We start from the raw sequence: 112,968 nt of genomic DNA, 5'->3' as shown, positions 1-112,968 counted from the left end.
GCGCTTCGCGCAGGCCGCCTAGCCCCCCAATTGAAGAACCATCGAGACATGAGTGAGCCGATCCGCTTCTACCATCGTCACGCAATCCGCGAAGTCAGCGGCGCGGACGTTACCCGCACCGTGCTGCAGTACCTGCGCGAGGACGCGCATTGCACCGGTACCAAGGAAGGCTGCGCGGAAGGCGACTGCGGCGCGTGCACGGTCGTCGTCGGCGAGCTGACCGACGCCGGCGCGGTCGAGTTCAAGGCCGTCAACGCATGCATCCAGTTCCTGCCGACGCTCGACGGCAAGGCGCTGCTGACGGTCGAGGACCTGCGCCAGCCGGACGGCGCGCTGCATCCGGTGCAGCAGGCGATGGTCGACTGCCATGGTTCGCAATGCGGGTTCTGCACGCCCGGCTTCGTGATGTCGATGTGGGCGTTGTACGAGAAGCACGGCCACGAAGGCTGCGGCAGCGCGTGCGCGAAGGCGAAGGACGTGCCGACGCGCACCGAGATCGCCGACGCGCTGACGGGCAACCTGTGCCGCTGCACCGGTTATCGCCCGATCGTCGATGCGGCCGTGCAGATGTTCGATGCGCCGGCGCCGTCGGCACCGGTCGACGCGGCCGCGCTCGCCCGCACGCTCGCGTCGCTCAGGCGCGACGACACGTTCGACTACGCGACGATCGACGGCGCGCGCTTCGCGGCGCCGCGCACGCTCGACGCGCTGGCCGCGCTGAAGGTCGAACGGCCCGACGCGCGGATTCTCGCGGGCAGCACCGACATCGGCCTGTGGGTCACGAAGCAGATGCGGCGGCTCGACGACCTGATCTACGTCGGCCAGATCGCCGAACTGCAGCGCGTCGTGGAGCGCGGCGACTGGATCGAGATCGGCGCGGGCGTGACGGTCGAGAACGCGTATGCGGCACTGGCCGGCACCTATCCGGAGCTGACCGAGATGTGGAAGCGCTTCGCATCGCTGCCGATCCGCAATGCGGGCACGCTCGGCGGCAACGTCGCGAACGGCTCGCCGATCGGCGATACGATGCCCGGCCTGATCGCGCTCGGCGCGCGCGTCGTGCTGCGCGGCGGCGACACGGTGCGCGAGCTGCCGCTCGAGGCGCTCTACACGGGCTACCAGCAGAAGGACATGGCGCCGCACGAATTCGTCGTCGGCGTGAAGGTGCCGACCCGCACCGGCGCGCGCGAGAAACTGCAGTTCCGCACGTACAAGCTGTCGAAACGGTTCGACTCCGACATCTCGGCTGTCTGCGCGGCGTTCGCGTTCATCGCGGACGGCGACACGATCCGCGAGCCGCGCATCGCGTTCGGCGGGATGGCCGCGACGCCGAAGCGCGCGGCGCACACCGAAGCCGTGCTCGACGGCGCGCTGTGGCACGAAGCCACCGCGCAGGCCGCGATGCTGGCGCTCGAGCGCGACTACCAGCCGCTGTCCGACATGCGCGCGACGAGCACGTATCGCCTCGATACCGCGAAGAACCTGATGTATCGCTTCTGGCTGGAGACGCGCCCGCACGACCCGCTGCCGCCGCAAGCCCTGAATGTGCGTGAAGTGGCCGCCGAAGCCGGCGCCGACGCGGCGCGCGTCTGAAGACGGAGAACACCGAAGATGAACCAGCAAGCAGAACCGTTTCTGAGCACCCTCGACCCGCAGGCCGACGCCGCGCAGGTGCATGTATCGCGCGCGCACGAATCCGCGCACCTGCACGTCAGCGGGCGTGCCACCTACACCGACGACATTCCGGTCGTCGCGGGCACGCTGCACGCGGCGCTCGGATTGTCGGCGAAGCCGCACGCGAAGATCGTGTCGATGAACTTCGACGCGGTGCGCGCGACGCCGGGCGTGGTCGCCGTGTTCACGGCCGACGACATCCCGGGCGTCAACGATTGCGGCCCGATCATCCACGACGATCCGGTGCTCGCCAAGGGCATCGTGCAGTTCGTCGGCCAGCCGATGTTCATCGTCGTCGCGACGTCGCATGAAACCGCGCGGCTCGCCGCGCGCCGCGCGAAGGTCGACTACGAGGAACTGCCCGCGATCCTGACCGCGCAGGAAGCGCGCCAGGCCGAAACCTACGTGATCCCGCCGCTGAAGCTCGCGCGCGGCGACGCGGCCGCGCGGCTCGCCGCCGCGCCGCACCGCGAGTCGGGCGAGATGCTGCTCGGCGGCCAGGAGCAGTTCTACCTGGAAGGGCAGATCGCGTACGCGGTGCCGAAGGACGACGACGGGATGCACGTGTACTGCTCGACGCAGCACCCGAGCGAGATGCAGCACCTCGTCGCGCACGTGCTCGGCGTCGCGTCGCACAACGTGCTGGTCGAATGCCGCCGGATGGGCGGCGGGTTCGGCGGCAAGGAATCGCAGTCGGGCCTGTTCGCGTGCTGCGCGGCGCTCGCCGCGTGGAAGCTGCTGTGCCCGGTGAAGCTGCGCCCGGACCGCGACGACGACATGATGATCACCGGCAAGCGGCACGACTTCCATTACCGCTTCGACGTCGGCTACGACGACGACGGCCGCCTCGACGGCGTGGCGCTCGAGATGACGTCGCGCTGCGGCTTCTCGGCCGACCTGTCGGGCCCGGTGATGACGCGCGCGGTGTGCCACTTCGACAACGCGTACTGGCTGGGCGACGTCGACATCGCCGGCTACTGCGGCAAGACCAACACGCAGTCGAACACCGCGTTCCGCGGCTTCGGCGGCCCGCAGGGCGCGTTCGCGATCGAATACATCCTCGACGACGTCGCGCGCGCGCTCGACCGCGATCCGCTCGACGTCCGCTACGCGAACCTGTACGGCAAGACCGAGCGCAACGTGACGCCGTACGGGCAGACGGTCGAGGACAACGTGCTGCAGGAGCTGCTCGGCGAACTCGAGACGACGAGCGACTACCGTGCGCGGCGCGCGGGCGTGCGCGAATTCAATGCGCGCAATACGGTGCTGAAGAAGGGCATCGCGCTCACGCCGGTGAAGTTCGGGATCGCGTTCAACGTCACGCACTTCAACCAGGCCGGCGCGCTGGTGCATATCTACACCGACGGCTCGGTGCTCGTGAACCACGGCGGTACGGAGATGGGGCAGGGGCTCAACACGAAGGTCGCGCAGGTCGTCGCGCACGAGCTCGGCATCCGCTTCGGCCGGATTCGCGTGACGGCGACCGACACGAGCAAGGTCGCGAACACGTCCGCGACGGCCGCGTCGACGGGCTCGGACCTGAACGGCAAGGCCGCGCAGGATGCGGCGCGCCAGTTGCGCGAGCGGCTCGCGGTGTTCGCGGCGAAGCAGTTCGGCGACGGCGAGGTCGACGCGGCCGACGTGAAGTTCGGCAACGACGTCGTGTGGGTCGGCGGCCAGGGCGTGCCGTTCGGCGAAGTGATCGCGAAGGCCTACCTTGCACGTGTGCAGTTGTGGTCCGACGGTTTCTACGCGACGCCGAAGCTGTACTGGGATCAGTCGAAGCTGCAGGGCCGGCCGTTCTACTACTACTCGTACGGCGCAGCCGTGTCGGAAGTCGTGATCGATACGCTGACGGGCGAGATGCGCACGCTGCGCGTCGATGCGCTGCACGACGTGGGTGCGTCGCTGAACCCGGCGCTCGACATCGGCCAGGTCGAAGGCGCGTTCATCCAGGGGATGGGCTGGCTGACGACCGAGGAGCTGTGGTGGAGCCAGGGCGGCAAGCTGATGACGCATGCGCCGTCTACGTACAAGATCCCGACCGTCAACGACACGCCGCCCGAATTCAACGTGCGGCTGTTCGAGAACCGCAACGTCGAGGACAGCATCCACAGGTCGAAGGCCGTCGGCGAGCCGCCGCTGCTGCTGCCGTTCTCGGTGTTCTTCGCGGTGCGCGACGCGATCGCGGCGGTCGGCGACTACAAGGTGAACCCGCCGCTCGACGCGCCGGCGACCGGCGAGTCGATCCTGCGCGCGGTGAATGCGGTGCGTGCGGCCCGCGCGGGTCAGGCAGGCTGACATGAAACGACCCACACGCTCACGTTGTTCGCTGCCTCCCGAGGGGGCGGTCAGCCTCCTTGGGGCGGCCCGGCGGAGGCTGAGATGAAACGCCCCCCACGCTCACGTTGTTCGCTGCCCCCCGAGGGGGTGGTCAGCCTCCTTGGGGTGGCCCGGCGGAGGCTGACATGAACGGGCCCGCACGCTCGCTTCGCACCGCGTCGCCCCCGACGTTCGTGCAGGGCACCGGCCGGCGCAACCGCGCGACCGGCGCGCCGGCGCCGATGCACATCGTGCTGTTCGGCGCCGGGCATGTCGGTCACGCGCTCGTCACGCTGCTCGGCGCGCTGCCGTGCATCGTGCAGTGGGTCGACACGCGCGACGAGCTGTTCCCGGACGAATGTCCGCCGAACGTGCAGCCGGAGCCGACCGACACGCCGGAGGCCGTCGTCGATGCGGCGCCGCCCGGCGCGTACTTCCTCGTGATGACGCACAACCACGCGCTCGACTTTGCGCTCGCCGCGCAGATCATGCGGCGGCGCGACTACGCGTACTTCGGGATGATCGGCTCGCGCACCAAGCGCGTGAAGTTCGAGCGCCGGCTCGCGGCGCGCGGCGTCGATCCGGCGCGGCTCGTGGAGATGGTGTGCCCGATCGGCGTCGCGGGCATCGTCGACAAGACGCCGGGCGCGATCGCCGTGGCCGTGTGCGCGGAGCTGCTGCAGGCGCGCTCGGGCATGCCGGTGGCCGACGCGAAGGCGGCCGCGGCAGGGCGCGCGCGCGACGACGTGTCCTGCGCGCGGTAACGTCGCACGGCCGCGCGTTTTTGCATACACTGCACGGCAACGCGCGGCATCGGGCCGCGCCTTTCCGTGCAGGCGCCATGTCCGATCACCCGATCTATCTCGACGCGCTCGATGCGAGCCTCGTCGCCATCGAGCGCTGGCTGTCCGGCGTCGACACCGCGCCCGCGGCGCTCGACGCGCTGCTCGCGCCGTTTTCCACCGGTTTCACGATGATCCTGACCGACGGCCGCGTAATCGACCGCGACGGCACACGCGCGCTGTTCGCGAAGCTCGCCGGCGCGAAGCCGGGGCTGCGCATCACGTTGTCGGAGATCCGCGTGCTCGCGGCCGACGCATCGCATGCGGTGATCACCTATCTCGAAGCGCAGCACGCGGCATCGGGCGAGCTGCCCGCGCGGCGCGCGACTGCCGTGTTCGAACGCGACGCGGCAGGCGTCGTGCGCTGGACCCATCTGCAGGAAACCTTCTGCACGGCCTGAGCCGTAAGAGCGACCGCGCCGCGTGTCAGCGCTTGCGGGTGCGGGCGACCGTCAGCTCGTCGGACACGCTCTGCATCAGCGCGCACAGCCACGCGATGTCGGTCGGGCGGTCGGGCTGCGGATGCGTGAGCAGGTAGCTCTTGATGCGCGGGAACGGCACCGGCGGCGTGACGACGACGAGCGGCAGCAACTGCGCGTAGTGCGTCGCGAAGCGGCGCGTCGTCGTGAAGATCAGGTCCGACTGCAGCAGCACCTGCGGCACGATCCCGAAGTAAGGCAGCGTCGTCACGATGCGCCGCGCGAGGCGCGCGCGTGCGAGGCCGATCTCGATCGCGTTGCGCTTGTCGCCGGTGTACGGCGTGGGCGCGACATGCGCGGCCGACGCATACGCTTCGCGCGTGAGCGGCACGTGCGCGAGCGGGTGCGCTTCGCGCATCAGGCACACGATCGTGTCGGAGAACAGGTCATGGCGCGCGAACTGCGGGTCGGGCTTCGGCCAGTTGCCGATCACGAGATCGAGCGCGCCCGATTCGAGCGCGCCCGCGTGGTCGAGCGCGGGATTCAGCGAATCGATTTCCAGGTGCGCATGCGGCGCCGCGTCGCGAAAGCGCTCGATCAGCGTCGGCATGAAGAAATCGTTCAGATAGTCGGGCGCGGCGACGCGGAACGTGCGGCGCGCGGACGACGGGTCGAAATCGCCGTGCGGCGTCGCGATGAAGTCGACCTCGCGCAGCGCGCGCTGCGCGGCTTCGAGCAGCGACGCGCCGTATTCGGTCGGCACCATCCCGGATTTGCCGCGCACGAGGATCGGGTCGTTCAGCGTCTCGCGCAGCTTGCGCAGCGCGGTGCTGATCGCGGGCTGGGTCTGGTTCAGCCTCAGCGCGGCCTGCGTGACGCTGCGCTCGAGCAGCAGCGTGCGCAATACGCGCACGAGCCAGATGTCGAGCGAGGCGGTACGGTCGTCGTCTTCCATCGGTGCGGGTGATTCGGGGGAAGCGTAACCTTACCGCAGCTGCACGTTGCCGTGCGTGATACCGGCCATCACGCCCGGCCCTTCGGCAGCGTGCTGATTCGCTTGACCTCGCTCGATTCGAGCCAGTTCGGCGTGCGCGCGCAGTACAGCACCATCGGCAGCGCGTCTTCACCCCAGAACAATTGCTTGTTCATCCAGAACGTCGGCACGCCGAACACGCCGAGCGCGATCGCGTCGGCATTGTTGCGGGCCAGTTGCGCACTGGTCTCCTCGAATTCGATCAGCTCGTCGCCGTGGCCGACGCCGACGCGTTCGCACAGCGCCGCGAAACCTTCGGGCGTCGACGGATCGTTGCCTTCGCGCCAGATGAAGCGGTACATCTCCAGCACCGTTACGATATCGGCGCGCAGCGCGATCGCGAGGCGCAACACCTTGTCGGAATCGAACGGGTGCGCGGGCGGCATCTTGAAGCGGATCCCGAGCTGTTCCGCGCGAAACAGCGCGTGACGGTACGTGAACACGCGTTTGGCCGGCACGTCGGCGCTCGGGCGTTGACCCCAGTGGCGCTGCAGGTCCATGAGCGACACGGCGACCGGTTCGAACGGCACGTCCGGCCATTTGTCGTGCTGTTCGAGCAGCAGATAGGAGAACGGCGACACGAAGTCGAAGAACCAGGCGGGCTGGGCGGTGTCGAGGCCGGTTGTCATGACGATCTCCAGAGGGTGGGGCATACGGCGGCCTCCATGGTACGCGGGCGGGCGCGCATGCAGCAATGATCGCGGATCGTCCGCCTACGCGGAACCGGGAGTCGCCCGGGGGGCCTCGCCGGCCGGAGGCGACCCGGCGTCGGCTGGTGCCTGCGGCTTTCCGCCGGCGCCGGACGACCCCGCCAGCGTGTCCTGGTCGTGCGCGGTGAGCCGTTCGCGCACGAAGCCGATGTGCTCGCGCAGCACGTAGAACTGCCCCGCGTAGGCGAGCGGCATCTTCATCCGGTTCACCGCTTCCTCGATGTCGTCGAGCTCGTCGAGCAACCGGACGCGTTCCTCGGCCGTGTGCTCGCCGAGCGCGCGGCGCTCGAGCGCGATCAGCGCGCCATACCAGCGATAGATGCGCGAGCGCACGCGCCAGCCGTACAGCGACGGCACGAGCCGCAGCCCGGGGATCAGCACGACGATCAGCGGCACGATCACGACGAGCAGCCGGTCGACGAGGCTCGCGACCCAGAACGGCAATCTCCGGTACAGGAAGGTCTTGCCCGACTTGTAGTAGCGCGCGGCATCGTCGGACAGCGGGAAGCCGCGCGTGACGGACGACGGGAATTCGCCCGCGTGCTGCAGGATCGTCGCGTGGCCGTGCACCTCGCGCGCGGCCTCGATCAGCAGGTCGGACAGCGCGGGGTGCAGCGAGTCGCGCGCGACCAGCTCGATCGTCGGCGCGACGGTATGGATGTCGGCGGGCGGCAGGTTCCGGCCGAGATCGTAGACGCCCATCGGCAGCGTGATCGCGGTCAGGTACGGAAAGCGCCGCGCGTACGCTTCGGCCTGCGTGAACGAATACACGTGCACGCCGGGCGCGCGGAACAGTTTCGCCATCACGGGGATCTGCGTCGAGTCGCCGGACAGGAACGCGGCGTCGATCTTGCCGTCGAGCAGCGCGGTCGCGGCGTCCTCGCCGGCGGTGGGCAGCAGCTCGGTCGGGCCGCCCGGCACGATGCCGTTCATCTTCAGCAGCGCGAGGCTCAGCTCGCGCGCGCCGCTGCCTTCCGCGCCGAGCGCGAGCCGCTTGCCCTTGAAGTCGGACAGGCGCGCGACGATCGGGCCGCGGTACATGATCGCGAGCGGCACGTAGCCGATGCTGCCGAGCGATACGAGTTGTTCGTCGCGCTCCTTCGGGCCGATGCCGCTCTGCACGAAGCCGACGTCGACCGGCGCGTTCGGGTTCGACAGCCGTTCGAGATTCTGCGCGGATCCTTCGGACGATTGGACGTCGAGCGTGACGCCGTTCTTCGCGAGGATGGCCTTGTATTTCTGCGCGGCGTTCCAGTACGTGCTGCCGGGCGGCCCGGCCGAGATCACGAGCGTGGACGGCGGCGCCGGCTGGATCAGCCTGACCGCGAGCCAGACGGCCGCGCCCGCGAGCAGCACGGTCGGGCCGATCGACAGCGCGAGGTCGCGCCACGACACCGCGACGAAGCGGGCGAGGATGCGGCGAGGCGGGCGAGGGAGGGCAGGCTTCATGGGGTAGGCGGATGACGCTGGCGTGACGCATCGATGACGGCCGTCATGGACGATGCGGATTCTCGCGGCGATGGTACCCGGTTTCGCCGCGCATGCGCGAGTCGGGCGCCGCTTCGTCAAAAGCTTTGCGCTTCCGCGGGCGCTGGATTACATTGTGCGACGCAGCCGCGCCCGATTCGCGCGCGACCCGGCACGCAATTAGACCGGGCGCGTCCGGCCGGCGGCTGTCCGGCCCGGCCGGCCCGCTATCGCGCGCGCCGGCTGTCGGCCCGTCTCGCCTCTCTCGCATCGCCGTGGAAATCACCGGCTGTCCCGCCCGTTCGCGCGCGGGCCGGCTGTCTTTGGGGGTATCCGGCCGTACTGTGCACGGCCGTTCCGGAGTTACAAGGAGATAGCATGAAGTCGATCGTGTTGAGAGCGTTGGGCGTCGCCGCCGTGGCGGCCTGTTTGTCGGGCAGCGTGTATGCGCAGTCGAGCGATGCGGCGGCAACCGAAGCGCCGGCGGCCGCGACGAGCGCGCCGAAGGCCGCCGCGAAAACCGCGAAGAAGGCGAACCGCAAGCTCGGCTACGCGGTGCGCAAGGCGATTTCGAAGGAAAGCGGCGTGGATGTGGCGAACCTCGTCGTGCGTTCGAAGGGCGGCGCGATCTCGCTGGAGGGCACGATGCCGGCCCAGGATCAGATCGACAAGGCCGAAGCTGCAGCCAAGGGCGTGAAGGGCGTGACGTCGGTCACGAACAAGCTGACGGTCCAGCAGCAGTGATGCCGGGCGGCGGCGCGTGAGCGCCGCAGGTGCCTGCTTTCGGGCGGGCCCCGGCATGCCGGGGCCCGTTTGCGCTTCAAAGTCTGCAAGCCGCGTGCGACGCGGCGGTGGACCGATAACGATATCGAGAGGGCGGCGATGGCGAGGCTCGGGTGGGGCAGGCGGATGGTTTTCGGCGCGGCGCTGGCCGCTGTCGCGATGCTCGGCGCCTGCAACGGCGACGAATCGGCCGAGCGCAACCGGCTGCCCGGCTTCGTGTCCGGCAGCGTGCGCACGACGGCCTACGACGGCGCCAGTGACGATTTGTTGACGGCCGGCCTCGGCAAGACGGGGCTCGCGGCGGCGACCGCGCCCGGCTTTGCGAATCCGTCCCGGCCGACGAGCGCCGAGCTGCGCCGTCTCGCGATCTGGTCGAACTACCGCGCGCTCGTCGACATGAGCGCGAACGGCGGCTACGGCCGCTTCTGGGGGCCGAACGTCGACCTCGACGGCAACGACACGCTCGGCGAAGGCAAGATCCCCGGCACCGAATATCTCGCGTATTCCGACGACGGCAGCGGCAGCAAGAACGTGACGCTGCTCGTGCAGGTGCCCGCCAGCTTCGATCCCACGCAACCGTGCATCGTCACCGCGACGTCGTCGGGCTCGCGCGGCGTGTACGGCGCGATCTCCGCGGCCGGCGAATGGGCGCTCAAGCGCGGCTGCGCGGTCGCGTACAACGACAAGGGCGGCGGCAACGGCGCGCACGAGCTCGGCACCGATACGGTCACGCTGATCGACGGCACGCTCGCCAACGCGGTGCTCGCCGGCACGGCGAGCCTGTTCACCGCGAACGTGACGAGCGGCGATCTCGCCGCGTTCAACAGCCGCTTCCCGAACCGCTATGCGTTCAAGCACGCGCATTCGCAGCAGAATCCCGAACAGGACTGGGGGCGCGCGACGCTGCAGGCGGTCGAGTTCGCGTACTGGGCGCTCAACGAGCAGTTCGGACCGCTGATCGACGGCTCGCATCACGGCGTGCGCTATCGCGCGGGCGACATCACGACGATCGCCGCGTCGGTCAGCAACGGCGGCGGCGCGTCGCTCGCGGCGGCCGAGCAGGACAACCGCGGCTGGATTACCGCGGTCGTGGTCGGCGAACCGCAGATCAACGTGCGGATGTCGCCGAACGCGATCGTGCGCACGGGCGGCCAGCCCGTGCCGTCGTTCGGCCGGCCGCTGGCCGACTACGCGACGCTCGCGAACCTGCTGCAGCCGTGCGCGGCCGCGTCGGCGTCGCTCGCCGGTGCGCCGTACCTGAGCGCGCTGCCGGCCGCGACCACGCAGTCGATCCGCACGCAGCGCTGCGCGACGCTCGCCGCGGCCGGGCTCGTGTCGGGCGCCGACCCGCAGAGCCAGGCCGCCGACGCGCTCGCGCAGCTCCACGCGGCCGGCTATCTGGCCGATTCCGACCTGCTGCAGGCGCCGATGTGGGATTCGCAGGCGATTCCGGCGATCGCGGTCACCTATGCGAACGCGTACACGCGCTCGCGCGTCATCGACAACCTGTGCAATTTCAGCTTCGCGACGACGAATGCGGCGACGGGTGCGGTCGCTTCGCCGGCCGCGTCGCCGATGACGGCCGTGTTCGGCGTCGGCAACGGCGTGCCGCCGACGGCCGGCATCAACCTCGTGTTCAACACGGGCGCGGGCATCGACCACCGGCTCGCGACGCCCGATGCGAGCTTCGCGGGCGCGCTGTGCCTGCGCCAGCTGTGGACGAACGGGATGCTCGGGATGCCCGCGAACGTCGACGCGGTGCGCGTGAACGCGAACCTGCAGGGCAAGCCGGCGATCATCGTGCACGGCCGCAGCGACGCGCTCGTGCCGGTGAACCACGCGTCGCGCGCGTACGTCGCGCAAAACGGCATCAGCGAACGCGGGCGCAGCCAGCTCGTGTTCTACGAAGTGACGAACGGCCAGCACTTCGACGCGTTCCTGCCCGTCGCGGGCTTCGACACGCGCTTCGTGCCGATCCACTACTACAACCTGCAGGCGCTGAACCTGATGTGGCGGCACCTGAAGAACGGTGCGCCGCTGCCGCCGTCGCAGGTGATCCGCACGGTGCCGCGCGGCGGCACGCCGGGCGCCGCGCCCGCGCTGACGAGCGCGAACCTGCCGCCGATCTCGGCCGCGCCGGGCGCGAACGCGATCACGACTGGCGCCGGCGCGATCGACGTGCCGCTCTGACGGCGCCCGCCGCGCCGCCATCACGAAGCCGGACAGCCGTCCGGCTTTTTCTTTTGATCGCGTGGAATCGGTCCCGTGCCGCCTTTTATCCGAATGGCGAGTGCCGTAACAAATTATTACTTTACGGCGGTAAATCGGGAACCTAATATGCGCCGGTATTTTCACTTAATTTAATAAATTACAGATACGAGATATTCCTTTCCATTTAATTAATCGATCCTTTCGATTTTGTTAAATCGGCTCGAGTTGTGATTGGTCGCTGTTCTGCGATTAATCGGCATCGCGCCGGCGGGGATTGTTCGTCTGCTCTAAGTGAAGCGGCCTTGTCGGGGCTGGCTTTGCGGGGCGTGCTTTTGCCGTCGATTTTGTGCTCATGCGAATGCGTAGAATGAATTCGTATTGCTGCGGATTATCGAATTGTCGTGTGTAATGGAATTGATTTCTTTGTGCTGTCGCAAAAAAATATGGGTGGGGTAAATCGTGCCGATCGGTATTCGCCGATCCGGTAAAAAACTCGGAGTGCGTCGCATAACGAATGCATTCCCGGTGCGGAGCGCCGGCGCAAACGATCCTTTGCGGCCGGCGGTATTTATCGTTCTGTTCGAGAGGCAATAATGACGACACGGAAGTCCTTGAAAGACGGTTTCGCGCTATTTGGAACGACACTGAGCGTGCCGCTCGCCGCAGCCGCGGCCGCGGCGCTGCTCGTCACGGGGTGCGGCGGCGACGACGGGCCGAGCCCGTCCGCTTCGGCTGCAACCGCGGCCGCGACGACGTCCGGTGGCAGCACGTCGGCCAGCACCGACGCAACGGCCGCCGCCGCGGCCGACCAGCCGTACGTCGACAACGACGTGTACGGCACCGGGCCGAACGACGCGGTCACGGATTCGACGGAAGGCGCCGCGGTCGTGCACCGCCAGGTCACGATCGGCGGCAAGACCGTCAAGTACACGGCCACCACGGGCCACCTGACGACGATCGATCCGATCACGTCGGCGCCGAACGCGAAGATGTTCTACGTCGCGTACACGCAGGACAATCCCGATCCGTCGAAGCCGCGCCCGGTCACGTTCTTCTACAACGGCGGCCCCGGCTCGTCGTCGGTCTACCTGCTGCTCGGCTCGTACGGGCCGAAGCGCCTGCAGTCGTCGTTCCCGAACTTCACGCCGCCCGCGCCGTACAAGCTGCTCGACAACCCCGACAGCCTGCTCGACCGCACCGACCTCGTGTTCATCAACCCGGTCGGCACCGGTTATTCGGCGGCGATCGCCCCGGCGAAGAACAAGGACTTCTGGGGCACCGACCAGGACGCGCGCTCGATCGACCGCTTCATCCAGCGCTACCTGACCAAGTACTCGCGCTGGAATTCGCCGAAGTTCCTGTACGGCGAGTCGTACGGCACCGCCCGCAGCGCGGTCGTGTCGTGGGTGCTGCACGAGGACGGCATCGACCTGAACGGGATCACGCTGCAGTCGTCGATCCTCGACTACGCGAACGCGCTGTCCGCGCCGGGTACGTTCCCGACGCTCGCGGCCGATGCGTTCTACTGGAAGAAGACGACGGTCAACCCGACGCCGACCGATCTCGACGCGTACATGGTCCAGGCCCGCAACTACGCGGACAACACGCTCGCGCCGCTCGCGCAGAAGCCGAACCCGCAGGACGGCGGCTTCGTGAACGTGCGGCTGAACCTGAACCTGCAGACCGCACAGCAGATGGGTTCGTACATCGGCACGGATCCGACGTCGCTGATCCAGACCTTCGGCAACCCGGCCGCGCTCGGCAACGTGCCGTCGTCGAACGACAACCCGCCGTACACGTTCTTCCTGACGCTCGTGCCGGGCACGCAGATCGGCCAGTACGACGGCCGCGCGAACTTCACGGGCAAGGGCATCGCGCCGTACATCCTGCCGAACTCGGGCAGCAACGATCCGTCGATCACGAACGTCGGCGGCGCGTACACGGTGCTGTGGAACAGCTACATCAACACCGACCTCAAGTACACGTCGACGTCGTCGTTCGTGGACCTGAACGACCAGGTCTTCAACAACTGGGACTTCAGCCACACGGACCCGACCGGCGCGAACCGGGGCGGCGGCAATACGCTGTACACGGCCGGCGACCTCGCGTCGACGATGAGCGTGAACCCGGACCTGAAGGTGCTGTCGGCGAACGGCTATTTCGATGCGGTCACGCCGTTCCACCAGACGGAGCTGACGCTCGCGCAGATGCCGCTCGACCCGACGCTCAAGGCGCAGAACCTGACGATCAAGAACTACCCGTCGGGCCACATGATCTACCTGAACGACGCGTCGCGGACCGCGCTGAAGGGCGATCTCGCCAACTTCTACGACGGCATCCTCGCGAACCGCACCGCGCTGCAGCGCGTGCTGAAGCTGCAGGCGCGCACGCAGCAGCTCAAGCAGCAGCAACTGAAGCAGCAGGGGCAGTAAGCGTCGCGGGCGGCTTTGTGCCGCCCCGGATGGACGACAGCCCGATCGGCGCAGGCCGGTCGGGCTGTGTTTTTTGCGGCGGGCGATGGGCCGGCGCGTCGTGCGCCGGCGGGGCAGGACGTGATGAAGGAGGAAAGCGCGGCCGGCCCGCTTACGCGAGCACGAGCCGCACGCCGACCGCGACGAGCGTCGCGGCGAGCAGGTTGCGCAGCAGCCGCTCGGGCGCGCGCGCCGACAGCAGGCTGCCGAGCACGATGCCGGGCAGCGAGCCGAGCAGCAGCGACAGCAGCATCGACCAGTCGACCGAGCCGAGCAGCCAGTGGCCCATGCCCGCGACGAGCGTGAGCGGCACCGCGTGCGCGATGTCGGAGCCGACGATGCGGGTCGTCGCGAGCATCGGATACAGCAGCAGGAGCACGGTCACGCCGATCGCGCCGGCACCGACCGACGTCATCGACACGAGCACGCCGAGCATGGCGCCTGTGAGCACGGTCGACCACAGCGTGCGCGCGGGGCTCGGCGCGAGCGGGTTGCGCGCGGCGAACGCGGTGAGCTGCGGCCGGAAGATCAGCGCGAGCGACGTGAGCAGCAGCGCGATGCCGAGCACGAGCTGGATCATCCGCGCGGTGCCCGGCGTGTTCATCCCGTGCGTGTGCAGCCACCACAGCGTGAGCGCCGCGGCCGGGACGCTGCCCGCCGCGAGCCGGCCCGTGATGCGCCAGTCGATCGAACCCTTCAGGCCGTGGACCAGCGTGCCGGTGGCCTTGGTCGCGGCTGCGTACAGCAGGTCGGTGCCGACCGCCGTCGCGGGGTGGACGCCGAACAGCAGCACGAGGATCGGCGTCATCAGCGAACCGCCGCCGACGCCCGTCAGGCCGACGAGGATGCCGACGAACAGACCGGACAGGGAGTACAGCAGATCGATATGGGGAAGCGACATCGGAAGCAGGCGGTTATGCGGCGTTCGGCGGCGGCGCGCGGCTGCGGCGCGCGCGTCAAAGTCCGCCATTGTCGCAAAAGTGGCGGGTCGATGTACGACTGTGTTAAAAATCGGCCGCAAAGGCCCGTGCGGCGGGCCGCCGGACGAGTGTGAAACGCGTGTTCGAGCGAGGGCGGGGCCGATAACGGTGACGGCCCGAAAGGTATGACGAACCGGGAATGCGTGCCGCGGCTCGGCACCCGCAAAAAAGGGCGCGACACGGCGCGCCCTGGTTCGATGCCGGCGACCGGCTTGGTCGGCCGGCGGTCAGTGCATCGCGGGGCCGACGCTTTCGACGCCGTTCTGCGGCCGGATGCGCAGCGCGAGGCCGATCAGCGCGGCCGCGGCGGCGAACGCCGCGCCGAACGCGAATGCCGCGTGATAGCCGCCGTTCAGCGCGTCGAGCGGCGCGGCCTGCGCGGCCGCGAGCGCGTCGGTGCGGGCCGCCGCGAGGCTCGCGAGCACCGCGAGGCCGAGCGCGCCGCCCATCATGAACGCGGTGTTGACGATCCCCGACGCGAGCCCGGAATCGGCCGAATCGACGTCGCTCATCGCGGCGAGCAGCATCGGGTTGAACGCGACGCCCGCGCCGATGCCGAGCAGCGTCATGCCGGGCAGCACGTGCCAGACGAAACCGCCGTCGACCGGTGCACGCGAGAACAGCGCAAGGCCGCAGGCCGCGATCAGCAGGCCGGCCGCGATCGGGCCGCGGATCCCGAAGCGCATCACGATGCGCGCCGACAGCCCGAGCGAGAACGCGGCCATGATCAGGTTCGCCGGCAGGAACGCGAGGCCGACCTGCAGCGGCGCGTAGCCGAGCACGCGCTGCATGTACAGCGCGGACAGGAAGAACCACGCGAACATCGCGGCCGCCCACAGCACGCCGATCACGTTCGCGAGCGCGACGTTGCGCGCGGCGAACAGCGTGAGCGGCATCAGCGGATGCGCGGCGCGCGCCTCGATCGCGATGAACAGTGCGAGCAGCGCGACGGCCGCGCCGATCAGTGCGACGGTCTGTGTCGACAGCCAGCCGGCCTCGTTGCCGCCGACGATCCCGTAGACGGCCAGCATCAGCGATGCGGTCACCGTGACCGCGCCCGCGACGTCGAGCCGCGCGGCGCCGGCCGGCGCGCGCATGCGCGGCAGCAGCGCGACGCACATCGCATAGACCGCGATGCCGATCGGCAGGTTGACGAGGAAGATCCAGTGCCACGACAGCGAGCTCGTCAGCAGCCCGCCGAGCAGCACGCCGATGCTGCCGCCGCCCGCGCACACGAAGCCGTAGACGCCCATCGCCCGCGCGCGTTCGCCGGGCTCGGTGAACAGGTTCATGATCAGCGACAGCGAGACGGCCGACACGACCGCGCCACCGAGCCCCTGCACCGCGCGCGCGGCGATCAGCATCGTCTGCGATTGCGCGAGGCCGCATGCGAGCGACGCGAGCGTGAACACGACGAGGCCCGCGAGGAACATGCGGCGCTGGCCGTACAGATCGCCGAGCCGGCCGCCGAGCAGCAGGCAGCCGCCGAACGTCAGCAGGTACGCGTTGACGACCCATACGAGGGCCGTTTCGGTGAAATGGAGGTCGGTGCTGATCGACGGCAGTGCCACGTTCACGATCGTGCTGTCGAGCACGATCATCAGCACGCCGAGGCAGAGCACGATCAGCGCGTACCAGCGCTTCTCGCCGTGAATCCCGTGTGTCATGGGCCTGCAGCCTTCTGATAGTTATTTGAAAGGATGCATTGTAGACGTCCTCGGCGCGGGCTTCCTGCCGGTTTGTGGCAGCAGCGACGCGTAGTGGCGTGTCCGGACGGGACGCGCGGGATCGGCGTTGCGCGTGTTACGAGCGCGCCGGCAGTTCGCAGCCGTCGGGGCCGCATGCCGCCGCGTCGCTGCCGGCGAGTTCGACGATACCGTCGCGCCACGCCTGGTCGAGTGCCTGCGCGAACGCGTCGGCCGGCTGCGCGCCCGACACCGCGTAGCGGCCGCCGAACACGAACAGCGGCACGCCGCGCCCGCCGAGCTGCGCGGCGCGCGCGATGTCGGCTTCGACTTCGGCGCGGTACGCGTCGCTGCGCAGCACGTCGTCGACGGTCGAACGCTCGAGCCCCGCTTCGACCGCGAATTCGGTCAGTTGCGCATGATCGAACAGCGAGCCGTGCTCGCAGAAATACGCGCGGTACAGCCGCTCGGTCAGCGCATGCGCGCGGCCGGTCGATTCTGCGAGCTTCACGAGCCGGTGGCCGTCGAGCGTGTCGCCGACGAGCGTGCCGGGCAGGTCGTAGCGCAGCCCGACGCTCGCGGCCGCGTCGGTCACCTGGCGCAACATCTGGTCGACCTGCGCGGGCGACATCCGGTACTTGCCCGCGAGCATCGCCTCGACCGGCTCGACGGGCTGGCCGGGCATCAGCCGGTACGCGCGCAGCACGACGTCGACGCGGTCGGCGTGCGCGAACGCGGCGAGCGCCTCGTCGAAGCGGCGCTTGCCGATCCAGCACCACGGGCAGATCAGGTCGGACCAGATTTCGACGGTCAGGGTCGGGCGGGCAGTCGGGGCGGGAGCAGTCGTCATGGGCGGTCCGGGCGGTAAAAAAGTGTAACCGAGACTATATCATTTCGTGCTTCGACGCCTGGTCCTGGCCGGGCTCGTGCGGAACGGGCCCGCGTCCGACGTGTCACGAAGCGTGGACGCGGAAGTCACGGGCCGACAGCGATTGCCGATGCCGGATGCGGCGGCGGGGCGCGGCGAACCGGCCCACGGGCGTGATGAACGCATCGGCCGTCGTGCTGTTCCTGGCGTCGCCGCAGCTGCATTGGGGCACGGCACTCGCGCTCGGCGGCGGGCCGCGGCGAACCGGCCCACGGGCATGCCGCTTGCCGCTTACGCGTCGCCCTGCGTTTCCTTCAGGTGCTTGAGGTGCTTGTAGACCGTCGCGCGCCCCATCCCGAGCACGTTCGCGACATAGTTCGCCGCGCTCTTGCCGCGGAACGCGCCTTCCGCGTAAAGCGCCTCGACGAGCTCGCGCCGGTGCTCGCGCGTGAGCCCGTTCAGCCCGACCTGCCGCTCGCGCAGCCAACCGTGCAGGAATGTATTGATGCGCTCCTGCCAGTCGTCGCGGAACAGTTCGTCCGGCTGCGCGACGACGCCCGCGCCCTTGATGAACAGGTCGAGCGTCGCGCGCACCTCGTCGAACACCGCGATGTTGAAGTTGATGCACATCATCCCGGCCGGGCGGCCTTCGTCGTCGAACAGCACGTTGCTGACGCAGCGCATCCGCCGGCCGTCCCAGTTCAGCTTCTCGTACGGGCCGATCACGCGCTCGCGCGCCGAATGATCGATTTCCTCGAGCGCGGAATCGTCGCCGACCTCGCGCTTGGACAGGTTGTTCGCGAGATACAGCACGGTCTGGTCGTGCAGGTCGTGGATCACGACTTCCGCGTACGGGAAGAACAACGCGGCGATACCGTCGGCGATCGGCGCATAGCGGGTGAGCAGCAGGTCTTTGACGGGGGATTTCTTCTTGCGCATCGGTGTCGCCATCTCGGGTGGGCGGGGGCCGGGCGGCACATCGGGCCGGCGTGCCGGCGCGCCGGTGGCCGGCATGCCCGTGCGCCCGCGCGCGGCCGCCGCGGCGGTTGCGCCATTGTATCGGCCCCGCGCTCGCGTGATGCTCATGCGCGTGTCAGGTGCGTGTACAGCGCATGCGCGATCGCGATGTCCTCGAGCCCGAGGCCGATCGAGCGGAAGAACGCGTGACGCGTGCGCGACGGCGCCGCGCAGGTGCCGGCGACGAGCGCCGGCAGGTCGCCGACGATCCGTCCGGCGTCCCAGCCGTGATCGGCCGCCGCGATCTGCATCTCGCCGGCGCTCGCGGGCGTCGTGTGCCGGTAGTCGCAGTACACGTCCATGTCGGGCAGCCACGCGGGCGGGATCTCGTGCGCACGTGCGACGTTCGTGCTGATCGACGTGACGAGCGCGGGGCGCGTGAGCATCCCGTCGCCAAGCACGGGCGTGCCCGACGACGTGCACAGCATCACGACGTCCGCATCGCGCACGCAGGCTTCGACGCTCGCAGCCGCGCGTGCGCGCGGGTCGAGCTCGACGAGCGTCGCCTGCAGCGCCGGGGCGCCGGCGAGCGCGGGCGAGTACACGCGGATCGTCTCCCAGTCGCGTAATGCCGCCGTGTGCCGCAGGTGCGCGAGGCCGACCGCGCCCGCGCCGACGATTGCCAGATTGCGCGCGTCGCGCGGCGCGAGGCAGTCGACCGCGAGCGCGGTCGTGCCGGCCGTGCGTTCGACGGTCAGGCGCCCTGCGTCGCACCACATCAGCGGCTGGCCGGTGCGCATCGACATCAGCGCGGTCCAAGCGGTGACGATTGGTCTCCCGTCGGGCTTGCCTCCCGTCACGACGTAAGGCGACAGCTTCGCGCCGAACACCTGCTCGTCGGCGAGCGCGCCGAGATACGTGATGAAGTCGCCGGCCTGGTCGGGAAACAGCGTGAGGGTCTGCGGCGGCTGCACCGCGCGCGCGGAGGCGAGCGACGCGAACATGCGGCGCAGCGTGCCGAGCACGTCGAGCGACGGCAGGGCCGCGCGCACCGCGGCTTCGTCGACGGTCAGCGGCAGGGGCGGGACGGTTTGCGTCATGGGGACATCTCCGGTCGGGGCCGGACAGGGATGTCTCGAAAGACGGTGTCCGGCGGTGTTCGTGATGGACGAAAAGTCTAATATAGACAAACGAAATCTGGAGAATTTTTCTTTTCGAGACTTTGTGTCGTTGCTGTCTTCATGAAAAACATCGGGAAATCAACGGTGTTTTTGACGATCGACGAGATTTCGACGCAGCGAGACAGCGCGCGATCCTCGTATCCCCTATAGTCTAATATAGACTTTGAGTCTATATTTCGCATGCAGGACACGACATGTCGCCGTGCGGCGGCCGCCTGTGTCGACTGTCGATCCGGCGCCCGGACGAGGGCGCCGCGCGACCGATCTTCATCGCCTCAATCCAGAACAGAAGGACCGTCTCATGAACTGGAAGCTTTCCCTCTGCGCCGCCGCGGCGCTTGCGTGCGCGGCCGTCACGGCCCACGCGGAACAGACCACGTTGCGCTTCGGGATCGAAGCCGCCTATCCGCCGTTCGAGAGCAAGACGCCGGCCGGCCAGCTGCAGGGTTTCGACGTCGACATCGGCAACGCGGTGTGCGCGAAGCTGAACATGAAATGCGTGTGGGTCGAGAATGCGTTCGACGGCCTGATCCCTGCGCTGCAGGCGCGCAAGTTCGATGCGATCAACTCGGCGATGAACATCACCGCGAAGCGCAAGCAGAGCATCGACTTCACGCCGGCGATCTACGTGGTGCCGATCGTGATGGTCGCCAGGCGCGGCTCGCCGCTGCGGCCCGACGTCGCGAGCCTGCGCGGCAAGCATGTCGGCGTGCTGCAGGGCTCGTCGCAGGAGGATTTCCTGAAGGCGCACTGGGCCGATGCGGGCGTGGCCGTCGTGTCGTATCAGGACCAGGACCAGATCTACGCCGATCTCGTCGCCGGGCGTCTCGACGCAGCCGTGCAGGAAGCGCAGACCGCGCAGGACGGTTTCCTCGACAAGCCGGCCGGCCGCGACTACCAGATCGTCGGCGAGCCGCTGAAGGATCCGGCGACGCTCGGCGAAGGCACCGGCTTCGGGTTGCGCAAGGGCGACAAGGCGCTGCAGGCGAAGATCGTCGGCGCGCTCGACGCGCTGAAGAAGGACGGCACGCTGGGCGCGCTGTCGCAGAAGTACTTCAAGCGCGACATCGTCGCGAAGTAAGCACGGCCGCGCGCCGGCCGCGGGGCCGGCGCGCGTCGCATCGAATCTCGACGCTGGGCGGGGAAGCATGGATTTCGACGTCATCGTTCTGGGGGCCGGCATCGTCGGCGTGTCGTCGGCGCTGCATCTGCAGGATCGCGGGTTGCGCGTCGCGCTCGTCGACCGGCGCGCGCCCGGCGAGGAAACGAGCCACGGCAATGCCGGGTTGATCGAGCGCTCGTCGGTCGTGCCGTATGCGTTTCCGCGCCGGCTCGGCACGCTGCTGCGCTATGCGCGCAATCGCTCGGTCGATCTCTATTGGGACTATCGTGCGCTGCCCGCGTATGCGGGCTGGCTCGCGCGCTTCTGGCGCGAATCGTCGCCGCAGCGGCTCGCGGCCGCCGCGCGCGACATGCTGCCGCTCGTCGCGGCGAGCGTCGTCGAGCACGATGCGCTGCTCGCGCGCACCGACGCGCAGCCGCTCGTGCACGACGGCGGGTGGATCGAGGCATTCCGTTCGCCCGCGCTGTTCGACGCGGAAGCGCGCGCGCAGCAGCGCGTGGCCGACGCGCACGGGCTGCGGATGACCGTGCTCGACAAGCGCGCGCTGCGCGAACGCGAGCCCGGCGTCGGCGACGCATTCTGCGGCGCGTTCCATTGGCAGGACCCGAAGACCGTGTCGAGCCCGGGCGGGCTGACCAAGGCCTACGCGCGGCTGTTCGAACGCGACGGCGGCACGTTCGTGCTCGGCGACGCGAAGACGCTCGCGCAGGTGGATGGCGGCTGGCGGGTCGACACCGAGCGTGGGGCGATTTCGGCGCGCTCGGCCGTGGTCGCGCTCGGGCCGTGGTCCGATCACGTGTTCGCGCCGCTCGGCTACCGGATTCCACTGCGCGCGAAGCGCGGCTACCACATGCACTACCTGCCGACGCGCACGCTGCTGAACGTGCCGGTGTGCGATACCGAGGAAGGCTTCGTCGTCGCGCCGATGGAAGGCGGCCGCCTGCGGCTCACGACCGGCGTCGAGATCGCGCTGCGCGGCGCGCCGCCGACCGGCGTGCAGCTCGCGCGCGCCGAGCCGCTGGCGCGCGACGCGTTCGGCATCGGCGAACGGCTCGATCGCGAGCCGTGGCTCGGGATGCGGCCGTGCACGCCCGACATGCGTCCGGTGATCGGGCCCGCGCCGCGCCATCGCCATCTGTGGTTCGCGTTCGGCCATTGCCACCACGGGCTCACGCTCGGCCCCGCGACCGGGCGCCTGCTCGCCGAAATGATGACGGGCGCGCCGACCTATATCGATCCCCGTCCGTACCGGCCTGCGCGCTTCGGTTGAACCGGCGATGCGGCGCAGGTCCGCGCCGCCGCCGCGCGCGATGCATCGCATTCTCCTGCCGCGATGCGGCCGCAACAATTTTTCATTTGGCTATCCGAATTATCAAAATCCGGGTGATCGGAAATGATCTGCGTAATCGCCGGGAAAGAAATCGCGAAATAAAGAAAATCAGAAAATTCGCGATTTATCAATGCATTTTCATTTCGCTGAAATGCACATTGGGTAGTCGGTCATGACGCTGCATGGCAGCGTCGCAGCCGCACGTTCCGGCGTTACGTGAATGTACCGGAACACGTTACTACGGGGCTCGCAAACGTTACGTTACATCCGCGTTCCGTCTGCCTTTTTCGTCAGACGATTCTGGCTCCGCAGCCCGTTTATTTCGCCTGAAATCCATAAAAAAGCGCTATTGCCTGGAAATAGGCTGGTGATTCAATCCGCTTTTTGAATTGGCACGCTTCGTGCAATCCGTCCCCATGCTTTATCAACGTAGTGCCAACCGAGATGGGGTAAATAAGAATGGGACAGAATTTCAAATTGACGGGTGTGGCGCTGTCGGTTGCGACGGTGTTCGGGGTACTGGCTTCGGGTTCCGCGCTGGCGGGGGCCCTCGATTCGCTGCCGATCCCGCAAGTGATCGTCAATCCGCCGACGAACAGCGTGTCGGTCGGGCTGGTCGCGACGGGCACGTCGCCGCTGGGCTCGGTCACCGTGACGGCGGGCGGATCGGGCGCGATCCAGACGTCGCTCGGCAATCCAGGCCAGGTGCTGTCGGGCGCCGTGGGGGCGGCGACGGGCGCACTCGGCGGTGGCGGCGGCACGGTGCAGCCGCTGGCGCCGGTTCAAGGTGTGGTGAATCAGGTGACGGGTGCGCTGAGTGGCGGCAACCCGGCTGGCGCGCTAACCGGCGCATTGAATACGGCGACGGGGACGCTGAGCAATGCGGTTGGTACGGTTACGGGTGCACTGGGTAACGTCGGCGGCGGTGCGAATCCGCTGGCGCCGGTCCAGGGTGTCGTGAATCAAGTGACGGGTGCGGTCGGTGGCGGCAATCCGGCCGGCGCATTGACCGACGCACTCGGTACGGTAACGGGTGCCCTGGGCAACGTCGGCGGCGGCTCGAACCCGCTGGCACCGGTGCAGGGCGTCGTGAATCAAGTGACCGGTGCATTCGGCGGCGGCAACCCAGCAAGCGCACTGACCGGCGCCCTCGGTACGGTAACGGGCGCACTGGGCAACGTCGGTGGCGGCTCGAATCCGTTGGCGCCGGTCCAAGGTGTCGTGAACCAGGTCACGGGCGCGCTCGGCAACGGCAACCCGGCAAGCGCATTGACCGGCGCCCTCGGCACGGTAACGGGCGCCCTAGGCAACATCGGCGGCGGCTCGAACCCGCTGGCACCGATCCAGAACGTCGTCGACCAGGTGACGGGCACGCTCGGCAGCGGCAACCCGGCCGGTTCGCTGAGCAACGCGGTCAACACGATCACGAGCACGCTCGGCAACGTCGGTGGTGCGGGGAGCCCGCTCGCGCCGGTGCAAGGCGTCGTCACGCAGCTCGCCGGCACGCTCGGCAACGACAATCCGGCCGGTGCACTGACGAACGCGCTGAACTCGGTGACGGGTGCCCTCGGCAACCTCGGCGGGTCGAACCCGCTCGCGCCGGTGCAGGGCGTCGTGAACCAGGTCGTCGGCACGCTGTCCGGCGCGGGAGGCGGCAGCCCGATCACGCCGATCACGAACCTCGTCAACGGCCTGCAGAACGCGCTGCCGACCGGCGGCAACGCTGCCGGCGTACTGAACGGTGCACTCGGCTCGGTGACGGGTGCGCTCGGCAACCTCGGCGGGTCGAATCCACTGGCGCCGGTGCAAGGCGTCGTCAACCAGGTCGTCGGCACGCTCGGCGGCAACAATCCGGCTGCGACGCTGAGCAACGCGGTCGGCACGGCCACGGGCGCACTCGGCAATGCAGTCGGCTCCGTCGCGGGCGCGCTCGGCGCGCTGGGCGGCACGAGCCCGCTGGCGCCGGTGCAGGGTGTCGTCAACCAGGTCGTCGGCACGCTGACGGGCGCGGCGGGCAACAGCCCGATCGCACCGATCACGAACCTCGTGAATGGCCTGACTGGCGGCAGCAACCCGGCCGGCGCACTGACCGGTGCGCTCGGCTCGGTGACGGGCGCACTCGCGAACGGTCCCGCGGCGCTCGGCCAGGCGGCCGGCGCGCTGTCGGGTGCGGCCGGTTCGACGGCAGCGGCAGGCGGCAGCCTGCTCGGTTCGGGCTCGAACGCGGCCGGCGGCACGGCGGGCGCGGTCGGCTCGCTGTTGACGACGGGTGCCAACTCGACGGTGACGGTCGTCAATGCGGTCGGCACGTCGGCGGGCACGGCGCTCGGTTCCGCGCCGGGCCTGTCGGTGACGCCGCATTCGGACAACGGCTCGCCGAACAACCCGCTCGCACCGGTGACGACGCTGCTGCAATCGCTGACCGGCGCACTGCCGAGATAACGAGCCGGAAACGCACGGCGGCGCCGTATCGGCCGCCATGCGAAACGGCCGTGCAACATGGGTCGCGCAACGCGGCATGACAGGGATGTCATGCCGCGTTGTCCTTTGGGTTTCCCGCTTTCTTTCGTCGTATGAATGGCCGATACCGGGCCGCCGCCGATCGTCGCAGGGCGGCATGGAATAACCGGCCGCTTTCGTCCGTTTACATACCGAGTCCCGGCACGACCGGCCGGCGGGATAATGGTCTCGACGAAGCCGATCGTCCCGTCCGGCGCCGCCGTGTCGCGATGCCATGTCAAAAGGAGAACGGGAATGAAACGGATGCTTTTCGCCGCCGCGCTGATGGCGGCGATCGTGCGGCCGGCGGCCGCGGAACCGCCACAGGTCGGCGACGGGAAACTGGTCGACGAAGATCACATGACGCTGTACGTGTTCGATCGCGACGCGCCCGGCAAGAGCGCGTGCGACAGCGCGTGCGCGGCCAACTGGCCGCCCGCGATCGCCGACTCGTACGACAAGGCGTCGGGCGCGTGGAGCCTCGTCACGCGCAGCGACGGCAAGAAGCAATGGGCGTACCACGGGCGCCCGCTGTATCGCTGGAAGATGGACCACAAGGCCGGCGACGCGGGCGGCGACGGGATCGGCGGCATGTGGCACGTTGCACGTCCGTAACGGCGCGGCGACGCGCGACGCATCGATGAGCTACGAATCGGACCTGCTGGTGTGGCTGCCCCATCTCACGCGCTATGCGCGTGCGCTGACGGGCGACCGGGCCTGGGCGGACGATCTCGTGCAGGACACGCTCGAGCGTGCGCTGAACCGGCCGCCGCGCGACGGCGGCAACCTGCGCGCGTGGCTGCTGACGCTGCTGCGGCACCGCTTCATCGACCAGTTGCGGGCGCGGCACGAGATCGCGGTCGACGATGCGACGGCGCCGTGGCAGACGATGGCCGCGCCGTCCGGCGAGATCGGCGGGCTGGTGCTGCGCGACGTGCAGCGCGCGCTGTACCGGCTGCCCGTCGAACAGCGCGAGGTGCTGCTGCTGGTCGCGCTCGAGGAGTTGAGCTATCGCGACGCCGCGCAGGTGCTCGGCGTGCCGGTGGGAACGGTGATGTCGCGGCTCGCGCGGGCGCGCGGGCAGATGCGTGCAATGCTGTCGGACGAGCCGTCGGCGCACGGCACGGCCGCGTTACGGGTAATCGGGAAGACATGATGGACGAACCGCACAAGCCTTCGAACGATCGGGACGACGATGCGTCGGCGCAACTGCTGTCCGCGTTGCTGGACGGCGAGCTGTCCGGGCACGAGCAGCGCGAGATGCTCGAGCGCCTGCAGTCCGATCCGAAGGAGGCCGAACGATTCGCGCATTACCGCGCCCAGCGCGACGCGCTGCAGGCGCTGTTTCCGTTGCCGGGCGCCGCGCCCGCGCTGTTCGTGCAGCGCCGCGCGCCGCGCCGGCGCGCTATCGCGTATGCGTTCGCGGGGCTAGCGGCCGGGCTGTTGATCGGCGTCGCGCTGCATGCGGGCTGGGCCGCGTTCGGCAGCGAACCGGCGTTCGCCGCGCGCGCCGATGTCGCGTATGCGGTGTACGCAGCCGATCGCGAGCATCCGGTCGAGGTCGGCGCGGGCGATCCCGCGCACCTTGCCGCATGGCTGTCGGCGCGTGTCGGGCGGCCTGTGCGCGCGCCGTCGCTCGACGAATACGGCTACGCGCTGCTGGGCGGCCGCTTGCTGCCCGGCGACGCGGGGCCGGCCGCGCAGTTCATGTACCAGCGGGCGGACGGCAAGCGCGTGACGCTGTACATGACCGCGTACGACGCGCGGCGCCTCGCGCCGCGGGCGATGTCGGCCGACGGCCGCTACACGTATTTCTGGTCGGATCGCGGCATGGGCTATGCGCTGTCCGGCCGCGGCGACGAACGGCGCCTGCGCGAGCTCGCGATCGAAGCGTGCGGCGCGCTAGGCGGCTCGACCGACGCGTGGAAAGGATGACGTGCGCGGCGCCGGCAGGGAGCAGGCGATGAAGATGAAGAAGACGATGACGAAGGCACTCGTGCTGATGCCCATGCTCGCGGCACTCGCCGCGGGCGCCACGCTCGCGCGTGCCGACGGCGATGCGCCGGTGCGCGTGCCGGTGGACGCAGACGGCGTGCAGCGGGTGACGATCGTCGGCGGCAGCTATTTCTTCCATCCGAACCACGTGATCGTGCGCGCGCACGTGCCGGTCGAGCTGACCGTGTCGGCCGAGCCCGGCGTGGTGCCGCACAGTTTCGAAATCGATGCGCCGCAGGCCGGCATCGCGGTCCACACCGAACTGGCCACGACGCCGAAGAAACTGCGCTTCACACCGGCGCAGCCGGGCCGGTTCGCCTACTATTGCACGCATCGGCTGCTGTTTTTCAGGAGCCATCGCGAGCGCGGGATGGAAGGCGTGCTCGACGTCGAGGCGGCGCCGTGATCGCCGCGTTGCTGGCCGCGAGCCTGATAGGAGCGAGCATGACAGCCGATCCCGTGACCGTTGCGCAGGCACATTTCGACCACGTCCGCTCGTACCGCGCGACGATCCGCTCGTCGGCGCGGAGCGGCGAACACGCCGAAATCCGCTACGCGTACCTGAAACCGGGCTTCGTCCGGATGGATTTCGTGTCGCCTCATCACGGCGCGGTGCTCGCATACGATCCCGGCGACGGCAAGGTGCGGCTGCGCCCGTTCGGCGCACACGCGCCGCCCGCGTTGACGCTGTCGCCGTCCAATCCGCTCGTGCGCGACCGCAGCGGCCACCGGGTCGACCGGTCGGACGTCGGCGAACTGCTGCGCAACGTTCATGCGCTGCAGCAGGGCGGCGCGACGGTGACCGAAGGCGAGGAAGCCGTCGGCGGCCGGACCGCGCTGCGCGTGTCGGTCACGGGCGCGCCCGCGCATGCGGTCGGCGGCGTGCATCGCTACCGGCTGTGGCTGGACGCCGAGGACGGCTTTCCGCTGAAGGTCGTCAGCTTCGCGGACGATGACGACGTGCCGCTCGAAACGGTGACGCTCGACGATATCGAGATCGACGTCGCGTTTCCCGAGCGCTTCTTCGCGCCCTGATCGGTGCGCTGATTCATTGCCCCTGACGCGCATGCCGGAGGCTGCATGGCGGAATACCGGTTCTCGACGACCTGGCGCGTGGACGCCCCGCTCGCGGCGGCCTGGGACGCGATCTACCAGGTCGACCGCTGGCCCGACTGGTGGAAGGGCGCCGTGCGCACCGTCGAGATCGAGCCGGGCGACGCGCGCGGCGTCGGTGCGCTGCACCGGTATACGTGGAAGGGCGCGCTGCCGTACCGGCTGACCTTCGACATGCGCGTACGGCGCGTCGAGCCCGGGCATGCGCTGGAAGGCCGCGCGAGCGGCGCGATCGAAGGCGACGGATGCTGGTCGTTTGCCGGCGACGGTGCGTGCACCGTCGTGCGCTATGACTGGCACATCCGCACGCAGCTGAAGTGGATGAACTGGCTGGAGCCGATCGCGCGCCCGTTGTTCAAATGGAATCACGACGTCGTGATGCGCGAAGGCGCGAAAGGGCTCGCGCGGCTGCTGGGCGCGGCGGTCGAGACGGAGGGCCGGACCTTCCGGCCGCTGTCGGGCGCGGGCTGCGCCGATACGTGACGACGTGTGACGGTGCGTGACGGCGATCCGCGCCGCTCAGCACGCGTACGCCATCACCGCATTTTCGACAACGAGCGCAACGTGTTCGCCGACTGCCGGACACCGGTGTCCCGGCCCGCGTACGCGCACGAACACGTCGGATCGGCATCGATGCATCGGCGGGGAGGGCGCGCAAGGGGCGTCCGGCGTACGCGAAGGCGGCGCTGCAGCATGCCGGATCGGCGCCGGCGCAGTTTTTTTGATGCGATGTCGCCGGCCTCAGGAACTCCGTGCTTACCCGGTGTCCAAACGGGGCTGGATGGGATTCGCGGGCCCCTCGGGCCCGCCGGTCGGGCCGGAAACGTTCGTCATGGTTTTGTTTCTAAAGAGTTTTTTGTTGTTTTCGAGCGTTTTTCCCGCTGCCGCGCCGTTCAAAAAATTCGTCCGGTTTCCCTTCTTGAATTTGTCAAAACCCGTCCATATAATTAGCACTCGCTGCACGAGAGTGCTAACAATTCTCTGCCGGGCGTTCCGCCGGGCAGATTCCCCAAGCGTTCTTCAATCTCAGTCAAGAGAGGAGTGAATATGAACCTTCGTCCTTTGCACGATCGCGTGATCGTCAAGCGTCTGGATCAAGAAACCAAGACCGCCTCGGGCATCGTCATCCCCGAAGCCGCTGCTGAAAAGCCGGATCAAGGCGAGATCCTCGCGGTCGGCCCGGGCAAGCGTGACGACAAGGGCGCCCCGATCGCGCTCGACGTGAAGGTCGGCGATCGCGTCCTGTTCGGCAAGTACGCAGGCCAGACCGTGAAGGTCGACGGCCAGGAACTGCTGGTCATGCGCGAAGAAGACATCATGGCCGTGGTCAACGCTAACTAAGCGTCCTTCGACGGTACATATTCCCAAGAATTCAAGGAGTTAGAAGATGGCAGCTAAAGACGTCGTATTCGGCGATTCCGCCCGTTCGAAGATGGTCGAAGGCGTGAACATTCTCGCCAACGCAGTCAAGGTCACGCTGGGTCCGAAGGGCCGCAACGTGGTGCTCGAGCGCAGCTTCGGCGGCCCGACGGTCACCAAGGACGGTGTGTCGGTCGCGAAGGAAATCGAGCTGAAGGACAAGCTCCAGAACATGGGCGCGCAAATGGTCAAGGAAGTTGCTTCCAAGACCAGCGACAACGCAGGCGACGGCACGACGACGGCAACCGTCCTCGCGCAATCGATCGTCCGCGAAGGCATGAAGTACGTCGCGTCGGGCATGAACCCGATGGACCTGAAGCGCGGCATCGACAAGGCAGTCGCAGCGGCTGTCGAAGAGCTGAAGAAGATCAGCAAGCCGTGCACGACGAACAAGGAAATCGCACAGGTCGGCTCGATCTCGGCGAACAGCGATTCGTCGATCGGCGATCGCATCGCTGAAGCGATGGACAAGGTCGGCAAGGAAGGCGTGATCACCGTCGAAGACGGCAAGTCGCTGGCCGACGAACTCGACGTCGTCGAAGGCATGCAGTTCGACCGCGGCTACCTGTCGCCGTACTTCATCAACAACCCGGACAAGCAAGTCGCCGTCCTCGACAACCCGTTCGTGCTGCTGCACGACAAGAAGGTGTCGAACATCCGTGATCTGCTGCCGGTGCTCGAGCAAGTCGCGAAGGCTGGCCGTCCGCTGCTGATCATCGCTGAAGACGTCGAAGGCGAAGCGCTCGCAACGCTGGTCGTCAACAACATCCGCGGCATCCTGAAGACCGTCGCGGTCAAGGCACCGGGCTTCGGCGATCGTCGCAAGGCGATGCTGGAAGACATCGCGATCCTGACCGGCGGTCAGGTCGTCGCGGAAGAAACCGGCCTGACGCTCGAGAAGGCAACGCTGGCAGAACTGGGCCAGGCGAAGCGCATCGAAGTGGGCAAGGAAAACACGACGATCATCGACGGCGCAGGCGAAGCCGTGAACATCGAAGCACGCGTGAAGCAAGTGCGCGCGCAAATCGAGGAAGCGACGTCGGACTACGACCGTGAAAAGCTGCAAGAGCGCGTGGCCAAGCTGGCCGGCGGCGTGGCAGTGATCAAGGTCGGTGCTGCGACCGAAGTCGAAATGAAGGAAAAGAAGGCACGTGTCGAAGACGCACTGCACGCAACGCGCGCAGCTGTGGAAGAAGGCATCGTGGCAGGCGGCGGCGTCGCGCTGATCCGCGCTCGCACCGCGATCGCGGGCCTGACCGGCCTGAACGCCGACCAGAACGCCGGCATCAAGATCGTGCTGCGCGCAATGGAAGAGCCGCTGCGCCAGATCGTCACGAACGGCGGCGAAGAAGCCAGCGTCGTGGTGGCGGCAGTTGCTGCAGGCAAGGGCAACTACGGCTACAACGCAGCGACGGGCGAGTACGTCGACATGGTCGAAGCCGGCGTCGTCGACCCGACCAAGGTCACGCGCACCGCACTGCAGAACGCAGCTTCGGTTGCAGGCCTGCTGCTGACGACGGACGCAGCCGTTGCAGAACTGCCGAAGGAAGATGCACCGATGCCGGGCGGCATGCCGGGCGGCATGGGCGGCATGGGCATGGACATGTAATCGACTTCGGTCGATGGTGTCCGGAACGCGCAGCGATGCGCGTTCCAGCCAAAAGAAAAGACCCGCAGCGATGCGGGTCTTTTTTTATTTGCGCGCCGGATTCGCGTGCGCGCGCCGGCCGGCGTTCACGCCCGCCGAGCGCGTTTCAATGCCGGTGCGACGTCCTCGGCACCGGTTCGACCTTCGTGGCCGGCGGCGTGTCCGCATCGTCGTTGCTGCGCGCCCAGAAGAACCGGTCGGGCAGGTACGCGCCCATGCCGGGCCGGAACGCGTCGCGCACGGCCTGGTACAGGTACTCCTGCGCCTCGCGGACCGCCTCGGGCGGCTCCTGGCCGTTCGCGAGCAGCGCCGCGATGGCCGCGCCGAGCGTATCGGTGATGCCCATCAGCCGGTGCGGCGAGCGATCCCACATGTCCTCGCGGAGCTGGCCTTCCTCGCCGTACAGCGTGTTGACGAGCCGGTGCGAGCCCGTCTCGGACGACAGGATGTACTCGCAGCCCTGCGACAGCAGGTGCGACACGGCCGCGTCGAGATTCGGCGCCTCGGCGTCGCCGTCCGGCTGCGCGAGCGCGATCAGCGTCGCGTAGTCGGCGACCAGCAGCGTCGTCTGAGGCGCCAGCAGGTCGGCGATCGATTCGCGCAGGTCGTCGGCCGCGAGCACGTGCTCGTCGTCGAGCGTGAAGTCCGGTGCGAGCACGAGCGGCACGCCGTCGTAGTCGGCGACGACCTCGGCGATCGCGCTGACGACTTCCGCGCGCGTCGCCGCGCCGATCTTGAACGCGGCGACCGGCATGTCCTCGAGCAGCATGCGCGCCTGGGCGGCGACGACGTCGGGGTCGAGGCCGGTCACTTCGTCGCAGGCGGCCGAGTCGCGCACGGTGTAGCCCGTCAGGACGGACACGCCGTGGCAGCCCATGCTCGCCAGGGTCATCAGATCGGCTTGGAGGCCGGAGCCGCCGGTGGGATCGGACAGGCCGAAGGTGAGGACGATCGGAGGGGCGTTGCTGGACATGTAAAAATGGGGCAAGAGAAAAACGGGAAAGCGACGGAGATGCGGACGGCGAGGCGAAATGGGCTTTTTCGGCCCTGTGTTGCCCGGCAGGCCGCACTTTTCAGCCATTATGCGGCGGAATCCGGCCCGCACGACGGATTTTTTAGCGCAGCGCAACGTAGTCGCCGGACTCCAGCGCGATTGCTAGGCAGTCCGGCCCCGACACGGTACCATCATGGCTCCCGAATTTACCGACTTTCCCGACGCGGCTTAAGATGGAATACAAGAGCTGGATGTGCCTGATTTGTGGCTGGATTTACGACGAAGAAGCCGGGCTGCCGGAAGAGGGCATTGCCCCCGGCACGCGCTGGGAAGACGTCCCGATCAACTGGACGTGTCCCGAATGCGGCGCCCGCAAGGAAGACTTCGAGATGGTCCAGATCTGACCGGACCTTCAGCCCACGGACACCCCGCTCCGGCCTCGCATCGGCCCGGCGCTCGCGCGCCGGGGTTCGCGCGAGTGGCTTGACGATAACAGGCGCGCGTGTCCATGACGTCCGATCCGGCGAACTTTCCCCTCCCTGACGCACTGCCCAACCCGCGCGGCGGGGCCGTGCGCGCGGCCGACGCGTGGCTAGCGGCGGCCGCCGACGCATTCGAGCGGCACGACGACGCGGCCGCGCCGCTGTCCGCTGCCGCGGCCGTGCTGGCGGAAGCCGGCTGGCTGCCGGCCGCGCGTTTCGCCGGGCAATTGTCGGCCGCCGTGCCGCTCGTCGCCGTCGAGCCGACTTCGGCCGGCTGGCGTGCCGCGCTGCGCGATTTCCGCGCGGCCGTCGGGCGCCACAACCTGCGCGAGCTCGCCTGCTCGCCGGTTCTTTTCGAGCATTTCCGTGCATTGCGCGCACAAAGCGCCGCCGACCTGCGCGCGAACACGCCGCTCGACGCGCTCGCGCTCGTCGGCCGCGCGGTGCCGCCGGCCACGCTGCGCGCGCTGCCCGATGCGTTCGCGACCCGGATACGCGCCCGCTACGAGCAGGCGCTGCTCGGCGTACTGCGCGCGCAGCACGCCGCGCCCGACGCGGCGCTCGACGAACTCGATGCGATGCAGGCCACGCTGGCCGATGATGGCCCGTACGATTTCTGGCGGCTCGCGGCCGCGTGCCTGCGCGCGCTGCGCGCGAGCGGCGCGCCCGAACTGAAGCGCTTTCTCGCGCGGACGAACCTGCTGCTCGGCGAGCAGGCACAGGGCCTGCGCAGCGCGCCGCCCGAACTCGTGCGCGAGACGGTTGCGCTGTTGTGGCGCGATTTCGCGCTGTTCGGCGCCGCGGCCGAGGACGTCGCGCTCGTCGACGTACTGCACGACTACGGGCTGACGGTCGACTGGCACGTCGCCGGCACGCCGGCGTCCGAAGCGCTGTGGGAGGCCGATGCCGCGCGGGCCGAGCACGACGCGGTCGCCGTCGCGCCGACCCGCGCGCTCGGCGTCGTGACCGTCAATGCACATGCGTATGAGGATTTCCTGCAGACCGCCGATGCGTCGATGGCCGACCTCGCGGCCGATCCGGCCGTGGCCGACACGCGTGCCGCGTGGCGCGCGTCCGGCGCCGCCTACCGGGTCGGTACGGCCGCGTGCGCGCTCGGGCTCGGCCACGCGGCATTGCTGGCCGACACGCTCGGCCTCGCGTGGCGCCGTGCCGCGCACGGCGTACCGCTCGCCGGCGGCGGCCTCGACGCGCACGGTTACGCGTCCGACATGTTGCGCGCGGCGCTGCTGAAGATCGCGGCCGGCGTAGCGCCGCCGGACCTGACCGCGGCGTCCGAAGCGCTCGGCACGGCGCTCGGCCGGACCTGACGAACAAGGGGACGGACACGCGGTGGCGACCCTTGCCGCACGGGCCCGCAACACGCTGCCGACAGTGCCCGCGAGCGTGTTAGAGTGCCGTGTGATCCGCGCGCGCCGTTGCCAGCGTGGCGCGGCGTTGCTTGTTGATCGCGGCCCGGTCAGGTCGCGGCGTCTTTGCTAAAATTCAAACCATGTCAAAGCCTTCCGATCGCATCAATCTTACCAACCAGTTCCTGATCGCCATGCCGAACATGGCGGATCCGACGTTTTCGGGAACGGTGGTCTACCTTTGCGATCACAGCGAGCGCGGTGCGCTCGGCCTCGTCATCAACCGTCCCACCGACATCGACCTCGAATCGCTGTTCAACCGCATCGACCTGAAGCTCGACATCGAGCCGCTGCTGCACATTCCCGTGTACTTCGGCGGCCCGGTCCAGACCGAGCGCGGTTTCGTGCTGCACGAGCCGGTCGAGGGCGCGAGCTACAACTCGTCGATGTCCGTCGACGGCGGGCTGGAGATGACGACGTCGAAGGACGTGCTCGAGGCGGTCGCGACGGGCACCGGCCCGAAGCGCTTCCTGCTGACGCTCGGCCACGCAGGCTGGGGCGCAGGGCAGCTCGAGGAAGAAATTTCCCGCAACGGCTGGCTGACGGTCGCCGCCGATCCGCGCATCGTGTTCGACACGCCGGCCGAGGAGCGCTTCGAAGCCGCGCTCGGCCTGCTCGGCGTCAGCTCGTCGATGCTGTCCGGCGAAGCAGGGCACGCATGAGTGGCGCGAGCGCGCGCGATGCGACGCTCCTGGCGTTCGACTACGGCGAAAAGCGAATCGGGGTCGCGATCGGCAATGCGCTGACGCGCTCGGCCCGCGCGCTCGTCGTGATCCAGAACCTGAACCGCGAACACCGCTTCAAGGCGGTCGGCGACCTGCTGGCCGAATGGCGGCCGGACGCGCTCGTCGTCGGCCTGCCGATGCATCCGGACGGCACGCCGCACGACATGACGCAGCAGGCGAAGCGCTTCGGCAACCAGCTGAACGGCCGCTTCGGGCTGCCCGTCACGTGGGTCGACGAGCGCTATTCGTCGGTCGAGGCCGAGGCCGGGCTGCGCGAGCGCAACGTGCGCGGCCGCGCACGCGCCGAGATGCTCGATGCCGAAGCCGCGCGCGTCATCCTTCAACAGTATCTCGATCAATTGTCCGACCATGAGCACCATTGACGCCGAGGCGCTTTACCGCGCTCTGCTCGACCAGATCCGCGCCGCGTACGGCGCGGCTTTCGCCGAACCGGGCGGCCCGCGGCTCGCCGGCATCTACAGCGGCGGCGCGTGGCTCGCCGAACGCCTCGCGCGCGATCTCGGCGCGCCGGCGTTCGGCGTCGTGAACGTCGCGCTGCATCGCGACGACTACGCGAAGAAGGGGCTGCACAGCCAGGCCAGCCCGACGTCGCTGCCGTTCGATGTCAACGGCGCGCGCATCGTGCTCGTCGACGACGTGCTGTACACCGGGCGCACCGTGCGCGCGGCGCTCAACGAGCTGTTCGACTACGGCCGTCCGGCCGCGGTCGAGCTCGCGGTGCTCGCCGACCGCGGCGGCCGCGAGCTGCCGGTCGCCGCGCGCTTCGCGGGCGGTGCGCTCGACGTGCCGGCCGGCGCGACGCTCGTGCTCGCGCGCGACGATGCCGCGCAGTTCACGCTGCGCGTCGAGGCGCACGGCGCCTGAACGACACGCGAAACCGTATCCCGGGCCGCTGGTTTGCACCGCGGCCCGTTTGCATAGTTGGAATCACGCACACCATGACCACCGACACCACTGGCCGCACCGGCAATCCCGCGGCGGCCGCGAGCCCCGACCGGTTCCGCTACGGTTTCCTGAAGGGCAACCCGCAGCTCACGAAAAACGGCGAGCTGAAGCACCTGCTGTCGATCGAGGGCCTGCCGCGCTCGATCGTCAACCACATCCTCGATACGGCCGAGCAGTTCGTCAGCGTGACGGACCGTGAAGTGAAGAAGGTGCCGCTGCTGCGCGGCAAGTCCGTCTTCAACCTGTTCTTCGAGAACTCGACGCGCACGCGCACGACCTTCGAGATCGCCGCGACGCGCCTGTCGGCCGACGTGCTGAACCTGAACATCAATGCATCGTCGACGAGCAAGGGCGAATCGCTGCTCGACACGATCAACAACCTGTCGGCGATGCATGCCGACCTGTTCGTCGTGCGCCACGCGTCGAGCGGCGCGCCGTACCTGATCGCCGAGCACTGCGCGCCGCACGTGCACGTGATCAATGCCGGCGACGGCCGCCATGCGCACCCGACGCAGGGCCTGCTCGACATGTACACGATTCGTCACTACAAGCGCGACTTCACGAAGCTGCGCGTGGCGATCGTCGGCGACATCCTGCATTCGCGCGTCGCGCGCTCCGACATTCACGCGCTCACCACGCTCGGCGTGCCGGAAGTGCGCGCGATCGGCCCGCGCACGCTGCTGCCGGGCGGCCTCGAGCAGATGGGCGTGAAGGTGTTCCACAACCTCGACGAAGGGCTGAAGGGCGTCGACGTGATCATCATGCTGCGCCTGCAGAACGAGCGGATGAGCGGCGCGCTGCTGCCGTCCGCGCAGGAGTACTTCAAGACCTGGGGCCTGACGCCCGAGCGCCTCGCGCTCGCCGCGCCCGACGCGATCGTGATGCACCCGGGCCCGATGAACCGCGGCGTCGAGATCGATTCGCAGGTCGCCGACGGTCCGCAGTCGGTGATCCTCAACCAGGTCACGTTCGGCATCGCCGTGCGGATGGCGGTGATGGGCATCGTCGCCGGCAACAACGACTGAGCCCGCTTTCGCGCATCCTTATTCACGCAATCAACGCATTTACAGACAGCGCATGAAGATTCATATCAAAGGCGGCACGCTGATCGACCCGGTCGCCGGCACCGAACGGCAGGCCGACGTATTCGTCGCGGCCGGCAAGATCGCCGCGATCGCCGAGGCGGGCGCGGCGGCGCCGGCCGATTTCAACGCCGCGAAGACCATCGACGCGTCGGGCCTGATCGTCGCGCCCGGCCTCGTCGACCTGTGCGCGCGGCTGCGCGAGCCCGGCTACGAGCACAAGGCGACGCTCGCATCCGAGATGGCCGCGGCCGTCGCGGGCGGCGTCACGACCCTCGTGTGCCCGCCGGACACCGATCCGGTGCTCGACGAGCCGGGCCTCGTCGAGATGCTCAAGTTCCGCGCGAGCAACCTGCGCCAGGCGAACGTCCATCCGCTCGGCGCGCTGACCGTCGGCCTCAAGGGCGAAGTGATCACCGAGATGGTCGCGCTGACCGAATCCGGCTGCGTCGGCTTCACGCATGCCAACGTGCCGGTGCGCGACACGCAGGTGCTGCTGCGCGCGTTGCAGTACGCGAGCACCTACGGCTACACCACGTGGCTGCGCCCGCTCGATGCGTTCATCGGCCGCGGCGGCGTTGCCGCGAGCGGCGCGCTCGCGTCGCGGCTCGGGCTGTCCGGCGTGCCGGTCGCGGCCGAGACGATCGCGCTGCACACGATCTTCGAACTGATGCGCGTGACCGGCGCGCGCGTGCACCTCGCGCGGCTGTCGTCGGCGGCCGGCCTCGCGCTCGTGCGTGAGGCGAAGGCCGAGGGGCTGCCCGTGACCTGCGATGTCGGCGTGAACCACCTGCACCTGATCGACGTCGACATCGGCTATTTTGATTCGCAGTTCCGGCTCGACCCGCCGCTGCGCGGCGAGCGCGATCGCGAAGCGATCCGCGTGGCGCTTGCCGACGGCACGATCGACGCGATCTGCTCCGACCACACGCCCGTCGACGACGACGAGAAGCTGCTGCCGTTCGGCGAAGCGACGCCTGGCGCGACGGGGCTCGAACTGCTGCTGTCGCTGACGCTGAAGTGGGCGGACGAGACGCGCACGCCGCTCGCGCAGGCGCTGCGCCGCATCACGTCCGCGCCGGCCGACGTGCTGAAGCTGCCGGCGGGCCGCCTGGCCGAAGGCGGCACGGCCGACCTGTGCGTGTTCGACCCGCGTGCGCACTGGCGCGTCGAGCCGCGTGCGCTGAAGAGCCAGGGCCACAACTCGCCGTTCCTCGGCTACGAACTGCCCGCCTGCGTGCGTACGACGCTCGTCGCCGGACAGATCGCGTTCGAGCGCCACTGAACCACGCCGGACCCTCGCCATGATTGCTCTTCGCAAGCTGCGTCTCGTCTTTCACCTGTTGCGCGGCATGGCGATCGTCGCGCTGCGTTTTTCGCACGTCACGCCCGCGCGCCGTGCCGAGATGACGCGCCGCTGGTCGCTCAAGATGCTGCGGATCTGCGGGATGCGCGTCGTCGTCCACAACGACGGCGCGCGGCTCGACGCGAGCGCGCTCGTGGTCGGCAACCACGTGTCGTGGCTCGACATCTATGCGGTCAATGCGTGGCGGCCGACGCCGTTCGTGTCGAAGGCCGAGGTGCGGCAGTGGCCGGTCGTCGGCTGGCTCGCCGAGAAGCTCGACACCGTGTTCCTGCAGCGCGAGAAGCGCACCGAGGCGATGCGGATCATGCACGAGATGGCCGAGCGCCTGCGCAACGGCGGGCTGATGTGCGTGTTTCCGGAAGGGACGACGTCCGACGGGCAGGACCTGCTGCCGTTCCATGCGAACCTGTTCCAGGCCGCGGTATCGGCCGGCTGCGCGGTGCAGCCGATCTGCCTGATGTACGAGGACGCGCAGCGGCGGCAGTCGGTCGCGCCGGCCTACACGGGCGAGCTGTCGCTCGGCAAGTCGCTCGACATGGTGCTGCGCGGCGGCCCGCTCGTCGCGCATTTGTACGTGTGCGAACCGATCGCGCCGGGCGGCGACCGGCGGGCGACGTCCGCGGCGGCGCGTGACGCGATCGCGGCCGCGCTGGCGTCGATGCAGGAGAAGGTCGGCAAGCCGTCGGCCGAGTCGCTCGCGGAGCTGGCGAAGCATGCGTATCCGGCGACCGAGCTCGGCGCCGGCGGCGCGGCAGGCGATGGGGCGGCCGACGAGCCGGTGCCGGGGCGCGAGGGGTGAGGCGCTTCCCGGTCGGACGACTCAGCGCGTAATCATTCGCCGCCCGGCGCGCCGCACGCTTCGCACTGCACCTGCGTGACCGTGCGCTGCGCCGGATCGGCCGTCAGCCGCACGGCCGACAGCTGGTTCCCCCACACGCATCCCGAATCGAGCGCGACGACGTTCTCGCGCAGCATCAGGCCGAGCGCGGCCCAGTGGCCGAACACGACCGTCACGTCCTCCGTGCGGCGCCCCGGCACGTCGAACCACGGCAGGTAGCCGGGCGGCGCGCTGGCGGGGCCGCCGTTCGCCTTGAATTCCATCGCGCCGTCGGGTGTGCAGAAGCGCAGGCGCGTGAACGCGTTGAACGCGACGCGCATGCGGTCGCGTTTCTTCAGGTTCGGGTTCCATTGGTTCGGCTCGTTGCCGTACAGGCCTTGCAGTGTTTCGCGCCAGTCGGGCGCACGCAGCGCGCGCTGGAGTTCGTCGGCGAGTTCGAGTGCCAGCGTGGCGTCCCATTGCGGCAGCACGCCCGCGTGTACGAGCAGCATCCCGTTCTCGGCATGCACGAACGGGCGGTGGCGGACCCAGTCGAGCAGCGCGTCGGCGTCCGGCGCGTCGAGGATTTCGCCGATCGTGTCGCCCGGGCGTTCGGTGCGCAGGCCGGCGGAGACTGCCAGCAGGTGGAGATCGTGATTGCCGAGCACGGCCGTCACGCGCGGGCCGAGGTCGACCAGCGCGCGCAGCGCGGCGAGGGAGGCAGGCCCGCGGTTGACGACGTCGCCGGCGATCCAGAGCGGCGTGTCGGCGGCGGGCGAAAGCTGGTCGAGCAGCGACTGGAAAGCTGAATGACAGCCTTGGATGTCGCCGATGGCGATGGGGGGGCGGATCATGAAGGGGCAAGTCCTGCGGTTTTCCAACAAACAAGAAAAATGATTGGTTTCAGCCAGCATTCTGCAACTGCAATTTCCCGAAATGCCATTGATCTGGCAAGAAATTTTATTCTCGCCAAGGGTGCGGAGCGCTGTATCAAGTTGTTAGCGGCATGGCTTTTGCGGCCGGCGGCTCCCTATAATTGTCGTTTTCCCGAACAAAATTAGCATTTCATGACTTTGGCGACCATGTCGACCGGTTAAAATTCCCGGTTTGGCGCAGCGACCATGGTTGCTTGCTACGAATCTGATGCGGCCGGTGTTCCACGAGCCTGCCGCGCATTACTAGAGGGAGCCTCATGATCCTGGTTACGGGCGGCGCAGGTTTTATCGGTGCCAACTTTGTACTTGACTGGCTGCGCGATTCCGACGAGGCCGTGCTGAACGTCGACAAGCTGACGTATGCAGGGAACCTCCGCACGCTCCAGTCGTTGGACGGGAGCCCGAAGCATGTGTTCGCACGTGTCGATATCTGCGACCGTGATGCTCTCGATGCGCTGTTCGCCGAGCACAAGCCGCGTGCCGTGCTCCATTTCGCAGCTGAAAGCCACGTCGATCGTTCCATTCACGGCCCCGCGGATTTCGTGCAGACCAATGTCGTCGGCACGTTCACGCTGCTCGAGGCGGCCCGTCAATACTGGAGCGGCCTGAACGACGCGGACAAGGCGGCATTCCGCTTCCTGCACGTGTCGACCGACGAGGTGTTCGGTTCGCTGTCCGCCACCGACCCGCAATTCTCCGAGACGACGCCGTACGCACCGAACAGCCCGTATTCCGCGACGAAGGCCGGCTCGGACCATCTGGTGCGCGCTTACCATCATACGTATGGCCTGCCGACGTTGACAACGAACTGTTCGAACAACTACGGCCCGTACCAGTTTCCCGAGAAGCTGATTCCGCTGATGATCGCGAATGCGCTCGCCGGCAAGCCGCTGCCCGTGTACGGCGACGGCCAGAACGTGCGCGACTGGCTGTATGTCGGCGATCACTGCAGCGCAATTCGCGAAGTGCTCGCACGCGGCGTGCCCGGCGAGACGTACAACGTCGGCGGCTGGAACGAGAAGAAGAACCTCGAAGTCGTGCATACGCTGTGCGATCTGCTCGACAAGGCCCGCCCGAAGGCCGCGGGTTCGTACCGCGATCAGATCACCTATGTGACGGATCGCCCCGGCCACGATCGCCGTTATGCGATCGATGCGCGCAAGCTCGAGCGCGAGCTCGGCTGGAAGCCTGCGGAAACGTTCGAGACCGGGCTGGCGAAGACGGTCGACTGGTATCTCGACAATCAGGCCTGGGCCGACGAAGTCGCGTCGGGCGAGTACCGCAAGTGGGTCGAGACCAACTACGCGAAACGTACCTGAGGAGCGATGCGATGGCACGTAAAGGCATAATCCTCGCGGGCGGCTCCGGCACGCGGCTGTATCCGATCACGCATGTCGTGTCGAAGCAGCTGCTGCCGGTGTACGACAAGCCGATGATCTATTATCCGCTGTCGACGCTGATGATCTCGGGCATCCGAGATGTGCTGATCATCTCGACGCCGCAGGACACGCCGCGCTTCGAAGCGATGCTCGGCGACGGCAGCCAGTGGGGGATGAACATCCAGTACGCGGTGCAGCCGTCGCCGGATGGTCTCGCGCAGGCGTTCATCATCGGCAAGGAATTCGTCGGCAACGATCCGTCGGCGCTGATCCTCGGCGACAACATCTTCTATGGCCACGACCTGGCGAAGCAGCTCGAGCGTGCGCACGCGCAGGAGTCGGGCGCGACGGTGTTCGCATATCACGTGAACGATCCCGAGCGTTACGGCGTCGTCGAATTCGACAAGGAGTTTCGCGCGCTGTCGATCGAGGAGAAGCCGGCCGTACCGCGCTCGAACTATGCAGTGACCGGCCTGTACTTCTATGACAACCGGGTGTGCGACATCGCCGCCGATATCAAGCCATCCGCGCGTGGCGAGCTTGAGATCACCGACGTGAATTCGCGCTATCTCGCCGACGGCAAGCTCGACGTCGAGATCATGGGGCGCGGCTATGCATGGCTCGATACCGGTACGCACGATTCGCTGATCGATGCGGCGACGTTCATCGCAACGTTGCAGAAGCGGCAGGGGCTCGTCGTCGCCTGCCCCGAGGAGATCGCCTATCGTAGGCGGTGGATCGACGCGGATCAATTGCGCAAGCTTGCCGTGCCGCTGGCAAAGAACAGCTACGGGCGCTATCTCGAACACATTCTTTCGGATCAGGTCGCATGGCAATCCAAGTAACCGCGACGGCGCTGCCGGAAGTCAAGATCATCGAGCCGAAGGTATTCGGCGACGCGCGTGGGTATTTCTACGAGAGCTTCAACGCGCGCGAGTTTGCGGAGCAGGTCGCTCCGGGCGTCGAGTTCGTGCAGGACAATCACTCGCGATCGGAGAAGGGGGTGCTGCGCGGTCTTCACTATCAAATCCAGCATGCGCAGGGAAAGCTGGTTCGCGTCATCCAAGGTGAGGTGTTTGACGTCGCGGTCGATATTCGCAGGAGTTCACCCACCTTTGGCAAATGGGTGGGGGTGCACCTGTCCGCGGGCAATCACAGGCAGCTTTGGGTGCCGGCAGGCTTCGCACATGGATTTCTGACACTTTCGGCCTCTTGCGAGTTTCTGTACAAGACGACTGATTTTTGGTATCCGGAGTGCGAGCGCTGTCTGCAATGGAATGATCCCGACGTAGGCATCACATGGCCTCTCGACGCTCCACCTGTTCTTGCCGTCAAGGATGCAGCGGGTGTGCGTTTGGTGGATGCGGAGGTGTATGCATGAGGATCTTGCTGGTCGGAAAGCGTGGGCAACTGGGCTGGGAACTGCAAAGATCGCTGATACCGCTGGGCGAGGTGTTCGCAGTTGATCGGCAGGCTCTTGATTTGAGTTCTCCATCGACGATTGGGCCAGCGATCGAGGCGATTCGTCCTGACGTGATCGTCAATGCGGCGGCGTACACGGCGGTCGACGAAGCGGAAACTCATCATGAGTTGGCGGCGGTGGTCAATGCAACCGCAGTGGGTGAGCTGGCCATTGCAGCAAGGAAGCTGAACGCATTGTTGCTGCACTATTCGACGGACTATGTCTTTGACGGTCTGGCGGAGGTGCCCTATCGAGAGAGCATCCGGCCAGACCCGCAAACGACCTATGGGCGAAGCAAGCTTGCAGGTGAGCAGGCAATCGCAGATTCCGGCGCTGACTGGCTTGTGTTCAGGACCTCCTGGGTTTACGGCACGGGTGGGCACAATTTTCTACGAGCGATCACGAAAGCGGCGTGCGAGCAAGAAGTATTGCGTGTCGTTGCCGACCAGTACGGCACGCCTACAGCGGTACGCGTTCTTGCCGACCTGAGTGTGCAGGCGCTGCGAACTGTCATTCAGTTGCGCCGTACCGGTGACCTGTCAAAGCTCGGGTTGTACCATCTCACGTTGCGAGGCGAAACGACATGGCACGGATTCGCACAAGCGATCGTCAGTGGGGTGAGGGCGCGGGGCGTTCACGGCGTGCGCGCAACCCGTGTCGACGAGATAACCTCGTCAGATCTGACGAGAGCTGCACGACGCCCGGCGTATTCGGTTCTCGACTGCAGTCGGTTTGATGCTGCATTCGAACTCGCTCGACCCTCCTGGGATCAGGCGCTTGGGCTCGTGCTGGATGACATGTTTCGCGGCAGTGCAGCGAACTGATCGAGTCTGGCACTGAAAAATCCTCTTTCACCCGTTGCAATTCGTAGCACTCCCTACGGGGCGCGCGTGGCAATAGTGTGTCTAGAATCCGAGGGAGCAATATTCAGGGGCGACGTCATACGTTAAAATTTGTTCACAGCAGTCTCCGATGGCGCCCCATTTTTAAGGGTGGCAGGATTGTCCCGCTTCGATCAGCAAGCGCTGGTCCGGGCATAGCCGCAGGGGCGGCGCAGGACGATCGATAACCTTTCAGTAAAGTCTGTGCAGCGAGGAATTTGTGAGTTTGATCCCTATCATCCTGTGTGGTGGTGCCGGTTCGCGGTTATGGCCGGTGTCGCGAGAAATGCATCCCAAGCCCTTCATTCGCCTTTCCGACGGGCAGAGTCTCCTTCAGAAGGCTTTCCTTCGCGCGACTGGCTTGCCGGGTGTCGAGCAGGTCCTCACGGTGACGAACCGGGATCTGTTCTTCAAGGCGGAAGACGAGTTTCGGGAGGTCAATACAGGCAACGTCGCAACGTCGTTCATCTGTGAACCGTTCGGCCGCAATACGGCGGCTGCGATTGCTGCGGCAGCCTCGCACGTTGCACAGGTATCCGGTCCTGAAACAACGATGCTTGTCTTGGCTGCGGACCACTTGATCTCCGATCAGGACGCGTTCGCAAAGGCCGTCGACGAGGCCGTCAAGTTGGCCGAGCAGGGCAAGATAGTCACGTTTGGTATCCGTCCCGAAACGCCCGAAACCGGGTATGGCTACATCGAAGCCGACGGTAATAAAGTGTTGCGGTTTGTCGAGAAGCCGGCACTTGCAAAGGCGCGAGAATACGTCGAATCTGGACGATTCCTCTGGAACTCGGGGCTCTTCTGCTTTACGGCCGGCGCCATGCTGCGCGAACTGGAAACGCACTGTCCGGACATCCTGCGAGCCACTCAGGCGTGCATGGAGGCGTCCCGAATTTCGGAAGGAAGCGGTTGGACGCAGGTTCAACTGGAACCCAAGCGCTTTGGTGCCGTACCCGATGACTCCATTGACTATGCGGTCATGGAAAAATCGACGAACGTTGCCGTCGTCCCGTGCACCATCGGGTGGAGCGACATCGGATCCTGGGCCGCCATTAGCGAGCTTTGCAAGCCGGACGGCAACGGTAATCGGGTTGAGGGCGAGGCGTTGCTGCACGATGTCGGAAATTGCTACCTGATGAGCAACGATCGAATTATCGGCGCGGTTGGCGTCGATAATCTCATCGTGATCGATACGCCAGACGCGCTGCTTGTCGTCAATCGCGATCGGGCGCAGGACGTTCGGCACATCTATTCGGAATTGAAGGCGCGCGGTCACGAAGCGCATAAATTGCATCGTACCGTTCATCGTCCGTGGGGGACGTATACGGTGCTGGAAGAGGGTGCCCGCTTCAAAATCAAGCGCATCGAGGTCAAGCCTGGTGCAAGTCTTAGCCTGCAGATGCATCACCATCGCAGCGAGCACTGGATTGTCGTAAGCGGAATGGCGAAAGTCGTGAATGGTGATCGGGAGTTGTTCGTTTCGACAAACGAATCAACGTACATTCCGGCTGGCCACAAGCATCGACTCGAAAATCCTGGTGTTGTCGATCTTGTGATGATCGAGGTGCAGAGCGGGGAGTATCTCGGCGAGGACGATATCGTCAGGTTTGAGGATGTCTATGGGCGTGCTTAACAGCACTGAAGCTGCGGCAATCGACCGCGGAGGCAGCGACCTTGGCTCCCACAGCGGACGCGACGACATTTTGGTTGGCGTGAAGTCGGCGCGCGTGTGGGGAACCTTGGGGTGGCATGACATTCGTCAGAGATATCGCCGGTCAGTGATAGGGCCGTTCTGGTTTACGCTTAGCACGGCGATCATGGTCATCGTGCTTGGCGCACTGTACTCGACCCTCCTGCACCAGGAGATCAAGGACTACCTGCCGTATCTGGCGGTAGGGCTGGTTCTCTGGCAGTACTTGTCGACCGTCGCGAACGAGGGGTGTAACGCTTTCATTGGTTCCGCCTTCATGATCAAGCAGATACGGATTCCGCTTACGATTCATGCGTGTCGGATCGTATGGCGCAACTTCGTGATAATGCTTCACAGTTTCCCGGTCGTCGTGGTGTTGCTTATCGTGTTCGGACACTGGCCCACATGGGAATTTCTGTTGGTGCCGCTTGGATTGTTTCTGCTGCTGCTGCACGGAGTATGGATCAGTGTGACGCTCGGAATACTGTGTGCCCGTTTTCGCGATATTCCGCCGATCGTTACCAATTTGATTCAAGTGGTGTTTTTTTTCACTCCGGTGATGTGGTCGCCTGAAATTCTGAAGGACCGCGCTTGGGTGGCTGAATACAATCCACTCTATCACTTGATGGAAATTGTGCGTGCACCGATTACCGGTCGACCGATGCATTGGGAGTCTTGGGTATGGTCGGTGGCAATGCTTGTCGCAGGGCTTGCATTCTCGCAATTCTTGATGCGACGCACCCGTAATCGGGTTCCATACTGGCTTTGATACCGTGAGCTCATCTATTGTTGCAGAGGGAATATTTGTCGAATTCCCTATTTACGAAAATTCCCATCGCTCACTGAAGAAGGCGGTACTGAACCTGACGACCGGTGGTCGTATCGGTCAGGATGCGGGAAAACATACGATTGTTCGTGCGCTCGATGACCTGAGTTTCGAGTTCGCCGACGGTGCGCGTGTCGGCCTTGTCGGGCATAACGGCTCCGGAAAGACTACGCTGTTGCGTACGCTTTCCGGGGTCTACGAGCCGGTCCGAGGCAAACTGAAGGTGCATGGTAAGGTTGCGTCGCTGCTGGACGTGTCCATGGGGCTGGATCCGGATGCCACTGGGTTCGAGAATATCTACCTGCGTGGCATTCTTGACGGCCTGTCGCCAAGCAGAATTCGCAGCAAGATCGACGAAATTGCTGATTTCAGCGATCTCGGAGAGTACTTGAACCTGCCGGTCCGGACCTATTCGAGCGGGATGATGCTGCGCCTAGCGTTCGCGATCTCGACGAGTGTTGAGGCGGACATTCTGATCATGGACGAGTGGCTCAGCGTCGGCGACGCGGAGTTCAGTGCTAAGGCAGCGCGGCGTCTTGAAACCTTGGTGGGGAATGCATCCATTGTCGTGATCGCGTCCCATGATCCGACGTTGGTCGCGCGCGTGTGTACCCGAAGAATCAGCCTTGAGCACGGGAAGATCGTGGCGGACGAGCCGATCACCCCCGCGGTGCAAGCACCGCCCACCACATCGTCGCTTTCCTGAAAGCGCTCCTACGCTGCAGGCGATCGAATATCAAACGGCGGCTCACCCGGTGAGCCGGGAAAGGCATCAAACATGCGTTCAGACCATCCTTTGATTCGCTATGGCGGGTCGTTGTTTAGGCACCAGCCTTTCCGCTTTCTGAAAGGCGCTGCGGGAGCGTACATCGCATACCCGATCGCGGAGAGTCGCGAAAAGCGCAACGTCCGTCCCAAGGTCGCGGAATTGCACCGTCACTATGCGCTACCGGTCGAGCAACGCAGGCGGATTGCGCTGGCCCGCTTGGTGCAAATCCTGCAGTTCGCCGGCGAGCACGTGCCTTACTACCGAGATCTATTCCGCGAAAGGAATTTCGATCCGCTGAAAGCCGGACTGGATCCGCGCTATCTCGAGTCTTTACCGTATCTGACCAAAGACATCATACGGGAGCAGGGGGCACGCCTGCTTTCAAAGCCACTGGAAGCGGTGCGGCATCATGCGTGCAAGACGGGGGGGTCCACCGGACTCTCTTGTACGATTTACTACGATCAGGAGGCTGCCGATTATTCGTCGGCCGTGACGTTCTACGCACGTCAACGGATCGGTAAGCGCGGTTACCATCCGGAGTTGCATTTTGCCTGCCGCTTTCCTGACGAGGTTACTCCGAATTGGCCATCCCGCGAAGACTTCAAATGCTTCGCGATGAATCGAAGCAACATCTTTTTTGACAGCATCGACGACAAGGGCCTCGAAGAGATCTGGCAAACGCTCAAGGCGCGGCGACCGTTTCTCGCGCACGGGCATCCATCGACCATGTATGCGCTCGCATGTTACGTCGAAAGGAAATACGGGAGCGGCAAGGCATTCGAAATTTTCGAGTCGAGCGGCGAATTGCTTGAGCCCCAGGCGCGCTTGATCATTGAGCGTGCGCTGCAGTGTCGCGTGATCAACCGCTACGGCCTCGCCGAACTCGGCGTGATGGCGTACGAGCTCGACGGCCATGACGCAGGATTTCAGATTCTCGAATCTGAAGGGTGGCCCGAAAGTCGCCATCTCGATGCGGAAGCAGACGGTGCCAGCGAGCTGGTATTCACGGGATTCCGCAATCACCTCATGCCGTTGATTCGCTACGCAACGGGTGATCTCGCTCGTGTCGTAGAGCGCAATGGCGTAATGTATCTGAGCGACGTGGTTGGCCGGATTCACGACATCGTACCGATCAACGGCGTGGCTCACGCGACGCATCACATTCAGGACATGCTCGATCATCGGGTGGGCGGCATTCAGGAATTTCAGATCGATCTACGTACCGTACCGCCCACACTACGCATCGTGCTTGAGCCGTGGGCGACCGAAGAGGACACAACACGTAAGCTGCGCGGCTATTGGGGTGACGCATTCGCAATCGAGTTTGTCGGTCATGATGCGCTGGTGCGGGTAGGGAGCCGTGCCAAATTCCGCCATGTGGTGACCGCATGATCGGCGTTATCTATTCAGCTACCTCGGCGGTTGCGGGGCAATTGGTGCTGGCGTCTCTGCGTCGTTCCGTCGGGTCGGGGCAAGCGCGCGCACTTAGTTTTAGCGCGCTGAGCACCTGCTCCGCATCGGTGCTGGTTGCTGTCGATGTGCCAGATGAGTTTGGCAATGCGTTGATTGGCTGGCTTGGGACGCCTGGGCGCAAATTGCTAGTGTTTGGGCGAATGCCGCATGCGCTTGCAACTCGCTTGAATTGTCGGCAGATCGAGCATGTGGAAGGCTTTGCCGATGCAGCACGTAGTGCGCCGGCTGCAAGCCGCTGCACCAGTCAGAGTAGCGCAACAGTGCGTTATACGAGGTTCACCGCTTCTGTCGGCGGGCGGGAGTGGGTACGGCCATTCGAGCGTTTCGATTTCGCTGATGAATGGAACAACCTGGGTTTTGGTGCGATTCGATCGGATGATTCAATTTGGTCGGTCGGTGCTCCGCTGGATGTCCCGGAGTCCGCTCGACTCGCGTCCGTGTATATAGAGCAAGACCGCCAGTTTGCGTATGCAGCCTTGTGGGACGACGAAGCGACGAGCGTGCTGTGGTTCAATCGGCCAGTCGGGCCTTGTGATTCGTTCGAATGGCGCGTCGTCGAGAACTTCCTGTCGGGTTACAGGGCAGATGAATTGCACTGTCAACCTGTGTTGAGCGAAGTCCCGTGGGGCTATGACGCCGTGATTACCTCGCGCCTTGATTGCGACGAGGACGTCGAATCCGCCCGCCCCCTTTGGGACGCATATCGCCGACTTGGGGTGCCGTTTTCGCTGGCGGTGCATACCGCCAACCTCGGGAATACGACGCATCACGTGATCCTGAAGGAGTTGGCCGCCGATCCGAGCGCGGCGATACTTTCCCACACTGCGACGCACGCGCCAAACTGGGGAGGGAGCTACGCGGCCGCGCTTGCGGAAGGTCGTGAATCTGCGCACCTGCTCGAGTCGGTCATTGCTCGACCGGTGCGATACGCGGTATCCCCTTTTCACCAAACGCCGCACTATGCGCTCGAGGGGTTGGCCGATGCGGGTTATGCCGGATGTATCGGCGGAATCATCCGAAACGATCCGGAGTTCCTGTTGGCCCGCGGCGGCATCCTGGCTGGGATGCCGGAGGGATTCGTAGGACATAGCCAGCAATGTATGCTTCACGGCGATTGCATGCTGGCGGAGGGCGATCCGCTCGCCGTGTTCAAGGCCGCATTCGACCTCGCCTATGAGACGAAGACGCTGTTCGGCTATCTTGATCATCCGTTTTCCGAACGATATCAATACGGCTGGCGGACCGAGGGCGAACGGATTTCGGCTCACGAGGAATTCGTTCACTACATGCGCGCTCGTGCCAAACGACCGCTCTTCATCAACGAAGAAGTCGCAATGGATTTCCTGCTTGCAAAGTCGATGTATGACCTGATTGAGGACGGCGACACTTACGTCGTGACACCGATGCGTGGCGTTACATCGCCATTTCCGCTTGCGGTCGAATATCGTGGTGAACTTCTTGAGGTCAACGATAGTGGGCGGTTGCAATGAGAGTCATGGTCATAATGGGCACTCGGCCCGAAGTGATCAAGTTGGCGCCCGTCGTTGCGGCATTGCGTGGTAACGTCGACTTGATAGTGTGCACGAGCGGCCAGCACCGGGAGATGCTCGCTCAGGCGCTTGCCTATTTCGGTATCGAAGCGGACATCGGCGTCGATACAATGAGCCCTGGGCAGTCGTTGAACGTCTTGTCGGCACGCATCCTGACCGAGATGGATGGTGTTCTCGCGCGAGAGAAACCGGACTGGGTGCTTGTACAAGGGGATACGACGACTGCAATGTGCGCCGGCCTCGCTGCATTTCATCGCGGCATCGCGGTCGGTCACGTCGAGGCGGGACTTCGAACTGGCGATCTCTCCAGCCCATTTCCCGAAGAAGCCAATCGCAGCCTGCTGGGACGGATTGCAACTCGCCACTTTGCGCCGACCGAATCCGCCCGCCAGAACCTGCTGCGCGAGGGGATCGACGACGCGTCCATTGTTGTGACCGGTAATACGGTCGTGGATGCGATTGCGCTGGCGAAACATGAATGGCTCGATGCGCCTGCGTCCCTCCGTTTGCCCGAGTCGTGCAATGTGACACGGCCATTCGTTCTGGTGACTTGTCACCGTCGCGAGAACTTCGGCGAAACCCTGTTGGGTATCTGCCAGGTTCTGCGGCGCTTGTGCGAGCGTTACACGCAGTACCAATGGATTTTCCCGGTCCACCTTAATCCTTCGATTCGGGAGCCCGTCATGCGCGAGCTGACGGGGGTGCGGAATCTCGCATTGATTGAGCCCGTCGATTATCCGTCCAGCCTTTATCTGATCAGCCGCAGCGCGCTTGTCATCAGCGATTCCGGGGGTATCCAGGAAGAGGCGCCGAGCTTCGGTGTTCCGGTGGTCGTCATGCGCAATCACACCGAACGAGAGGAAGGCGTCAAAGCAGGATTCGCCACGTTGGCCGGACAGGCTGCCGATCGGATCGAGGCGGCAGCGTCGTCGTGGCTCGATGACGCGGAACGACGCGGGGCGCTGCGCGATCGCCCGAACCCGTATGGAGACGGTCGGGCGTCGCAGCGTATCGTTGCGAACCTGCTTGACCAGCCACAGGAGGTGTTTGGTGGCTGAAGTGAAAGGGCGGCCTGGCTCGCGTGGCGATTGTGTGCTCTTTTCGACAGCTGACTGGGACGAGCCATACTGGACGAACAAGCAACATACTGCGCGGGTGCTTGCGAAGAGCGGCTGGCGCGTACTGTATGTTGAGAGCGTAGGCTTGCGCTCGCCAAAGCTCACAAGCGGCAAGGATTGGGGGCGTATCTGGCGCCGTTTGTGGCAAGGTGTGCGGTCCAATTTCGTTGCACCGCCGCAGCGGGAGTCCAATGTCTGGGTGCTTTCGCCGCTGATGATTCCGGCAAAGCACCATTGGCCGCTGGTGCGTCGCTTCAACCAGACGTTGCTGCGGTGGAGCATCACTCGGTTTGCGCGCCGGCGTTCGTTTCAGCAGCCGATTATTTGGACTTACCACCCATTCATGCTCGATGCCGTGCGAAATCTGGAGAGTGGCGCACTTGTCTATCACTGTGTAGACGATCTCGCTGCTATTCCGGGCGTCGATGTCCCTGCCTTCCGAAGCGCCCAGCAGGACTTGCTCAAGCAGTGCGATTCGGTATTCACAACGGCTGTCGCGTTGCGAGACCAGTGCTTGCCATTTAATCCGAATACGCACTTTTTCTCCAACGTAGTCGACGCCGACCATTTCGGGAGGGCGTTGGAGCCCGGACCATTGCCGCGCGACGTGGCCGATATTTCGGGCGTGCGACTCGTGTACCACGGTGTCTTGTCCGATTTCAAGGTCGATTTCCCGCTTGTTCTGGCCGCCGCGCGTGCGAGGCCGGATTGGCAATGGATCTTCATCGGAGAGGAGCGGGAAGGGCAGCGCAGCGAGCTGATCACACAGCTGAAGCGATTGCCGAACGTGCATTTCCTGGGGTATCGGCGCTATGAAGAGTTGCCTGACTATCTGCGAGGCATGGACGTCGGGTTGCTGCCGACCCTGCTGAACGACTACACGCGTTCGATGTTCCCGATGAAGTTTTTTGAGTATTTGGCAGCAGGGGTGCCGGTTGTTTCGACCCCGCTGGATTTTACCCGCGAGCGGCTGGATGGTCTGGATGTCGGCGACACGCCCGAGCGCTTCGTGGAGGCGATCGAACGGCAGCTGCAACGCGGTAGACTGACGCCGGCAGAGGCGCAGGCCGGCGTGGGCGACAATACTTGGGAAGCCCGAACCGTTAAAATGCTGAATCACGTGTGGCGGCAGGCCGGCCGGGAAAGGCCGCAGCCGCTTGCTTCCGAACATTAAACTGGAGTGTTGAATGAGCGATTCGCGTGTCTTGATCACGACCTATCCTGCCGCATTTCTGCATCGCGGCGGTGGGGAGCTTGAGCTGGTGGATCTGCTGGCGAATCTGCGGCAACTTGGCGTTCGCGCGGATCTTTACGGGCCGGGCTGCCAGCCGCTCAACCGGTACGACGTCGTCCTGCATTACTCGGTTGTGCCAACGGGTATGGAGTTCGTCCGTGAAGTGAAGGCCGCTGGCAAGAAGCTGGTTCTGTTGCCCGCAGTGTGGTGGTCGAAAGCGCCGGCGCAGGGCGAGAAGGACTCGGTCGCGGCGTTCTTCGACCTCGCCGACGTGGTTGTATTCAAGTCGAAATCTGAGTACGCGAACATCGCGCAGCACGTTTCGCTAGACGAAGCGAAAGTGGCGTATTGCCGGTGGGGTGTCGATTCGTGTTTCGAGGAGCTGGTCGACGGGCAGTTGTTCAAGGAAACCTACAAGCTCGACGAGTACCTGTTGTCGGTTGGGATTATTGAGGAGCGCAAGAATCAATTGGCGGCGATACACGCGCTGCGTGACTCGAAGATTCCCCTTGTGTTCGTCGGAGACTATCGTGACCGCGCTTACTACGAGTCGTGTGTAAAGGCGGCTCCGTCGCATTTCAAGTTCCTTCCGTATCTGCAACCCAAGTCAGAAATTTTGCGGTCGGCGCTGCGAGGGTGTAAGGCGTTCGTCGAAGTGTCGCTCGAGCCGGCTGGATTCTCCGCATTCGAAGCTGCGCTGGCACGTGTGCCAATGGTTTTGTCGGCGGGAGCATGGACGCAGGAACATTTCGGCGAATTGGTGCATCAGGTAGATCCCATGTCGCCGGCATCGATTCAGGGCGGTGTGAAAGCTGCTTTGGAGGCACCGGTATCGCCGCAGCTGCAGCGCGACGTCCATAACCAGTACCTGATGCCGCAATGTCTCGAGCCGCTGGTTCGCGTGCTGCGCGTGCGGTCCTGACGCATTCAATACTCGTTACGACACGTTGAGTGGTCATTTAGAAATATATGAGCGAACATACAGTCCCGCGAACCTTCAACTTCCATGCTGATCGCAAGCTGGAAAGCGAAGTCATCGTGAAGAAAGATGCCCTCCGCCATTTGGATACGATGGGGATTTTCGACCATATCCGATTGGAGTCGAAACACCTGTTGGTAACCGACAAAAATGTGGAGAAACTTTACCTGCGTCGCGTGCTGGAATGTATCGAGCGTTCGGGCCGTTCGGTGCGTACGCTGGTCGTTCCCGCAAGCGAGGGATCGAAGAGCTTCAAGTGGTACTCGCAGCTGGTCGAGAAGGCACTCGATTATGGTTTCGACAAATATTCGGTGATCTTCAGTCTCGGCGGTGGGGTGGTGAACAACCTCGCGGGTTTCTTGGCTTCGACGCTTTACCGTGGTATCGGTCTTGTGCATTTCCCGACCAGCCTGCTTTCGCAGGTCGACGCGGCCATCGATTTCAAGCAGGCGATCAATTACGACCACGGCAAGAATCTGATCGGAAGCTATTACCCGGCTTCCAAGATTGTGGTCGACCCGCTGGTGTTGCGTACGCTGGACGTTCGACTTATTCGGGACGGGCTGGCCGAGGCGATCAAGCACGCGATTTGCCAGGATACGAAATTCCTCGACTACATCTGTTCGAACAGCGAGCATCTCGTCGATCCAGACTTTCTGTCCGAGGTCGTGACGAAATCGATCGAACTGAAACTCGAGGTGATGAGCGGCGATCTTGATTCGGATTACGATGAAACGCTGAAGCAGTACGGCCATGCGATTGGTCACGCGGTCGAGCATCTCTCGGAGGGGGAGGTGTACCACGGCGAGGCGATCTCGATTGGTATGTGTGTTTCTGCGGAAGTCGCCCTACTGCTTGGACTGTCGGACGAGGAAACCGTTGCGATGCACTATGACGTGTTTAGCAGAGTTGGTCTGCCGACGACCGTGCCTGAGGCATTTTCGTTGTCCGATTTGTGGGAAAAAATTCGCTACGACAAGCACTTCCTCAGTGGGAAGGCTTATATGGGCCTGGTGCGTACGGCGGGTGTTATGGCGCCGACCAATAATGGAAACTTTGGGCATTACATCGAGCAATCGGTCATATTCGAGGCGATCGAAAGGAACCGTCGCCAGGGACAGCGAGACGCGTTGCGGGTCAGTTGACCGGAGTGTGATGGGTTTGTGCGGCAAGCAGTTTTATCAGAGGCCGCATAGCTGACCGATACTCGTCTTGGCTATTTGTTTGCACCGCCGCTCGTATCGAGCGGCGGTGTCTGTTTATTTTGAGATTGAAGTTCATGCGCCACCGTTTATTTTTCGACGTGACCGAACTGGCCGGGTTTGACAAAGGAACCGGTATTCAACGGGTCACGCGCGCGTTGCTTCAAGCGCTGAGGCAAAAAACGCCTGCGGACTGGAAGGTCATTCCGGTGCGAGGAGACGGGGCAAAGGGCCATTTTGTAACTGCCACTGCGCTAGCCGAGCGTCAGCTCGCAGGGAATCCCGATCCGTCTGTTGAAATTGCGGTCGAGCCGGCGAAGGACGATATTTTTCTCAGCGTTGATCTCGCATACAACATCACGCCTTCGCTGCGCCAGGAACTCGTCCGATTCCGTACGAACGGTGCTGGCGTGTATTTCGTTGTGTACGACCTCATTCCGCTGATGTATCCGGAGTGGTTTGAGGGAACCAACGCGTGGTTCGAAGGTAACGACTATCTCAAGCTATTCAATTACTGGTTTGAGTGCGTCAGCGAAGAAAGCGACGGCATGATTTGCATCTCCGACGCCGTACGTAAGGACGTCATCGCTTGGTTGGAGCGGTTTCCTCCGGTGCGACGACATCAGCTCAAACTCGAATATTTCCATCTCGGTTCGGATATTACAGAAAGTCTTCCTTCGCGCGGATTGCCCCACAACGCACCAGACGTCCTGGCACAGCTCAAATTGTCGACGACCTTTCTCATGGTCGGCACGCTGGAGCCGAGAAAAGGGCATGAACTGGCCCTCGATGCGGTCGAGAAGCTTTGGGCTGACGGACAGGACGTGAAGCTTGTGTTTGTCGGGAGGGCTGGTTGGAAGGTCGAACATTTGACAGAACGCATAAAGCGGCATCCCGACTTGAACAGGCGTTTGTTTTGGCTCGATGGCATTAGCGACGAGTACTTGCGAGAGGTGTACATGGCATCGTCCGCGCTGTTCGCACTTTCGTCGGCAGAGGGCTTTGGTTTGCCGCTCGTTGAAGCGGCGCACTTCAAATTGCCCCTGATCGTTCGTGACATCCCGGTATTTCGGGAAATTTGCTGCAATGCCGCAACGTACTTTTCTGGCGAGTCGAGCGAGGACTTGAAGGGGCTGCTTGTCGAGTGGCTTGTTAAGTGGAATTCGGGGCAATGTCTGTTGCCCAACGGCATGGAGGTGCTTTCGTGGCCGGACTCCGCCCAGCAACTGATGGCGGCTGTCGGCAGAATGCGAGACACTGAATTTTTCTGGAGTGTTGACTAATGCGCAAACGCGTAATCGTAACCGGGGCAAGTCGTGGTATCGGCCGCGCGATCGCCGAGGTGCTTGCACTCAAGCAATACGACCTCGATCTCATCGTAAGCAGCGAAGCGTCGGCAGAAGAACTGCAACGCGCTGATTTCGTGAAAGATTCGAGGGCGAATGTGTTTGCGGTCGATCTGGCGAGCGGCGACGCAATTGGCCAGTTCGTGGCCAACTGGCGGGCGGCGCTCTGGGGTATTGTGAACAACGCTGGAATCTGCAAGACGTTTGGCATTCTCGACGAAGGTGATGACCCGCTGGACGAGGTGCTGAGCACCAATCTGACTGGTCCATATCGTCTAACTAAAGGGCTGTTGCCGTACTTGAGCAGGCCTGGCCGGATCGTCAATGTTGCCTCGCAACTTGGTCAGGAAGGGCGGGCCGGATATTCGGCTTACTGCGCCTCCAAGTTCGGGTTGATTGGCATGACAAAATGCTGGGCAAAGGAACTTGGGGCGGAGGGCGTGACGGTCAATGCCATTTGCCCTGGTTGGGTCGGCACCGAGATGTCGTTCAAGGATGTCGACCGGATTGCGGCAGAAGAGGGGCTCTCGGCAGACGAGTTTTACAAGGACGTATGCGAACCGCTGGAACTGAAGCGGTTTACGACGCCGACCGAAGTGGCCAATCTGGTTGCATTCCTGATTTCGGAAGAGGGTTCCGGCGTGACCGGGCGAGACTGGTTAATGCATACGGTCTGGAACCAGTGTTGAAGCCGATCGTCAGATTTTTTAGAGTTGCAAAAGCCACTCCGTAATCGAGCCATTCATGAAAGCCCTTTTTTATAATTACCCGTGGTCTATGGACGTTCCTGGTGGCGGGGAGCGTCAATTGTTAGCATACGCGCATCACTTGCCGCGTTTTGGTGTCGAGGTTGATCTGTATGACATGTGGAAGTCCAGGCTGAAAGATTATCAGTTGTTTCATGTGTTTTCTGTTATGCCGGGCATCATCGAGATGTGCGATTATGCGAAGTCTAAAGGATTGAAATTAATCGTCAGTCCTAATTTGTGGGTAACGCAGGAAACAAAGAATAATTATCCGTATTCTGATATATGGAATATTTTGGAGCTTGCTGATCGAATTGTCGTCAATTCCAATATGGAGGGGGACACCCTGAGCGATGTCTTTGGTATTGATCGATCAAAATTCCATCGGGTATTTAATGGTGCTGAGGCGGATTTTCTTGTCTCGGTTTCGCCAAGTGTTTTTCGTGATGCTTATGGTGTTGATGGGCCATTCGTTCTTAATGTGGCGAATATCGAGGAACGTAAAAATCAACTTGAATTCCTTCGTTTGCTTCGTGAGGAGCGGCCTGATCTGACGTTCGTAATTGCTGGTTCGATCCGTAATCAATATTACGCGGACGCATGCAAGGAAGCCGGTGGCGATCGCTTGCGGATTGTTGGAAATCTACCCTATGCATCCGAGATGCTGCGCTCCGCGTTGAGCGGTTGTGAGTTCTTTGCAATGCCAAGTTTGCTGGAAACGCCAAGCATTGCGGCCATCGAGGCTGCCGCGCTAGGTTGCCGTGTGCTTCTTACGAAAGTTGGATCTACCCGCGAGTATTTCGGTGATTCCGTGACTTACGTTGACCCGTGGTCGCGCGATTCCATGCGAGCCGGTATCGGCGAGGTTGCTGGCATGTCTTCGGATAAGTCGATTTGGGCAGCGCGGGACCGATTGCTCTGGCCGCTGGTGATGCCGGAAGTCGTGCGCTGCTATGAATCGGTCCTTTGATTGACGATTTGTTACCGTAATAAGTCACGTGAAAATCATACTTGATCTGCAGGGATGTCAATCTGCAAGCCGATTCAGAGGGATTGGGCGGTATTCGCTCGCCCTGGCTAAGGCTATCGTCCGCAATCGTAACCAGCATTCGGTGACGCTCCTGTTGAATGGACTTTACGCGGATGGGTTGGATGATCTCAAAGCTCAGTTCAGCGGAGATATCGACGGCGTCGATGTTATCGTATTTGATGCTGAGGGGCCGGTTGCGGAATTTGATGTCAATAATGCGCCTCGCGCACGGCTTGCTGAGCTTGCAAGGGAGCGTCTAATCAAGTCGATTAGTCCGGATGTAGTGTTGTTGACGAGTCTTTTTGAAGGTTTTGTCGATGATGCAGTTACGTCGATCGGTTTGTTGGGCGATGGGCCGTTTACTGCTGTGACGCTATATGATTTGATTCCGTATCTCAATCCGGATCCAAATTGGCCGAGTCATTATAGAAATTATTATGATCTCAAGATCGAGTCTTTAAAGCGAGCGGATCTTTTGCTCTCGATTTCGGACTACGCTAGGCTCGAGTGCATCCGGGCAATACCGGAATTGGATGGCCGCGTTGTGAATATGTCTTCGGCATGTGACAGCGCTTTCGTACCGGGTGTCACGCCCGAAGCCGAATTGTCTGAACTGCTTGAGAGATTCGGCGTCGTGAGGCCGTTCGTGATGTCGGCTGGCAATCTGGAGCCGCGGAAAAATTTCGCTCAACTGATTCGTGCGTTCGGTGCGATGCCTGCATCGCTAAGAAATCATCGACAAGTGGTACTTGTCGGTGGTGCGGATGCAGAGCAGATCGAACGCACCAGTCGTGTAGCGGAAGAGGCGGGATTGGCACCCGATCAACTGCGAGTGCTGGGTCATGTGACCGATCAAGAGTTGCTGGCGCTTTATCGAGCCTGTGAACTGTTTGTATTTCCGTCGCTGCATGAAGGTTTTGGGTTGCCTCCTCTCGAAGCAATGGCCTGTGGTGCTGTGACCATAGGCTCGAGTGCAACAAGTGTTCCGGAGGTCATCGGTCGAGAAGACGCGTTGTTCGATCCGACATCGCTTCCCCAATTGACCGAATTGATGGTCAAGGCATTGACAGATGACGGGTATAGGGAAACGTTAAAGTCCAGCGCGTTGAAGCAAGCGGCTGGATTTTCGTGGGACAAGACGGCGCAGAGAGCGCTGCTTGCCTTGGAAGAGCGCGCAGGAACGCGGGCGGTACGGACAACCAACGGCTCGCCGCTTCCTTCCTTGGGAGGAGGTCGGCCGCGCCTTGCTCTCGTTTCTCCGCTTCCGCCCGAGCAGACCGGAATTGCTGATTATGTTGGCGAACTTCTACCGACGCTCTCGGAACGTTACGACATTGTCGTGATAACCGATCAGAAAACGGTCTCATCGAGCCGTTGCGAAGGACGAATTTCGGTTGAAAATCTGTTGTGGTTTGACAAGCATGCTTCGGAGTTCGATCGGATCGTATATCAAGTCGGAAACTCACCGTTCCACGTTCATATGCTCGAGATGATGAAGCGTCATCCGGGGGTCGTGGTGCTGCATGATTTCTATATCAGCAGCTTGGTGTTTTGGATGGATGCGTCCGGCTATCGACCTGGAGAGAAAATTCGGTCATTGCAACGATCGCACGGCTATGGCGCGTTGGAGCAACTGGCGCGCGAAGGGGAACAGGTCGCAAAGTTGGCGTGGCCTTGTAGCTACGACGTCGTGCAGAATGCTCTGGGCATCATTGTGCACTCTGCATACTCGCAACAACTCGTCGCGCGTTTTTATGGCGACGAATTCCTGGAGAAAGTGCAGGTGGTGCGTCAGCACCGCGAGTCCGTTCGGCCGCGAGATCGGGACGACTCTCGACGCCGCTTGGGCCTCCGGCCGGACGAATTCGTCGTGGCCGCATTGGGTTTCATGGATTTCACGAAGTTGAATCACATTCTTCTGGATGCATGGAAAGGATCCTGCTTGGCCAGTGATAAGGCATGCAGGCTAATTTTCGTTGGCGGAAAGGAAGAGGCTGATTACGGACGTCTTATCGACGAAACTATCGCTGGTATTGACGGTGGGCGGCGTATCCATATCACGGGTTTCGTTGATCATGACACGTTTGTTGACTACCTGTCCGCTGTGGATGTCGCGGTGCAGTTGCGTACCCATTCGCGTGGCGAGACGTCGCGTACGGTGCTCGATTGTCTTGCATACAAAGTGCCGCTGATCGTCAATGCGAACGGCCCGATGGCTGAATATCCCGACGACACGCTGATCAAGCTCGATGACGAATTCGATACTAACGATCTGACTGAAGCGCTTGAGCGCCTTCATTCCAGTCCGGAACTGCGTGCACACCTTGGCAAGAAGGGGATTGCGTATGTCGAGGCCAGTCACGATCCTCACAAGACCGCAGCTGGTTATGCGGCGTCGATAGAACACGCATGTAATAGTGTAGAGATCCAGAATGTCAGACGGAGCATGATTGGTTTCGGTCGGCAGGTCGCATCGCTTGCGCCTGCCGATCGTGAAATCTGTATGCAAAAGGCTGCAGATCTTGTGTGCGCACCGACGCGTCGCCGTATCTATCTCGATATATCTGCGACAGTACGGAACGATCTCAAGACGGGTATCGAGCGCGTCGCACGCGCTCTGGTTAGGGAAATGCTGCTTGCGCCTCCAAGCGGGTTCGAGGTCGTTCCAGTTTATCTCTGCAACGAAGGTGGGCGCTGGCGTGTTCGTAGGGCGATGAAATATCTTGCGGGTCAGCCGGGATTCGAGATACTGAATCAGCAGGACGAGATCGTCGTTCCGTCCAAGGGCGATGCGTTGATCGGACTGGATCTGTTTTCGGATGGAGTCGTTGATGCGGAGCGCAGTGGTTTGTACGCGTATTGGCGCGCTGCCGGCGCGAAAATTGGATACGTAGTGCACGACATCCTGCCGATAACTCGGCCGGAGTTTTTCCCGCCGTGGGCTCACGACATGCATTGTGCCTGGATGGCAGCCATCTGCGCCCATTCACATATGCTGATCTGTATTTCCGAACACGTGAAACGGGATGTAACGCGATGGATGGAGGAGAATGTTCGGGAACCTGGTCGTCGCCCCGAGCTACTCGTTTCGCATCACGGGGCAGACGTCAACGCATCCTTCCCCACATTCGGATTTCCGGCAGGCGCTGAGCAAGTCCTGAACGAAATTGCTGCGCGGCCCACGTTCCTGATGGTCGGGACGATTGAGCCTAGAAAGGGACATCTGCAAGCCGTGCGAGCATTCGAACGAATGTGGCAGACCGGTGTTGACGTAAATCTGGTCATTGTCGGACGTGAGGGTTGGAAACCCTTGCCAGAAGAGGATCGCCGAAACATCCCAGCCACGATTAAGGCGATCCAGAATTGCAGCGAACTGACGAAGCGGCTGTTCTGGCTCGACGGGATAAGCGACGAATATCTTGAGCGTGTTTATGCTGCGTCGTCCTGCTTGCTGTCACCATCGGAAGGAGAGGGTTACGGGTTGCCGCTCATCGAGGCCGCCCAGCATAGTAAGCCGATCCTCGCACGTGACATCGAAGTGTTCCGGGAAGTAGCGGGCGACACGGCGACCTATTTCTCAGGCGCGGATGATGCGGATTTGGCGCAAGCAGTGTTGACTTGGCTCGATTTGAATCAGAAAGGACAGGTGCCGGATGTTACCCGGCTTAAGTGGGATACGTGGGCGCAAAGCGCGCAGCGCCTCGGTCGCGCGATAGCAGCGCAAGTCAGGAGTTGAGGGAGGGTTGCCAGCGATTCACGGGAATCTGCTTGCCCGGCCGTTGGGACATAGTATTTATCAATATGTCCCGGATTGTAGAATATTGGAAATTGTTGATTGGAAAGACAGATGGAAACGCAAAACAAAACAGCTATCGTTACCGGTATCACGGGCCAAGACGGAGCATATCTCGCGGAGCTTTTGCTCGAGAAAGGCTATGTCGTACATGGAACGTATCGCCGTACGAGCTCGGTGAATTTCTGGCGGATCGAGGAACTTGGTATCGACAAGCACCCGAACCTGCATCTCGTCGAATACGATCTGACCGACTTGTCGGCCAGCATCCGGTTGTTGCAGCAAACCGGCGCGACCGAGGTCTACAACCTTGCTGCGCAGAGCTTTGTCGGCGTTTCGTTCGATCAACCTGTCACCACGGCCGAAATCACGGGTATCGGACCGCTGAACCTGCTCGAGGCCATCCGCATCGTCAATCCGGCGATCCGCTTCTATCAGGCATCGACGTCGGAAATGTTCGGCAAGGTTCAGGCGGTGCCGCAAATCGAGAGCACGCCGTTCTATCCGCGAAGCCCATATGGCGTTGCGAAGCTTTACGCACACTGGATTACCGTCAACTATCGCGAATCCTATGGCATCTTTGGATGTAGCGGAATTTTGTTCAACCACGAGTCCCCGCTGCGTGGGCGCGAGTTCGTGACGCGCAAGATCACGGACTCAGTGGCGAAGATCAAGCTTGGCATGCTCGACGTTTTGGAGCTGGGAAACCTCGATGCGAAGCGCGACTGGGGTTTCGCGAAGGAGTATGTCGAGGGGATGTGGTTGATGCTGCAGGCCGACAAGCCTGATACGTACGTTTTGGCGACGAATCGCACCGAGACGGTCCGTGATTTCGTGACGATGGCGTTCAAGGCAGCCGGTACGCAAGTCGCGTGGAAGGGAGAGGCGGAGAACGAGATCGGCGTCGATGAAGCTACGGGTAAGGCCGTGGTGCGCATCAACCCGAAGTACTATCGCCCGGCTGAAGTGGAACTGCTGATCGGGAACCCGGAGAAGGCAAAAAGCGAACTCGGCTGGCAACCTCAAACTACGCTCGAGCAACTATGCGCGATGATGGTAGAGGCGGATCTGCGCCGCAATGAACAAGGGAAGTCGTTCTGACATGCCGAGCGTCCTGATAACAGGAATCGCGGGGTTCACGGGCAAGTATCTCGCGGACCTGTTGCGTATGCGTGGTTACGGCGTCAGCGGAATCGCACACAACGTGTGCTCCGAGGAGGAGCACATTTACCAGTGCGACCTGCTGGACCGGAGTGGTCTTGCGAACGTGGTGCGCGAAGTGAAACCCGACTACGTGGTTCACCTGGCTGCTATTGCGTTCGTAGCCCACGGCGATGCGGATGCCATGTATCGCACCAACGTGGTTGGCACGCGCAACTTGCTGGAAGCAGTGACGGCGGCTGGCCACATTCCTCGCTCGGTGTTGCTGGCCAGCAGTGCAAACATTTACGGCAATACTGCTATCGACCCGTTGGTCGAGACTGTCGCGCCTTCGCCTGCCAATGATTACGCAGTCAGCAAGGTTGCAATGGAGTACATGGCAAGCCTCTGGGTTTCGCGTTTGCCTGTCACGCTCGTGCGTCCGTTCAACTACACCGGAATTGGTCAGTCGGTGAACTTCCTCTTGCCGAAGATCGTCGACCATTTCAAGCGAGGCGCACGCGAAATCGAACTTGGAAATCTCGATGTCGCCCGCGACTTTTCCGATGTCAGGACAGTTGTGGATGCTTATGCGCGCCTGCTTGAAGTCGAGCCCGCGGGTGATGTTTTCAATGTATGCTCGGGCGACGCGGTCACCTTGCGGGACGCGATTTCGATCCTCGAGCGAGTCGCCGGCTATCAGATCGATGTGAAGGTCAATCCTGCGTTCGTGCGCGCGGGGGAGGTAAAGTACCTCCGCGGCAGCAACGAAAAGCTGCGAAGCCAGATCGGCGAATTGAAGGCGATCTCGCTCGAGGAAACCCTGCAGTGGATGTATGAAGCGTAAAGGCGGGCATCTTGAAGGCGCTTCATATTTATCGTACGTATTTCCCTGATCCACCGGGGGGATTGCAGGAGGCGATCCGGCAGATCAGCCTCGCCACGCGGGACTGTGGTGTCGAGTCGCGGATATTCACGCTGTCGCCCACGCCAGCGCCGCGCGAATTGCAGTTCGCCGAAGGAAACGTGATCCGGTCGAAGTCGTGGATGGCGCCGGCCTCTTGCGACATCGGCGGACCGGATGCGTTCTTGCGGTTTCGTGAGCTTGCGAATTGGGCTGATGTTCTCCACTTTCATTTTCCTTGGCCGTTTGGCGACGTGTTGCGGCTTTCCGGAATGAGGAACAAGCCGGCGGTAATGACGTACCACTCTGATGTTGTCCGGCAACGGTATCTCGGATATGTGTACGGGCCGCTGATGCGCTGGATGCTGAGCTCGATGTCAGCCGTTGTCGCAACGTCTCCTGCCTACGCACATTCAAGCCCGGTCCTGACGTCGCTCGTACGTCCGGATCGGGTACGCGTGATTCCGCTCGGCATCGCGGATTATGCGACTGATGATATTGCGCGGCAGTGCGGACCGGACACGCTGGCGCGACTTTCGTTGCGCAACAGGCCGTATTTCCTGTCGCTGGGCGTGCTGCGTTACTACAAGGGGCTTCACACGCTGATCGAAGCTGCACCTTCTATTCCGGCCGATTTGGTCATAGCCGGATCTGGTCCTGAGTTGAATCGCCTGAAGGCACTGGCCGCCGCGGTTGGGGCGTCGAACGTGATATTCGCAGGGCAAGTTACGAACGAAGAGAAGGTGGCGCTCCTAAAAGGGTGCCGCGGGTTGGTGTTGCCGTCTCAATTGCGTTCGGAGGCGTTCGGCATGGTGTTGGTCGAGGCATCAATGTTCGGGAAGCCGATGGTGTGCTGCGAAATCGGTTCAGGCACCTCGTATGTCAACGAGCATGGTGTGACGGGCTACGTCGTGGAGCCGGAGTCGCCGCGTGCGTTGGCGGTTGCCGTTAATGCGTTGCTTGATGACGAGTATGCATCGGAGTGTATGGGCAAGGCTGCACGCGCGCGTTACGAGCGCTTGTTTTCTGCTCCTGCATTGGGTGGAGCTTACAGGGACCTGTATGAAGAGGTCTTGGGCGGCGGTCGGACGGACAGCGTGTCCGGTTGATTGAGCGTTTTCGCGAAGCGGGGATCACGCGTTCGGCCAATCCATACCTCGTAGGAATTCATCATAACGTGTCGAATCGTAAGCTGGTGACTTTGTTTAGCGAATGCCTGTTTAGTATCTTTCCGTCATCTTGGGAGAACTGGGGCATGCGCGCCTGGAGCGCATTGCTTAATGCATAAGGTTTGTGCAACGTCTAACACGGCGGGTCCTCCTGACACCAACCCTCTTCCGCATTTGATGTAGGAATCCTAATGATCACAAGCAGGCGTTCAACGTGATCCGGATGTTGATTGAGGAACCAGAAATGCTCGCGTGATATGAAGGGCCGGTTCCGGCGATATTCCGTCGGCGGACTTGGTAAACCCGCCTTGACGAGTTGTGTCAGCAATTCATGACGTAACGCGATTTCGGGAGGGAGAGCTTGGCACCGTGCGTGGGCCACTGGCTCGGACAGGTGCCTTCCTTCCCGATGCCGTTACGCGGAGGGGGTGTCGCGCGTGCTTGACGGGTGGCACGATCCACTAGAAATGGTGAGGCGACCGGATGAACAGCCTTGCTACACGAATGTTCGATACGAGCTTGGTAATCGGCTGCCTGATAGAATGCTGCTGCCAAGACGACGATCCGACCCACCGACAATACCTGCCGACAAGGCTGCACAGACGTGTTTGGTCCGGACGGCGGATTCACGATGAAATCTATCGAATGATTCTAGTAACAGGAGCCAGCGGGTTCGTGGGCCAAGTGACGTGTCGCGCGTTGCTGGAGCGTGGGGAGCGCGTCGTCAGGCTGGTCCGGCGCCCGACTGGTCAACCTGACCTCGGCCCTGAATGGGTGCACGATCAGGCGGATTTCGCCGGCATCGAGCAAATGTGGCCCGACTGGGTACGATGCGATTCCGTAATTCACCTCGCCGCGCGGGTTCATGTCATGCGCGACTCGGCGGTGGATCCTGCGGCGGCATACCGTGAAACCAATGTGGAGGGCACGCTTCGCGTGGCTCGAGCAGCGCACGCGATCGGCGCACGTCGGTTTGTTTATGTGAGCAGCATCAAGGCGGTAGGGGAAAGCAGTGCTGGACGCGCGCCACTTGGCGAAGTCGACGAACCGACTCCGCTAGACCCGTACGGCATATCCAAACTGGAGGCCGAAAGGGGACTTGTCGCATTCGGTCGCGAATCGGGGATGGAAACTGTGATCGTCAGGCCACCGCTGGTATATGGTCCAGGCGTGCGTGCCAATTTCCAAAGCCTGATGCGAGCGTTATCCAAGCGAATCCCTTTGCCTATCGGGGCGATTTCGGCGCGCCGCAGCTTGATCTACGTTGAGAATCTTGCGAATGCGCTATTGGTGTGTGCCAGCGATTCCCGCGCCGCCGGGCAGGTTTTTCACGTCGCCGATGGCCGGGATCTTACTGTGACCGAGTTGGCGCGTAGCTTGGCCACGTACCTGGATGCTCCCGCTCGACTGCTTCCAGTGCCTGCGACCTGGCTGCGTATCGCGGGGCGGCTGACAGGGCGCCTCCCTGAGGTCGAGCGACTTGTCGGGCCGCTGCAACTTGACACTCGTCGGATTCGAGAGGTGCTCGACTGGTGCCCTCCGCACGACGTAGAAGACGGGTTGAGACAAACGGCGATTTGGTATCGCTCCACGCAGTAAATGCAATGTTGACCAGTACGATTACATCTAGTCCTTTCCTCGTCGCGGCAAGTTGGGCGCTATGTGCCGCGCTGGCTTGCGCGGCGATTCTCTGGGGATTGCTAAAAACCGGTCTCGCATGGCACCTTGCGACGGATGTTCCGAACGATCGTTCTTTGCATACGTTGCCCACGCCAAGGGCGGGGGCTTGGGGAGTGGTTCCGGTTGCCGGGGTTGGCATATGGATGGCGGACTCCGAATTTCACTGGATCGTGGCACTCGTGGCCTTTCTGGCCATTGTGTCCCTAGTAGACGACCGACGCGGGTTGCCAGCACGAGTGCGCTTCAGCGCCCATGTCGCTGCCGTTGCCGTGCTCCTGAGTCTCTATCCGAGTGTTCAACCATGGTGGGTATTCCTCGTGATCGCCTTCGTGCTGGTGTGGTTGATCAACTTGTATAACTTCATGGATGGCGCGGACGGGCTGGCAGGCGGTATGACGCTGTTCGGCTTTTCGGCTTATGCCGCGGGAGCTGCCATCAGCGCTCATCCATCACCGTCGTTGGCTATCGCAGCCGTGACTGTAGCGGGGGCCAGCCTCGGGTTTCTGATATTCAATTTTCATCCGGCACGAATTTTTCTTGGTGATGCCGGGTCCATATCGCTCGGTTTTCTGGCTGGGGCAATGGGGTATTGGGGGTGGATTCGCGGAGTATGGCCTTTGTGGTTCCCGCCCTTAATTTTTTCTCCGTTCATCGCAGATGCATCCGCGACGCTGTTCAAGCGGCTTCTTCGAGGGGAGAAGTTCTGGCAAGCTCATCGTGAACATTACTATCAAAGAATGGTTCGTTCCGGGTTGGGACACGCGTTGACCGCGGTTTCATGGTACTTCGTGATGGCCATCGGCGTTGGCGTAGCGTTGTGGGGGCTCGATCGTTCACCGTTGATTCAATGGATTGTCGTTGCCGTGTGGGCCTGCATACTCATATGCGTAGGTGGTGCAATTGATGTGCGATGGCAACGATTCCTGAAACTTACAACCGAAAAGGATGAGGCATGACACCCATGTTCAAGCCGAAGGGTTCGTGGCTGTCGTTGAGCGCATTCTTCTATGATCTGATGGCGGTCGCATGTGCGTGGCTGGTCGCGTACGTGATTAGATTCAACGGTTCCGTACCGACGGAGTTCTGGATGGGCGGTCTCCTTGCGCTCACCTGGGTGCTCACCATCTACGGCCTGATGTTCCATGTTTTCGGACTTTATCGAGGACTTTGGGTATTCGCGAGCCTACCTGATCTGCTTCGGATATCTAAGGCCGTGAGTTGCGGCGGTGTGATCGTAATGGTTGGCGCCGTCATGTTGCAGCCGACGCCGATCATTCCTCGTTCCGTACTGTTGCTGTCCCCATTGTTGTTGTTCGTGACGATGGGCGGTGCGCGTGCGCTGTATCGAGCAGTCAAGGAGTTCTATCTATATGGCGGCCTGGTCGGTCAAGGCAGACCCGTCCTAGTCTTGGGCGCTGGCACTGCGGGGGCTAGCTTGGCGCGTGAGTTGTCGCGTTCCGGGAAATGGCGGCTGGTAGGCTTGCTCGACGATGACCCTGCCAAGCGGGCAAGGGAGGTCTACGGATACAAAGTGCTTGGCAGTATCGATGAACTGTCTCATTTCGCTGCGGCGCTGAAGATTGAGTATGCAATCATCGCGATTCCGTCAGCTCCGGTCGAGGCACAGCGTCGCGCAGCAACCCTTTGTGTTCGCGCTGGCGTGCGGGCAATGGTGCTGCCGTCGTTGACCGAATTGCCGCCCGGCCAAGGTTTCCTGTCGCACATTCGCCAGATCGACCTCGAAGACCTCCTCGGCCGCGACGCCGTGACGATCGACACGCCGCACGTCGAGGCGCTGCTGCGCGGCCGCGTCGTGATGGTGACGGGCGCGGGCGGCTCGATCGGCTCCGAGCTGTGCCGGCAGATCCTGCGCTTCGCGCCGGCGCAGCTTGTGGCGTTCGACCTGTCCGAGTACGCGATGTACCGGCTGACCGAGGAGCTGCGCGAACGCTTCCCCGACCTGCCGGTCCTGCCAATTATCGGCGACGCGAAGGATTCGCTGCTGCTCGACCAGGTGATGTCGCGCCATGCACCGCATATCGTGTTCCATGCAGCCGCCTATAAGCACGTGCCGCTGATGGAGGAGCACAACGCCTGGCAGGCGCTGCGCAACAACGTGCTCGGCACGTATCGCGTGGCTCGCGCGGCGATCCGCCACGACGTGCGTCACTTCGTGCTGATCTCGACCGACAAGGCCGTCAATCCGACCAACGTGATGGGCGCGAGCAAGCGTCTGGCCGAAATGGCCTGCCAGGCGTTGCAGCAGACGAGCGGGCGCACGCAGTTCGAGACCGTGCGCTTCGGCAACGTGCTCGGTAGCGCGGGCAGCGTAATCCCGAAGTTCCAGCAGCAGATCGCGAAGGGCGGCCCGGTGACGGTTACGCACCCGGAGATCACGCGTTTCTTCATGACGATCCCGGAAGCGTCGCAGCTCGTGCTGCAGGCGTCGAGCATGGGGCATGGCGGCGAGATCTTCATTCTCGACATGGGCGAACCGGTGAAGATCGTCGATCTCGCGCGCGACCTGATCCGCCTGTATGGTTTCTCGGAAGAACAGATCCGTATCGAGTTCACCGGGTTGCGGCCCGGCGAGAAGCTCTACGAGGAGCTGCTGGCGGACGACGAGGCGACGACGCGCACGCCTCATCCGAAACTGCGGATCGCGCGGGCGCGCGAAGTGCCGGACAACCTGCTCGATGAATTGCTGCCGTGGCTGATGCAGCACCGCGTGCTGTCCGACGACGAGGTGCGGCGCGATTTGCGGCGCTGGGTGCCGGAATATCAGACAGCGGTTGCGCCGGTGCTACAGAGCGTGCCGAGACGGGCCGTTGCCAGCGAGTAATCGGGCCGTCGGTTGGTGGCGCCGAGATAACAGACGATCGCGAAATTCATGCCGTTCAGTAGCGTACTGAACGGCATTTTTATTGGTGGAATCGCCAGGAACAAAGTCGGGTTTGAGCTCGGGGAATGCCAAGTGTAATGCCTTCAGTTTTATAACGATGTGGCGTCTATCGGGTTGAATCCGCAGGTATGACCGGACGCGCGCGCCGCGCTGAACGGGCGCATGGCTCGATACGTCAGCGTCATTTGACTGTCGGCCGATTTCTGCATATGGTTTCCTCAAGATAGCCGTGCGATTGCCGTAAAGAACGATGTGAAAAACTGAATAAAAAATCTACGTTCGATACCAATCCGATGAAAGCGGAACATATTGCCAGGGGAATGAGCGCGGCACTCATGGTGCTCGTGCTTGCAGGCTGCGGCGGCGGCGACGACGCAAGTCCGGCGGTGGCCACGGCGCAGGCCGGCAAACTGTCGGCGCTGCGAGCCACAGGCAACGCGGTGAGCGCGGCGCCGATGAGCGCAACGGCGCCGGTCCATGTTGCACTGGTGCTCAAACTGAATGACGAAGCCGGGTTGAGCCGCTTTCTGCAGCAAGCGCGAACGCCCGGCAGCGCCAGCTTCGGGGCCGTGCTGACGTCCGCGCAGATTGCCGCGCAGTACGCGCCCACCGCAGGCCAGGTCGCCACAGTGAAGGCCTATTTGGGAAGTAAGGGCTTCACGAACATCAAGGTGGCCGACAACAACATGATCGTTGAAGCCGATGCCCCGGCCGGCGTGATATCCGGCGTGTTCCAGACGTCGCTCGTCCCGGTCGCGATGGCGGACGGCACCAGCACGCATATCAATACCGCCCCGGAGACGATGCCCGATGCGATCAGCGGGGTCGTTCAAGGGGTTCTCGGGCTCGATACCGCGACCCGCCTGCATCCGAATTTCGTGCGCGCTCCCAATGCCGGCGCTGCGCCGACCGCAAATGCGTCGCCGACTACTTCCGCAGTCACGGTGGGTCACAACCCGACGGACTTTCCCGGCATCTATTCCGTCGGCAGCACCCCGACGGCGGCCAACGTCACGGTCGGCATCATTGCCGAAGGAGACGTGACGCAGCCTGTCATCGACTTGGCGACGTTCGAGAGCAACAACCATCTGCCCGCCGTACCCGTTTCGGTAATCCATGCCGGACTGCCGAGCGCGGACACGAGCGCGAATGTCGAATGGTCGCTCGATAGCCAGGCCATCGTCGGGATGTCCGGCGGCCTCAAGCAGCTCAATTTCTACGTTGCGTCATCGCTTGCCTGGAGCGATATGGCGCTTGCAATCAATCGCGCCGTGATCGACAACACCGCCCGGGTCATCAACATGTCGATCGGCGGTTGCGAGAACTGGGCGCCGACGGCGGCCATCGACACGCTGTTCCAGCTCGCCGTCGCGCAGGGGCAGACTTTCGCGGTCAGTTCCGGGGATTCAGGCAGCGTGGCGTACGGTTGCACCGGCACGTCGGTGCAATACCCGGCGACGTCCCCGTATGTCGTGGCCGTTGGGGGCACCACGCTCTATACGAACGGGAACGGCAGCTACGCGGGCGAGACGGCCTGGGACTCCAGCGGGGGCGGCATCAGTGGCATCGAGCCGATTCCATCGTGGCAGTCGAACGTTCCGGCGCTCAAGGGGCGGGCGTTCCGGGGCCTGCCGGATCTTGCGTTCGATGCCGATCCGAACAGCGGCGAAGCAGTCATCGTGGGAGGACAACTCGAGATAGTGGGCGGGACGAGCCTGTCCGCGCCGCTGTTTGCCGCGACTTGGGCGCGCATGCTGTCCGGTGCCTGCGCGACGAATCTCGGTTTCGCGGCGCCCACGCTGTATGGCGCTAAAGCCACGACCCCATCGAGCTTTCGCGATATCACCAACGGTTCGAATGGCGCATACAGTGCGGGTTCGGGATGGGATTTCGTGACCGGCTGGGGCACGCCGAACGTCAGCGTGCTGTATTCCGCGATATGCGTTCCGGCGGCCCCGATCTACGGCGGTGTGATCAACGAAGGTACGACGCTCAAGCCGGGGCAAATCGTGTATTCGGCTTCCAAAAGCCATGAGTTGGTCATGCAATACGACGGCAACCTCGTGCTTTACAACACGACCAATGGTGCCGCAGTGTGGAATTCCCGTACGCACGGAAACGCCGGAGCGTATGCCGTGTTTCAGACCGATGGCAACTTCGTGGTCTACGGCGCGAGCGGCAATGCGCTGTGGTACTCGGCGACCGGCGGGACGTCCTACGGCCAGTCTCTTGTCGTGCAGGACGATGGCAACATGGTGATCTACCGATCGTACGTCCCGGTATTTTTCACATCGACCACTACTAGCGGATATACGAACTCCACGAGCGGCCCGGCCATCTGGAATGGCGGCGTCACCCTCAGCAGCGGCCAAAGCTTTACTTCAGGCAATGGCGCGAACGTGCTGGTCATGCAGGGAGACGGGAATTTGGTGCTTCTTCGCCAGGGCGTTCCGCAGTGGAGTTCGGGTACCTACAATCATCCGGGCGCCTTTGCAGTGATGCAAACGGACGGCAATTTGGTCGTCTACAGTTCGACATGGGTGCCGCTCTGGTATTCCCGCACGGGTGGATATCCCGGTGCAGCCACTTACGTTCAGGACGACGGTAACGTCGTGACCTATACGCAACTGCCGCGTTGGAGCACGAATACAGGGGGGGCCTAGTATTCCGCTCGTCGATTCGCGGCCGCGCCGCCACGGCCCCGTCACCAACGGCGGGCCGTGCGACTCTCGGTGATACGTCGGCCGACCCGCGCCCCTCAATACCCCCGCTTCCCCTTCCTCACCACCATCCACCGCGGCGCCCTGAACCGCACGATGCTGAGATACAGCCACACATACGTCAGCGCGAACAGCACGACAAAAACGAACAGATGCACGGTATGCCGCCAGAACAGCGTCGCCGGAATCACCGCGACGAGGCACAGCAGCCAAAGATAAGGCGACGTCAGCGAATTCCGCCGCGTCAGATCATGCGCGTGCTTCGTCCCGACCGCCCACCGCATCAACCGCTTGTACACGAGCATGTGCAGATGCACGCCATCCGGAATCCCAGGCGACATCCCGCGGATGAACTTCTTCCGGTAGATCGAGAAGCACGTCTCGAAGATCGGATACATGAACAGCAGCACAGGATACCAAGCGGACACTTCGCGATTGCGCATCACGAGCATGATCGCGAGTTCCGCGAGCATGAACCCGATGAAATACGCGCCGCCGTCACCGAGGAAGATAAGCCCGGCCGGGAAATTCCACAGGAAAAACCCGAGCACGGCGCCCATCATGATGATCGACGCGGACATCACGACCGGGTCGTTGACATGGAACGCGACATACGCGAGCGACGCGAACATCATGAAGCTGACCATCGACGCGAGTCCGTTGAAGCCGTCGATGATGTTGATCGCGTTGGCGAGCGCCGCGACCGCGAGCACCGTGACGAACGCCGAGATAGCCACGTAGCCGAGCAGGAAATCGAGCGGCGGCACGCTGATGCGCTTGACCGCGATACCCATCACCCCGAACGCGAGCGCGGCCGCGCCCATCGTGCACAGCAGCCGCGCACGCGGCGACACGCGCTTGGTCAGGTCCTCGACGAGCCCTGACAGGAACGCCGGCATTCCGCATGCGGCGATCCCGAGAATGCTGCCGGCGATCGTCGGATAGCGCCGCGACAGGATCAGCGCGGCAATGACGACCCCGGCGAGGATCCCGATGCCCCCAACGCGCGGCACGGGCCGCACGTGGAATTTCTGCACGCCGGCCAGGTCGCTGTCGACCGAGAATTTCTCGTGAAGGTGCGCGTAGCGCACGATGAACAGCGTGACGAGCAGGGAGACGATGAAACCGGACGCGAAGCTGAGCATGGGATCGCTCGAAAAATGGACAGCGGATTATACAAAACCGCGCGGGTTGCCCTCCTGCCATCGCCAGTGGTCGGCACACATTTCCTCGATGCCGAGCGTCGCGCGCCAGCCGATGATGTCGGCCGCGGCCTGCGGGTTCGCGTAGCACTCGGCGATGTCGCCCGGGCGGCGCGCGACGAGCTCGTACGGCACCGGGCGGCCCGATGCCTTCTCGAACGCGCGCACGACTTCGAGCACGCTGTAGCCCTGGCCCGTGCCGAGGTTCACGACGAAGCTCGCGTCGCGCTTCGCCAGTGCGTCGAGCGCGGCGATGTGCCCCTTCGCGAGATCGACGACGTGGATGTAGTCGCGCACGCCCGTGCCGTCCGGCGTCGGGTAGTCGGAGCCGAACACGCGCAGTTTTTCCAGCTTGCCGACTGCGACCTGCGCGACATACGGCATCAAGTTGTTCGGGATGCCGGCCGGATCCTCGCCGATCAACCCGCTCGCATGCGCGCCGACCGGGTTGAAGTAGCGCAGCGTCGCGATGCGCCACGACGGGTCGGACACCTCGAGATCGCGCAGGATCTGCTCGGCGATCAGCTTCGACTGGCCGTACGGGTTGGTCGCGGACAGCGGGAACGATTCGTCGATCGGCGAGCGCTCGGGCACGCCGTATACGGTCGCGGACGAACTGAACACGAACTGCTTGACGTTGCGCTCGCGCATGACCTTGAGCACGGCGAGCAGGCCGCCGATGTTGTTCTGGTAGTACTCGAGCGGTTTCGCGACCGATTCGCCGACGGCCTTGAGCGCCGCGAAGTGGATCGTGCCGGTGATCGGGTGCGCGTCGAACACCTTCGCGAGCGCGGCTTCGTCGCACACGTCGACCTGGTGGAACGCGGGCGTCCTGCCCGTGATCTGCTCGATGCGCCGCACGGATTCGGCCTTGCTGTTGACGAGGTTGTCGACGATCACGACATCGTAGCCGTTGTCGAGCAGCTCGACGGCCGTGTGCGAGCCGATGTAGCCCGCACCGCCGGTGACGAGGATGGTGCCTTTAGCGGTCATGCTGATGCGCTCCTTCAGAGGGTGATGCCTGTCAACGAATGAATGGTCTGCCGGTAACGTTCGACGACCTGCTGCTCGTCGAATTCCGCCGCGACCTTCTGCCGGCCGCGCGCGCCCATCGCGTCGCGTCCGGCCGTTCCGAGTTCGATCATGCGGAGCAGTTGCTCCGCGAGGCTCGCGCTGTCGCGCACGCGGCACAGGAAGCCCGTTTCGCCGTCGGCGACGACGTCGCGGCAGCCCGGCACGTCGGTCGCGACGATCGGGCGGCCCATCGCCGAGGCTTCCATCAGCGTGCGCGGCACGCCTTCGCGGTACGACGGCAGCACGACGCAGTCGGCGGCCGCGATATGCGGGCGCACGTCGTGCGCTTCGCCCAGATACTCGACGATGCCTTCGCCGACCCACGCGTCGACATCCGCGCGGTCGATCGCGCTCGGATTGTCGACGCCGAGCGGCCCGAGCAGCTGGAAGCGCGCGTTCGGGTAGCGGGCCCGCACGATGCGCGCGGCCTCCACATATTCGCGCACGCCCTTGTCCCACAGCAGCCGGCCGATCAGGATGAAGACGGGCGCGTCGCCGCCGGGCAGCGGCACGGGCGCGAACTGTTCGAGGTCGACGCCTTCGCCGTGCAGCAGCCGCGCGCGGTCGGGATGCGCGAGCAGCTGCTCGTCGGTGAACGTTGCGAGATCGTCGCGGTTCAGGAACCAGACTTCACGCGGGAAGCGGAACGCGAAGCGGTACAGGCGTTTCGCGACGCTGGCCGCGCGGCTTTTCTGGATGAATACATAACCGAGCCCCGTCGTCACCGCGATCGACGGCACGCGCGCGAGCCATGCGGCGACCGAGCCGTAGATGTTCGGCTTGATCGTGTAATGGAACACGAGATCGGGCTTCAGCGCACGGTAGTGACGCACCAGCGCGGCGAGCGTGCCGAGATCCTCGCGCGGGCTCGTGCCTTTCGATGCGACCGCGAGCGCCACGTAGCGGCAGCCCATCTGCTCGAGCAGCGGCACCGTGCGGTCGTGCGGCGCGATCACGATGACCTCGGCGCCGCGCGCGACGAGCGCACGGATCAAACCGTGGCGGTACGTGTAGATCGCCCAGGCCGTGTTGCAGACGAGCGCGATGCGCAGCGGGGAGGTGGCGGACATGAAAAAAGAAAAAAATAAAGCGTCGAAAATGCCGAAGGGGCCGGATCCGCGTTCAAGCGGACGGCCGCGCGGCGAACAGCGTCTGCTTGATCCGCTGCAGCGTGCGGTACGGCGTCACGAAATGCAGCAGGTTCTTGGCGAGGCCGGCCCAGTCGTACGGGTTCAGCGCATTGAAGTGGCTCAGCAGCAGCGACAGCGTCGACACCAGCTGGCGCCGGCGCTTGGTCGCGCTGATCCCGCCCTCGTTGAGTTCGTAATAAAGGCCGAGTTCCGGCAGGTTCGCGCAATCGTAGCGTTGCATTAACCGTAAAAAAAGATCGAGGTCCTCGGCCGCGCGGTATTTCGCGCGATAGTTGCCGACTTCCAGCACGGCGTCGATGCGCAGCATCACCGACGGATGCACGAGCGGCGAGCGCAGGAAGCGCGTGCGGCGCAGCGTGCGCGGATCGGCGGGCGGCGTCAGCATGAAGCGCGGCTCGCCGGCGCGCGATACGACCTGCGTCCACATGCCGACGCAGGCCACGCGCGAATGGGCGCCGAGATACGCGCGCTGTTTCGCGAGGCGCTGCGGCGCGGCGAGATCGCCCGCGTCGATGCGCGCCGCATAACGAAAGCCGCGTGCCGCGAGCGCGTCGATGCCGGCCGCGAGCGCGCGCTCGATGCCGCCGTTGCGCGGCATGCGCAGCACCTCGATCGCGAGGCCGGGCAGGTCGGGCGCGACGATCGGCGGCGTGCTGCCGTCGTCGACGATCAGCACGTGCACGGGCGCGTCCTCGCGAAACGACGCGAGGGTCCGGACGACGTCGTCGTGCCCGTTGTAGGCCGGCATCAGCACGGCCACGTCGTCGAGCGGGGGCGGGCAATCGGATGACGTCATGTTTGCAGCTTGAAACGGATGTAATAAAAATTGACGGCGGCCGCGGCCAGGTAGCCGGCCGCCAGCCCGACGAGCGCGCCGTACAGGCCGAGCCGCGGGATCGCGAACAGGTTGACGAGCGCGGCGATCGCGAGCGCGAGCAGCCATTTCGACAGCAACACGAATTTTGCTTGATATTTGAGAACGATAAGATTGCCTATCGCCTCGATGCCGGCCGGCACGGACAGCCAGACGGCCCAGCGGAAGATGTCGACCGAGGCCTCGTAGCCGCGGCCGAACACCTTGCCGACGATCAGCGGGGCGGCCGCGTCGAGCACGAGCGCGCCGGCCGTCATCAGGCAGGCCGTCATCGCGATCAGACGGACGATGTTGCGGCGCAGCCGCGCGACGTCCTGCACGCGGTAGACGAATGCGGGCGCGATCGTCTGCGCGAGCATCAGCGCGAGCGTGATCCAGTTCTCGTTGAGCTGCTGCGCGGCCGAGTAGCGGCCGAGGTCGGCGAACGACACGTGGCGCTCGAGCATCAGGCGGTCGAGCTTCAGGAACAGGTACATGCAGATGAGGCCGAGCCAGAACACGGTGCCGGCCGTCGCAAAGTGCCTGAACAGCGGTTTATCGAACGTCCAGCCGAGCGCGCCGCCGTTACGATGCCGGTAGTAGAGCAGCAGCGCGAAGCCGATCGCGGCGGCCTCGAGCGCCCACAGCCACCCGAAGCGCGCGGGGCCGGCGGCCGCACGGACCAGTAGCCAGACGAGCAGCGCCTTCGCCAGCGCGGTGATCATGCTGGTGACGAGCTGCGGCTTGCTGTAGGTGAGGCTTTGCAGCCACGCGTTGATCACGCCGACGAACGGCTCGCGGAACACCATCGTGACCGCCAGGCCCGCGAGCATCGCGCCGACCAGCGGATCGAAGGCGCCCGCGGCGATCGCGATCCAGGTCGCGACGAGCGCGGCGGCCGAGACGGCGATGCGCAGCGCGAATGCGCTGCCGAGCACCGCGCCGAGCTGGGCAGGCGGGCGCTGGACGATGGTCGGAACGAGGATTTCCGCGCCGCACACCCAGGTGAGCGGCGCCAGTACCAGGAGGAGCGTATTCGCATACTGCCATTTGCCGAACACGTCCGGCCCGAAATAACGGGCCAGAAGACCGCTGATCGCGATCGCGACGCCGATCTGCGTCAGCCGTTCGAGCCCCAGCCAGACGAGGTTCGCGACGGCCTTCGCGACATCCGGGTTGCCGAAGCGCTTCAGCATGCGCGGCGGCCGCATGTACGCGGGGCGGCCGGCAGGGCGCCCGGAGGCTGCGGGTTGGCGGCGGCGGGTCGGCTAGGCATTAAAATGGGCGACATGCGCGTCATCAAAACCCGCGATTATAAGTGGGATCGGGGCCGCTCCAGCCGTTCCGTTCCTTGTTTCGCAGGGGCCTGCCTGTATCATGCGCGGCGCCGGCGAGACGCGGCCAGACAATTTTCCATGCACGCAACCGAGAGAGAAGAGAATCGATGATCTCCCAATCCATCTTCAAGGCATATGACATTCGTGGCGTGGTCGGCAAGACGCTCGACGTCGACACGGCGCGCGGGATCGGCCGGGCATTCGGCAGCGAAGTGCGCGCCCAGGGCGGCGACGCGGTCGTCGTCGCGCGCGACGGCCGCCTGTCCGGCCCCGAACTCGTCGGCGCACTCGCCGACGGCCTGCGTGCAGCGGGCGTCGACGTCGTCGACGTCGGCATGGTGCCCACGCCGGTCGGTTATTTCGCGGCGAGCGTGCCGCTTGCGCTGAAGGGCGGCGAGCGCCGCATCGATTCGTGCATCGTCGTCACGGGCAGCCACAACCCGCCCGACTACAACGGCTTCAAGATGGTGCTGCGCGGCGCCGCGATCTACGGCGAGCAGATCCAGGCGCTGTACCGCCGCATCGTCGACGAGCGCTTCGAGACGGGCAGCGGCACCTACGAGCAGGTCGACGTCGCCGATCAGTACATCGCGCGCATCGTCGGCGACGTGAAGCTCGCGCGGCCGATCAAGCTCGTCGTCGACGCCGGCAACGGCGTCGCGGGCCCGCTCGCGACGCGCCTGTTCAAGGCGCTCGGCTGCGAACTCGTCGAGCGCTTCACCGACATCGACGGCACGTTCCCGAACCACCACCCCGATCCCGCGCACCCGGAAAACCTGCAGGACGTGATCCAGGCGCTGAAGGACACCGATGCCGAGCTCGGCTTCGCGTTCGACGGCGACGGCGACCGCCTCGGCGTCGTCACGAAGGACGGCCAGATCATCTATCCGGACCGCCAGCTGATGCTGTTCGCGGAAGAGGTGCTGTCGCGCAACCCGGGCGCGCAGATCATCTACGACGTGAAGTGCACGCGCAACCTCGCGCAGTGGGTGAAGTCGAAGGGCGGCGAGCCGCTGATGTGGAAGACGGGCCACTCGCTCGTGAAGGCGAAGCTGCGCGAGACGGGTGCGCCGCTCGCCGGCGAAATGAGCGGCCACGTGTTCTTCAAGGATCGCTGGTACGGCTTCGACGACGGCCTCTACACGGGCGCGCGCCTGCTCGAGATCCTCACGAAGACGGCCGATCCGAGCGCGCTGCTGAACGGTCTGCCGGACGCGATGAGCACGCCCGAGCTGCAGCTGTGGCTCGAAGAGGGCGAGAACTTCCGCCTGATCGACAAGCTGCAGAAAGAGGCGAAGTTCGACGGCGCAGAGGAAGTCGTGACGATCGACGGCCTGCGTGTCGAGTACCCGGACGGCTTCGGCCTCGCGCGTTCGTCGAACACGACGCCGGTCGTCGTGATGCGTTTCGAGTCGGAGACGCAGGAAGGGCTCAAGCGCATCCAGGAGGACTTCCGCCGCGTGCTGACGGCCGCGAAGCCGGACGTCAAGCTGCCGTTCTGAGCGTCGGCGGCCTGCGGGCCGCCAACGGCGCGGCGGCCGATTTAGCGGTCGCGCCATCCCCGAAAAGCGGCGCACGCGACAGCGTGCGGCCGCTTTTTGTCTGTCTGCTCCCCCGGGCGAGATAAAATCGCTCCTTTATGTCTGTCGCCGGCTGTCAGCCGGCGTTTTTTCAGCGTGCAAAAGATCCTGATCGTGCGTGTGTCGTCGCTGGGCGACGTCGTGCACAACATGCCGGTGATCGCCGATATCCGGCGCCGCCACCCCGATGCGCAGATCGACTGGCTCGTCGAGGAAAGCTTCGTCGACCTCGTGCGGCTCGTCGACGGCGTGCGCGAGGTGCTGCCGTTCTCGCTGCGCCGCTGGCGCAAGAAGCCGTTCTCGGGCGCGACGTGGCGCGAGATCCGCGCATTCCGCCGGCGCCTCGCGGCCGAGCAGTACGACCTCGTGATCGACTGCCAGGGCCTCATCAAGACGGCCTGGGTCGCGAGCTGGGCGCGCGGCCCGCTCGTCGGGCTCGGCAACCGCACCGACGGCGCCGGCTACGAATGGCCGGTGCGTTTCTTCTACCGCAAGCGCGTGCCGATCGCGCCGCGCACGCACGTCGTCGAGCGCTCGCGGCAACTCGTCGCGGCCGCGCTGGGCGACCCGGCGCCGACGCCGGCCGATCCGGTCGACTTCGGCCTCGACACGCGCGCGGCGGCGCTCGCGGTGGCCGCGCTCGGCCTGAACCTGCCGGTGCCGTACGTGGTGTTCGTCCATGCGACGTCGCGCGCCGACAAGCAGTGGCCGGACGCCGCGTGGATCGAGCTCGGCCAGGCGCTCGTGCGGCGCGGCGCGTCGCTCGTGCTGCCGTGGGGCAACGACGCGGAGCGCGCGACGAGCGAGCGGCTCGCGAAGGAGTTCGGCGCGGCGGCGATCGTGCCGCCGAAGCTGTCGCTGCCGGCCGTGGTCGGTCTGATCGACGGCGCGGCCGCAACCGTCGGGGTTGATACAGGTCTGGTTCACATCGCGGCCGCGCTGAAGCGTCCGACGGTCGAACTGTACAATTTCGCGACGGCCTGGCGGACCGGCGGCTACTGGTCGCCGAACGTCGTCAATCTCGGCACCGCGGGGCAACCCCCGTCGATCGCGCAGGTGAAGTCGGCGCTCGCGGGCTTCGGTCTCCTGTAACGCCTGTCAATTACGCGAACCGATCATGAGCGAATCCCAGATCATCGAAGTCCCGTCCGCCGACTGGAGCGGACACAACCTGTCGGCACCGCGCGAGCAACTGCTGGCCGCGGTCGAGGAAGGTAAGGTGCTGTATTTCCCGCATCTGCGCTTCGCGATCGAAGGCGGCGAGGAAGCGCTGCTCGATCCGGCGCTCGCCGATCCGAAACGCAAGAACATCAGCCTCGCGCCGAACGGCGGCGCGCTCGCCGGCGTGCTCGGCGACAGCGTCACGCAGTCGGCCGTGCGCGCGCTCGTCGCGCGCTTCCAGCAGCAGGCCGGCACGCTCGTCGACGGCCTGTTCCCCGAATACCGCGGCAAGCTGCGCGTCGCGCCGACGAGCCTGCGGCTGATGCGGGTCGAGACGCGCCAGACGTCATGGCGCAAGGATGACAGCCGGTTGCACGTCGACGCGTTCCCGTCGCGGCCGAACTACGGCGAGCGCATCCTGCGCGTGTTCACGAACGTGAACCCGGCCGGCGCACCACGCGTGTGGCGCGTGGGCGAGCCGTTCGAGGACGTCGCGAAGCGTTTCCTGCCGCGCATCAGGCCGCAGCTCCCCGGTTCCGCGTGGCTGCTGAACCTGCTGCACGTGACGAAGTCGCCGCGCAGCGCGTACGACCACCTGATGCTGAACCTGCACGACGGCATGAAGGCCGATCTCGACTACCAGAAGACGAGCCCGCAGCAGACGATGCCGTTCCCGCCGGGCAGCGTGTGGATATGTTTCTCGGACCAGACTTCGCACGCTGTGATGTCCGGCCAGTTCATGCTCGAGCAGACCTTCTTCCTGCCGGTCGATGCGATGGTCCGCCGCGAATGCGCGCCGCTCGGCATTCTCGAGCGCCTGACGGGCAGGGCGCTGGTTTGAGCGCGCACCTGCTTCGAAGCAATACGAGGGCCGCCGCATGCTGAGGGCGATCTATCGCGCGCTGTGGTGGCTCGTCGCGCCCGTCGCGGTCATCCGGCTCTATGTGCGCTCGCGCAAGGAGCGCGGCTATCGCGAGCACATCGGCGAACGCTTCGGCCGCGTGGCGGGCCGCTCGCGCGACGACCGTGCGCCGCTGATCTGGGTGCATGCGGTATCGGTCGGCGAGACGCGCGCCGCGCAGCCGCTGATCGACGCGCTGATGCACGCGCGCCCCGATGCGCGCATCCTGCTCACGCACATGACGCCGAGCGGCCGCGCGACCGGCGAACAGATCTTCGGCGATCGCGTGCTGCGCTGCTACCTGCCGTACGACATGCCGGGCCTGGTGCGGCGCTTCCTGCACGCATGGCGGCCGACGCTCGGCCTCGTGATGGAAACCGAGGTGTGGCCGACGCTGATCGACGAGTGCCGCCGTGCGGACGTGCCGCTCGTGCTGACCAATGCGCGGATGTCCGCGCGGTCGTTCCGGCGCGCGGCGAAGTTCGGCGCGGCGACGCGCGACGTGTTCGGCGGCTTCTCGCGCGTGCTCGCGCAGAGCCCGGCCGATGCGGAGCGGCTGACGTCGCTCGGCGCACGCAACGTGACCGTGCTCGGCAACCTGAAGTTCGACATGGCGACGCCGCCGGAACTCGCGGCGCGCGGCCATGCGTGGCGCGACGCGATCGGCGCGCGGCCCGTGTGGGTCGCCGCCAGCACGCGCGAGAACGAGGAGGCGCTGGTGCTGCAGGCGTTCGCCGCGATGCGCACGCCCGGCGCGCTGCTGGTGCTCGTGCCGCGCCACCCGCAGCGTTTCGCCGAGGTCGAGGCGCTCGTCGAGCGCAGCGGGCTCAAGTGCGTGCGACGCTCGGCATGGGCGGCCGACACGGCCGCGCTCGCGGCCGGCCACCCGGCTGCCGAACCGCTGCCGGGCGACGTGACGGTGCTGCTCGGCGATTCGATGGGCGAACTCGGCGCGTACTACGCGGCCGCCGACGTCGCGTTCATCGGCGGCAGCCTGCTGCCGCTCGGCGGACAGAACCTGATCGAAGCGTGCGCGGTCGGCGTGCCGGTGCTGATCGGCCCGCACGTGTTCAACTTCACGCAGGCAACCGCCGACGCGGTCGCGGCCGGCGCGGCGATGCAGGTCGAGGATCCGCTCGATCTCGCGCACGTGCTCGACGCGCTGTTCGCCGACAAGGCGCGGCGCATCGCGATGGGCGCGGCTGGCGCGGCCTTCGCGGCGCGTCACCGCGGCGCGACCGCGCGCACGGTCGACGTGCTCGCGGCGCTGCTGCCGCCCGCCGAACGCGGCGAGCGTGAGCAGCAGGACACTTCCGACAAATAGACGAAGGCGGCGCAATGCCGCCCCGGGCATGCGTGGCGGCGTCGTGTGCCGCCGCCGCGCCGCTCAGGCCGTCAGCAAGCCCTTCTTCTCGATGAACGCGATTACGTCCGCGACGCCGTCGAGCGCCTTCAGGTTCGTCATCACGTAAGGCCGCTCGCCGCGCATCTTCTTCGTGTCGGAGGCCATCACGTCGAGGTTCGCGCCGACCAGCGGCGCGAGATCAGTCTTGTTGATCACGAGCAGGTCGGACTTCGTGATGCCGGGGCCGCCCTTGCGCGGAATCTTCTCGCCGCCCGCGACGTCGATCACGTAGATCGTCAGGTCCGACAGCTCGGGGCTGAACGTCGCCGCGAGATTGTCGCCGCCCGATTCGATGAACACGATGTCGGCGTCGGGAAAGCGCGACAGCATCCGGTCGACGGCCTCTAGGTTGATCGATGCATCCTCGCGGATCGCCGTATGCGGGCAGCCGCCCGTCTCGACGCCCATGATGCGTTCCTCGGGCAGCGCGCCCGCAACCGTCAGCAGCCGCTGGTCTTCCTTCGTATAGATGTCGTTGGTGATCGCGACGAGGTCGTAGCGGTCGCGCATCGCCTTGCACAGCATTTCGAGCAGCGTGGTCTTGCCGGAGCCGACGGGGCCGCCGATGCCGACGCGCAGCGGCGGCAGTTTCTTCGTGCGGCGGGCGGAGGAGGGAGCAGGTGCGTTCATGGCGAATAGCGTCGTGTTCAGGAGCGGAACAACCGCGAGTACTGGGTTTCGTGCCGCGCGGACAGGATGCCGAGCTGCGGCGCGAACGTGTTGACGGCGTCGGGCGGCGTCGCGAGCGCGCGGCGCACGGCCGCGTCGATCGCGCCGCGCAGCGCGACGATGATGCGTTGCCCGGCGAGCTGGCCGAGCGGCACGGCCTTCAGCGCGGCGGACGTCTGGTTCTCGACCCAGCCGAATGCGTACGCGGCGAGCGTCGCGTCGGCGCTCGCGTCGTGTGCGGCGGCCGCGTATGCGAATGCGGTCGGCAGTGCGATCGGCGACATCGACGCGAGCGTCGCGCGGTGCGCGGCATCGCCCCATTCGAGCGATGCGCAGAGCTGCGCGAGCGACCAGCCCATCTGCTCGGTCTCGCGGTGCAGTTCCGCCGATTCGCGGCTCGCGATGAACCACGTGTTTTCGGCGGCGAGCGCGTGCGCGTCATGCGCGTGCCAACGCGCGAGCTGGTGCGCGAGGAACGGCAGCTCGCCGTGCGCGAGCACGTCGGTCAGGCCGCTCGCGATCCAGTCGCGTGCCGAATCGGCGTCGTGGATCAGGTTCGCGTCGAGCGCAGCTTCGAGGCCCTGCGAGTAGCTGTACGCGCCGATCGGCAGCGCCGGCGACGCGAGGTGCAGCAGCGCGACGAGTTCAGTGGTGGTCATGGCCGTGGCCGTGCGTGCATCCGGGACCATGCTGATGATCGTGATCGTGCGAATGCCCGTGGTGCTCGCCGAACACCTGCTGCGCGAGCGCGTAGTCCTCGGCGAACGTCGCGTCGTGCCCGTGCTTGTGGCCGCCGCCGTACGCGCCGGCTTCCGGCTGGAACGGCGCGTTCGCTGCTTCGACCTGCGTGCCGAGCCGGCGCAGCATGTCCGCGAGCACCGGATCGGCTTCGAGCTTCAGGTAGCCGTCGCCGATCTCGACCGGCGTGTGACGGTTGCCGAGGTGGTACGCGGCGCGCATCAGCGTGAGCGGATCGGCCGCGCGCACGAGCAGCACGGCTTCGGGCGCCGCGGCGACGCGCACGAGCGCGCCGTCGTCGGCGACGAGCACGTCGCCGTCGCGCAGCACGGTGCCGCGCGGCAGCAGCACCGCGACGTCCTCGCCGGTGTCGAGCGTCGCCGCGAGGCGGCTCTTGCAGCGGGCGTCATACGCGAGCGTGAGAGTCGGTGCGCGCGCGACGAGCGACGCGGCGAGTTTCACGTTCGGGGCAATGCGTTTGTCGAGGGTGCGCATAAAACGAAAACCGGAAATCAGAACAGGAAATAGCGCTGCGCCATCGGCAGCACCGTCGCCGGCTCGCAGGTGAGCAACTGGCCGTCGGCGATCACATCGTAGGTTTCAGGATCGACGCTGATCGATGGGCGCCATGCGTTGTGAATCATGTCGGCCTTCGTCACGTTGCGGCAGTTGCGCACCGGCACGATCCGCTTCGCGAGGCCGTAGCGTTCCGCGATGCCCGCATCGGCCGCCATCTGCGACACGAAGGTCAGCGACGTGCGCGCGAGCGCACCGCCGCGCGTCGCGAACATCTCGCGATAGTGGACGGGCTGCGGCGTCGGGATCGACGCGTTCGGGTCGCCCATCTGCGCGACCGCGATCATCCCGCCCTTCAGGATCATCGACGGCTTGATCCCGAAGAACGCGGGTTCCCACAGCACGAGGTCGGCCCACTTGCCGGGCTCGATCGAACCGACTTCGTGCGCGATGCCGTGCGTGATCGCCGGGTTGATCGTGTACTTTGCGACGTAGCGCTTCGCGCGGAAGTTGTCGTTGCGCGCGCCGTCCCCGGGCAGCGCGCCGCGCTGCACCTTCATCTTGTGCGCGGTCTGCCACGTGCGGATGATCACTTCGCCGACGCGGCCCATCGCCTGCGAATCGGACGACAGCATCGACAGCGCGCCGAGATCGTGCAGGATGTCCTCGGCCGCGATCGTCTCGCGGCGAATCCGCGATTCGGCGAACGCGAGATCCTCGGCGATCGACGGATCGAGGTGATGGCACACCATCAGCATGTCGAGATGCTCGTCGAGCGTGTTGATCGTGTACGGGCGCGTCGGGTTGGTCGACGACGGCAGCACGTTCGCCTCGCCGCACACCTTCAGGATGTCGGGCGCATGGCCGCCGCCCGCGCCTTCGGTGTGGTACGTGTGGATCGTGCGGCCCTTGAATGCGGCGACCGTCGATTCGACGAAGCCGGCTTCGTTCAGCGTGTCGGTGTGGATCGCGACCTGCGTATCGGTGTCGTCCGCGACCGACAGGCAGTTGTCGATCGCGGCGGGCGTCGTGCCCCAGTCCTCGTGCAGCTTCAGCCCGATCGCGCCGGCCGCGATCTGCTCGACGAGCGGCTCGGGCAGGCTCGCATTGCCCTTGCCGAGAAAGCCGAGGTTGATCGGCCAGCCGTCGGCGGCTTGCAGCATCCGCTCCATGTGCCACGGGCCCGGCGTGCAGGTCGTCGCGTTGGTGCCGGTGGCCGGCCCCGTGCCGCCGCCGAGCATCGTCGTGACGCCCGATGCGAGCGCCTCGTCGATCTGCTGCGGGCTGATGAAGTGGATGTGCGTGTCGATGCCGCCGGCCGTCACGATCAGTCCTTCGCCGGCGATCACTTCGGTCGCGGCGCCGATCGCGATCGTCACGCCCGGCTGGATGTCCGGGTTGCCGGCCTTGCCGATCGCGGCGATGCGGCCGTGCTTGATCGCGATGTCGGCCTTCACGATGCCCCAGTGATCGAGGATCACCGCGTTCGTGATGACCGTGTCGGGCACATCGGCGGATACGCGCTGCGACTGGCCCATCCCGTCGCGGATCACTTTCCCGCCGCCGAATTTCACTTCCTCGCCGTAGGTCGTGAAGTCGCGTTCGATCTCGATCAGCAGTTCGGTATCGGCGAGCCGGACGCGGTCGCCCGTCGTCGGCCCGAACATTTCCGCGTACGCGCGGCGGCTCAAGCGTAGTGTCATCTCGTGATGTTCCTGAAGACCTGAAGAATGGGGCGCGCGCTCAGAGCGGCCCCATCACCTTGCCCTGAAAACCGTAGACGGCGCGGTCGCCCGCGAGCGCGACGAGCTCGACGGTGCGCGTCTGGCCCGGCTCGAAGCGCACGGCCGTGCCGGCCGCGATATTGAGCCGGAAGCCGCGTGCGGCCGCGCGGTCGAACGACAGTGCGTCGTTGACTTCGAAGAAGTGGTAATGCGAGCCGACCTGCACCGGGCGGTCGCCGGTGTTCGCGACGACGAGCGTCAGCGTTTCGCGGCCCGCGTTCAGTTCGTGCTCGCCGTCGTCGGTGAGGATTTCGCCGGGGATCATGCGTTGCCTCACGGAATCGGGTGGTGGACGGTCACGAGCTTCGTGCCGTCGGGGAAGGTCGCCTCGACCTGGATGTCGGGAATCATTTCGGCCACGCCGTCCATCACGTCGTCGCGCGTGAGCAGCGTCGTGCCGTAGTGCATCACCTCGGCAACCGTCTTGCCGTCGCGCGCGGCTTCCATCAGCGCGGCGGTGATGAAGGCGACCGCCTCCGGATAGTTGAGCTTCAGGCCGCGCGCGCGACGGCGTTCGGCCAGCAGCGCCGCCGTGAAGATCAGCAGCTTGTCCTTTTCTCGGGGAGTCAGTTTCATGAAGGCAAACGTTCAGGAAAACGTAATTTTTATCGGTGCGCGCCCAACCGGGCGGACGTGCAGATCATCGTAGCACCGCGCCGTTTTGCGCGCGCCGTGTATCGGTTATGTAAGCAGCAAGGCGCGTGCCATGTGCATGGAACGCAGCGCGATGCGCGTTCGTGGTGCGCGGTGCATGGATAGCGTGCAGCGTCGGATGTGGGGATGCGCCGAAACGGTGCGCGGCGCGGGCGCGCTCAGGTTTGCCAGAGGCGCAGCGGCCGTGCGTCGACGCCGTGCACGATCGGCCGCAGATGCAGCCAGCAATCGGTGAAATGGCGCTGCAGCGCTTCCATCGACGTCGACAGTGCGCGCACGAGCACGACGCCGGGCGTTACGCAGGTTGCGCCCGCGCGCAGCGTGTCGTCGAACGGCATCCGCGCAGCGAGCGATTCGGCCAGTGCGGCGTCGCACGCGGCGCCGGCGGCCCACAGCGTGCCGTACGCGGGAAAACCCGCGAGGCCCTGCAGCGCGCCGCGCAGCGGATCGTGCGCGTCGAGCAGCGCGCGCTCGGTCCACAGTGGCCGGCCGTCGGCACCGACGAGCGCGGAGGTCGACGCGATACGGCCCGCCGACCAGGTTTCGCCGGCCGCCTGCCGGCCGAGCTGCGTCGCGTCCCAGCCGATCGCGCTCGCGCCTGCGCCGAGCGTCACCGTGAAGTCGAGCGCGGCGTGCGCTGCGTCGAAGAACAGGTTGTTCTGCGGCAGCCAGTCGAGCTTCGCGTGCTCGCCGACGGTAATGCCGATGCGCTGCGTCGCATCGAGGCCGTTCGACTTGTACCACTTGGTCGCGCCGGGCGTCGTCAGCACCGCGTGCGTGCCGGCACCGAGCGCGATGCCGATGTCGAGCCGGTCGCCGCCCGCGACGCCGCCAGGCGGGTGGACGATCACAGCATGGCAGATCGCGTCGCCTTCCGGGTACAGCGGCCGCTGCACGCGCAGCGGGCCGTCGTGCAGCCGGTGCGCGAGCGTCGTGCGTGCGCCGTGCCGCTCGAAGCCGAGCTCGAGGCGGCCGCGCCACGACTTGGCGACGGCGGGGCGGGACAGCGGGGCGTGGGAATCGGGGGCGGACATCGGCGGCGAGCGGGAAACGAGAGAAACGGGCGCGAAGGACGTGGATGCTACCGGAACAATAATCCAGATGCCGCGTTCGTTGAAAGCGCCGCATGCGGCCGCATCGCGAACCGGCCGCCCGTGCCCGCTGCCGCGCTGCGCGTCACACCGCGATCAGTTCGCGCACGCCGTTCGTCTCCATGTCGCGCGCATCGCCGCCCGCGACGATCTCGCCGCGGCTCATCACCCAGTAGCGGTCCGCGATCGAGCGCGCGAAATCGTAATACTGCTCGACGAGCAGCACAGTCATGTTCGATTCGTCGACGAGCTGGCGCAGCGTGCGGCCGATGTCCTGGATGATCGACGGCTGGATGCCCTCGGTCGGCTCGTCGAGGATCAGCAACTGCGGCTCGCTCATCAGCGCGCGGCCGATCGCGAGCTGCTGCTGCTGGCCGCCCGACAGGTCGCCGCCGCGCCGCGCGCGCATGTCCTTCAGCACCGGGAACAGGTCGTAGATGCGGTCTGGCACCTTCGACGGCGCCTTGCGGCTCGCCGCGCCGACGAGCAGGTTTTCCTCGACGGTCAGCCGCGGAAAGATGTCGCGGCCCTGCGGCACGTATGCGAGCCCGGCCGCGACGCGCGCATACGGCGGCAGCGCGCCGAGCGCGGTGCCGCGCCACGACACGGTGCCGCTCTTCGCGGCGACGACACCCATCAGGCAGCGCAGCAGCGTGCTCTTGCCGACGCCGTTGCGGCCGAGCAGCACGGTGAGCTTGCCATCGTCGGCGGCGAGGTTCACGTTGCGCAGGATATGGCTGCCGCCGTAATACTGGTTCAGACCTTCGATCTTCAGCATCGCATCATCGTCCGAGATAAGACTCGATCACCGCGTCGTCGCGCTTGACCTGGTCGAGCGTGCCTTGCGCAAGCACCGCGCCTTCGGCCATCACCGTCACGCGGCCGGTGTCGCCGGCGAGCGCCGCGACGAATTCCATGTCGTGCTCGACGACCATCATCGAGCAGGTGCCGCGCAGCGTGTTCAGCAGTTCGGCGAGTTCCATCGTCTCGTGGTCGGTCATCCCGGCGGCCGGTTCGTCGAGCAGCAGCAGCGCGGGGCGCTGCATCAGCAGCATGCCGATCTCGAGCCGCTGCTTCTGACCGTGCGACAGCTCGCCGGCTGCACGAAACGCATGGCTTTCGAGGCCGATCAGCGCGAGCGTCTCCTCGATCTTCGCCTGCGCGGTGCGGTCGAGCCGCGCGCGCAGCGACGCGAGCCAGCCCTTGTCGGTCTGCATCGCGAGTTCGAGGTTTTCCCACACCGGATGCTGCTCGAACACGGTCGGCTTCTGGAACTTGCGGCCGATACCCGCGCGCGCGATCTCCGGCTCGCTCATCCGCGCGAGGTCGAGCGTCTGGCCGAGGAACACATTGCCGGCGTCGGGGCGCGTCTTGCCGGTGATCACGTCCATCATCGTCGTCTTGCCCGCGCCGTTCGGGCCGATCACGCAGCGCAGCTCGCCCGCGTCGATCGCGAGCGACAGTTTCTTCAGCGCGCGGAAGCCGTCGAAGCTCACCTCGATATCCTCGAGGTAGAGGATCGTGCCGTGCGACGTGTCGATGCCGGGCGGCACGACGCGACCCATCGATGCGGTGCCGCTGATGGCCAGCAGTTCGTCTTCCGGCGGCGGCGTGAATTGGTAGAGGGCCGTTCCGTTCATGCGCGTTTCCCCTTCGCGAGCACGGTTTCGACGAGACCCATGATCCCGCGCGGCAGCAGCAGCGGCACGAGCACGAAGATCAGGCCGAGGAAGAACAGCCAGTATTCGGCGAAGTACGCGGTAAACAGGCTCTTCGCGCCGTTCACCGCGAACGCGCCGACGATCGGCCCGATCAGCGTGCCGCGCCCGCCCACCGCGACCCAGATCGCCATCTCGATCGAGTTGCCGGGCGACATCTCGCCGGGATTGATGATGCCGACCTGCGGCACGTACAACGCGCCGGCGATGCCGCACAGCACGGCCGACACGGTCCACACGAACAGCTTGTACGCGAGCGGGCTGTAGCCGAGGAACATCAGCCGCGTCTCGCCGTCGCGCACCGCGGTGACGACGCGCCCGAGCTTGCTCGTGACGATCGCGCGCGCGGCGATGAACGCGAGCACCAGCGTCGCGAACGTCAGCAGCAACAGCACCGTGCGCGTGCCGGGCGACGTGATCGCGAAACCGGCGATGCGCTTGAAGTCGGTGAAGCCGTTGTTGCCGCCGAAGCCCGTCTCGTTGCGATAGAACAGCAGCATCGCGGCGAACGTCAGCGCCTGCGTGATGATCGACAGGTACACGCCTTTCACGCGCGAGCGGAACGTGAAGAAGCCGAACACCCACGCGAGCACGGCAGGCACGAGCACGACGAGCGCGAGTGCCCACGCGAGATGCTGCGTGCCGCTCCAGTACCACGGCAGTTGATGCCAGTCGAGGAACACCATGAAGTCGGGCAGGTCGCTGCCGTACTTGCCGTCGCGGCCGATCTCGCGCATCAGGTACATGCCGATCGCATAGCCGCCGAGCGCGAAGAAGAGGCCATGGCCGAGGCTAAGAATCCCGCAGTAGCCCCATACGAGATCGAGCGCGAGTGCGGCGATCGCGTAGCACATCAGCTTGCCGGCGAGCGTCATCGCGTAGGCGGACAGATGGAATGCGCTCGCCTCGGGCGCGACGAGCGCGGCGAGCGGCACGCCGACGCCGATCGCGATGCACAGCGCGACGAGCGCGAGCCACGCGCGGCGCGACAGCAGCGCAGGGCGCGGCGGCAGGCCGAGCGCGAAGCCGTCTGCCGCGCGTGCGGCTGAAGCGGGCTTCGGTGTGCCGGCGACCGGGTTCGACATCGAATCGGTTACGAAAGTCACGTCAAGCCTCCGCGCTGCGGCCCTTCGGGGCGAACATGCCCTGAGGACGTTTCTGGATGAACAGCACGATCATCACGAGCACCGCGATCTTCGCGAGCACGGCGCCCCAGAACGGCTCGATCGCCTTGCTCGCGAGGCCGAGCCCGAAGCCGCCGAGCACGGTGCCGGCGATCTGCCCGACACCGCCGAGCACGACCGCCATGAACGAATCGATGATGTAGTTCTGGCCGAGATCGGGGCCCACGTTGCCGATCTGCGACAGCGCGCAGCCGCCGAGGCCGGCGATGCCCGCGCCGAACGCGAACGCATACGCGTCGACGCGTGCGGTCTTCACGCCGACGCACGCGGCCATCCGGCGGTTCTGCGTGACCGCGCGCACGAACAGGCCGAGCCGCGTCTTCGTCAGCACGGCCCACGCGACGAACACCACCGCAAGCGCGAACGCGAGGATCGCGAGCCGGTTGTACGGCAGGATCAGGTTCTGCATCACGGTCACGCCGCCGCTCATCCACGACGGGTTCACGACCTGCACGTTCTGCGCGCCGAACAGCATGCGCGTCGCCTGGATCAGGATCAGGCTCACGCCGAAGGTTGCGAGCAATGTCTCGAGCGGGCGGCCGTACAGGTGCCGCAGCACGAGCCGTTCGAGCACGATGCCGACGAGCGCGGCCGTCGCGAACGACACGGGCACGGCGACGAGCGGATACCAGTCGAATGCGCCGGGCGCATAGCGCTGGATCAGCGTCTGCACGACATAGGTTGCGTACGCACCGATCATCAGGAATTCGCCGTGCGCCATGTTGATCACGCCGATCAGCCCGTACGTGATCGCGAGGCCGAGCGCGGCGAGCAGCAGCACGCTGCCGAGCGACAGGCCCGCGAACAGCGTGCCGACGATCTCGCCGCGGCGCTGCAGCGAATGCAATGCGTCGAGCCCTTGCTGCGCGGCATCGCGCACGCGCGCGTCGGGCTCCGCGTAGCTGCCGTCCGCGTTCTTCGCGACGAGCGGGCGCAGTTGTTCGATCATGTCGAGGTTGCTGCGCGCGGCCACCACCTGGACGGCTTCGAGGCGTTTCGCCGGATCGGCATCGTGCAGCGCGGCGATCGCCCACAGTGCGTCGAGCCGGCGCTTCAGCGCGGGATCGGTTTCCTTCGCGCGCGCGCGGTCGATCATCGGCTTGAGTGCCGGGTCCGGCGACTTCAGCAGCGCATCGATCGCGTCGCGTCGCGCGGCGACGTCGGGCGATGCGAGCGCGAGGCCCGACAGCGCACCCGCGATCTTCGTGCGCAGCAGGTTGTTCAGCATCACGGGCTGCGCGTCGCCGGCCGGCGTCGCGGCCTGCGTGAGCGCGTCGTGCGCGGTGTCGCCGCTCTGGATCAGCAGGCGGCCGTCGCCGGTCGCGAGCGCGTCGCCGGTCGACAGCGCGTTGAGCACGGCAACGGCGCGCGGATCGGCATCGGCGGCGAGCCGGTCGATCGCGGACGTCTTCGCGTCGAAGTCGTCGCCGGCAAGCGCGGCGGTATCGGCGGCCGTCAGCGCGAACGCGGCACGCGGCAGTGCACCCGCGAGGGCGGCGCACGCGACGATCGCGACGGCGGCTCGGCGAAAGCGGATAGGCATCGGGAGATCCTGTCGGGCGTGGGAAAGCGGATTCATGCGGCGAGGCGCCGGCGCTTGCGGTTCGTCACCGCAGGCGCGGCCGGCGCGTCGGCACCGGCATGCGAGCGGCACGTCACGCCGGTGCGCGACGCGCCGCACCGCGTCAGGCCAGCGCCGCGCGCTGCCGGCGCAGGAACGCGGGGATCGACGAGACGATGTCCGGCTTGCCCTGGTTGCCTGCGATGAACGGGCTCCACGGCTGCGCGCGCACCGCGGTCTTCGTCTTCCATACGACGTTGAACTGCCCGTCGCCGCGGATCTCGCCGATCATCACCGGCTTGTGCAGGTGATGGTTGCCGTCCATCGCGAGCGTGAAGCCCGACGGCGCGGCGACGGTCTGGCCGATCATCGCGACGCGCACCTTGTCGACGTCGGTGCTCTTCGCCTTCTCGACGGCCTGCTTCCACATGTGGATGCCCACGTAGGTCGCTTCCATCGGGTCGTTGGTCACGCGCTTCGCGCCGCCCGGCAGGTTGTTCGCCTTCACCCAGGCGGCGAACTGGTCCTTGAACTTGGTGTTGGTCGGGTTCTTCACCGACATGAAGTAGTTCCACGCGGCGAGATGGCCGACGAGCGGCTTCGTGTCGATCCCGCGCAGTTCCTCCTCGCCGACCGAGAACGCGACGACCGGCACGTCGGTCGCCTTGATGCCCTGGTTGCCGAGCTCCTTGTAGAACGGCACGTTCGAGTCGCCGTTGATCGTCGAGATCACGGTCGTCTTGCCGCCCTGCGAGAAGGTCTTGATGTTCGCGACGATGGTCTGGTAATCGCTGTGGCCGAACGGCGTGTAGACCTCCTGAATGTCGGCATCCTTCACGCCCTTCGATTTCAGGAACGCGCGCAGGATCTTGTTGGTCGTGCGCGGATACACGTAGTCGGTGCCGAGCAGGAAGAAGCGCTTCGCGCCGCCGCCTTCCGCGCTCATCAGGTACTCGACGGCCGGAATCGCCTGCTGGTTCGGCGCGGCGCCCGTGTAGAACACGTTGCGCGACATTTCCTCGCCTTCGTACTGCACCGGGTAGTAGAGCAGCCCGTTCAGTTCCTCGAACACCGGCAGCACGGACTTGCGCGACACCGAGGTCCAGCAGCCGAACACGCACGCGACCTTGTCCTGCGTGAGCAGCTGGCGCGCCTTCTCGGCGAACAGCGGCCAGTTCGACGCGGGATCGACCACCACGGGCTCGAGCTTGCGACCCATCACGCCGCCGCTCTTGTTGATGTCGGCGATCGTCATCAGCGCGGTGTCCTTCAGCGACGTCTCCGAGATCGCCATCGTGCCCGACAGCGAGTGCAGGATGCCGACCTTGATCGGGCCGGTGCCCGCATCGGCCGCGTGCGCGAACGGGCTCTTGCCCGCCAGCGCGAGCGCGCCGGCCATCGAACCGAACTTCAACAGACTGCGACGTTTCATCGGGTTCCCCTTGACGTGTTGGATGTGCGTGCGCCGTGGCGGCGCCGGCCATCAGGTAACGCAAGGCATGTGCCAGTCCGCATGCATGCACGCCGGACGTGCCGGTGCGGGCGAACGCGCGGTGCGCGTGACGCTTCGTGCGGCATCAATGGTCCGTTGCGGTGCAGGTTCGCGGGCGCAAATGGTGCACGGACGCGCTTCACCGTTCCGGTGCCTGCACGCGCTACCGGAACGGTGCGATGGAGCGCTATACGGGCGATACGGGCGACATCGCGTGTTCTCGTCGCAGATCGTCATCGACGACGCGCAGATTGCCGGGCTGTTCGCGGTCGTCGCCGATGCGCTGAAGGAAACGGAGCAGGGCGGGAAAGAGAAACGGGCGCGCAGCGCGCGCCCGTTCGGCGGATCGTGTGGCCGGCGCGGCGCCGGTCACCGTATGGCGGCGCGCGATGCGCCGCCGGAGAGATCAGTAACGCGGCACGGACGGATCGACGTCGCGCGACCACGCGTCGATCCCGCCTTGCAGGTTGTACAGCTTCGTGAAGCCGCGCGATTCGAGGAACATCGCGACCTGCGCGCTGCGCATCCCGTGATGGCACACGCAGACGATTTCCGCTTCGTCGTCGAGCTCTTCGCTGCGCGCGGGAATCTGCTGCATCGGGATCGACATGCTGCCGGCGATCTGCGCGGTCGCGATTTCCCAAGGCTCGCGCACGTCGAGCACGATCGGCGCGGGGCGCGCCGTATCGCCGAGCCATTCCGCGAGCATTGCGGGCGTCAGGATCTGCATGGAGGCTCCGCCGCTCAGAACTTGAAGCGCGACGGCTCGATCGCGTTGACGAGGTGGTCGATGTAGGTTTCGAACACGTCGGCGACGCGGTACTGCTTGTCGTCGATGCGCGTGATGATCTGCGCCTTCATCACCGGACGGCCGCCGACGAATGCCGACAGGCGGCCGCCGACCTTCAGCTGTTCGAGCATTTCCTGCGGCACGACGGGCAGGCCGCCCGCGACGCAGATCACGTCGTACGGCGCCTTGCCGGCCCAGCCGCGCGAACCGTCGCCGAGCACGACTTCCGCGTTGGTCACGCCGTCGTTGCGAAGGTTGTCTTCCGCGAACTTCGCGATCGCCGGATCGATCTCGACGGCCGTCACGTGCTGCGCGCGATGCGCGAACAGCGCGGCCAGGTAGCCCGAGCCCGCGCCGATCAGCAGCACGTTCTCGTGCTTCTTGACCGTCAGCTCCTGCAGCACACGCGCTTCGACGCGCGGGAACAGCATCTTGCTGGTGCCGCCGGGCAGCGGCAGTTCGAGATCGGCGAACGCGAGATCGCGGTATTCGGGTTGAACGTAGTTTTCACGCTTGACGATCGACAGCAGGCCCAGGACGTCCAGATCCAGCACGTCCCACGGACGGATCTGCTGTTCGATCATGTTGAAACGCGCGTTTTCGATATTCATGGTGTGGTCACGCAGCCTGGTCGGCCATCAGCGGGGGTAGATAAACTACGCGATTGTACCAAACAGGGCGGCGGTCAAGCCTTCAGGCAGCCTGCAACAGACCTTTACCCTTTGCTCTTCTTGATCTGCGCCTCGAAAGCGAGGTCGAGCTTGCTCGCCTTGCGCGGCTTTTTGGGGCCGAATTCGTCGACGAACTTGACGAACTCGTCGAGCGGCAGCGGCTCGCAGCGCTTCTCGGCGGTGCCGCCGGAGCGGTCGACGAGATAGAACAGGCCGCCCGCCATCGCGACGGCCGCGAATTGCGGGTTGCCGGAGCGGGTCTTCAGGCGTTCGACCGCGTAGGTCGCTTTGGTGGTGCGCATCGTGCGGGTTCTGGCGGAGCGGAAGCCTCACACTGTAGCAAACCGGCGGCACGCCCGCGTGCGGCCGCCGGTTTGGCGCCGGCGCTAGACCGTGCGCGAGTAGCGCTGTTGAGACGTCTGCCCGAGATACGCGTCGAATGCCATCGCGATGTTGCGCACGACCATCCGGCCGGCCGGATGGATCGTCAGGCGGTCGCGCGCGATCGTCAGCAGCCCGTCGCGCTCGAACGGGCGCAGCGCGTCGAGCTCGCGCGCGAAATGATCGGCGAAGCGGATGCCGTGCGCGGCCTCGACATGCGAGAACGGCAGGTCGAGGTTGCACATCAGTTGCGTGATCACGTCGCGGCGCAGCCGGTCGTCGGGCGTGAGCCGCACGCCGCGCACGATCGGCAGCCGGCCCGCGTCGAGCGCGGCGCCGTACGCGGGCAGGTCCTTCGCGTTCTGCGCGTAGACGTCGCCGACCTTGCCGATCGACGACACGCCGAAACCGACGAGGTCGGTATCCGCGCGCGTGCTGTAGCCCTGGAAATTGCGCTGCAGCGTGCCGTTCTGTTGTGCTCGCACGAGTTCGTCGGACGGCCGCGCGAAGTGGTCCATCCCGATGTACACGTAGCCGGCCGACGTCAGCATGTCGATCGCGAGGCCGAGCAGCGCGATGCGCGTTTCGGGCGGCGCCAGCGTCGCATCGTCGATTTGCCGCTGCATCTTGAACAGGTGCGGCATGTGCGCGTAGCCGAACACCGACAGCCGGTCGGGCGCGAGTTCGATGATCGTCTCGAGCGTGCGCGCGAACACGGCGACCGTCTGGTGCGGCAGCCCGTAGATCAGGTCGACGCTGACCGAATGGAAGCCCGTCGCGCGCGCGGCAGCGAGCAGGTCGGCCGTCATCGCGAGCGGCTGGATGCGGTTGATCGCCTGCTGCACGACCGGATCGAAATCCTGCACGCCGAGGCTCAGCCGGTTGAAGCCGATCGTGCGCAGGTGCACGAGCGTCGCGGGCGTGACCGTGCGCGGGTCGATCTCGATCGAGAACTCGGCGTCGGCGTCCGGCGCGAGCGCGAAGTACTCGCGGGTGGCCGCCATCAGCTCGGCCGTTTCGTCGTCGGAAAGAAAGGTCGGCGTGCCGCCGCCCCAGTGCAGCTGCGTGACCGGGCGGGCCGGATCGAACAGCGCGGCCTGCAGCGCCATCTCGCGCTTGAGCTGGTCGAGATACGGGCGCGCGCGGCGGCGGTTGTTGGTCGCGATCTTGTTGCAGCCGCAGTAGAAGCACGCGGTGTTGCAGAACGGGATGTGGAAATACAGCGACAGCTCGCTCGACGACGCGCCGGGGTCGCCGGCCGCGCGCACGTAGTCGGCCGGATCGAAATCGTCGCGGAACTGCAGCGCGGTGGGGTACGACGTATAGCGCGGCCCGTTCGCGCCGTATTTCGTGAGCAAATCGGGACGGAACATTATGTCGGCAGAACCGGAACTCATGATGGTCTCGCGCTTTTCAGATGCTTTCGAGTATATAAACGCGCGATTCGGCTGCATTGCGTAATAACGTCGCAGCCGGCGATGGCACAATGCGGGGTGGGCTGCCGGACACCGCGTCCGGTTGCCGCACCGTTTTTTTGTTGTTCGTTCGAGAGAGCCGAGTGTCCGTCGAAATGCCTGTCCGCCCGGCACCCGCCGATGTCCCGCCGCCGCACGCGTGCCGCGAGGGCTGCGGCGCGTGCTGCATCGCGCCGTCGATTTCCAGCCCGATTCCGGGCATGCCCGACGGCAAGCCGGCCGGCGTGCGCTGCGTGCAGCTCGGCGACGACCTGCGCTGCCGGATCTTCGGCCGGCCCGAGCGCCCCGCGTGCTGTTCGGGGCTGCAGCCGTCCGCCGACATGTGCGGCGCATCGCGCGGCGATGCGCTCGCGTGGCTCACGCGCCTCGAGGCGGCGACGCAGCCGACGCCGCGTGGCGGCATGGTGGGGCGGTAGCGGGTTGCCGACCACGTTCGACGCGAATACGACGCATGGAACCCGTGGCGCGGGTTGAAGCACTAACTCCGGTCGTTTGCCCGGCATGGGCGCAGCGCCGACAGCCCGATCGCCGCTGCGCCGGATACAGGAGATTGTTCAAGCATGACCGCACCTCGCGCGCCCGGCCGGCGCCGTTTTCTCGCCGCAACCGTCGGCACCATCGGCGTGACGCTGTCGCTCGCCGCGTGCGCGTCGACGTTCCCGTTCATCCCCGATCACTACACGTTCTCGCGCGGCGACGTGCAGAAAGCCGTCGCGCGCAAGTTCCCGTACCAGAAGACGGTCGCGCAGGTCGTCGACGTGTCGCTCGCGAACCCGGCCGTCAACCTGCTGCCCGACCAGAACCGCGTCGCCGTGCAGCTCGACGCGAATTTCGCGAGCCCGTTCCTGCGCGCGCCCGTCAGCGGCAAGTTCACCGTGTCGGGCCAGCTCGCGTACGACGCGCCGACCCGCTCGGTCGTGCTGAAGGCGCCGTCCGTCGACAGCCTCGTGCTCGACGGCGACGCGCAGATGTACGGGCAACAGGTCGGCGCTGCCGCCGGCCTGCTCGCGACGCAGTTGCTGACCAACTATCCGATCTACACGTTCAAGCCTGAACAGCTGCAATTTGCCGGGGTGAACTACGAACCCGGTACAATTACGATTCTTACAAACGGCATACGCGTGGCGATCGTCGAAAAATGACGTCGAACCGCGCGGCCGAGCGGGCCGCGCGGCAACCTGGCCCTTCCTTTCGACCATTTCGGAGTTGGGCCACGGATGGACTGGATCCTGATCTGCAAGGCATTGATCCTCGGCGTCGTCGAGGGGCTGACGGAATTCCTGCCGGTGTCGAGCACCGGTCACCTGATCGTCGCGGGCAGCTTCCTGAATTTCAACGATTCGCACGCGAAAACCTTCGACGTCGTGATCCAGTTCGGCGCGATCCTCGCGGTTTGCTGGGAGTACCGGCAACGGATCGCATCGATCGTGTCCGGGCTGCCGAGCCGGCCCGACGCGCGGCGCTTCACGCTGAACGTCGTGATCGCGACGATTCCCGCGATCGCCCTCGGCCTCCTGTTCGAGAAGAAGATCAAGGCCGTGCTGTTCTCGCCGGTGCCCGTCGCGTTCGCGCTCGTCGTGGGCGGCGCGATCATCCTGTGGGCCGAGGCGCGGCAGCGCGAGCGCGGCGAGCCGCCGCGCGTGATGTCGGTCGATGCACTGACGCCGCTCGATGCGCTGAAGGTCGGCATCGCGCAGTGCTTCGCGTTGATTCCCGGCATGTCGCGGTCGGGCTCGACGATCATCGGCGGGATGCTGTTCGGCCTCGACCGGCGCGTCGCCACCGAATTCTCGTTCTTCCTTGCGATCCCGATCATCTTCGGCGCGACGCTCTACGAAACCGTCAAGGACTGGGAGGCATTCACCGTCGATTCGCTCGGCCTGTTCGCACTCGGGCTCGTGGCGGCGTTCGTCAGCGCGTTCGTGTGCGTGCGCTGGCTGCTGCGCTACGTCGCGACGCACGATTTCACGGTGTTCGCGTGGTACCGGATTGCGTTCGGGCTGTTCGTGCTGTTGGTCGGGTATAGCGGCTGGTTGAACTGGGCGTGATGCAGATACGGAGGCGAGCGCGCTTCCGATAAAAAACGGCCCGATCGGCAGATGCCGGTCGGGCCGTTTTGTCGTCCGGGGCGGCACGACGTGCGCCGCCTCAGCGCGGAATGGCTTAGTTTGCGCGCTTGCGGAACACCAGATCCCACACGCCGTGGCCGAGCCGCAGCCCGCGCCGTTCGAACTTCGTCACCGGGCGATAGTCGGGGCGCGGCGCGTAGTCGGCAGCCGTGTTTTCGAGCGTCGGTTCCGCGCCGAGCACTTCCAGCATCTGTTCCGCGTAGTTCTGCCAGTCGGTCGCGCAGTGAATGTACGCACCGGGCTTCAGGCGCGACGCGAGATGCGCGACGAGCGGCGGCTGGATCAGCCGGCGCTTGTGGTGGCGCGCCTTGTGCCACGGATCGGGGAAGAAGATATGCACGCCGTCGAGGCTTTCCGGCGCGAGCATGTGCTCGAGCACTTCGACCGCGTCGTGCTGAATGATGCGGATGTTCGACAGGTTCTGCTCGCCGATCAGCTTCAGCAGCGCGCCGACGCCCGGCTCGTGCACTTCGACGCCGAGGAAGTCGTCGCCGGGGCGGTTCGCGGCGATTTCCGCGGTCGATGCGCCCATTCCGAAGCCGATCTCGAGGATGCGCGGCGCGCTGCGGCCGAACACCGCATTCCAGTCGGGCATCTCCGGCGCATACGGGACGACGAAGCGCGGGCCGAGCTCGTCGAGCGCGCGGCGCTGGCCGGTCGACACGCGGCCGGCGCGCGTGACGAAGCTGCGAATGCGGCGGTGGTGCAGCGGATTGACTTCGTCGGCGCCGTCGGCGGCTTCGTCGGGAATGGCGTCGTCGTGCGGCGGCAGGCCGGCTTCGTTCGGATCGTCGTGCATCATCGGTACAGAGAAAGGCGTTGTTGCGGGCGAGGGCCCGTTGCGCGCAGCAGTGTGTCGGGTGAACCGGCACATGGTACAAAAAAGCCGCCTTCGACGAGGCGGCTTTTGCGCAGGCTGCCGTGCAGCCGGAAAGTGGAGCGGGCGATGGGAATCGAACCCACGTCATCAGCTTGGGAAGCTGAGGTAATGGCCATTATACGACGCCCGCAGAACGCGCAATTCTACAGGGTTTGACGTGGGGATGGCAAGCGGGCGGTTTGGGGTGATGGCAGCGAAACTGGCATGGCTGGATCGTGGGGCGGTGGCGTCGCCGAGAATGGTCGTCAAAGATCGGCCAAAAACGGTCCGTCGACGCGATTTGCTCGAATGGTTGAATCCGCAAATCTGGGGCCATTCCGCCCGAGCCAGGGGGCAGCGCGCTTGCACCCGAGCCGGTGTCGAAAATAGACGAGTCGGTGTCGGAAGCATACAAGCCCCGGTAGCGCTTCCGAACTAACGTGACGGATCACTTACCCGATCGTTTGGAGCTGACATGTCCGATTTCATCACCGTTTTGCGCGAAACCTGCCCGACTCCGGTCCTTGACGCCACCAAGTGGAAGCGCATCGGCGGCGATCCGCACACCGTGAACCTCAACGCTTACGTCTCCAGGGACGGCAGCAAGATCATGGGCACCTGGATCTGCACCCCGGGCAAGTTCGAGGTGAACTACGAGAAATGGGAGTACTGCCACTTCCTCGACGGCTACTGCATCATCACGCCGGAAGGCGAGGAGTCGGTGCACCTGAAAGCCGGCGATGTGTTCGTGATTGAACCCGGCATGAAAGGAACCTGGGAAGTGGTGGAGACGGTGCGCAAGTACTTCGTCTTCGCCTGAGCGGGCTTGTAGATTCGTCCACGCATATCGTCGTCGTCCGGTTACCTTCCCGGTTCGCGGCCTCTGTCATCGCGGCCCTTGCATGTTGCAAGGGCCCATGCACATTAAGAACAAGATGACGCTCGCAGAACGCGTATGCCGGGCGGTTGCGGGGCGTATCCGGGCCTACACCGTTGTTTCGTCCACAGGATTGCCGGGATAGCGATTCGGGCCGGTCGAACGGCTGTCGCGCCCGCGGTATCGGTCCGCGGCATCTTCGCCGTGATCAAGGCCGACTTCCCTGCGACCGTACAGCCGCGGCGGCGCGATGGCCGACACCGGTAACGAACGCCTGCGCCCGGCCGCGCCAGCGCCTATGATGCAGCGGTCTGCTTATCGTTCCGGCCGCACCGCTTGAACCATCGCATGCGCCGGACGCCCCACCGGAACCCGACCATGCGCATCACTGCCATCCATGAGCAAGCGATCCCCGTCTCCCGTTACGCCGACCCGTCCATTCCATCCGGCGGGCTGACGACAAGTGTCGTCGCGGTCGTCACCGACGTCGTGCGCGACGGCCGCCCGGTGACAGGATACGGCTACGCATCGGTCGGCCGTTTCGCGCAGGGCGGCCTGATCCGCGAACGGTTCGCGCCGCGCCTGCTGGCCGCCGCCGACACGCTTGCCGACGAAGCCGGCACCAACCTCGACCCGTTCCGCGCATGGCGCGCGATGATGGCCGGCGAAAAACCCGGCGGGCACGGCGAACGATGCGTCGCAGTCGGCACGCTTGACATGGCGATCTGGGACGCCGCCGCGAAGATCGCCAACCTGCCGCTCCATCGCTTTCTCGCCGACCGGCTTGAACGCGTCGCGGCACCACGCGTACGCGTGTACGCGGGCGGCGGGTACCGCTATCCGCATGACGATCTCGCACGCCTGTCGGACGAGATGCGCCGCATCGCCGATCTCGGCTACACGCATGCGAAGATCAAGATCGGCGGCGCGGATCTCGATCAGGACCGACGACGCATCGAAGCCGCCGCTGCCCAACTCGCCGGCAGCTCGCATCTCGCGGTCGACGCGATGAACACGTACGACGCAGCGACCGTGCAAGCGGCCGCGACGATGCTCGCGCCGTTCGGCCTCTGGTGGTTCGAGGACATCTGCGACCCGCACGATCTGCCGCTCCAGGCAGACCTCGCCGCGCGATACTCACCGCCGATCGCAGCAGGCGAAGCGCTGTTCTCGCTCGCGGAAGCGAAGCTGCTCGACCGCTACGGCGGCCTGCGCAGCGATCGCGACGTGCTGGTGTTCGATCCGGTGCATTGCTACGGGCTGCCGGGCTATCTGCAGATCGTCGACCACTTCGTGTCGCGCGGCTGGCGGCGCGGCGCGTTCTGGCCGCATGGCGGCCACCTGTTTTCGCTGCACGTCGTTGCCGCGCTCGGGCTCGGCGGCGCGGAAGTCAATCCGTTCGCGTTCCATCCGTTCAGCGGACTCGCCGATGGCGAAACCGTCGACGCAGGCTACGCACGTGTGCCGCAGGCACCGGGCATCGGCTTCGAACTGCGTGCCGACGCGCACGACGCGTTTCGCAAGCTGTCGGGCCGCTGACGCGTGAAGCGCGCCGAGCGCGATCAGCAGCGCGTCGCTGCCTGCGCAGACAAGGGCGATGGAGAGCAGATAGGGGCTCGAGATCGAGCGCTTGATGACGAAGGCGTCCTCGGGGCCGACCGACGTGAACAGGCCCGCGCCAAGCAGCAGGCCTTCGAGGAAGGCAGGGGTGTCGAGCGCGAGCGGGCCGACAACCTCTCAAGCTGAACCGGTGATGGTTACGATGGGAGCAACGTCAAGGGGCGCCGGGGAGCGTTGTCAATGCCGCCGCGCCGCGCAGGTCACGCGCGGCCGGCATCGCCGGCCGCCCATTCCGTCCGCTGCCCGAGCGTGTCGAACAGCCCGACGATCTCGGCCTTCACCTTCTGCACCGCATTGCTGACGAGCGCCGTATCGTGCCAGCACAGCGACAGGTCGCGCGCGAACAGCCGGTGCGCGACCGTCGACAGCTTGAGCTTGCGTTCCTCGATCTCGACGTGCGCGGCCGTCCACGGCAGGATCGTCACGCCGAGCTGCGCCATCACGGCCGCGAACAGCAGCCCGGTCGAGCTCGCCTCGAAGCTGATCTCGTACGACAGCCCGGCCTCGCGCATCGCCCAGTCGACGCGGTTGCGGATCGTGTTCGGCGCGCTTGGCAGCACGAGCGGCATCCGCGCGATCGTATCGAGCGGCACGGGATCGTCCGGCACCGGAAACCCGGGCCACGTGATCAGGTACAGGGTTTCCGTCAGCAGCCGGTGGATCGCGATGCCGCGCGTGTCGACCGCGTCGACGACGATCGCGAGATCGAGCCGCGCGCGTTCGAGCAGCGTGTCGAGATCGGCGCTCGGCGCCTCGATCAGCTCCAGCATGATGCCCGGATAGCGGTCGCGCACCGCGCGTGCGAGCGGTATCGCCAGCACGCGCGCGGTGCTTGACGGCATGCCGACCGTCACGCGGCCCTGCGGCGTATCGGCGTCGCGGCGCAGCAGCTCGCGCGTGCCGTCGGCCTGGCGCAGCAGTTCGAGCGCATGCTGGTAAAGCGTTCGGCCGGCTGCGGTCGGCGCGACGCCGCGCACGCTCCGTTCGAGCAGCTGCATCCCGATATCCCGTTCGAGATTGCGCATCTGCTGGCTCACCGCGGGCTGCGCGACATGCAGCGCCTCGCTCGCATGCGTGACGTTGCCGCATTCGACGACTTTCACGAAATAGCGCAACTGTCTCAAGTCCATCGCCGCCGTCTCCCGATTCAAGCCATAAGCCAATCCGATCGATCGAGATGAATATCATATTTTTCGGCGATCGAAGGTATTTCTATACTCGTCTCACAAAAGAGCCAGTCTGCCGGCCATCCCGGACCGGACGCGGCAACAGCGCCGGCCCCGCCGGCAAGGAGACGAAGATGTTCAAGGCGATCGACGCGCCGGCGGCCGGCGCGAAGCCGCGGCGCACGCCGCTCACGCGCGAGCAGGTCAAGGGCTTCTGGGCCGTGTACGCGGGCTGGGTGCTCGACGGCGTGGATTCGGTGATCTACGCGCTCGTGCTGATTCCCGCACTGACCGAACTGCTGCCGGCATCCGGCATCGCGGCGACGCCCGCGAATCTCGGCATGTACGGCTCGATCCTGTTCGCGCTGTTCCTGATCGGCTGGGGGCTGTCGTTCGTCTGGGGGCCGCTCGCCGACCGCTTCGGCCGCGTGCGCACGCTCGCCGCGAGCATCCTGATCTATTCGGTGTTCACCGGCGCGGCCGCGTTCGTGCACGACGTGTGGGCGCTGGCCGCGTGCCGGCTGATCGCCGGGATCGGTGTCGGCGGCGAATGGGCGCTCGCGGGCACCTACGTCGCCGAGAGCTGGCCGGAGGACCGCCGCAAGATGGGCGCCGGCTACCTGCAGACGGGCTACTACTTCGGCTTCTTCATCGCGGCCTGCCTGAACTACACGATCGGTGCGACCTACGGCTGGCGCGCGATGTTCCTGTGCGGGCTCGCTCCCGCGCTGCTCGCGGTGTTCACCGTGATGCGCGTGAAGGAGCCTGGGCAGTGGCGCCGGCACGACGCGCGCGACGGCGACGCGGCCGACGCGCGGCGCGCGCATCCGCTGCGCGAGATTTTCGCGCCGGCGTTCCTGCGCCGTACGCTGACGAGCGCGAGCCTCGTCGGCGTCGCGATCGTCGGGCTGTGGGCCGGCTCGGTCTACGAGGCGAGCGCGGTCAGTACGCTGGCGGCGCGCGCGGGCATCGATCACATCGGCGCGATGCGGCTCGCGTCGGTCGGCGCGGCGATCCTGTCGTGCGCGACGATCGCCGGCTGCCTGGTCGCGCCGTGGCTGTCGGAACGGCTCGGCCGGCGCGCAGCGCTCGGCGTGTATTTCGCGGGCATGGCCGGTGCGATCGTGTTCGCGTTCGGCTGGGCGTTCTACCAGCCGAACGGGCTCACGGCGTTCATGGTGTCGCTCGCGTTCCTCGGTTTCTTCGGCGGCAACTTCGCGATCTTCTCGCTGTGGCTGCCCGAGCAGTATCCGACGCGCGTACGGGCGACCGCGTTCGCGTTCAACGCGTCGGTCGGCCGCTTCATCGGCGCGGGCGTGAACTTCCTGCTCGGCGCCGCGATTCACGGCTACGGTTCGCTCGGCGTGCCGGTCGCATGGACCGCGGCCGTGTTCGTGCTCGGCATCCTGATCCTGCCGTTCGCCGTCGAAACGCGCCACCAGACGCTGCCCGAATGAGCGGCGTGCCGCGATCGTTCGGAAACACGCAACATCCCGTCATCAATATCAGGAGTCCGGAATGCAGGCATTACAAGGAATCAGGGTCGTCGATCTGAGTCGCGCGCTGTCGGGGCCGTTCTGCTCGATGGTGCTCGCCGATCTCGGCGCCGACGTGATCAAGGTCGAGTCGGGGCCGAGCGGCGACATGAGCCGCGCGTGGGGGCCGTTCGATCGCGGCGTGAGCACGTACTACCTGTCCTGCAACCGCAACAAGCGCGGCGTCTGCGTGGATTTCCGGCAGCCGGCCGGCCTCGACGTCGTGCGGCGGCTGATCGCGCAGGCCGACGTCGTGATCGAGAATTTCAAGGCCGGCACGATGGACGCGATGGGGCTCGGCTACGCCGCGCTGAGCGCGCGCGATCCGCGGCTCGTGATGGGCAGCGTCACCGCGTTCGGCCCGCGCGGCCCGTTGCGCGACTGGCCGGGCTTCGACCAGATCGCGCAGGGTTATGCGGGGCTGATGAGTCTTACCGGCTTTCCGGACGGCGAGCCGACCCGCACGGGTACCGCGATCGGCGATCTCAGCTCGGGGATGTGGGTCGCGACCGGCGTGATGGCCGCGTTGTTCGAGCGCGAGCGCACGGGGCGCGGGCAGCATGTCGGCACCTCGCTGCTCGAAAGCCTCGTCGCGCTGCTGAGCGTGCACGGGCAACGCTACCTGAGCCTCGGCGACGTGCCGCGCCGCACCGGCAATGCGCATGCGGTGATCGCACCGTATGGCGTGTTCGAGACGGCCGACGGGCCGCTCAACCTCGCGCCGATCACGACCGACATGTGGCTGCGGCTGTGCCGGTTGCTGGACCTGCCCGAGCTGCCGAGCGATCCGCGCTTCGCGACCAACGATGCGCGCGTCGAGCACCGCGACGCGCTGAAGGCGCTGCTCGAAAGCCGGCTGCGCACGCGCGGCAAGCGCGAATGGACGCAGCGTTTCGTCGAGGCCGGGTTGCCGGCCGGGCCGATCAATACGCTCGACGAAGTGTTCGACGATCCGCAGCTCGCGCACTGCGGGCTGGTCGAACCGGTCGCGCATCCGACGCTCGGAACGCTGCGCCAGGTCGTCACGCCGCTCGGCGGGATGGGCGACGATGTGCCGGCGCCGCGCACGCGCCATGCGCCGCCGCTGCTCGGCGAGCATACGGTCGACGTGCTGCGCGAAGCGGGCTACGGCGACGATGCGATCGACGCGCTGCTGGCGGAGCGTGCGATCTTCCAGGCGGAAGCGGTGGCGGAGGCCCTGCAATGACCGACACGATGAAACACGAAAGCGCATCGCGCGTGACGGTCGACATGATCGGCGAGCGGATCGCGCACGTGCGGTTCGCGAATCCGGCGCGGCGGCATGCGCTCGACGCGCCGTTGCTCGACGCGCTCGTCGCGCGCCTAGATGCGCTCGCAGCCTTCCGTCCACCGCCCGTCGTGATCCTGTCGAACGACGGCAGCGGCGACGTGTGGAGCGCGGGGCACGACCTGCGCGAACTGGCCGACGACCGCGATCCGCTCGCATACGGCAAGCCGCTCGAACGGGCGCTGCGGCGCGTGCGGACCTATCCGGGCGCGGTGATCGCGGCGGTGGCGGGATCGGCGTGGGGCGGGGCGGTCGATCTCGTGATGAGCTGCGACCTCGTCGTCGCGGCACGCGACGCGCGCTTCGCGATGACGCCCGCGAACATCGGCCTGCCGTATTCGACGAGCGGCCTGCTGCGCTTCTACGACAACCTGCCGATCCACGTGCTGAAGGAGATGTTCTTCTGCGCGCAGCCGCTCGATGCGGAGCGCGCCGCGCATCACGGGCTCGTGAACCGGCTGGCCGAAGCGGGCGGCGTCGACGATGCGGCGCTCGACGTCGCGCGCACGATTGCCGCGAAGGCGCCGCTCGCGGTTCATGCCGTGAAGGAGCAGTTGCGTGTGCTGCAGGACGCACGGCCGTTGCCGGTCGATGCGTTCGAGCGGATTGCCGAACTGCGCCGTCACGCGTGCGAAGGCGCGGATTTCGACGAAGGGCTGCGTGCCTTTGCGGAGCGGCGCGCGCCGGTGTTTCGCGGCGTATAGGTGTCCAGGCGTTCAGGTGTCCGGGTGGCGTTGAGGTGCGGCGGTATGCGTTACACGCCGCCGCCGATCGCGTGCACGCCGACGAGCAGCAGCGCGCCCACCGCGATCAGCAGCAGCGCGTGAATGCGCGAGACCATCACGCACAGCGTCGACGCGACCGCGATCGCGCGTGCGGGCCAGCCGCCGTCGAGCGCCTGCAGCAGCACCCACACCGACGCGAGAATCGTGCCGGCCGCGACCGGGCGCAGGCCGGCTTCGAGCGCGATCTGCCAGCGCGCGCCCTGGTGTCGCCGCCACAGGTGCGCGACGCCGTAGATCAGGAACGCGGTCGGGCCGAACAGCGCGAGCGTCGCGATCACCGCGCCCCAGAAGCCGGCCACCTGCCAGCCGATCAGCGTGGCCAGCAGCGAGCCGGGGCCCGGCGCCATCCGCGCGATCGCGAAGTCGTTCACGAACTGCGTGGCGGTCATCCAGTGATGCACGTCGACAACCTGCCGCTGGAGGTCGGCGATGATCGCCTGCCCGCCGCCGATCGTCGCGATCGACAGCGGCGCGAACACGCCGAATAGCGCGGCGTAGCGTTGCGACGCGGTCATGGCTTGTCGCTCCCGGCGGGCGTGGTGGCCGCGCGGCGGTATTCGAGCGCGACGCTCAGCGTGCCGCCGATCAGCACGGTCCATACGAGCGGCCAGTGCAGCACCGCAACCGACACGAAGGTGAGTGTCGTCACCGCGAACGGCAACGCGCGGCGCGGCAGCCGGCGCACCGCCGTGATCGCCATCGAGATCGACAGCCCGATCGCCGCGGCGGCCGCGCCGGCGAGCGCGACGTGCGTGAGCGGGAAGCGCGTGAGGGTCGAGAACGCGACGCCGAACAGCACGATCAGCACGGCCGGCGGCGCGATGATGCCGGTGAAGCCGGCCACCGCGCCGCGCCATCCGGCGAGCCGGTAGCCGATCCAGATCGCGAGGTTCTTCACGTTGACGCCCGGCAGCGCCTGCGACAGCGCGAGGCCGTTGAGGAACGCCTCTTCGTCGAGCCAGCGCCGCTCGTGCACGAAGTCGCGCATCATCCGCCCGCTGAGCCCGCCGCCGAAGCTGGTCAGGCCGATCTGCGCGAACGCGACGAACAGCGCGAGGGCGCCGGGCGGCGGCGCATCGCCGGTGGGCGGCGCAGGCGGGGTGGTGGCGGAGGGCGAGGGCATCGTGCGTGCGGCGCGTGGCGATTGGGCGGGCGCCCATGTTAGCAAGCGGTGCCTGTCAGCACGCTGACATCGGTGCGGCGTTGGCGTGATGAAAGCGCGCAGTCGATATCCGGCGCAACCGCACGGATTCGAACCGCTGCCGCTATGCGCGCACGACCGTCACGCCTGCGGCCTCGATCGGCTTCGTCAGCGCGGCTTCGGTTTCCTTCTCGACCACGACGGTCTGCGCGAGCGTGATGTCGCCGATCACGAACTGCGACGCCGCGCGCAGTTTCGACTGCGACGCGAGCACGACCGTCTCGGCCGCGCGTTCGGCCAGCGCGCGCTTGATCGCCGCTTCCTCGAAATCGCCGGTACTGAGCCCCGCGACCGGATGCACGCCCGTGACGCCCATGAAGTACAGGTCCGCATGGATGCGCGCGATGCCTTCCATCGCCGCGGCGCCGACAGCGACGATCGAATGCTTGTAGAGCCGCCCGCCGATCAGGATCACGTCGATCGACGGATGCGCGGCCAGCGCGACGGCGACGCTCGGGCTGTGCGTGACGATCGTCGCGCGCAGGTCGGCCGCCAGCTGGCTGACGAGCAGCGCCGACGTCGTGCCGCCGTCGACGATCGCCACTTGCCCCGGCGCGATCATCTGCGCGGCCCGCCTTGCGATGCGCCGCTTTTCCGCCGTTTCGAGCACCTCGCGCTGCGCGAACGGCGCGACGGCCGGCGACGCCGGCAGCGCGCCGCCATGCACGCGCTGCAGCAGGCCTTCGGCCGCGAGTTCGCGCAGGTCGCGGCGGATCGTGTCTTCGGACACGCCGAATTGCGCGCTCAGTTCGACCGCCAGCACCTGGCCGTCGCGTGCGAGCGCATCGAGGATCGCTTTCTTGCGTTGCGTCGTCAGCATCGTGTTTGCACGAAATTTCTTGAAGTTGCACGAATATGCACGTTACCATGGGCGCCGTCTTTTGTCGAATGGGAGGCTGCGATGGCTGCAACGCGGGACCGCGTGCGCATCGTCGATACGACGGTGCTGTCCGATGACTGGTATGTGCTGAAGAAGGTGACGTTCGATTTCCTGCGCCGCGACGGAACGTGGCAGCGCCTGAGCCGCGAGACCTACGATCGCGGCAACGGCGCGACCATCCTGCTGCGCAATGCGGGCACGGGCGACGTGCTGCTGACGCGGCAATTCCGGATGCCGGCGTTCGTCAGCGGGCACGACGGGATGCTGCTCGAGGCCGCTGCCGGCCTGCTCGACGACGCGACGCCCGAAGCACGCATCCGCGCGGAGGCCGAGGAAGAGACCGGCTATCGCGTGCGCGGCGTGCGCAAGGTGTTCGAGGCGTTCATGAGCCCGGGGTCCGTGACGGAGAAGCTGCATTTCTTCGTCGGCGAATACGATGCGTCGCTGCGCACCGGCGACGGCGGCGGCGTCGCGGAAGAGGGCGAGGATCTCGAGGTCGTCGAGATGCCGCTGCAGGCCGCGCTGGACGCGGTCGAGCGCGGCGAGATCGTCGACGCGAAGACGATCATGCTGCTGCAGTACGTCGCGCTGCGGGAAACCGCCGGCGCGCGCGCGGCATGACGCCGCTGCTCGTGCTGGTCGCCGGCCCCTATCGCAGCGGCACGGACGGCGACCCCGCGCGCATCGCCGCGAACCTGCACCGGCTGGAAGCGGCCGCGCTCGCCGTGTATCGCCGCGGGCATGTGCCGATGATCGGCGAGTGGGTGTCGCTGCCGCTCGCGGTCGCGGCCGGGTCGCGACAGGTCGGCGACGAGATCAGCGAGGCGTTCCTGTATCCGGCCGCGCACCGGCTGCTGCGGCGCTGCGATGCCGTATTGCGGATCGACGGCGTGTCGCGCGGCGCCGATGCGGACGTCAGCCTCGCGCGGCAGCTCGGCAAGCCGGTCTATTTCGCGGTCGACGAGATTCCGGTCGCGCAAGACGATTCGGATAGCTGAACACGCGGGGAGGTGTCGGGGTGCGGCATCGCCGGTGCCTCCCTGCGTCGGCTGCCGCGGGAAAAGCCCGGCGCCATGCCGGATCGCAACGTTGCGATCGCGTCATGCCGCTGCATCGCGCATGCGGCGCGGCACCCGAACCGGCGTATGATCGCGACGCGACCCGCGACCCGCGACCCGCGACCCGCGACCCGTTCGACGTTACCGCCGCCCATCATGCCGTTCCCCGATCCCGACGATTCCACCGCTGCCGCCGCGCAGCTTCCCGCCGATCTCGTCGCTGCCGCGGTTGACGTGCTCGCGCGCGCCGACGCGTTGCTCGTGACGGCCGGCGCTGGCATCGGCGTCGATTCCGGGTTGCCCGATTTTCGCGGCACGGACGGCTTCTGGCGCGCGTATCCGGCGCTGCGCCACGAGCGTTTCGAATTCCACGAGATCGCATCGCCGCACGCGTTCCGTGCGCGCGCGCAGCTCGCGTGGGGGTTCTACGGACACCGTCTCGCGCTTTACCGCGCGACGGTGCCGCATGCGGGTTTCGCGATCCTGCGTCGCTGGATCGACGCGATGCCGAACGGCGGCTTCGTGCTGACGAGCAACGTCGACGGCCAGTTCCAGAAAGCCGGCTTCGATCCGACGCGGATCGTCGAGATCCACGGCTCGATTCACGCGATGCAGTGCCTGCGGCCCTGTTCGGACGACACGTGGGACGCGGCGCCGTTCGTGCCGGACGTCGACGAAGCAACCTGCCGGCTGGTCGGCGAAGCGCCGCGCTGCCCGCACTGCGGCGGCCTCGCGCGACCGAACATCCTGATGTTCGGCGACACCGGCTGGCTCGGTGCGCGCTACGACGCGCAGGAACGTGCGCTGGACGACTGGATCGAGCGGGCCGGGCGCGTCGCCGTGGTCGAGATCGGCGCGGGCACCGCGATTCCGACCGTGCGCCTGCTGAGCGAACGGCTGGGCGCCGACGTGATTCGCATCAACGCGCGAGAGGCACATGCGCGCCGTGCGGACGTGATCGGGTTGAAGGGCGGTGCGCTGGCGACGCTGACTGCGCTCGACCGCGCATGGCGTGGCGGCTGAACGCCACGCCACGGGCTGACCGGCGACGCCCGCGCGGTTACGGCTGGGCGACGAGCGCCTGCACGAGCGCAGGTGCTTGCGGCGAACCGAGACCCGTCACGTAGTCGTAGCCGCCCGCTGCGTTGCAGACGCTGCCGCAATTGCCGTTGGACCCGGTCGTCACGTCGTGAAAGTCGCTGCCGTACGCGGTTTTCCCGACCGTATAGAGCGAATCGTAGGTGCCGCTCAACCGGCTCTTGCCGGCCGCCGCGCGCAGCGAATTCGCGATCGCGACGAGCGCCGACCATTGCGGCGCGCCCGCGCTCGTGCCGCCGACCTGGAACCAGCCCGCCTGCCCCTGGTAGGCGACCGAGTCGTACACCGCGAAACCGCTGGACGGATTCGCGTCGTAGCTGACGTCGGGCACGCCGCGCTTGCCGGCGACCGGAACCGGCCACGCGGTCTGGCCGGCCGGCTCGGCCTCGACGGTGCTCACGCCGCCGCCGCTGCCGCTCCACGCCGCCTCGCCGACGTAGTTGCCGTACGCATCGATGGACAACGTCGTGCCGCCCACCGCCACCACGTACGGCGACGCCGCCGGGTAATCGGTCCCGGCGCCGCTGTCGCCGGACGACGCGACGAACGTGACGCCCGCGACGTTGAAGTGGCTGTCGAAGCCGGCCTCGCTGCCGAACTCGCTGCCGCCGAAACTCATCGACACGACCGAGGCGCCGCGCTTGACCGCGACGTCGACCGCGGCCAGCAGGTCGCTGAAGCTGGCCGACGCGGCCTCGACGAGCACGATCTTCGCCTTCGGCGCGATCGCATGCACCCATTCGACGTCGAGCGACGTCTCGAGCGCCCAGCCCGAATCGGTCCTGGGCCGTGTGCCGCGCGCGTACACCTTGGTGAAGCAGCCGTTCGACGACGTGCAGGCCGGCAGCGAGAACGCGTTGCTGAACACGCCGAGATCGGCCTCGATCTTCGGGTCGTCGTACGCATCGACGATCGCGACGACCATCCCGTCGCCCTGGTTGGCGATCGTGTCGAACCCGTACGCGTGTCGGGTGAGCGCGGGCGTGAGGCCGGATATCGAAGCCGTGCTCGCGCGCGGCTTGGTATGGAACGGCGGGCGCGCGTATCCTTTCGGCGCGCGGTTGCCTTCGACGTAGGACGGCGGTCCGTTGCCGTCGGCGAGCGCGACGCTCGATGCGAGCAGCGACGCGCACAGCGCCGGAATCAACATGGATGACAGGCGGATATTGTTCATTTTTCGAGTCTCCATGTCGATGGAGTGGGTTGGCGGAACAAGTCTACAAAATCGGCGAATTCAATTGCATGGAATATCGGCCGGATACGGGAATGTCTGATAAGGGAAACTACGCGGAAGTCCCGTGAAATATGGGGTTTTAAAGGTGGGCGTGCAGCGGATGAAGTTGCTTTGCCGATTTTTTAAAATCACTGATGGATAATCAATTGGGTTTTAATTGATTTGTAATGTCCTGCGTAATGCGTCGGAAAATATCGAGTGCGACGGATTCGCGGGAATAATGAAATGCATCGTGCCGGTGCGACACGATCCGGCGCACGACGGCCCGCTCCGCGGGCGTTGCCGCCGCGGCGCGATTCCGCATACAGT

General features: G+C 65.5%; 104 protein-coding genes, 1 tRNA gene and 1 pseudogene. 68 read left to right on the top strand and 38 right to left on the bottom strand.

The window, feature by feature from the left end:
• The first annotated feature begins 48 nt into the window (after window positions 1-48).
• The 4 genes from xdhA (at window position 49) to KVT39_RS06680 (ending at window position 5,239) form a co-directional block, all read left to right on the top strand.
• Window positions 49-1,593, top strand: a complete 1,545-nt coding sequence (gene xdhA / locus KVT39_RS06695) for a xanthine dehydrogenase small subunit (RefSeq protein ID WP_217588205.1) — start codon at window positions 49-51, stop codon at window positions 1,591-1,593.
• Window positions 1,594-1,611: 18 nt separating this feature from the next.
• Window positions 1,612-3,975: a xanthine dehydrogenase molybdopterin binding subunit gene (gene xdhB / locus KVT39_RS06690; RefSeq protein ID WP_217588204.1), complete on the top strand. Its 2,364-nt coding sequence runs from the start codon at window positions 1,612-1,614 to the stop codon at window positions 3,973-3,975.
• Window positions 3,976-4,142: 167 nt separating this feature from the next.
• Entirely contained in the window at window positions 4,143-4,760 is a 618-nt protein-coding gene (gene xdhC, locus KVT39_RS06685; protein WP_131946011.1) for a xanthine dehydrogenase accessory protein XdhC, read from the top strand.
• Window positions 4,761-4,837: 77 nt separating this feature from the next.
• On the top strand, window positions 4,838-5,239 hold the full coding sequence (locus KVT39_RS06680; protein WP_034182856.1) for a nuclear transport factor 2 family protein: 402 nt from the start codon (window positions 4,838-4,840) through the stop codon (window positions 5,237-5,239).
• Window positions 5,240-5,264: 25 nt separating this feature from the next.
• Here the strand turns inward: KVT39_RS06680 and KVT39_RS06675 are convergent, their stop codons facing one another.
• The 3 genes from KVT39_RS06675 to KVT39_RS06665 all read right to left on the bottom strand — a co-directional run bounded on the left by KVT39_RS06675 (window position 5,265) and on the right by KVT39_RS06665 (window position 8,449).
• On the bottom strand, window positions 5,265-6,212 hold the full coding sequence (locus KVT39_RS06675; RefSeq protein ID WP_217588202.1) for a LysR family transcriptional regulator: 948 nt from the start codon (window positions 6,210-6,212) through the stop codon (window positions 5,265-5,267).
• 68 nt (window positions 6,213-6,280) lie between these two features.
• Window positions 6,281-6,919, bottom strand: a complete 639-nt coding sequence (locus tag KVT39_RS06670) for a DsbA family protein (RefSeq protein WP_034182858.1) — start codon at window positions 6,917-6,919, stop codon at window positions 6,281-6,283.
• An 84-nt stretch (window positions 6,920-7,003) separates the two neighbouring features.
• Window positions 7,004-8,449, bottom strand: a complete 1,446-nt coding sequence (locus tag KVT39_RS06665; RefSeq protein ID WP_217588200.1) for a TAXI family TRAP transporter solute-binding subunit — start codon at window positions 8,447-8,449, stop codon at window positions 7,004-7,006.
• A gap of 396 nt (window positions 8,450-8,845) precedes the next feature.
• Between KVT39_RS06665 and KVT39_RS06660 the strand changes: the two genes are divergently transcribed.
• The 3 genes from KVT39_RS06660 (at window position 8,846) to KVT39_RS06650 (ending at window position 13,893) form a co-directional block, all read left to right on the top strand.
• Window positions 8,846-9,211 carry a BON domain-containing protein gene (locus KVT39_RS06660; protein WP_034182860.1) on the top strand — a complete coding sequence of 122 codons (366 nt, stop codon included), beginning with the start codon at window positions 8,846-8,848 and terminating at the stop codon, window positions 9,209-9,211.
• 138 nt (window positions 9,212-9,349) lie between these two features.
• Window positions 9,350-11,440 carry a D-(-)-3-hydroxybutyrate oligomer hydrolase gene (locus KVT39_RS06655; protein WP_034182861.1) on the top strand — a complete coding sequence of 697 codons (2,091 nt, stop codon included), beginning with the start codon at window positions 9,350-9,352 and terminating at the stop codon, window positions 11,438-11,440.
• A gap of 614 nt (window positions 11,441-12,054) precedes the next feature.
• Window positions 12,055-13,893, top strand: coding sequence for a S10 family peptidase (locus tag KVT39_RS06650; RefSeq protein WP_034182862.1), 1,839 nt, complete (start codon window positions 12,055-12,057; stop codon window positions 13,891-13,893).
• Window positions 13,894-14,044: 151 nt separating this feature from the next.
• Here KVT39_RS06650 and KVT39_RS06645 read toward each other — a convergent pair whose 3' ends face one another.
• The 3 genes from KVT39_RS06645 to KVT39_RS06635 all read right to left on the bottom strand — a co-directional run bounded on the left by KVT39_RS06645 (window position 14,045) and on the right by KVT39_RS06635 (window position 17,447).
• Window positions 14,045-14,833: a sulfite exporter TauE/SafE family protein gene (locus KVT39_RS06645; protein WP_034183419.1), complete on the bottom strand. Its 789-nt coding sequence runs from the start codon at window positions 14,831-14,833 to the stop codon at window positions 14,045-14,047.
• A 306-nt stretch (window positions 14,834-15,139) separates the two neighbouring features.
• Complete coding sequence (locus KVT39_RS06640) at window positions 15,140-16,579, bottom strand: DHA2 family efflux MFS transporter permease subunit (RefSeq protein WP_217588199.1); 1,440 nt, start codon at window positions 16,577-16,579, stop codon at window positions 15,140-15,142.
• A gap of 136 nt (window positions 16,580-16,715) precedes the next feature.
• Window positions 16,716-17,447, bottom strand: coding sequence for a DsbA family oxidoreductase (locus tag KVT39_RS06635; RefSeq protein WP_131946008.1), 732 nt, complete (start codon window positions 17,445-17,447; stop codon window positions 16,716-16,718).
• A gap of 188 nt (window positions 17,448-17,635) precedes the next feature.
• On the opposite strand from KVT39_RS06635, the pseudogene KVT39_RS06630 reads away from it, so the two are divergent.
• Window positions 17,636-17,719: pseudogene (locus KVT39_RS06630) on the top strand (sulfite exporter TauE/SafE family protein); the annotation flags it as partial.
• A 37-nt stretch (window positions 17,720-17,756) separates the two neighbouring features.
• On the opposite strand, the gene KVT39_RS06625 reads toward KVT39_RS06630, so the two are convergent.
• A complete protein-coding gene (locus KVT39_RS06625) occupies window positions 17,757-18,551 on the bottom strand; it encodes a transcriptional regulator (protein ID WP_034182865.1) in 795 nt (264 codons plus the stop codon).
• The gene (locus KVT39_RS06620) at window positions 18,548-19,522 is read right to left on the bottom strand and encodes an ornithine cyclodeaminase family protein (protein ID WP_217588198.1); all 975 of its coding nucleotides are present in this window, start codon (window positions 19,520-19,522) and stop codon (window positions 18,548-18,550) included. The genes KVT39_RS06625 and KVT39_RS06620 overlap by 4 nt, the downstream gene beginning before the upstream one ends.
• A 382-nt stretch (window positions 19,523-19,904) precedes the next feature.
• Between KVT39_RS06620 and KVT39_RS06615 the strand changes: the two genes are divergently transcribed.
• The 11 genes from KVT39_RS06615 (at window position 19,905) to groL (ending at window position 30,691) form a co-directional block, all read left to right on the top strand.
• The gene (locus KVT39_RS06615) at window positions 19,905-20,684 is read left to right on the top strand and encodes an ABC transporter substrate-binding protein (RefSeq protein ID WP_105393772.1); all 780 of its coding nucleotides are present in this window, start codon (window positions 19,905-19,907) and stop codon (window positions 20,682-20,684) included.
• A gap of 67 nt (window positions 20,685-20,751) precedes the next feature.
• The gene (locus KVT39_RS06610) at window positions 20,752-21,996 is read left to right on the top strand and encodes an FAD-binding oxidoreductase (RefSeq protein ID WP_217588197.1); all 1,245 of its coding nucleotides are present in this window, start codon (window positions 20,752-20,754) and stop codon (window positions 21,994-21,996) included.
• Window positions 21,997-22,515: 519 nt separating this feature from the next.
• The gene (locus tag KVT39_RS06605; RefSeq protein ID WP_217588196.1) at window positions 22,516-24,498 is read left to right on the top strand and encodes a hypothetical protein; all 1,983 of its coding nucleotides are present in this window, start codon (window positions 22,516-22,518) and stop codon (window positions 24,496-24,498) included.
• Between the two features lie 312 nt (window positions 24,499-24,810).
• A complete protein-coding gene (locus KVT39_RS06600; protein ID WP_034182870.1) occupies window positions 24,811-25,170 on the top strand; it encodes a hypothetical protein in 360 nt (119 codons plus the stop codon).
• Between the two features lie 25 nt (window positions 25,171-25,195).
• Complete coding sequence (locus KVT39_RS06595) at window positions 25,196-25,711, top strand: sigma-70 family RNA polymerase sigma factor (protein WP_034183420.1); 516 nt, start codon at window positions 25,196-25,198, stop codon at window positions 25,709-25,711.
• Complete coding sequence (locus tag KVT39_RS06590) at window positions 25,708-26,490, top strand: anti-sigma factor (protein ID WP_217588195.1); 783 nt, start codon at window positions 25,708-25,710, stop codon at window positions 26,488-26,490. The genes KVT39_RS06595 and KVT39_RS06590 overlap by 4 nt, the downstream gene beginning before the upstream one ends.
• A 46-nt stretch (window positions 26,491-26,536) precedes the next feature.
• On the top strand, window positions 26,537-26,956 hold the full coding sequence (locus tag KVT39_RS06585) for a cupredoxin domain-containing protein (RefSeq protein WP_217588336.1): 420 nt from the start codon (window positions 26,537-26,539) through the stop codon (window positions 26,954-26,956).
• Window positions 26,953-27,585: a DUF1571 domain-containing protein gene (locus KVT39_RS06580; protein WP_217588193.1), complete on the top strand. Its 633-nt coding sequence runs from the start codon at window positions 26,953-26,955 to the stop codon at window positions 27,583-27,585. Before KVT39_RS06585 ends, KVT39_RS06580 begins: the two co-directional genes overlap by 4 nt.
• A 45-nt stretch (window positions 27,586-27,630) precedes the next feature.
• Window positions 27,631-28,146 carry an SRPBCC family protein gene (locus tag KVT39_RS06575; RefSeq protein WP_217588191.1) on the top strand — a complete coding sequence of 172 codons (516 nt, stop codon included), beginning with the start codon at window positions 27,631-27,633 and terminating at the stop codon, window positions 28,144-28,146.
• A gap of 564 nt (window positions 28,147-28,710) precedes the next feature.
• The gene (locus tag KVT39_RS06570) at window positions 28,711-29,004 is read left to right on the top strand and encodes a co-chaperone GroES (protein ID WP_026044985.1); all 294 of its coding nucleotides are present in this window, start codon (window positions 28,711-28,713) and stop codon (window positions 29,002-29,004) included.
• Window positions 29,005-29,050: 46 nt separating this feature from the next.
• A complete protein-coding gene (groL, locus tag KVT39_RS06565) occupies window positions 29,051-30,691 on the top strand; it encodes a chaperonin GroEL (protein WP_031402778.1) in 1,641 nt (546 codons plus the stop codon).
• A gap of 145 nt (window positions 30,692-30,836) precedes the next feature.
• Here the strand turns inward: groL and KVT39_RS06560 are convergent, their stop codons facing one another.
• On the bottom strand, window positions 30,837-31,703 hold the full coding sequence (locus KVT39_RS06560; protein WP_034182874.1) for a hydroxymethylpyrimidine/phosphomethylpyrimidine kinase: 867 nt from the start codon (window positions 31,701-31,703) through the stop codon (window positions 30,837-30,839).
• Window positions 31,704-31,957: 254 nt separating this feature from the next.
• On the opposite strand from KVT39_RS06560, the gene KVT39_RS06555 reads away from it, so the two are divergent.
• The 8 genes from KVT39_RS06555 (at window position 31,958) to KVT39_RS06520 (ending at window position 38,571) form a co-directional block, all read left to right on the top strand.
• Entirely contained in the window at window positions 31,958-32,128 is a 171-nt protein-coding gene (locus KVT39_RS06555) for a rubredoxin (protein ID WP_004186709.1), read from the top strand.
• Window positions 32,129-32,232: 104 nt separating this feature from the next.
• Window positions 32,233-33,534 carry a hypothetical protein gene (locus tag KVT39_RS06550; RefSeq protein WP_217588189.1) on the top strand — a complete coding sequence of 434 codons (1,302 nt, stop codon included), beginning with the start codon at window positions 32,233-32,235 and terminating at the stop codon, window positions 33,532-33,534.
• A 182-nt stretch (window positions 33,535-33,716) separates the two neighbouring features.
• Complete coding sequence (locus KVT39_RS06545; protein ID WP_006491354.1) at window positions 33,717-34,295, top strand: YqgE/AlgH family protein; 579 nt, start codon at window positions 33,717-33,719, stop codon at window positions 34,293-34,295.
• Entirely contained in the window at window positions 34,292-34,741 is a 450-nt protein-coding gene (gene ruvX / locus KVT39_RS06540; RefSeq protein WP_027788201.1) for a Holliday junction resolvase RuvX, read from the top strand. Before KVT39_RS06545 ends, ruvX begins: the two co-directional genes overlap by 4 nt.
• Window positions 34,728-35,243, top strand: coding sequence for a bifunctional pyr operon transcriptional regulator/uracil phosphoribosyltransferase PyrR (pyrR, locus tag KVT39_RS06535; protein ID WP_034182876.1), 516 nt, complete (start codon window positions 34,728-34,730; stop codon window positions 35,241-35,243). Before ruvX ends, pyrR begins: the two co-directional genes overlap by 14 nt.
• A gap of 74 nt (window positions 35,244-35,317) precedes the next feature.
• Complete coding sequence (locus KVT39_RS06530) at window positions 35,318-36,349, top strand: aspartate carbamoyltransferase catalytic subunit (RefSeq protein ID WP_027807413.1); 1,032 nt, start codon at window positions 35,318-35,320, stop codon at window positions 36,347-36,349.
• Window positions 36,350-36,401: 52 nt separating this feature from the next.
• Window positions 36,402-37,691, top strand: a complete 1,290-nt coding sequence (locus tag KVT39_RS06525; protein ID WP_131947856.1) for a dihydroorotase — start codon at window positions 36,402-36,404, stop codon at window positions 37,689-37,691.
• A gap of 19 nt (window positions 37,692-37,710) precedes the next feature.
• Window positions 37,711-38,571: a 1-acyl-sn-glycerol-3-phosphate acyltransferase gene (locus tag KVT39_RS06520; protein WP_217588187.1), complete on the top strand. Its 861-nt coding sequence runs from the start codon at window positions 37,711-37,713 to the stop codon at window positions 38,569-38,571.
• Between the two features lie 32 nt (window positions 38,572-38,603).
• Here KVT39_RS06520 and KVT39_RS06515 read toward each other — a convergent pair whose 3' ends face one another.
• The gene (locus KVT39_RS06515) at window positions 38,604-39,443 is read right to left on the bottom strand and encodes a symmetrical bis(5'-nucleosyl)-tetraphosphatase (protein ID WP_217588185.1); all 840 of its coding nucleotides are present in this window, start codon (window positions 39,441-39,443) and stop codon (window positions 38,604-38,606) included.
• Between KVT39_RS06515 and KVT39_RS06510 the strand changes: the two genes are divergently transcribed.
• From KVT39_RS06510 to KVT39_RS06390, 25 genes are all read left to right on the top strand, one after another.
• Entirely contained in the window at window positions 39,399-39,650 is a 252-nt protein-coding gene (locus tag KVT39_RS06510) for a hypothetical protein (RefSeq protein WP_217588183.1), read from the top strand. The genes KVT39_RS06515 and KVT39_RS06510 overlap by 45 nt on opposite strands.
• A 131-nt stretch (window positions 39,651-39,781) precedes the next feature.
• Window positions 39,782-40,843, top strand: a complete 1,062-nt coding sequence (gene rfbB, locus KVT39_RS06505) for a dTDP-glucose 4,6-dehydratase (protein ID WP_217588181.1) — start codon at window positions 39,782-39,784, stop codon at window positions 40,841-40,843.
• Window positions 40,844-40,854: 11 nt separating this feature from the next.
• The gene (rfbA, locus tag KVT39_RS06500) at window positions 40,855-41,748 is read left to right on the top strand and encodes a glucose-1-phosphate thymidylyltransferase RfbA (protein WP_131947852.1); all 894 of its coding nucleotides are present in this window, start codon (window positions 40,855-40,857) and stop codon (window positions 41,746-41,748) included.
• Window positions 41,733-42,284 carry a dTDP-4-dehydrorhamnose 3,5-epimerase gene (gene rfbC / locus KVT39_RS06495; RefSeq protein ID WP_059889002.1) on the top strand — a complete coding sequence of 184 codons (552 nt, stop codon included), beginning with the start codon at window positions 41,733-41,735 and terminating at the stop codon, window positions 42,282-42,284. The genes rfbA and rfbC overlap by 16 nt, the downstream gene beginning before the upstream one ends.
• Window positions 42,281-43,189: a dTDP-4-dehydrorhamnose reductase gene (rfbD, locus tag KVT39_RS06490; protein WP_131947851.1), complete on the top strand. Its 909-nt coding sequence runs from the start codon at window positions 42,281-42,283 to the stop codon at window positions 43,187-43,189. The genes rfbC and rfbD overlap by 4 nt, the downstream gene beginning before the upstream one ends.
• Before the next feature lie 277 nt (window positions 43,190-43,466).
• The gene (locus KVT39_RS06485) at window positions 43,467-44,882 is read left to right on the top strand and encodes a mannose-1-phosphate guanylyltransferase/mannose-6-phosphate isomerase (RefSeq protein WP_131947850.1); all 1,416 of its coding nucleotides are present in this window, start codon (window positions 43,467-43,469) and stop codon (window positions 44,880-44,882) included.
• Entirely contained in the window at window positions 44,869-45,708 is an 840-nt protein-coding gene (locus KVT39_RS06480) for an ABC transporter permease (protein ID WP_059888999.1), read from the top strand. Before KVT39_RS06485 ends, KVT39_RS06480 begins: the two co-directional genes overlap by 14 nt.
• Before the next feature lie 4 nt (window positions 45,709-45,712).
• A complete protein-coding gene (locus KVT39_RS06475) occupies window positions 45,713-46,471 on the top strand; it encodes an ABC transporter ATP-binding protein (protein ID WP_059888998.1) in 759 nt (252 codons plus the stop codon).
• Between the two features lie 72 nt (window positions 46,472-46,543).
• Window positions 46,544-47,926, top strand: a complete 1,383-nt coding sequence (locus KVT39_RS06470) for a phenylacetate--CoA ligase family protein (RefSeq protein ID WP_217588179.1) — start codon at window positions 46,544-46,546, stop codon at window positions 47,924-47,926.
• Window positions 47,923-49,497: a polysaccharide deacetylase gene (locus tag KVT39_RS06465; RefSeq protein ID WP_131947848.1), complete on the top strand. Its 1,575-nt coding sequence runs from the start codon at window positions 47,923-47,925 to the stop codon at window positions 49,495-49,497. Before KVT39_RS06470 ends, KVT39_RS06465 begins: the two co-directional genes overlap by 4 nt.
• Window positions 49,494-50,615, top strand: coding sequence for a non-hydrolyzing UDP-N-acetylglucosamine 2-epimerase (gene wecB / locus KVT39_RS06460; RefSeq protein WP_212164292.1), 1,122 nt, complete (start codon window positions 49,494-49,496; stop codon window positions 50,613-50,615). The genes KVT39_RS06465 and wecB overlap by 4 nt, the downstream gene beginning before the upstream one ends.
• Window positions 50,608-51,849, top strand: a complete 1,242-nt coding sequence (locus tag KVT39_RS06455) for a glycosyltransferase (RefSeq protein WP_347064879.1) — start codon at window positions 50,608-50,610, stop codon at window positions 51,847-51,849. Before wecB ends, KVT39_RS06455 begins: the two co-directional genes overlap by 8 nt.
• 13 nt (window positions 51,850-51,862) lie before the next feature.
• The gene (locus KVT39_RS06450; protein ID WP_059888993.1) at window positions 51,863-52,831 is read left to right on the top strand and encodes a glycosyltransferase; all 969 of its coding nucleotides are present in this window, start codon (window positions 51,863-51,865) and stop codon (window positions 52,829-52,831) included.
• 47 nt (window positions 52,832-52,878) lie between these two features.
• On the top strand, window positions 52,879-54,033 hold the full coding sequence (locus KVT39_RS06445; RefSeq protein WP_059889011.1) for a 2-deoxy-scyllo-inosose synthase: 1,155 nt from the start codon (window positions 52,879-52,881) through the stop codon (window positions 54,031-54,033).
• 134 nt (window positions 54,034-54,167) lie between these two features.
• Entirely contained in the window at window positions 54,168-55,373 is a 1,206-nt protein-coding gene (locus KVT39_RS06440; RefSeq protein ID WP_217588177.1) for a glycosyltransferase family 1 protein, read from the top strand.
• Complete coding sequence (locus KVT39_RS06435) at window positions 55,373-56,125, top strand: SDR family NAD(P)-dependent oxidoreductase (RefSeq protein ID WP_217588175.1); 753 nt, start codon at window positions 55,373-55,375, stop codon at window positions 56,123-56,125. Before KVT39_RS06440 ends, KVT39_RS06435 begins: the two co-directional genes overlap by 1 nt.
• A gap of 55 nt (window positions 56,126-56,180) precedes the next feature.
• Window positions 56,181-57,152, top strand: coding sequence for a glycosyltransferase (locus KVT39_RS06430; protein WP_212164296.1), 972 nt, complete (start codon window positions 56,181-56,183; stop codon window positions 57,150-57,152).
• 142 nt (window positions 57,153-57,294) lie between these two features.
• A complete protein-coding gene (locus KVT39_RS06425; RefSeq protein ID WP_217588174.1) occupies window positions 57,295-60,948 on the top strand; it encodes a glycosyltransferase in 3,654 nt (1,217 codons plus the stop codon).
• 111 nt (window positions 60,949-61,059) lie between these two features.
• Window positions 61,060-62,106 (top strand): GDP-mannose 4,6-dehydratase, encoded by a 1,047-nt coding sequence (gmd, locus tag KVT39_RS06420; protein WP_217588173.1) that lies wholly within the window; start codon window positions 61,060-61,062, stop codon window positions 62,104-62,106.
• Window positions 62,084-62,992, top strand: a complete 909-nt coding sequence (locus tag KVT39_RS06415; RefSeq protein ID WP_254640357.1) for a GDP-mannose 4,6-dehydratase — start codon at window positions 62,084-62,086, stop codon at window positions 62,990-62,992. Before gmd ends, KVT39_RS06415 begins: the two co-directional genes overlap by 23 nt.
• 11 nt (window positions 62,993-63,003) lie before the next feature.
• Window positions 63,004-64,158, top strand: a complete 1,155-nt coding sequence (locus KVT39_RS06410; RefSeq protein ID WP_165948117.1) for a glycosyltransferase — start codon at window positions 63,004-63,006, stop codon at window positions 64,156-64,158.
• 705 nt (window positions 64,159-64,863) lie between these two features.
• Window positions 64,864-65,817, top strand: coding sequence for an SDR family oxidoreductase (locus KVT39_RS06405; protein ID WP_217588331.1), 954 nt, complete (start codon window positions 64,864-64,866; stop codon window positions 65,815-65,817).
• A 5-nt stretch (window positions 65,818-65,822) separates the two neighbouring features.
• Entirely contained in the window at window positions 65,823-66,854 is a 1,032-nt protein-coding gene (locus KVT39_RS06400; protein WP_217588172.1) for a glycosyltransferase family 4 protein, read from the top strand.
• Window positions 66,851-68,740 (top strand): nucleoside-diphosphate sugar epimerase/dehydratase, encoded by a 1,890-nt coding sequence (locus KVT39_RS06395; RefSeq protein ID WP_131947835.1) that lies wholly within the window; start codon window positions 66,851-66,853, stop codon window positions 68,738-68,740. The genes KVT39_RS06400 and KVT39_RS06395 overlap by 4 nt, the downstream gene beginning before the upstream one ends.
• A gap of 353 nt (window positions 68,741-69,093) precedes the next feature.
• Window positions 69,094-71,463, top strand: coding sequence for a protease pro-enzyme activation domain-containing protein (locus KVT39_RS06390; RefSeq protein WP_217588171.1), 2,370 nt, complete (start codon window positions 69,094-69,096; stop codon window positions 71,461-71,463).
• 95 nt (window positions 71,464-71,558) lie between these two features.
• Here KVT39_RS06390 and KVT39_RS06385 read toward each other — a convergent pair whose 3' ends face one another.
• The 5 genes from KVT39_RS06385 to KVT39_RS06365 are packed head-to-tail and all read right to left on the bottom strand — an operon-like array spanning window position 71,559 to window position 76,996.
• Entirely contained in the window at window positions 71,559-72,665 is a 1,107-nt protein-coding gene (locus KVT39_RS06385; RefSeq protein WP_217588170.1) for a glycosyltransferase, read from the bottom strand.
• A gap of 27 nt (window positions 72,666-72,692) precedes the next feature.
• On the bottom strand, window positions 72,693-73,715 hold the full coding sequence (gene galE / locus KVT39_RS06380) for a UDP-glucose 4-epimerase GalE (protein WP_105393040.1): 1,023 nt from the start codon (window positions 73,713-73,715) through the stop codon (window positions 72,693-72,695).
• 14 nt (window positions 73,716-73,729) lie between these two features.
• The gene (locus tag KVT39_RS06375) at window positions 73,730-74,866 is read right to left on the bottom strand and encodes a glycosyltransferase family 4 protein (protein ID WP_217588168.1); all 1,137 of its coding nucleotides are present in this window, start codon (window positions 74,864-74,866) and stop codon (window positions 73,730-73,732) included.
• A gap of 52 nt (window positions 74,867-74,918) precedes the next feature.
• Window positions 74,919-75,743, bottom strand: coding sequence for a glycosyltransferase (locus tag KVT39_RS06370; protein WP_175748766.1), 825 nt, complete (start codon window positions 75,741-75,743; stop codon window positions 74,919-74,921).
• Window positions 75,740-76,996: an oligosaccharide flippase family protein gene (locus tag KVT39_RS06365; RefSeq protein ID WP_034183428.1), complete on the bottom strand. Its 1,257-nt coding sequence runs from the start codon at window positions 76,994-76,996 to the stop codon at window positions 75,740-75,742. The genes KVT39_RS06370 and KVT39_RS06365 overlap by 4 nt, the downstream gene beginning before the upstream one ends.
• A gap of 248 nt (window positions 76,997-77,244) precedes the next feature.
• Between KVT39_RS06365 and KVT39_RS06360 the strand changes: the two genes are divergently transcribed.
• From KVT39_RS06360 to waaA, 4 genes are all read left to right on the top strand, one after another.
• Window positions 77,245-78,639 (top strand): phosphomannomutase/phosphoglucomutase, encoded by a 1,395-nt coding sequence (locus tag KVT39_RS06360; protein WP_174420069.1) that lies wholly within the window; start codon window positions 77,245-77,247, stop codon window positions 78,637-78,639.
• A gap of 141 nt (window positions 78,640-78,780) precedes the next feature.
• Window positions 78,781-79,809 (top strand): lipopolysaccharide heptosyltransferase I, encoded by a 1,029-nt coding sequence (gene waaC / locus KVT39_RS06355; protein WP_306795565.1) that lies wholly within the window; start codon window positions 78,781-78,783, stop codon window positions 79,807-79,809.
• Window positions 79,810-79,834: 25 nt separating this feature from the next.
• On the top strand, window positions 79,835-80,719 hold the full coding sequence (locus KVT39_RS06350; protein ID WP_034182904.1) for a Kdo hydroxylase family protein: 885 nt from the start codon (window positions 79,835-79,837) through the stop codon (window positions 80,717-80,719).
• Window positions 80,720-80,756: 37 nt separating this feature from the next.
• On the top strand, window positions 80,757-82,103 hold the full coding sequence (gene waaA / locus KVT39_RS06345) for a lipid IV(A) 3-deoxy-D-manno-octulosonic acid transferase (protein ID WP_131947830.1): 1,347 nt from the start codon (window positions 80,757-80,759) through the stop codon (window positions 82,101-82,103).
• A gap of 63 nt (window positions 82,104-82,166) precedes the next feature.
• Here waaA and ureG read toward each other — a convergent pair whose 3' ends face one another.
• The 16 genes from ureG to hemN form a co-directional block, all read right to left on the bottom strand.
• Window positions 82,167-82,814 (bottom strand): urease accessory protein UreG, encoded by a 648-nt coding sequence (ureG, locus tag KVT39_RS06340; RefSeq protein WP_131947829.1) that lies wholly within the window; start codon window positions 82,812-82,814, stop codon window positions 82,167-82,169.
• A gap of 17 nt (window positions 82,815-82,831) precedes the next feature.
• Entirely contained in the window at window positions 82,832-83,512 is a 681-nt protein-coding gene (locus tag KVT39_RS06335) for an urease accessory protein UreF (protein ID WP_131947828.1), read from the bottom strand.
• A complete protein-coding gene (gene ureE, locus KVT39_RS06330) occupies window positions 83,499-84,086 on the bottom strand; it encodes an urease accessory protein UreE (protein WP_217588166.1) in 588 nt (195 codons plus the stop codon). The genes KVT39_RS06335 and ureE overlap by 14 nt, the downstream gene beginning before the upstream one ends.
• A gap of 17 nt (window positions 84,087-84,103) precedes the next feature.
• Complete coding sequence (gene ureC / locus KVT39_RS06325; protein WP_034182909.1) at window positions 84,104-85,810, bottom strand: urease subunit alpha; 1,707 nt, start codon at window positions 85,808-85,810, stop codon at window positions 84,104-84,106.
• Between the two features lie 40 nt (window positions 85,811-85,850).
• The gene (locus tag KVT39_RS06320) at window positions 85,851-86,156 is read right to left on the bottom strand and encodes an urease subunit beta (protein WP_034182910.1); all 306 of its coding nucleotides are present in this window, start codon (window positions 86,154-86,156) and stop codon (window positions 85,851-85,853) included.
• 8 nt (window positions 86,157-86,164) lie between these two features.
• Window positions 86,165-86,467 carry an urease subunit gamma gene (ureA, locus tag KVT39_RS06315; protein WP_034182911.1) on the bottom strand — a complete coding sequence of 101 codons (303 nt, stop codon included), beginning with the start codon at window positions 86,465-86,467 and terminating at the stop codon, window positions 86,165-86,167.
• Window positions 86,468-86,703: 236 nt separating this feature from the next.
• Window positions 86,704-87,579 (bottom strand): urease accessory protein UreD, encoded by an 876-nt coding sequence (locus KVT39_RS06310; RefSeq protein WP_217588164.1) that lies wholly within the window; start codon window positions 87,577-87,579, stop codon window positions 86,704-86,706.
• Window positions 87,580-87,721: 142 nt separating this feature from the next.
• Entirely contained in the window at window positions 87,722-88,414 is a 693-nt protein-coding gene (gene urtE, locus KVT39_RS06305) for an urea ABC transporter ATP-binding subunit UrtE (RefSeq protein WP_034182913.1), read from the bottom strand.
• 4 nt (window positions 88,415-88,418) lie between these two features.
• Window positions 88,419-89,276 (bottom strand): urea ABC transporter ATP-binding protein UrtD, encoded by an 858-nt coding sequence (gene urtD / locus KVT39_RS06300; protein ID WP_175748772.1) that lies wholly within the window; start codon window positions 89,274-89,276, stop codon window positions 88,419-88,421.
• Window positions 89,273-90,460, bottom strand: a complete 1,188-nt coding sequence (gene urtC / locus KVT39_RS06295) for an urea ABC transporter permease subunit UrtC (RefSeq protein WP_105393049.1) — start codon at window positions 90,458-90,460, stop codon at window positions 89,273-89,275. Before urtC ends, urtD begins: the two co-directional genes overlap by 4 nt.
• A 1-nt stretch (window position 90,461) precedes the next feature.
• On the bottom strand, window positions 90,462-92,081 hold the full coding sequence (gene urtB, locus KVT39_RS06290) for an urea ABC transporter permease subunit UrtB (RefSeq protein ID WP_105393050.1): 1,620 nt from the start codon (window positions 92,079-92,081) through the stop codon (window positions 90,462-90,464).
• A 142-nt stretch (window positions 92,082-92,223) separates the two neighbouring features.
• The gene (gene urtA, locus KVT39_RS06285) at window positions 92,224-93,531 is read right to left on the bottom strand and encodes an urea ABC transporter substrate-binding protein (protein ID WP_034182917.1); all 1,308 of its coding nucleotides are present in this window, start codon (window positions 93,529-93,531) and stop codon (window positions 92,224-92,226) included.
• A gap of 466 nt (window positions 93,532-93,997) precedes the next feature.
• Window positions 93,998-94,321, bottom strand: a complete 324-nt coding sequence (locus KVT39_RS06280; protein ID WP_034182919.1) for a rhodanese-like domain-containing protein — start codon at window positions 94,319-94,321, stop codon at window positions 93,998-94,000.
• Window positions 94,322-94,335: 14 nt separating this feature from the next.
• On the bottom strand, window positions 94,336-94,992 hold the full coding sequence (locus tag KVT39_RS06275; protein WP_034182920.1) for a protein-L-isoaspartate O-methyltransferase: 657 nt from the start codon (window positions 94,990-94,992) through the stop codon (window positions 94,336-94,338).
• A 104-nt stretch (window positions 94,993-95,096) separates the two neighbouring features.
• Complete coding sequence (locus KVT39_RS06270; protein WP_034182921.1) at window positions 95,097-95,354, bottom strand: hypothetical protein; 258 nt, start codon at window positions 95,352-95,354, stop codon at window positions 95,097-95,099.
• Window positions 95,355-95,438: 84 nt separating this feature from the next.
• Window positions 95,439-96,830, bottom strand: coding sequence for an oxygen-independent coproporphyrinogen III oxidase (hemN, locus tag KVT39_RS06265; RefSeq protein ID WP_034182922.1), 1,392 nt, complete (start codon window positions 96,828-96,830; stop codon window positions 95,439-95,441).
• A gap of 173 nt (window positions 96,831-97,003) precedes the next feature.
• On the opposite strand from hemN, the gene KVT39_RS06260 reads away from it, so the two are divergent.
• The 3 genes from KVT39_RS06260 (at window position 97,004) to KVT39_RS06250 (ending at window position 98,956) form a co-directional block, all read left to right on the top strand.
• A complete protein-coding gene (locus KVT39_RS06260; RefSeq protein WP_217588330.1) occupies window positions 97,004-97,324 on the top strand; it encodes a YkgJ family cysteine cluster protein in 321 nt (106 codons plus the stop codon).
• A gap of 144 nt (window positions 97,325-97,468) precedes the next feature.
• Complete coding sequence (locus KVT39_RS06255; protein ID WP_217588163.1) at window positions 97,469-98,050, top strand: DUF1439 domain-containing protein; 582 nt, start codon at window positions 97,469-97,471, stop codon at window positions 98,048-98,050.
• Window positions 98,051-98,125: 75 nt separating this feature from the next.
• Window positions 98,126-98,956, top strand: coding sequence for an undecaprenyl-diphosphate phosphatase (locus KVT39_RS06250; RefSeq protein WP_217588162.1), 831 nt, complete (start codon window positions 98,126-98,128; stop codon window positions 98,954-98,956).
• 115 nt (window positions 98,957-99,071) lie between these two features.
• Here the strand turns inward: KVT39_RS06250 and trmB are convergent, their stop codons facing one another.
• Together trmB and KVT39_RS06240 are read right to left on the bottom strand one after the other, a co-directional pair.
• The gene (trmB, locus tag KVT39_RS06245) at window positions 99,072-99,839 is read right to left on the bottom strand and encodes a tRNA (guanosine(46)-N7)-methyltransferase TrmB (RefSeq protein WP_217588161.1); all 768 of its coding nucleotides are present in this window, start codon (window positions 99,837-99,839) and stop codon (window positions 99,072-99,074) included.
• A 133-nt stretch (window positions 99,840-99,972) separates the two neighbouring features.
• Window positions 99,973-100,047: transfer RNA gene (locus KVT39_RS06240), tRNA-Gly, on the bottom strand.
• 324 nt (window positions 100,048-100,371) lie between these two features.
• Here KVT39_RS06240 and KVT39_RS06235 point away from each other — a divergent pair.
• The 3 genes from KVT39_RS06235 to KVT39_RS06225 all read left to right on the top strand — a co-directional run bounded on the left by KVT39_RS06235 (window position 100,372) and on the right by KVT39_RS06225 (window position 102,519).
• A complete protein-coding gene (locus tag KVT39_RS06235; protein WP_114176337.1) occupies window positions 100,372-100,716 on the top strand; it encodes a cupin domain-containing protein in 345 nt (114 codons plus the stop codon).
• A 435-nt stretch (window positions 100,717-101,151) separates the two neighbouring features.
• A complete protein-coding gene (locus KVT39_RS06230) occupies window positions 101,152-102,312 on the top strand; it encodes an enolase C-terminal domain-like protein (RefSeq protein ID WP_217588158.1) in 1,161 nt (386 codons plus the stop codon).
• A gap of 3 nt (window positions 102,313-102,315) precedes the next feature.
• A complete protein-coding gene (locus KVT39_RS06225) occupies window positions 102,316-102,519 on the top strand; it encodes a hypothetical protein (RefSeq protein ID WP_217588157.1) in 204 nt (67 codons plus the stop codon).
• 74 nt (window positions 102,520-102,593) lie between these two features.
• On the opposite strand, the gene KVT39_RS06220 is transcribed toward KVT39_RS06225, so the two are convergent.
• The gene (locus KVT39_RS06220) at window positions 102,594-103,523 is read right to left on the bottom strand and encodes a LysR substrate-binding domain-containing protein (protein ID WP_217588156.1); all 930 of its coding nucleotides are present in this window, start codon (window positions 103,521-103,523) and stop codon (window positions 102,594-102,596) included.
• A 170-nt stretch (window positions 103,524-103,693) separates the two neighbouring features.
• On the opposite strand from KVT39_RS06220, the gene KVT39_RS06215 reads away from it, so the two are divergent.
• The 3 genes from KVT39_RS06215 (at window position 103,694) to scpB (ending at window position 107,107) form a co-directional block, all read left to right on the top strand.
• Complete coding sequence (locus KVT39_RS06215) at window positions 103,694-105,016, top strand: MFS transporter (RefSeq protein WP_217588155.1); 1,323 nt, start codon at window positions 103,694-103,696, stop codon at window positions 105,014-105,016.
• Window positions 105,017-105,077: 61 nt separating this feature from the next.
• Window positions 105,078-106,301, top strand: coding sequence for a CaiB/BaiF CoA-transferase family protein (locus KVT39_RS06210; protein WP_131947171.1), 1,224 nt, complete (start codon window positions 105,078-105,080; stop codon window positions 106,299-106,301).
• Window positions 106,298-107,107, top strand: a complete 810-nt coding sequence (scpB, locus tag KVT39_RS06205; RefSeq protein ID WP_217588153.1) for a methylmalonyl-CoA decarboxylase — start codon at window positions 106,298-106,300, stop codon at window positions 107,105-107,107. Before KVT39_RS06210 ends, scpB begins: the two co-directional genes overlap by 4 nt.
• Before the next feature lie 50 nt (window positions 107,108-107,157).
• On the opposite strand, the gene KVT39_RS06200 is transcribed toward scpB, so the two are convergent.
• From KVT39_RS06200 to KVT39_RS06190, 3 genes are all read right to left on the bottom strand, one after another.
• Entirely contained in the window at window positions 107,158-107,703 is a 546-nt protein-coding gene (locus KVT39_RS06200) for a chromate transporter (RefSeq protein ID WP_217588152.1), read from the bottom strand.
• Window positions 107,700-108,311 (bottom strand): chromate transporter, encoded by a 612-nt coding sequence (locus tag KVT39_RS06195; protein ID WP_217588150.1) that lies wholly within the window; start codon window positions 108,309-108,311, stop codon window positions 107,700-107,702. The genes KVT39_RS06200 and KVT39_RS06195 overlap by 4 nt, the downstream gene beginning before the upstream one ends.
• Window positions 108,312-108,453: 142 nt before the next feature.
• Entirely contained in the window at window positions 108,454-109,209 is a 756-nt protein-coding gene (locus tag KVT39_RS06190; protein WP_217588148.1) for a DeoR/GlpR family DNA-binding transcription regulator, read from the bottom strand.
• 81 nt (window positions 109,210-109,290) lie between these two features.
• On the opposite strand from KVT39_RS06190, the gene KVT39_RS06185 reads away from it, so the two are divergent.
• From KVT39_RS06185 to KVT39_RS06175, 3 genes are all read left to right on the top strand, one after another.
• A complete protein-coding gene (locus KVT39_RS06185) occupies window positions 109,291-109,890 on the top strand; it encodes an NUDIX domain-containing protein (RefSeq protein ID WP_047900025.1) in 600 nt (199 codons plus the stop codon).
• Window positions 109,887-110,267, top strand: coding sequence for a DUF4406 domain-containing protein (locus KVT39_RS06180; protein ID WP_217588146.1), 381 nt, complete (start codon window positions 109,887-109,889; stop codon window positions 110,265-110,267). Before KVT39_RS06185 ends, KVT39_RS06180 begins: the two co-directional genes overlap by 4 nt.
• Before the next feature lie 216 nt (window positions 110,268-110,483).
• Window positions 110,484-111,350: a Sir2 family NAD-dependent protein deacetylase gene (locus KVT39_RS06175; protein ID WP_217588145.1), complete on the top strand. Its 867-nt coding sequence runs from the start codon at window positions 110,484-110,486 to the stop codon at window positions 111,348-111,350.
• 37 nt (window positions 111,351-111,387) lie between these two features.
• On the opposite strand, the gene KVT39_RS06170 is transcribed toward KVT39_RS06175, so the two are convergent.
• The gene (locus KVT39_RS06170) at window positions 111,388-112,599 is read right to left on the bottom strand and encodes a S53 family peptidase (protein WP_175748784.1); all 1,212 of its coding nucleotides are present in this window, start codon (window positions 112,597-112,599) and stop codon (window positions 111,388-111,390) included.
• Window positions 112,600-112,968 lie beyond the last annotated feature (369 nt).

This window comes from Burkholderia sp. GbtcB21, assembly GCF_019091065.1.
Lineage (GTDB): Bacteria > Pseudomonadota > Gammaproteobacteria > Burkholderiales > Burkholderiaceae > Burkholderia > Burkholderia pyrrocinia_C.
This window is presented reverse-complemented; position numbering and strand designations above follow the sequence as displayed.

What these genes read in the sequence shown, in the direction of transcription:
- KVT39_RS06180 (WP_217588146.1), top strand. Translation starts at nt 109,887, where the DNA reads ATGACGCCGCTGCTCGTGCTGGTCGCCGGCCCCTATCGCAGCGGCACG.
- KVT39_RS06575 (WP_217588191.1), top strand. Translation starts at nt 27,631, where the DNA reads ATGGCGGAATACCGGTTCTCGACGACCTGGCGCGTGGACGCCCCGCTC.
- xdhA (WP_217588205.1), top strand. Translation starts at nt 49, where the DNA reads ATGAGTGAGCCGATCCGCTTCTACCATCGTCACGCAATCCGCGAAGTC.
- KVT39_RS06465 (WP_131947848.1), top strand. Translation starts at nt 47,923, where the DNA reads ATGATCGGCGTTATCTATTCAGCTACCTCGGCGGTTGCGGGGCAATTG.
- urtA (WP_034182917.1), bottom strand. Translation starts at nt 93,531, where the DNA reads ATGAAACGTCGCAGTCTGTTGAAGTTCGGTTCGATGGCCGGCGCGCTC.
- KVT39_RS06210 (WP_131947171.1), top strand. Translation starts at nt 105,078, where the DNA reads ATGCAGGCATTACAAGGAATCAGGGTCGTCGATCTGAGTCGCGCGCTG.
- KVT39_RS06680 (WP_034182856.1), top strand. Translation starts at nt 4,838, where the DNA reads ATGTCCGATCACCCGATCTATCTCGACGCGCTCGATGCGAGCCTCGTC.
- pyrR (WP_034182876.1), top strand. Translation starts at nt 34,728, where the DNA reads ATGAGCACCATTGACGCCGAGGCGCTTTACCGCGCTCTGCTCGACCAG.
- wecB (WP_212164292.1), top strand. Translation starts at nt 49,494, where the DNA reads ATGAGAGTCATGGTCATAATGGGCACTCGGCCCGAAGTGATCAAGTTG.
- KVT39_RS06645 (WP_034183419.1), bottom strand. Translation starts at nt 14,833, where the DNA reads ATGTCGCTTCCCCATATCGATCTGCTGTACTCCCTGTCCGGTCTGTTC.
- waaA (WP_131947830.1), top strand. Translation starts at nt 80,757, where the DNA reads ATGCTGAGGGCGATCTATCGCGCGCTGTGGTGGCTCGTCGCGCCCGTC.
- KVT39_RS06415 (WP_254640357.1), top strand. Translation starts at nt 62,084, where the DNA reads ATGAACAAGGGAAGTCGTTCTGACATGCCGAGCGTCCTGATAACAGGA.
- KVT39_RS06615 (WP_105393772.1), top strand. Translation starts at nt 19,905, where the DNA reads ATGAACTGGAAGCTTTCCCTCTGCGCCGCCGCGGCGCTTGCGTGCGCG.
- KVT39_RS06255 (WP_217588163.1), top strand. Translation starts at nt 97,469, where the DNA reads ATGACCGCACCTCGCGCGCCCGGCCGGCGCCGTTTTCTCGCCGCAACC.
- KVT39_RS06440 (WP_217588177.1), top strand. Translation starts at nt 54,168, where the DNA reads ATGCGCCACCGTTTATTTTTCGACGTGACCGAACTGGCCGGGTTTGAC.
- KVT39_RS06625 (WP_034182865.1), bottom strand. Translation starts at nt 18,551, where the DNA reads ATGAGCATCACGCGAGCGCGGGGCCGATACAATGGCGCAACCGCCGCG.
- KVT39_RS06200 (WP_217588152.1), bottom strand. Translation starts at nt 107,703, where the DNA reads ATGACCGCGTCGCAACGCTACGCCGCGCTATTCGGCGTGTTCGCGCCG.
- ureE (WP_217588166.1), bottom strand. Translation starts at nt 84,086, where the DNA reads ATGCGCACCCTCGACAAACGCATTGCCCCGAACGTGAAACTCGCCGCG.
- KVT39_RS06430 (WP_212164296.1), top strand. Translation starts at nt 56,181, where the DNA reads ATGAAAGCCCTTTTTTATAATTACCCGTGGTCTATGGACGTTCCTGGT.
- rfbC (WP_059889002.1), top strand. Translation starts at nt 41,733, where the DNA reads ATGGCAATCCAAGTAACCGCGACGGCGCTGCCGGAAGTCAAGATCATC.
- KVT39_RS06640 (WP_217588199.1), bottom strand. Translation starts at nt 16,579, where the DNA reads ATGACACACGGGATTCACGGCGAGAAGCGCTGGTACGCGCTGATCGTG.
- KVT39_RS06570 (WP_026044985.1), top strand. Translation starts at nt 28,711, where the DNA reads ATGAACCTTCGTCCTTTGCACGATCGCGTGATCGTCAAGCGTCTGGAT.
- KVT39_RS06480 (WP_059888999.1), top strand. Translation starts at nt 44,869, where the DNA reads ATGGGCGTGCTTAACAGCACTGAAGCTGCGGCAATCGACCGCGGAGGC.
- KVT39_RS06170 (WP_175748784.1), bottom strand. Translation starts at nt 112,599, where the DNA reads ATGAACAATATCCGCCTGTCATCCATGTTGATTCCGGCGCTGTGCGCG.
- KVT39_RS06450 (WP_059888993.1), top strand. Translation starts at nt 51,863, where the DNA reads ATGAGCGATTCGCGTGTCTTGATCACGACCTATCCTGCCGCATTTCTG.
- KVT39_RS06605 (WP_217588196.1), top strand. Translation starts at nt 22,516, where the DNA reads ATGGGACAGAATTTCAAATTGACGGGTGTGGCGCTGTCGGTTGCGACG.
- KVT39_RS06530 (WP_027807413.1), top strand. Translation starts at nt 35,318, where the DNA reads ATGACCACCGACACCACTGGCCGCACCGGCAATCCCGCGGCGGCCGCG.
- KVT39_RS06555 (WP_004186709.1), top strand. Translation starts at nt 31,958, where the DNA reads ATGGAATACAAGAGCTGGATGTGCCTGATTTGTGGCTGGATTTACGAC.
- KVT39_RS06185 (WP_047900025.1), top strand. Translation starts at nt 109,291, where the DNA reads ATGGCTGCAACGCGGGACCGCGTGCGCATCGTCGATACGACGGTGCTG.
- KVT39_RS06405 (WP_217588331.1), top strand. Translation starts at nt 64,864, where the DNA reads ATGATTCTAGTAACAGGAGCCAGCGGGTTCGTGGGCCAAGTGACGTGT.
- urtB (WP_105393050.1), bottom strand. Translation starts at nt 92,081, where the DNA reads ATGCCTATCCGCTTTCGCCGAGCCGCCGTCGCGATCGTCGCGTGCGCC.
- KVT39_RS06390 (WP_217588171.1), top strand. Translation starts at nt 69,094, where the DNA reads ATGAAAGCGGAACATATTGCCAGGGGAATGAGCGCGGCACTCATGGTG.
- KVT39_RS06675 (WP_217588202.1), bottom strand. Translation starts at nt 6,212, where the DNA reads ATGGAAGACGACGACCGTACCGCCTCGCTCGACATCTGGCTCGTGCGC.
- KVT39_RS06385 (WP_217588170.1), bottom strand. Translation starts at nt 72,665, where the DNA reads ATGCTCAGCTTCGCGTCCGGTTTCATCGTCTCCCTGCTCGTCACGCTG.
- rfbD (WP_131947851.1), top strand. Translation starts at nt 42,281, where the DNA reads ATGAGGATCTTGCTGGTCGGAAAGCGTGGGCAACTGGGCTGGGAACTG.
- KVT39_RS06520 (WP_217588187.1), top strand. Translation starts at nt 37,711, where the DNA reads ATGATTGCTCTTCGCAAGCTGCGTCTCGTCTTTCACCTGTTGCGCGGC.
- KVT39_RS06635 (WP_131946008.1), bottom strand. Translation starts at nt 17,447, where the DNA reads ATGACGACTGCTCCCGCCCCGACTGCCCGCCCGACCCTGACCGTCGAA.
- KVT39_RS06215 (WP_217588155.1), top strand. Translation starts at nt 103,694, where the DNA reads ATGTTCAAGGCGATCGACGCGCCGGCGGCCGGCGCGAAGCCGCGGCGC.
- gmd (WP_217588173.1), top strand. Translation starts at nt 61,060, where the DNA reads ATGGAAACGCAAAACAAAACAGCTATCGTTACCGGTATCACGGGCCAA.
- KVT39_RS06365 (WP_034183428.1), bottom strand. Translation starts at nt 76,996, where the DNA reads ATGCTGAAGCGCTTCGGCAACCCGGATGTCGCGAAGGCCGTCGCGAAC.
- KVT39_RS06610 (WP_217588197.1), top strand. Translation starts at nt 20,752, where the DNA reads ATGGATTTCGACGTCATCGTTCTGGGGGCCGGCATCGTCGGCGTGTCG.
- ureA (WP_034182911.1), bottom strand. Translation starts at nt 86,467, where the DNA reads ATGAAACTGACTCCCCGAGAAAAGGACAAGCTGCTGATCTTCACGGCG.
- KVT39_RS06585 (WP_217588336.1), top strand. Translation starts at nt 26,537, where the DNA reads ATGACGAAGGCACTCGTGCTGATGCCCATGCTCGCGGCACTCGCCGCG.
- KVT39_RS06655 (WP_034182861.1), top strand. Translation starts at nt 9,350, where the DNA reads ATGGCGAGGCTCGGGTGGGGCAGGCGGATGGTTTTCGGCGCGGCGCTG.
- urtE (WP_034182913.1), bottom strand. Translation starts at nt 88,414, where the DNA reads ATGCTGAAGATCGAAGGTCTGAACCAGTATTACGGCGGCAGCCATATC.
- KVT39_RS06230 (WP_217588158.1), top strand. Translation starts at nt 101,152, where the DNA reads ATGCGCATCACTGCCATCCATGAGCAAGCGATCCCCGTCTCCCGTTAC.
- KVT39_RS06470 (WP_217588179.1), top strand. Translation starts at nt 46,544, where the DNA reads ATGCGTTCAGACCATCCTTTGATTCGCTATGGCGGGTCGTTGTTTAGG.
- KVT39_RS06660 (WP_034182860.1), top strand. Translation starts at nt 8,846, where the DNA reads ATGAAGTCGATCGTGTTGAGAGCGTTGGGCGTCGCCGCCGTGGCGGCC.
- KVT39_RS06400 (WP_217588172.1), top strand. Translation starts at nt 65,823, where the DNA reads ATGTTGACCAGTACGATTACATCTAGTCCTTTCCTCGTCGCGGCAAGT.
- KVT39_RS06650 (WP_034182862.1), top strand. Translation starts at nt 12,055, where the DNA reads ATGACGACACGGAAGTCCTTGAAAGACGGTTTCGCGCTATTTGGAACG.
- ureC (WP_034182909.1), bottom strand. Translation starts at nt 85,810, where the DNA reads ATGACACTACGCTTGAGCCGCCGCGCGTACGCGGAAATGTTCGGGCCG.
- KVT39_RS06175 (WP_217588145.1), top strand. Translation starts at nt 110,484, where the DNA reads ATGCCGTTCCCCGATCCCGACGATTCCACCGCTGCCGCCGCGCAGCTT.
- KVT39_RS06360 (WP_174420069.1), top strand. Translation starts at nt 77,245, where the DNA reads ATGATCTCCCAATCCATCTTCAAGGCATATGACATTCGTGGCGTGGTC.
- KVT39_RS06560 (WP_034182874.1), bottom strand. Translation starts at nt 31,703, where the DNA reads ATGTCCAGCAACGCCCCTCCGATCGTCCTCACCTTCGGCCTGTCCGAT.
- KVT39_RS06235 (WP_114176337.1), top strand. Translation starts at nt 100,372, where the DNA reads ATGTCCGATTTCATCACCGTTTTGCGCGAAACCTGCCCGACTCCGGTC.
- hemN (WP_034182922.1), bottom strand. Translation starts at nt 96,830, where the DNA reads ATGAGTTCCGGTTCTGCCGACATAATGTTCCGTCCCGATTTGCTCACG.
- galE (WP_105393040.1), bottom strand. Translation starts at nt 73,715, where the DNA reads ATGACCGCTAAAGGCACCATCCTCGTCACCGGCGGTGCGGGCTACATC.
- KVT39_RS06545 (WP_006491354.1), top strand. Translation starts at nt 33,717, where the DNA reads ATGTCAAAGCCTTCCGATCGCATCAATCTTACCAACCAGTTCCTGATC.
- KVT39_RS06590 (WP_217588195.1), top strand. Translation starts at nt 25,708, where the DNA reads ATGATGGACGAACCGCACAAGCCTTCGAACGATCGGGACGACGATGCG.
- KVT39_RS06600 (WP_034182870.1), top strand. Translation starts at nt 24,811, where the DNA reads ATGAAACGGATGCTTTTCGCCGCCGCGCTGATGGCGGCGATCGTGCGG.
- KVT39_RS06550 (WP_217588189.1), top strand. Translation starts at nt 32,233, where the DNA reads ATGACGTCCGATCCGGCGAACTTTCCCCTCCCTGACGCACTGCCCAAC.
- KVT39_RS06670 (WP_034182858.1), bottom strand. Translation starts at nt 6,919, where the DNA reads ATGACAACCGGCCTCGACACCGCCCAGCCCGCCTGGTTCTTCGACTTC.
- KVT39_RS06260 (WP_217588330.1), top strand. Translation starts at nt 97,004, where the DNA reads ATGCCTGTCCGCCCGGCACCCGCCGATGTCCCGCCGCCGCACGCGTGC.
- KVT39_RS06665 (WP_217588200.1), bottom strand. Translation starts at nt 8,449, where the DNA reads ATGAAGCCTGCCCTCCCTCGCCCGCCTCGCCGCATCCTCGCCCGCTTC.
- urtD (WP_175748772.1), bottom strand. Translation starts at nt 89,276, where the DNA reads ATGAACGGAACGGCCCTCTACCAATTCACGCCGCCGCCGGAAGACGAA.
- KVT39_RS06375 (WP_217588168.1), bottom strand. Translation starts at nt 74,866, where the DNA reads ATGTCCGCCACCTCCCCGCTGCGCATCGCGCTCGTCTGCAACACGGCC.
- KVT39_RS06370 (WP_175748766.1), bottom strand. Translation starts at nt 75,743, where the DNA reads ATGACGTCATCCGATTGCCCGCCCCCGCTCGACGACGTGGCCGTGCTG.
- KVT39_RS06220 (WP_217588156.1), bottom strand. Translation starts at nt 103,523, where the DNA reads ATGGACTTGAGACAGTTGCGCTATTTCGTGAAAGTCGTCGAATGCGGC.
- xdhB (WP_217588204.1), top strand. Translation starts at nt 1,612, where the DNA reads ATGAACCAGCAAGCAGAACCGTTTCTGAGCACCCTCGACCCGCAGGCC.
- KVT39_RS06195 (WP_217588150.1), bottom strand. Translation starts at nt 108,311, where the DNA reads ATGCCCTCGCCCTCCGCCACCACCCCGCCTGCGCCGCCCACCGGCGAT.
- KVT39_RS06310 (WP_217588164.1), bottom strand. Translation starts at nt 87,579, where the DNA reads ATGTCCGCCCCCGATTCCCACGCCCCGCTGTCCCGCCCCGCCGTCGCC.
- KVT39_RS06320 (WP_034182910.1), bottom strand. Translation starts at nt 86,156, where the DNA reads ATGATCCCCGGCGAAATCCTCACCGACGACGGCGAGCACGAACTGAAC.
- ureG (WP_131947829.1), bottom strand. Translation starts at nt 82,814, where the DNA reads ATGAACGCACCTGCTCCCTCCTCCGCCCGCCGCACGAAGAAACTGCCG.
- KVT39_RS06525 (WP_131947856.1), top strand. Translation starts at nt 36,402, where the DNA reads ATGAAGATTCATATCAAAGGCGGCACGCTGATCGACCCGGTCGCCGGC.
- KVT39_RS06270 (WP_034182921.1), bottom strand. Translation starts at nt 95,354, where the DNA reads ATGCGCACCACCAAAGCGACCTACGCGGTCGAACGCCTGAAGACCCGC.
- KVT39_RS06350 (WP_034182904.1), top strand. Translation starts at nt 79,835, where the DNA reads ATGAGCGAATCCCAGATCATCGAAGTCCCGTCCGCCGACTGGAGCGGA.
- rfbA (WP_131947852.1), top strand. Translation starts at nt 40,855, where the DNA reads ATGGCACGTAAAGGCATAATCCTCGCGGGCGGCTCCGGCACGCGGCTG.
- KVT39_RS06190 (WP_217588148.1), bottom strand. Translation starts at nt 109,209, where the DNA reads ATGCTGACGACGCAACGCAAGAAAGCGATCCTCGATGCGCTCGCACGC.
- rfbB (WP_217588181.1), top strand. Translation starts at nt 39,782, where the DNA reads ATGATCCTGGTTACGGGCGGCGCAGGTTTTATCGGTGCCAACTTTGTA.
- KVT39_RS06335 (WP_131947828.1), bottom strand. Translation starts at nt 83,512, where the DNA reads ATGACCACCACTGAACTCGTCGCGCTGCTGCACCTCGCGTCGCCGGCG.
- xdhC (WP_131946011.1), top strand. Translation starts at nt 4,143, where the DNA reads ATGAACGGGCCCGCACGCTCGCTTCGCACCGCGTCGCCCCCGACGTTC.
- ruvX (WP_027788201.1), top strand. Translation starts at nt 34,292, where the DNA reads ATGAGTGGCGCGAGCGCGCGCGATGCGACGCTCCTGGCGTTCGACTAC.
- KVT39_RS06445 (WP_059889011.1), top strand. Translation starts at nt 52,879, where the DNA reads ATGAGCGAACATACAGTCCCGCGAACCTTCAACTTCCATGCTGATCGC.
- KVT39_RS06620 (WP_217588198.1), bottom strand. Translation starts at nt 19,522, where the DNA reads ATGACGCAAACCGTCCCGCCCCTGCCGCTGACCGTCGACGAAGCCGCG.
- trmB (WP_217588161.1), bottom strand. Translation starts at nt 99,839, where the DNA reads ATGATGCACGACGATCCGAACGAAGCCGGCCTGCCGCCGCACGACGAC.
- scpB (WP_217588153.1), top strand. Translation starts at nt 106,298, where the DNA reads ATGACCGACACGATGAAACACGAAAGCGCATCGCGCGTGACGGTCGAC.
- KVT39_RS06280 (WP_034182919.1), bottom strand. Translation starts at nt 94,321, where the DNA reads ATGCAGATCCTGACGCCCGCAATGCTCGCGGAATGGCTCGGCGATACG.
- KVT39_RS06395 (WP_131947835.1), top strand. Translation starts at nt 66,851, where the DNA reads ATGACACCCATGTTCAAGCCGAAGGGTTCGTGGCTGTCGTTGAGCGCA.
- KVT39_RS06595 (WP_034183420.1), top strand. Translation starts at nt 25,196, where the DNA reads ATGAGCTACGAATCGGACCTGCTGGTGTGGCTGCCCCATCTCACGCGC.
- KVT39_RS06275 (WP_034182920.1), bottom strand. Translation starts at nt 94,992, where the DNA reads ATGAATATCGAAAACGCGCGTTTCAACATGATCGAACAGCAGATCCGT.
- KVT39_RS06435 (WP_217588175.1), top strand. Translation starts at nt 55,373, where the DNA reads ATGCGCAAACGCGTAATCGTAACCGGGGCAAGTCGTGGTATCGGCCGC.
- KVT39_RS06510 (WP_217588183.1), top strand. Translation starts at nt 39,399, where the DNA reads ATGACAGCCTTGGATGTCGCCGATGGCGATGGGGGGGCGGATCATGAA.
- groL (WP_031402778.1), top strand. Translation starts at nt 29,051, where the DNA reads ATGGCAGCTAAAGACGTCGTATTCGGCGATTCCGCCCGTTCGAAGATG.
- KVT39_RS06250 (WP_217588162.1), top strand. Translation starts at nt 98,126, where the DNA reads ATGGACTGGATCCTGATCTGCAAGGCATTGATCCTCGGCGTCGTCGAG.
- KVT39_RS06515 (WP_217588185.1), bottom strand. Translation starts at nt 39,443, where the DNA reads ATGATCCGCCCCCCCATCGCCATCGGCGACATCCAAGGCTGTCATTCA.